Consider the following 82,859-nt stretch of genomic DNA (forward strand, 5'->3'; position numbering starts at 1 on the left):
CGTGGGGGGTGGTCGGACGTAAAACGACTGAACTCGCGCGAAGCGCGGTGAACGAGAGTCCGACCACCCCCCACCGGAACCCCCGGCACCCGCCCAAGCCCACCGGGCGGCAAGCACCGCGCAGCGGAAAGCCGCCCACCGGGCAGCACCCACGCCCCCCGCGAGAGCAACCTACGCGTCGAGGCCGATCGCGAACGCCGCCTCCAGGTCGTGCTGCGAGTACGTGCGGAACGCGACGTGCGTGTCCGTCGCCTCGACACCCGGGATCTTGCTGATGCGGCCCGGGATGACGTCCGCCAGGTCGTCGTGCTTGGCCACCCGCACCATGGCGATCAGGTCGTACGTGCCGGTGACGGAGAAGACCTCGCTGACGTTCTCCAGCGCGGCGATCGACTCGGCGATCTCGGGGATGCGGTCCACGCTGGTCTTGATGAGCACGATCGCGGTGATCACGGCTGTCCTTCTCCCTCGGGGCCCGCTGTCTGGGCCTTCACTCTAGCCCTCCACCCGTACCGGACCCACGCGTAGAGGAACCCCAGGCCGAAGCCCACCAGGTGCGCCAGGTACGCGACCCCGGGCCCGGCGCCCGCGCCGCGGGCCGCCAGCCACTGGAGGACGCACCAGAAGACCAGCACGATCCAGGCGGGGAAGCGCAGGGGCAGGAAGAAGAGGAAGGGGAAGAGGCTGGTGACGCGGGCCTTCGGGAAGAGGAACAGGAAGGCGCCGAGGACTCCGGAGATGGCGCCCGAGCCGCCGACGAGGGTCTGCGCGGAGTGCGCGTGGGCCACGGCGTAGCCGACGAGCGCGAGGTAGCCGCAGCCCACGTAGAAGAGGGCGAACTCCAGGTGCCCGAGCCGTTCCTCGGCCATGGCGCCGAAGACGTAGAGGAACAGCATGTTGCCGAGGAGGTGCAGCCAGCTTCCGTGGACGAAGAGGGCCGTCAGCGGGGACGGCAGCGCGCCGGGGGTGCCGGTCAGCAGTTCGGCGGGGATCACCCCCCAGCGCCGGAAGTACGCGCTCTGCGCCGCGAGGAGCGCGTCACCGGTGCCGTACTCGTGGTTCAGGCCGGACACCGGACTGATCAGGAAGACCAGACAGCACGCCGCCATGACGCCGTACGTCACCACCGGACCCCGCTCGATCATGCACAGATCATGACGTAAAGGGAGGGAGCGGGACAGGGTGCCTCGCCGGGCCACAGGGGTACCCGTGAGGCCGTAGGGTTACGGGCAGTACATCCGCAGTTCGATGGCGCACCGCGGGCTCGCACCCGGCACGACCGGTACGAAAGAGGACGGCAACCCATGACGACGGTTCCCCTGCCGACCGCGACGACCCGCTGGCGGTGCGCGCTCTGCGGCAATCTGACGCGCTTCGACGTGACCAGGTCTTCCAAGGTCGTCGAGTACGTCCATCTGGACCTCGCCGGTGAGCCGAAGGTCGAGGAGCGCGAGGTGGTCAGTGAGACCATCGAGTCGGTCCGCTGCCGCTGGTGCAGCGCGGTGGACCAGATCGAGCTGGTGGACAGGCCGGACGCCGCCTCCTGACGGGAGGCCCGGCGGGGGCGAGGACGACGGGTAGTGGGGTGAGAACGTGGAGCAGCCCGCAAGCGGTGCTGAACCGGCCGGCGCGGCCGGAGACGCCGCCGAGGCGCTCGACCGCCCGCTGCCCGAGGGGGTGCGGCGCCGGGTCGTCGCACTGGTGTCGGACGCCTTCGGCGGTCTGACCGTCGCGGAACTGCCCGCCCAGTTGCGGCAGTACGCCCGTTTCACCCCGTCCCGCCGGGTCAAGTTCGCGGGCAACGCCATGGCTGCCGCCCTGGAGGGCGACCCGGTCTTCCGGCAGCGGATCGGCGAGCGGTTCAAGGAGGCGCAGCCGGAGCTGGCCGGTGCGGTCGAGGGCGGCTCGCCGCCGGCGGCCGCCGACCCCGTCGACGTCGCCGCGGCCGCCTACGTGCTGCGCCCCGCCGGCTGGGCGAAGCTCGTCGCCGCGGCCGGCGAGGAGGCCCAGCGGGCGGACGCCGAGCGCGCCGACGAGGAGGGGCGCCGGGAGCTGGAGCGGCTGCGTGCGGAGCTCGCCGAGGCGCGGGCGCAGACGCGTACGGAGACGGAGCGGCTGCGCGCCGAGCTGGACGCGGCCCGCAAGGAAGCCGAATCGCTTCACCGCAAGCTCCGCAGCGCGCAGAGCGACGTCAAGCGCGGCGAGGCCGCCCTGCGCCGTACGCAGGCGGACATCGACGCGATCCGGGCCGAGGCGGCGGCGCAGGTCTCCGCCGCCGAGAGCGAGACGCGGCGCCTCAAGGCGCGGCTCGGTGAGACGGAGGCCGCCCTGGAAGCCAGCCGCCGGGCCGCCCGGGAGGGGCGCTCGGTGGAGGACATGCGGGTGCGGCTGCTGCTGGACACCGTCCTGGAGTCGGCGCAGGGCCTGCGCCGCGAGCTGGCGCTGCCGCCGGTCTCGGTCCACCCGGCGGACACCGTCGACGCGGTCGAGCCGGGCCGGATGTCGCCCAAGGACATCGCGGCGCGCGCCCTGTCGGAGACCGACCCGGCGCTGCTCGACCAGTTGCTGGCGCTGCCGCAGGCGCACATGGTCGTGGACGGCTACAACGTCACCAAGACCGGCTATCCGACGATGCCGCTGGAGAAGCAGCGGCTGCGGCTGCTCGGCGGCCTGTCGGCGCTGGCCGCCCGCACGGGCGCGGAGGTCACCTGTGTCTTCGACGGCGCCGAACTCGCCGCGCCGGTGCTGCTCGCGCCGCCGCGCGGGGTGCGGGTGCTGTTCTCCAAGCCGGGCGTGACGGCGGACGAACTGATCCGTCAGCTGGTGCGCGCGGAGCCGCCGGGCCGGCCCGTGGTCGTGGTCTCCACGGACCGCGAGGTGGCCGACGGCGTGGCCAAGTCGGGTGCGCGGCCGGTCTCCTCCGCGCTGCTGTTGAAGCGCCTTTCGCGGCTCTCGTGAATTCCCGGGCCTCTTGCCCGAATTCGACCCGTTCTGAGAAATCAGTTGCGCGAACGTACCGTCAAGTGCTCATGACGCAGCGTGGAATGTGTGTAAAGAATGGGGCCCCTGAGCGAGATTTTTCGCATGAGGATTTGAACTGATCACAGCATGGTCACTAGGGTCTGCTCGAACCTTCGCGCAGTTGATCGCCCACCCGGGGTGACAGCGAAGGAACCGCCTCTCCCGCGCAGTCCCCGAAGGGCCGAGGCGGCTCTCGAAGGAGAAGGAGCTCGCCTCCGTGGCGTCCCACCGTCGTCCCAAGCAGCCGAGCCGTGCCCGCGTGACCGTGCTCACCGCGACCGCCGCCGCTGCCGTCGCCCTGTCCTCCCAGGCCGCTCAGGCAGACCCCAAGCCGAGCAAGAGCGAGGTCAAGGCCAAGGTCGACAAGCTCCACCACGAGGCCGAGGAGGCCACGGAGCAGTACAACCTCGCCGAAGAGCAGCGCGAGAAGCTCCAGAAGGAGATCAGCGCCCTCCAGGACAAGGTGGCGCGCGGCCAGGAAGAGCTCAACACGCTGCGCGACAGCATCGGTTCGGTGGCCAGCGCCCAGTACCGCGCCGGCGGCATGGACCCCTCCCTCCAGCTCTTCCTCTCCTCCAACCCGGACGACTACCTCGACAAGGCCTCCGCCGTCGACCAGTTGAGCGCCAAGCAGGCCGAGGTCCTGGAGACCATCCAGGCCAAGCAGCGCACCCTCGCCCAGGAGCGCGCCGAGGCGACCGCGAAGCTCGCCGACCTCGAGGACGTCCGCAAGACGCTCGGCGAGAAGAAGAAGGCCTTCCAGGGCAAGCTCGCCGAGGCCCAGAAGCTCCTCAACACGCTCACCGCCGCCGAGCGCGCCAAGATGCAGGAGGAGGAGCAGCGCGCCAGCCGCGCCGCGAGCGACCGCGTGGAGCTCGGCAACGAGGTCCCCGCCTCGGCGCGCGGCGCCGCCGCCCTCGCGGCCGCCGACACCCAGGTGGGCAAGCCGTACATCTCCGGCGCCGAGGGCCCCAACGCCTACGACTGCTCCGGCCTGACCCAGTGGGCCTACCGCCAGGCCGGCGTCAGCCTCACCCGCACCACCTACACCCAGCAGAACGACGGTGTGAAGATCGGCCGCAGCCAGCTCAAGCCCGGCGACCTGGTCTTCTTCAACGGCCTTTCGCACGTCGGCCTGTACGCGGGCAACAACACCGTCCTGCACGCCCCGAAGCCCGGGACGGTCGTCCGGTACGAGTCGATGGACTGGCTGGGCACGTTCCAGTTCGGCGTCCGCATCTGACGTACCGGGCCCCTCGGGACGCGCCCGTACACTCCCCTGATCAGGGGAATCACGATCCCTTCAGTTGACGCTCCGCCCCGCCGGTGACCTTGCGGTCTACCGGCGGGGCGCCGCTGTTCGAGCCCTCCGGGGCCTCCCGTGGCCTTTGGCCTGTGCGTAGCCGTCCGGCTACTGTCTGGCGCGCAACGCACACAGCTGAAGGGAGCGCGGTTCGTGGCGTCCCATCGCCGGTCCTCGCCGTCGGGTCTCACGGGTTTCACGGGTCTCACCCAGGCCACCCGGAACGCGACGGTCACGGTCCTCTCCGCCGCGGCGGCCACCGCGGCGGCCGCCCTCGGCGCGGCCCCCGCGGGCGCGGCCCCCGGTGAGCCGGCCGACACCACGGAGGCCACCCGGGCCAGGGTCGACCGGCTCTTCGAGGAGGCCGAGAAGGCCACCGAGGGGTTCAACCAGGCCGACGAACGCGCCGACGCCCTGCGCGAGCAGGTCTCCCGCACCCAGGACGCCGTCGCCCGCGGCCAGGAGCGCATCAACCACATGCGCGGCGCGCTCGGCACGGTCGCCGGCGCCCAGTACCGCTCCGGCGGCATGGACCCGGCGCTCGCGCTGCTGCTCTCCGACGACCCCGACACCTACCTCGACAAGGCCGCCACCCTCGACCGGATCAGCGAGCGGCAGGCCCACGCCCTCACCGAACTGCGGCGCGCCCAGCGCCTGCTGGGCCAGCAGCGCGCGGAGGCCACCCGCCAGCTGGCCGAGCTGGAGCGCAGCCGGGCCGCCGTCGCCCGCCACAAGCGGCTCGTCGAGCGCAAGCTGGCCGAGGCGCGGACGCTGCTCAACTCCCTGACCGCCGAGGAGCGCGACAGCCTCGACCGGGCCTCGCGCTCCGGGCGCGACGGCCTGCCCCCGCTCGAAGGCGCCGAAGGCGTCGAGGGCCCCGCGGGCGAGGCCGCGTCCGAGCGGGCGGCCGCCGCGGTCCGGGCGGCCCGCTCCGCCCTCGGGCGCCCCTACATCTGGGGCGCCAACGGGCCGTACGGCTTCGACTGCTCGGGCCTCACGCAGTGGGCGTACGCACAGGCGGGCGTCAGCCTGCCGCGCACCTCGCAGGCCCAGCGCAACGCGGGACGCCACGTGCCGCTCTCCGAGGCGCGCCCCGGCGATCTGGTGACGTACCGCTCCGACGCCAGCCACATCGGGATGTACATGGGCAACGGCCAGGTCGTCCACGCCCCCTACCCGGGCGCGCCGGTGCGCTACGACCCGGTGGGCATGATGCCCATCTCGGCGGTCACGCGCGTCTGACCGTACGATCGCCGGGTGGTGGTGCGGAGGCGGGCGGTGGTGGCGGCGTTCGGCCCCCTGCTGTTCTCCGGCATCTCCTCCGGCTGTACGGCCCCAAAGACGACGGCGGGCGCCGAGGAGCTCCGGGCGGCGGTGGACCGGTGGGCGGCGGCCGTCCGCTCCGGTGACCTCGCCGGCGTGGAGCTGGCCTCCTGGTCGTACCGGATCACGCGGGCGCGGCAGGACGGCGACGGGCGGGCCACCGTCCGCGCCGAGCTCGGCTACCGCATCGCCGGGTACGACAGTGGCCCCGTCACCACCGAGCGCACCCTGCGGCTCGCGCGGCGGGACGGCCGCTGGCAGGTGACGTCCGACCGGCCCGCGCAGGGCGCCGCCCAGCAGCTGTGGGACCAGGGCGCTCTCCAGGTCGTACGCGGGCGTCGCAGCCTGGTCCTCGGCTCCGGGCAGGACCCGGAGCGGCTGCGGGCCGTCGCGGCCACGGCGGACCGGGCGGTTCCGGCGGTGTCGGCCGCCTGGGCCGGTCCCTGGCCCGGGCGCGTGGTGGTGCTCGTTCCCGGCTCGCTGGAGGGCATGGGCGCGCTGCTCGGGGCGCCGGCCGACCGGCACCGGGGCATCGCCGCGGTGACGACCGGCCGGGCCGGGGGAGGGCCGGACGCCCCGGCGGACCGGGTGGTCGTCAACCCCGAGGCGTACACCGAACTCAGCGGAGTCGGCCAGGACATGGTGCTCACCCACGAGACGGCCCACGTGGCCACCCGCACCCGCACCTCGGCGGCGACCCCGATGTGGCTCTCCGAGGGCTTCGCCGACTGGGCGGCCTACCGGGGCACGGCCCACCCGGCCGGCCAGGCGGCGCCCGCGCTGCGGGACGCGGTGCGCGCGGGCCGTACCCCCGCGGGACTGCCGTCCGACGGGGACTTCGCCTTCACCGGCGACGCGGAAGCCCTGGCTCGCGCGTACGAGGGCGGCTGGCTGGCCTGCGCGCTGATCGCCGACCGGTGGGGCGAGCCGGAGCTGCGGGCCTTCTACCGCGCGGTGGGCGCGCACCGGCGCCGCGAGGCCCGGGAGCAGGCCGTGGCGCAGGCGCTGCGCGAGGTGCTGGGCACGACCCCGGAGGAGTTCACCGCCCGGTGGCGCGGCTACGTGCGGGAGCGGCTGGGCTGAGGACCTCGCCGCCCCGCCCCGCGCCGTCAGTCCAGCGTCTGGACGAGCTCCTGGCGGGTCGGCGTCAGGACGACACGGGCGCGGGCGCCGTTGACGAGCGGCATATACGGCGGGACGTGGCCGCACTCGACGCCGGCGATGATCGGCACGCCGAGCGGGCCGAGCGCGTCCAGCACGGCCTCGTGTTGGGTGAGCGAGTCGCGGTCGGGCGCCGAGGTCCGGCCGACCAGGACGGCGTTCGCGGCGTCGAAGAAGCCGGCCAGGCGCATGCCGTGGAGGTTGCGGCAGATCTCGAGCGCGTCGTCGTCGCCCACCGCCTCCACGTAGACGAGCAGCCCCTCGGGCGCGTGGGCGCGGGCGAACGCCGTGACGTCGCCGTACGGCGTGCCCGCCACGTTGCTCACCGTCTCGATGCACCCGCCGATCAGGCGCCCCTCGACTTCCAGGTCGCCGTCGCCGTCGCCGTCGCTGTCCAGGCGGGTCCAGGTACCGGTGGCGTTCAGGGTGTACTCGCGCACGTCCGGGAAGGCGCTGTAGTCGTCCCAGCCGCCGGTGCGGTGGCGGCCGGGCGGGGTCTGGGCGAACCGGCTCCCCTCGGGCAGGGCGGCGATGTCCAGCCAGGAGAGCAGCCCCTCGGGCACCCGGTAGGGGGTGTCCATCAGGTTGTTGCCGTGCAGGGTCGCGATCCCGGTCAGGAGAGTCAGCGGCGTGAGGATCGTCGACATGTCCGAGTAGCCGACCAGCCAGGTCGGTTCGGCCTCGCGCAGCCGGTCGAAGTCGAGCAGCGGCAGCAGGTCGATCGCGGTCTCGCCGCCCCACGGCGGCACGACGGCCCTGATGGCCGGGTCCGTCAGCATCGCCATCAGCTCCGCCGCGCGCTCCGCCGCCGGGGCGCTGACGTGCCCCGAGCCGTCCATGCAGTCGCCGACGACCACCTCGTACCCCCGCGCCTCCACCGTCGCGACGGCCACCTCCAGGCGCTTGCGGAGCGCCTCGGGGACGCCGCTGGAGGGGGAGGTGACGCCCACGCGGTCACCGGGGCGCAGGGGCCGTGGGTAGCGGATCGGCGTGGTGGGCGTACCGGAAGGGGCGTCGGAGGGGCTGGGGGAAGGGCTGTGGGACGGGCTGTGGGAGGGGGCCATGATCGGATTCTGGCAGAGGGCCTCAGGAGGTGAGTACCCGGTTTCGGTCGGCGTCCCGGTCGTCCGCGGGCGCGGTGCCGTCCTGCGGCGGGACCGCCGCGGCCCGCTCGCGCAGCCGCGGCTCCGTGACCGTCTGCGTCCACAGCACCCGGCACGCCGTCAGGGTCGCCGCCACCAGGAGCCCATTGCGTACCAGCAGGAGCAGCAGCCCCAGCGGGTCGCTGTCCGACACGTGCGAGAACCAGATCGGGAACTCCAGCAGCGTCACCCCGGTCGCCACCAGCACCAGCCGGGCCGCCGTGCGCATCCGGCTCGTCGGGAAGACCAGGCAGACCGACGCCAGGCCGACCAGCCACAGCATGTACTGGGGGCTGATCACCCGGCTCGTGGTGGTGAACAGCAGCACCGCCACGAACGCCGCGTCGCACAGCGTCGTCTTCCCGAACGCGCCCGTACGCCACACGCGCACCCGCCACACCAGCAGCCAGCCGAAGGCCGCGACCGTCAGCGCCAGCGCGGCCGTGGACACCACCGGCACGTACGGCCCGAGGAACTCCACCGAGCCGTAGTTCAGCGTCGCCCGCCCCTCCCAGCCGAAGTGCCGCGCCACGTGGAACACCAGCGCCCCCAGCGACTCCACCTCGGTGCCCCGGTCCCGCTGGAACGTCAGGAACGCCAGCGCCCCCGGCATCGCCGCTGTACAGAGCAGCAGCACCCCGGCCGCCGTCGCCACCGCGGCGGTCCACGAACGCAGGGTGACGCGCCCGCGCCGCGTGCCCGCGAGCAGCAGCACCGGCCAGACCTTCAGCATCGCGCCGAAACCGGCCAGCGCCCCCATGATCCTCGGGTGCCGGACACCCGCGAGCAGCGCGGCGACGGCGACGGCGGTCACCATCAGGTCATAGCGCGCGTACGCCGTCGGCCCCAGCAGCGGGACGCCAGCGACCCACACCCAGGCGCCCGACAGGCACTTGCCCGGGCGCCGGCCCGCGTACAGCAGCAGGCCGAAGACGGCCGCGTCGCAGGCGAAGGCGAGGACGAAGAAGGCGGAGGCGTAGTCCAGGAAGGGCAGCAGGCCGGGGGAGAGGACCGCGAGGGCGGCGGCCGGCGGGTACTGCCAGGTCACGTCGTCCATCGGGTACGTGCCGGCCCGCAGCACGTCGTACCAGCCCCGGTAGATCTGCGAGATGTCCGTGGTGATGTCGGGGCCCGGGAGGGTCATCACCTTGAAGACGAGGAGGAGCAGGAGGGTCCTGGTCAGCAGCCATATGGGGATGGGGCCCTTCATGCCTACCTCTACGTCTACGTCGTCGTCTGGTGGGGGGTGGAGACCGCGCGTGGGCAGTGGAGCGGGGCCGTTCGGTACTGTCGGCCTTGATGCAAACGATGCACAAGACCTTGATCGTAACCAACGACTTTCCGCCCAGACCCGGTGGGATTCAGGCGTTCTTGCACAACATGGCGCTCAGGCTCGATCCCGAGCGTCTTGTTGTGTACGCCTCCACCTGGAAGCGGGGGCGTGAGGGCGCCGAGGCGACCGCTCTGTTCGACGCGGAACAGCCCTTCCAGGTTGTCCGCGATCGTACGACGATGCTGCTGCCCACCCCCCGGGTCACCGCCCGGGCGGTCGCGCTCCTGCGGGAGCACGGCTGCGAGTCGGTGTGGTTCGGGGCGGCGGCGCCGCTCGGCCTCATGGCGCCCGCGCTGCGCCGGGCCGGCGCGAAGCGGATCGTCGCCACGACCCACGGCCACGAGGCGGGCTGGGCCCAGCTGCCGGGCTCCCGCCAGCTGCTGCGGCGCATCGGCGAGGGCACGGACACGCTCACGTACCTCGGCGAGTACACGCGCTCGCGCATCGCCGCCGCGCTGACGCCCGAGGCCGCCGCGCGGATGGCGCAGCTGCCGCCGGGCGTCGACGAGAAGACCTTCCACCCCGGCTCGGGCGGCGACGCCGTGCGCGAGCGCCTCGGGCTCGCCGAGCGGCCGGTCGTCGTCTGCGTCTCGCGCCTCGTCCCGCGCAAGGGCCAGGACACCCTGATCAGGGCCATGCCCGCGATCCTGGCCCGCGTGCCCGACGCGGTCCTGCTGATCGTGGGCGGCGGCCCGTACGAGAAGGACCTGCGCCGCCTCGCCGCGGAGACCGGCGTGGCCGGATCCGTACGCTTCACCGGAGCGGTGCCGTGGGAGGAGCTCCCCGCGCACTACGGCGCCGGCGACGTCTTCGCCATGCCGTGCCGTACGCGGCGGGGCGGCCTCGACGTGGAGGGCCTCGGCATCGTCTACCTGGAGGCCTCCGCCACCGGCCTCCCGGTCGTCGCCGGCGACTCCGGGGGCGCGCCGGACGCCGTCCTCGACGGCGAGACGGGCTGGGTCGTCCGCGGCACTTCCCCGGCGGAGTGCGCCGACCGCATCGTCACGCTCCTGCAGGACCCGGACCTCCGCCGCCGCATGGGTGAACGGGGCCGCGCCTGGGTCGAGGAGAAGTGGCGCTGGGACTTGCTGGCGGAGCGGCTGCAGCGACTGCTGTGAGGCGGTTGCCTGCGGTGCGGGGGCTTGCGGTGCGGCGGCTTGCGGTTCCGTGCCGTGCGGGCGCCCGCGTGGGCGGGGGCTGCGGAGGCTGGCGGCGCCGGCGTGTTCGCGCTTCCGCGTGGGCGGCTGCCGCCGGTGGGGTGCGGGGCGGGACCCCTCCGGGCTCGACTCCTCGCGGCTGGCGGCCTTGGCCTGTACGGACGCGGAACGGTCTCGGCGCCGCCAACCGCTGCGGGGACGACCCTGCACGGCCCCACCCCGGGCCGTCGCCCGCCTGCGGGCCGTAGCCCTGCCGGTTGTAGGCCCGTGCCCGAAGGGCTACGGGGGAGGGTGGGCGCAGCCCCGGTTTTGGGAAGTGGGGGTCCCCCCACGCCCGCAGGGCGAGGGGGAGGGGTGGAGGAGACAACACCGCCCAGCGCAGGCGAGCGGGTCCGGGGCGAGCCCCGACGTCGGGCCCCGCGCCCGGGAGGGCAGGCCGGCGCGAGCCGGAGCGCGCAGCCCGAGGCGTAACCCAGGCGAGGCCACGCCTTAGGCGTGGTAGATCGCTTCGATCTCGTCCGCGAAGTCCTTCGCCACCACGTTCCGCTTCAGCTTCAGCGACGGCGTGATGTGCCCCGCCTCCTCCGTGAACTGCGACGCGAGGATCCGGAACTTCCGCACCGACTCCGCCTTGGAGACCGCCGCGTTCCCGTCGTCCACGGCCCGCTGGACCTCCGCCAGCAGCTCCGCGTCCTCCCGCAGGGACGCCGCCGTCGAGCCCGCCGGCTTGCCGTGCTCCGCAGCCCAGCGGCCCAGGAACTCCTCGTCCAGCGTGATCAGCGCGCCGACGAAGGGCCGGCCGTCGCCGACGACCATGCACTCGGCGACCAGGGCGTGCCCCCGGATGCGGTCCTCGATCACCGCCGGGGCGACGTTCTTGCCGCCCGCGGTGACGAGGATCTCCTTCTTCCGGCCCGTGATGGCGAGGTACCCGTCCTCGTCCAGCGTGCCGATGTCGCCCGTGTGGAACCAGCCGTCGGCCAGCGCCTCGGCGGTCGCGGCCTCGTTGTTCCAGTAGCCCGAGAAGACGTGCTCGCCGTGCAGCAGCACCTCGCCGTCGTCGGCGATCCGTACGACCGAGCCGGGCAGCGGCTGGCCGACCGTGCCGATCTTCGGCCGGTCCCACGGGTTGAACGCCGTCGCCGCGCACGACTCCGTCAGGCCGTACCCCTCCAGCACGGTGAAGCCGATGCCCCGGAAGAAGTGCCCGAGCCGCTCGCCCAGCGGCGCGCCGCCCGAGATGGCGAACTCGCCGCGCCCGCCCAGCACCGCGCGCAGCTTGCTGTAGACGAGCTTGTCGAAGACGAAGTGCTTCAGCCGCAGTCCGAACGACGCGCCCTGCGGGGAGTCGACGGCGCGGCTGTACGCGATCGCCGTCTGCGCCGCCTTGTCGAAGATCTTGCCCTTGCCGTCCGCCTGCGCCTTGGCGCGCGCCGAGTTGTAGACCTTCTCGAAGACGCGCGGGACGCCGAGGATCAGGGTCGGGCGGAAGGAGGCGAGTTCGTCGGTGAGGTTCTTGATGTCCGGGACGCAGCCGAGGCGGATGGGCGCGAGGACGGAGGCGACCTCGACCAGCCGGCCGAAGACGTGCGCGGCGGGCAGGAAGAGCAGCACGGAGCACTCGCCCGTACGGAAGAGCGGCTTGAGGCGCTCGACGACGTTGCCGCACTCGGCGAAGAAGTTGCGGTGGGTCAGCACACAGCCCTTGGGACGGCCGGTGGTGCCCGAGGTGTAGACGATGGTGGCGATGTCGTCGGCCTTGGCGCTGGCGCTGCGCTCGTCGACCGTCTCCTCGGAGACGTCCGCGCCGGCCGCGACCAGCTCGTCGATCCCGCCCTTGTCGATCTGCCAGACGTGCCGCAGCTCCGGCAGCCGGTCGCGTACGGACGCGACGGCGGCGGCGTGCGCGTCGCTCTCGACCATCACCGCGACCGCGCCCGAGTCGCCCAGGATCCACTGCACCTGCTCCGGCGAACTGGTCTCGTACACCGGCACGGTCACCGCGCCCGCGCTCCAGATCGCGAAGTCCATCTGCACCCACTCGTAGCGGGTGCGGGAGATGAGGCCCACCCGGTCGCCGGGGCGCACGCCCTGCGCGATCAGGCCCTTGGCGGCGGCCCGCACCTCGGCGAGGAACTGGGTGGCGGTGACGTCCGTCCAGGCACCGGCCACCTTGCGGCCCATGACAGCCACGTCCGGGTGCTGCGCGGCATTGCGGCGGATGAGATCCGTCAGATTGCCGTCCGTGGGGACCTCGTACAGGGCCGGAAGGCTGAACTCGCGCAAGACTGCTGCTCCTCATCGGGCGCCGGCGCCACGGCTCTGTGTGATGCACCGGCTGCGGTCCATGATCGGGCAGGTGCTCGGTGGGGGTGAGCACGACTGGACTGCCCGGACGTTACCGACCAGTACTAGGTTCCCGATAGGGGCCCCGGCCGAATGTTCGCTGCGTCACACGTGTTCACGGGTGCTTCGCGCACAGTAGTCCACTGTCGTGAAGACTCGGAAGTAACCGCAGGTCCGAGCACTTAGGGTGGGGGGTTATGCGAGGCACGAGGGTCAACGTGATCAGTGACGTCCACGGGAACGCCGAGGACCTGGCCAAGGCAGGGGACGGCGCGGACGCCCTCATCTGCCTCGGCGACCTCGTCCTCTTCCTCGACTACCACGACCACTCGCGCGGCATCTTCCCCGACCTCTTCGGCGTCGAGAACGCCGACCGCCTCGTCGAACTGCGCACCGCCCGCCGCTTCGACGAGGCCCGCGAGCTGGGCCGCCGGCTCTGGGCCGAGCTGGACGTGGACCGCGAGAGCGCCATCGAGGCGGCCGTGCGCACGCAGTACGCCGAGCTCTTCGCCGCCTTCCCGACACCGACGTACGCGACGTACGGGAACGTCGACATGCCCGGTCTCTGGCACGAGTACGCCCGCCCCGGCACCACCGTCCTGGACGGGCAGCGTGTCGAGATCGGCGGCCGCGTCTTCGGTTTCGTCGGCGGCGGGCTGCGCACCCCGATGCGCACGCCGTACGAGATCTCCGACGAGGAGTACGCGGCGAAGGTCGAGGCGCTCGGCGAGGTGGACGTGCTGTGCTCGCACATTCCGCCGGAGCTGCCGGAGCTCACCTACGACACGGTCGCCCGCCGCTTCGAGCGCGGCAGCCGTGCGCTGCTCGCCGCGATCCGGCGGACGAGGCCGCGGTATGCGCTGTTCGGGCACGTCCACCAGCCGCTGGTTCGGCGGATGCGGGTGGGGGCGACGGAGTGCGTGAACGTCGGCCATTTCGCGTCGACCGGGACGCCGTGGGCCCTGGAATGGTGAGCCGCGGCCACGCGATAACCTTCCCACCTCAGACTCACCCAAGGAGCCACAGCGATGGCGGAACACACCAGCTCGAGCATTGAGATCGAGGCGGCGCCGGCCGACGTCATGGGCGTGATCGCCGACTTCGCGCGCTACCCCGAGTGGACGGGCGAGGTGAAGGAGGCCGAGGTCCTCTCGACGGACGCCGCCGGCCGCGCCGAGAAGGTCCGGCTGCTGCTGGACGCGGGCGCGATCAGGGACGAGCACACCCTGGCGTACACCTGGACCGGCGACGACGAGGTCAGCTGGACGCTGGTCAAGTCCCAGATGCTCCGCGCGCTGGACGGCACGTACCACCTGGCCCCGCTCGCGGGCGGCACCCGCACCAAGGTGACGTACCGGCTGACGGTCGACGTCAAGATCCCGATGCTCGGCATGATCAAGCGCAAGGCCGAGAAGGTCATCATCGACCGGGCCCTGGACGGCCTGAAGAAGCGCGTCGAGGCGACCGCGTCCTAAGGCGCCCCCCCCCGGGCGCCCCCCGGGCTCACGACGCCCGGCACGCACCGCACATTCATGGCCCCCGGGCCCGGGCCTCGTCCCGGCCCCCGGGGGTCGCCCCGGTAGCGTGGGGCGCCATGCGCACCCTCCTCGTCACCGGCCCCGGCGGCGCCGGCCGCACCACCCTCGCCGCCGCGACCGCAATCGGCAGCGCCCGGCAGGGGCGGCGGGTCCTGCTCGTCACCGCCGACCGGGCGCCCGGCGAGTGGTTCCGGGACCGCTTCCCGGACGGTGACGGCCCCGTCGTCCGCCGCATCGACTCCGGCGCGCACTTCCGCGCCGAGCTCCTCGCCTTCCAGGAGCGCGCCGGCGCCGCGCTCGGTCTGCTGGGCGCGGCCCCCTTCGCGGAGGAGGAGCTCACCGAGCTGCCCGGCAGCGACCGGTTCGCGCTCCTGCGGGCGCTGCGGGACGCCGCCGCCGGGGACTGGGACCTCGTCGTCGTCGACATGCCGCCGCTGCCCGACGCCCTCGCCGTACTGGCCCTGCCCGCGCAGCTGCGCCGCTACCTGCGGCGGCTGCTGCCGCCCGAGCGGCAGGCCGCCCGCGCGCTGCGGCCGATGCTCGCGCAGCTCGCCGGCGTACCGATGCCCGCCGAGTGGCTGTACGAGACCGCGGGCCGCTGGGACGGCGAACTCGCCGCCGTCCAGGCGCTCGTCGAGGCCCCGACGACCTCGGTGCGGCTCGTGGCCGAGCCGGGACCGGCCGCCGCCGCCGCGCTGCGCACCGCCCGCGCGGGGCTCGCCCTGTACGGCCTCGCCGTCGACACGGCCGTCGCCAACCGGATCCTGCCGACCGCCTCCCCCGACCCGTGGCTCTCCGGCCTCGCCGCCCAGCAGCAGGACCACCTGAAGGCGCTGTACGAGGACCTCGGCGACGGCGTGCACGAGGTGCGGGAGGTGCCGCACCTGGGGCACGCGCCCCGCTCCGCCGACGACCTCGCGCCCCTTGACGTACCTCCCGGAAGCGCCCGGCCCGCGCCGGAGTGGGCCGTCGAGGACCGCCGCGACCCCGACGGCGTGCTGGTCTGGCGGATCCCGCTGCCCGGAGCCGGCAAGCCCGACCTCGGGCTCGTCCGCCGGGGTGACGAACTCGTGCTCACGGTCGGCCCGTTCCGCCGCATCGTGCCGCTGCCGTCCGCCCTGCGCCGCTGCACCGTCACGGGCGCGGGCCTCGCGGACGGCGTGCTGAGCGTGCGCTTCACACCCGACCCGGATTTGTGGCCCCGTACGCGGTAACGTCGAGGGTGACCCAGCCACACAGCCGCAGCAGCCGCAGGAGTACGCCATGAGCGATGCCACCCAGCATCCCGACGCCGACGCCTGGGCGAGGGCCTGCGCCGAGGACCTGGACGCCGAGCGGGCGCGCCGCCGCGGGCCGGCCGGACCGCCGCCCGGCACCGCCGCCGAGGAGCTGCGCAAGCTCGTCGACGCGGTCGCCGACAAGGTCGCCTCGCTGCGCACCCCGCTGCTCGGCGCGGGCGCGCAGAACGCCGTGCAGCAGCTCGTCAGCCAGGCCAAGTCGGCCGTGGAGCCGGTGATCGAGCGCAACCCCGAGGTCTTCGACCACCTCGCCGCCGCCGGCAGCGAACTGCTCGCCGCGTACCGCTCCGCCGTCGAGGGCCAGGAGCGCCGCTGGACCCAGGGCCGGCCGGCGGCCAAGAAGGCCGACCCCGGCGACCACCGCGACGACCGCGAAGGCCCGGACCCCAGCGAGCACATCGACCTGGACTGAGGGGCCGGGACCGAGAGCTCCGTGCCCGCCCTCGGGTACGGTTGGCCGTAGCGGGGCTCGACCGAAAACTGAGGGACACATGGGACTCACCATCGGCGTCGACATCGGCGGCACGAAGATCGCGGCCGGAGTGGTCGACGAAGAGGGCACGATCCTCGACATCCACAAGGTGCCCACCCCGCCGACCGCCGACGGCATCGTCGACGCGATCTGCGCCGCCGTCGCCGAAGCGGGCAAGGGCCATGAGATCGAGGCGGTCGGCATCGGTGCCGCCGGTTACGTCGACGACAAGCGCGCCACCGTCCTGTTCGCGCCGAACATCCACTGGCGGCACGAGCCGCTGAAGGACAAGGTCGAGCAGCGCACCGGCCTCCCGGTGGTCGTGGAGAACGACGCGAACGCCGCCGCGTGGGGCGAGTACCGCTTCGGCGCCGGCCAGGGCCACGACGACGTCATCTGCATCACCCTCGGCACGGGACTCGGCGGCGGCATCATCATCGGCAACAAGCTGCGCCGCGGCCGCTTCGGCGTGGCCGCCGAGTTCGGCCACATCCGGGTGGTGCCGGACGGCCTGCTGTGCGGCTGCGGCAGCCAGGGCTGCTGGGAGCAGTACGCCTCCGGGCGCGCCCTCGTGCGGTACGCCAAGCAGCGCGCCGCCGCCACCCCGGAGAACGCCACGATCCTGCTGGCGCTGGGCGACGGCACCCCCGAGGGCATCGAGGGCAAGCACATCAGCGACGCCGCCCGCCAGGGCTGCCCGGTCGCCGTCGACTCGTTCCGCGAGCTGGCCCGCTGGGCCGGGGCGGGCCTCGCCGACCTGGCGTCGCTGTTCGACCCGTCGGCCTTCATCGTCGGCGGCGGTGTCTCGGACGAGGGCGAGCTGGTCCTCGGCCCGATCCGCAAGTCCTTCCGCCGCTGGCTGGTGGGCGGCCGCTACCGCCCGCACGCCCAGGTGCTCGCGGCCCAGCTGGGCGGCAAGGCCGGGCTCGTCGGCGCGGCGGACCTGGCCCGCCAGGGCTGAACGTTCCGTCTCACGGTGCCCGCCGCGTCCTCACCCGGATGCGGCGGGCACCGTCATATCGTGCTGGTATGACGCTCGACGACCTGCCCAACTCCCGTACCGAGCCCGATGGTTCCGCCGTCATCCGGGTGCTGAGCTACAACGTCCGCTCGCTGCGCGACGACGAGGACGCGCTCGCGCGGGTGATCCGGGCGTGCCGGCCCGACGTCGTCTTCGTCCAGGAGGCGCCCCGCTTCTTCCGGTGGCGCAAGCACGCCGCACGGCTGGCCAAGAAGAGCGAGCTGGTCGTGCTGACGGGTGGCGCGAGCGCGGCCGGTCCGCTGCTGCTGTGCTCGCTGAGGGTGACGGTCGAGCGCACCGAGGACGTCCTGCTGCCGCTCACGCCCGGCCTGCACCGGCGGGGCCTCGCGACGGCGGTCGTACGCGTCGGGGGCGCCCGGCTCGGGCTGGTCGGCTGCCACCTGAGCCTGCGCTCCGACGAGCGGTACGCCCAGGCCGGGATGGCGCTGGACCGGCTGGCCGCCCTGGACGCGCCGCACGCGATCGTGGCGGGCGACGTCAACGACGAGCCGGACGGGAACGCGTTCCGGCGGCTCGCGGCCGAGCTCCAGGACTGCTGGGCGGTACGGCCCTGGGGCGGCGAGCTCACCTGGCCGCCCGGCGAGCCGCGCAAGCGGATCGACGCGGTCTTCGCCACGAAGGGCGTCGAGGTGCTCGGCTGCGGCGTCCCGCGGGGCCTGCCGGGCATCACGGACACGGACCTGCGCGCGGCCACGGACCACCTCCCGGTCCTGGCGGCGCTCAGGGTGCCCGGCGATACCGCCCGGACCGTTTAGGGGGTGTCTTCCGGATCAGGCCCTAGACCACGGCACCCCGGCCCGGGTCGTCGTCCTCCTCGTCGCCGTGGCGCATCCGGGCCACCAGCGTGAGGAAGCCGCCGACGAAGCCACCGACGCACAGCGTGGTGAGCCACCACGTCATGTCCCACTGCAGCAGCACCGCGACCAGCATCAGCACCGGGCCGCCGACCACGCCGAGCCACGCGAACTTCGCGGTCGTGTCCGCCTCCGGCAGCGGGGGCGGCTCCGGCGGCACGAAGTGGCCCTCGTCCGATGCGTCGAGGTCCTCGTCCTTGGCCTCGGGCAGCTCGTAGTCGCGCGGGCCGCCGCCTCCGACGCCGGGCGCGAAGACCACCGAGCTGCCCAGCGGCCGGTCGGCGGCCCCGCCCGCGTCGCGGGTCTCCCCGCCGCCGTCCTCGAGGTCCCCGTTGACGTCGCCCTCCGGCAGCGCCAGGTCCTCCACGGCCTTGAACGTGAACGGCTTCACGCCCGGCGGGTCCGCCGGCTCCTCGCCGTACCCCGCGACGATCGCCGCCCACGCCGCCTCTTCGTCGAACGGCTGCTCGTCCCGCTTGTCCGAGTCGTGCTGCTCAGCCACCGGTGGTGCTCCCCTTCTCGCCGACGCCCGGAGCGAGCCGGCCGATGAACGCGTAACTCTCCTCGAAGATCCGCTCCGCGTCGTGGTCCAACGTCGCCACGTGGTAGCTCTGTTCCAGCAGGATCTCCCGGACGTCCACCGAGGAGATCCGGCTCAGGATGCGGGCCGAGTCGGCCGGCGACACCACGTGGTCCTGCGGGCTGTGCAGCAGCAGCACCGGCTGCGTGACCTGCGGAAGCTCGCCGTCGACCATCCGGAAGAACCGCCGCACCGAGTGCGCGGCGTGCAGCGGCACCCGGTCGTACCCGGCCTCCGTCATGCCCTCCTTGGCTATGTCGTCCACGATGCCGGGCCGCGACGGGACGAGGTGGCGCACGACCGGCAGCGCGTGGGCGGCGAGCCCGTGGATCTTGTTCGCCGGGTTCACCAGCACGATGCCCCGCACGGCGTCGCCGTGCCGGGCGGCGAGCCGCAGGGTGAGCGCCCCGCCCATGGAGAGCCCGAAGACGAAGACCTGCTCGCACCGCGCCAGCAGCGCCCGCAGCTCGCGGTCCACCTCCGCGTACCAGTCCTGCCAGCCAGTCACCTGCATGTCCTGCCAGCGGGTGCCGTGCCCGGGCAGCAGCGGCAGCGACACCGTCAGGCCGCGTGCGGCCAGGTACTCGGCCCAGGGCCGCATGGACCGCGGCGAGCCGGTGAAACCGTGACAGAGCAGCACGCCGACCCGGCCGCCCTCGTGGCGGTACGGCTCGGCTCCGGGGACGACCGGCACGGGGGTCTCCTGTTCGGGAAAGGGTGATCGATGGGGCGGGGGTGGATCTCGGGAAGGAGGTGTACTTCACCGTACGCGACCGGACCGACACCGACCAGGGCCGTCGTCCCACCCATCAGCCCATCAGGAAGAGCCCAGGCGCCGCACGGGTTATGGTCTGTTCGACGGAACACAGGAGAGGCACTCGAAACTTGATCTACGGCGCAATGAAGTTCTCCATCGGAGGGACGCTGAAGCTCGCCTTCAGGCCCTGGGTGGAGGGCCTCGAGAACATTCCCGCCGAGGGGCCGGCGATCCTCGCGAGCAACCACCTCTCCTTCTCGGACTCCTTCTTCCTGCCCGCGGTCCTCGACCGCAAGGTGACCTTCATCGCCAAGGCCGAGTACTTCACCTCGCCCGGCGTGAAGGGCAAGCTGACGGCCGCGTTCTTCAAGGGCGTCGGCCAGCTGCCGGTGGACCGCTCGGGTGCCCGCGGCGCCGGCGAGGCGGCGATCAAGAGCGGTATCGAGGTCATCGAGCGCGGTGAGCTCTTCGGCATCTACCCCGAGGGCACCCGCTCGCCGGACGGCCGGCTCTACCGCGGCAAGCCCGGCGGCCTCGCACGCGTGGCGCTGGCCACCGGGGCGCCGGTCATCCCGGTCGCGATGATCGACACCGAGAAGATCCAGCCGCCCGGCAAGGTCGTCCCCAAGCTCATGCGCCCGGGCATCCGCATCGGCAAGCCGCTGGACTTCAGCCGCTACCACGGCATGGACGGCGACCGGTTCATCCTGCGCTCGGTCACCGACGAGGTGATGTACGAGATCATGAAGCTGTCCGGCCAGGAGTACGTCGACATCTACGCGACCGCCGCCAAGCGCCAGATCGCCGACGCCGAGAAGGCGGCCAAGGAAGCGGCCAAGGAGGCCGCGAAGGAAGCGGCGAAGGCCGCGTCGCGCGAGCAGTCCGGCGCCTGACGGCGCCGTACGGTCCGTACGTTCCGCTGTACATCCAGGGGTGGGGAAGTTGGCCAAGCGCGAGCGCGTCGTGCGCATGTCCGTGGAGCAGCCGCTGTGGCGTGCTCTGACCGCGTACCGCGTGCTCACCATGGTGTACGCGGTGCTGCTGTTCGTCTTCACCCGCGACAAGTTCGAGCGCCCCTGGGTGGCCATCGCGTTCCTCGCCGTGATGTCGGTGTGGACGCTGGCCACCCTCCCGAAGGTCGCCGGTGCCGCGGGCTGCACCAAGCGGTTCCTCATCGCCGACCTCACCCTCGCCCTCACCGGCATCCTGCTGACGCCGCTCGCCGACGTGCACGCCCAGACGTTCGACGGCTCGACGCTGCCGACCATCTGGACCGCCGGATCGGTCCTCGCGTACGCCATCAAGGGCGGCTGGCGCTGGGCCGCCCTCGCCTCGTCCCTGGTGGCCGTCGCCAACATCGTCGAACGCGGCCAGCCCAGCCGGGACACCCTCCACAACGTCCTGCTCGTGTGGGTGGCCTCCATCGCCATCGGTTACGTCGTGGAGGTGGCCCGCGCCTCCGAGCGCACCCTCGCGCGGGCCCTGGAGATCGAGGCCGCCACCCGCGAGCGCGAGCGGCTGGCCCGCGACATCCACGACTCCGTCCTCCAGGTGCTGGCCATGGTCCAGCGCCGGGGGACGGCGCTGGGCGGCGAGGCCGCCGAGCTCGGCCGGATGGCGGGGGAGCAGGAGGTGGCGCTGCGCACCCTGGTGGCGGGCGGCCTGACCCCGACCTCGCACGTCTCCGAGGACGAGTCCCAGGGCGCGGTGGTCCGCGTGGTGGAGGAGCCGGACGACGACGACACCGCCCCCGGCGCCCCCGTCGACCTGCGCAGCCTGCTGGCCCCGCACGCCGGATCGCGGGTCACCTTCTCGGAACCGGGCGCTCCGGTGCTGCTGCCGCCCGCCGCGGCGAAGGAGCTGGCGGCCGCTGTCGGTGCCGCCCTGGACAATGTCCGCAGACACGCCGGCGAGGGCGCCCAGGCGTGGATCCTCGTCGAGGACTGGCCCGACGAGGTGATCGTGACGGTACGGGACGACGGGCCGGGCATCCCGGAGGGGCGGCTCGCGCAGGCGGAGGGAGAGGGGCGCATGGGGGTGGCGCTCTCCATCCGCGGCAGGCTCCGCGACCTGGGCGGCACGGCCGAGCTGATCTCGGTCCCGGGCCAGGGCACAGAAGTCGAATTGAAGGTTCCACGGGGGAAGGCGACGAAATGACGCAGCAGCAGACGAAGGTGATGGTCGTCGACGACCATCCGATGTGGCGGGACGCGGTCGCCCGCGACCTGGCCGAGGCCGGGTTCGACGTGGTCGCCACCGCGGGCGACGGGGAGCAGGCGGTCCGCCGCGCCCAGGCGGTCTCCCCGGACGTCCTCGTCCTGGACCTGAACCTGCCCGCCAAGCCGGGGGTCCAGGTCTGCAAGGAGCTCGTCGCCGCCAACCCGGCGCTGCGCGTGCTGGTGCTGTCCGCGAGCGGCGAGCACGCCGACGTGCTGGAGGCGGTGAAGTCCGGCGCGACCGGCTACCTGCTGAAGTCGGCCAGCACCGAGGAGCTGATCGACGCCGTGCGCCGTACCGCCGTCGGGGACCCGGTCTTCACGCCGGGCCTGGCCGGGCTCGTCCTCGGGGAGTACCGGCGGCTGGCCTCCGATCCCGCCCCCGCCACCGGGCGGGACGAGCCGAAGGCGCCGCAGCTCACCGAGCGCGAGACCGAGGTGCTGCGGCTGGTCGCCAAGGGCCTGAGCTACAAGCAGATCGCCGAGCGCCTGGTCATCTCCCACCGCACCGTCCAGAACCACGTTCAGAACACGCTCGGCAAGCTCCAGCTGCACAACCGCGTCGAGCTCGTGCGGTACGCGATAGAGCGCGGCCTGGACGACGCGTAAGCCCGCGCGGGGCGCGCGTAACTTCCCTACGCCCGCCCGGAATTCACCTTTCGTACCGTCCCGGAGTGAGCTGGGTCACCCTTACCGTGACCGTGCAGCCCTCGGTGACGACGAAGGGAAACGGTCCATGCGGGTGGGAGTACTGACCGGCGGCGGAGACTGCCCCGGCCTGAACGCGGTCATCCGCGGCATCGTCCGCAAGGGTGTCCAGGAGTACGGCTACGAGTTCACCGGCTTCCGGGACGGCTGGCGAGGCCCCCTGGAGGGCGACACCGTACGCCTCGACATCCCCGCCGTGCGCGGCATCCTGCCGCGCGGCGGCACCATCCTCGGCTCCTCGCGCACCAACCCCCTCACGGCGGCGGACGGCGTCCGCCGCATCAAGCAGAACCTCGCCAAGCAGGAGGTGGACGCGCTCATCGCGATCGGCGGCGAGGACACCCTCGGTGTCGCCGCCCGCATCGGCGACGAGCACGGCGTCCCCTGCGTCGGCGTGCCCAAGACCATCGACAACGACCTGTCCGCCACCGACTACACCTTCGGCTTCGACACCGCCGTCGGGATCGCCACCGAGGCCATCGACCGCCTCCACACCACCGCCGAGTCCCACATGCGGGTCCTCGTCGTCGAGGTGATGGGCCGTCACGCCGGCTGGATCGCCCTCCACTCCGGCCTCGCCGGCGGCGCCAACGTCATCCTCATCCCCGAGCAGCGCTTCGACGTCGACCAGGTCTGCGCCTGGGTGACCTCGCGCTTCCGGGCCTCGTACGCGCCGATCGTCGTCGTCGCCGAGGGAGCCATGCCCAAGGACGGCGACATGGTCCTGAAGGACGGGACGCTCGACTCCTTCGGTCACGTCCGGCTCTCCGGGGTCGGCGAGTGGCTGGCCAAGGAGATCGAGAAGCGCACCGGCAAGGAGGCCAGGACCACCGTCCCCGGCCATGTCCAGCGCGGCGGCACGCCGAGCGCCTTCGACCGCTGGCTGGCCACCCGCTTCGGCCTCCATGCCATCGACGCCGTACGCGACGGTGACTTCGGCACCATGGTCGCCCTGCGGGGGACGGACATCGTCCGCGTCCCGATCCGCGAGGCGACGGCCCGCCTGAAGACGGTCGACCCGAAGCTGTACGAGGAGGCCGGGGTCTTCTTCGGCTGACAGGGCCGCGCCGGCCGGCTCCGGCCGGCTCCGGCCGACCGGCGCGGGCCCGGGGGCGGTCGTATATTCGCGCTATCCGGGCGAAGGGAGACAGACCGTGGAAGTCCTGGCCTTCGGCGTGCAAACGGACGAGAAGCCGCTGATGGAGGCGGCCTTCGCGGGCCACCACGACCTCCGCTGCCTGGACGTCTTCCTCACCGGGGACACCGCCCCCCTCGCCGCCGGGTACGAAGCCGTCTCCACCAGCGTCAACGCCGACCTCGACGCCCGCGTGCTGCACGCCCTCGCGGCCGGCGGCACGCGGATGATCGCCCAGCGCTCCACCGGCTTCAACAACATCGACCTGACCGCCGCCCAGCAGCTGGGCCTCACCGTCGCCCGCGTCTCCTCCTACTCGCCGTACTCCGTGGCGGAATTCGCCTGGGCCCTCGCGACGGCGGTCAACCGCCGCCTCGTCCGCGCCGCCATCCGCACCCGCGACTTCGACTTCCGCCTCGACGGACTGCTCGGCCACGACCTGCACGGCCGCACGGCCGGCGTCCTCGGCACCGGCAGGATCGGCGAGGCGTTCACCCGGATCGCCCACGGCTTCGGCATGGAGCTCCTCGGCTGGGACATGGCCCCAACCCCGCCTGCGTCGCGCTCGGCATGCGGTACGTCGAGAAGGACGAGCTCTTCGCCGCCGCCGACGTCCTCACCCTGCACGTGCCGCTGGTGCCGGAGACCCGCCACCTGGTCGACGCCGCCGCGCTCAAGGCCATGAAGGACGACGCCATCCTGGTGAACTCCAGCCGCGGCGGCCTGATCGACACGGACGCCCTCGTCACCGAGCTGCGCGCCGGCCGCTTCACCGGCGTCGGCCTCGACGTCTACGAGGCGGAGGCCGGGCTCTTCTACCTGGACAAGTCCCTGGAGCCCGTCACCGACGACACCCTCGCCCGGCTGATGACCTTCCCGAACGTCGTGGTCACCTCCCACCAGGCGTACTACACCGTCGAGGCGGTGACCGAGATCATCGCGACGACGGTGCGGAACATCACCGACTACGAAGCCGGCCGCCGCAGCGAGAACGTCCTGGTCCCGCCGCCCGGCGACCTCACCGCGGGCTGACCTCCAGCTCCCGCAGCAACTCCCGTACGACCGCCGCGCCGCGCAGCGTCAGCACCGACTCCGGGTGGAACTGCACGCCCGCGAAGCCCGACCCGCGCAGCGCGTGCACCTCGCCCGTCGCCGCCTCGCGGCTGATCTCCACTCCGTGCGCCGCGAGCTCGGCGGCGGCCCCGTCGTCGCAGCGGGCCGTGAAGCTGTTGTAGAAGCCCACCGTCTCCGGCGTGCCGAACAGGTCGATCCGCACCTGGGCCCCCTGGAACGGCACCTCCTTGCGCACGATCGGCAGCCCCAGCTCGGCCGCGATCAGCTCGTGCCCGAGGCACACCCCGAGCAGGCCGTGCGGGTGGCCGCCCGCCCGGCGTACGAGCTCGGCGGCGAGCGCCCGCAGCGAGCGCATCTTCGGGTCGGCGAGGTCGCCCGGGTCGCCGGGCCCGGGCCCCAGCACCACCGGACCCTCGTGCGCGAGCACCGCCTCCCGCAGCCCCGGCTCGTCGTAGCGGCGGACCGTCACCTCCAGGCCCGCGGCGCGCAGCACGTGCGCGAGCATCGCCGTGAAGGTGTCCTCCGCGTCCACCACCAGGGCGTGTCCGGCGGCCGGGGCGGCGTCCCGGTCCTGCATCTTGAGCCAGAACGGCGCCAGGTCGGCGCGGCGCGCGTCCAGCGCCGCCCGCACCCGCGGGTCCTCCGCCAGCCGCGCCGGCCGTGCGGACTCCTCGCGCGGCCGCCCCGGACGCACCCCCAGCGCCGTCAGCACACCCGCCGCCTTGGCATGCGTCTCGGCGACCTCGCTCTCCGGGACCGAGTGCCGCACCAGCGTGGCGCCGACCGGGACGCGCAGCTCGCCGTCGGCCGCGATGTCGGCTGTACGGATGAGGATCGGCGAGTCCAGCGTCTGCGCCCCGCTCGCGTCCGTCCCGAGCAGCGCCAGGGCGCCCGCGTAGTAGCCCCGCCCGCCGGTCTCATGGCGCTCGATGACCCGGCAGGCGTTCTGTACCGGCGACCCGGTGACCGTGGCCGCGAACATCGTCTCGCGCAGCACCTCCCGCACGTCCAGCGAGGAGCGGCCGCGCAGCTCGTACTCGGTGTGCGCCAGGTGGGCCATCTCCTTCAGCCGCGGCCCGACCACCACACCGCCCATGTCGCCGACGGTGCACATCATCTTCAGTTCCTCGTCCACGACCATGGAGAGCTCGTCGGTCTCCTTGCGGTCGGCGAGGAAGGCGAGCAGGTCCTCGGCCGTCGGCCCGCCCGCCGGATAGCGGTACGTGCCGCTGATCGGGTTCATCACCACCGTCCCCGCCCGTCTCCCCCCACCACCCTCGAACGAGAGCGCTTCGCGCTCGCCCCTCCCACCCGACATGCGGACGTGTACCTCCGGGCTCGCGCCCACCAGGGTGCGCTCACCGGTGTGTACCACGAAGGTCCAGTACGCGCCCCGCTCACCGGCGAGCAGCCGCCGGAACAGCGCCAGCGCGTCCCGCCGCCCGAACCCGGGGATCGCGCCCCGGTACGTACGCCGGATGACGAAGTTCGCGCCCTCCCCCCGCCCGATCTCGTCCTCGATGACCCGCCGCACGGTCCCGGCGTACTCCTCGTCCGAGACGTCGAAGGCCCCGCCCTCCACCACCACGTCGTGCGCGGGCAGCCGCTCCAGCACCTCCGCGAGCGGCAGCTCGTACGCCTCGTCGGCGACGAGCACCGACAGCGGCGTCCCGTCGTCGCGTACGTCGAAGCCGCGCTCCCGCAGCTGCCGGAACGGCACCAGGGCGAGCGTGGGCCGCGCCCCGACGGGGAGGTCGGCGAGGCGTTCCGCCTCGTGGACCGTGCCGATCAGCACCTCGACGGTGTCATGGTCACGTCCGGGTGTTCGGCGGCGGAGCAGGGCGAAGGGCGGGCAGGTGTCGTCGAGGAGTCGACCGAGGTCCATGGTGTGTGCGTTCCTTCCGGGAGGAGGGGAGGAACGGCCCGTGAAACGGAAGAAGGCCGCCCCTCGGGCGGCCTTCGCGGTGTCGGTGCGTACGCGAGTCAGTGGGCCGCCGGATGAGCGGTCCACCACCAGTTCTGCGTCGTCTGGGTCTGCTGCGCGTACATGCGGCGCACACTACCCCAAGATTCCTTGTCTCATCAGGTGGGCTCACAGATGGACGTATCGGAAGAACCCGTAAGGTTGGTCAGGTGACCGTGAACGCTAAGACCACCGCTACCGGTGGCAACACCTGGCGAGACCTGCCCGCGGCGCAGCAGCCCGAGTACCCGGATGCCGAGGCTCTGCGCGATGTGATCGCGGACCTCGAGTCGTATCCGCCGCTCGTCTTCGCAGGCGAGTGCGACCAGCTGCGCGCCCGGATGGGAGCCGTCGCCAGGGGCGAGGCGTTCCTGCTCCAGGGCGGCGACTGCGCCGAGGCCTTCGACGCCGTGTCCGCCGACCACATCCGTAACAAGCTCAAGACGCTGCTCCAGATGGGCGCCGTCCTCACCTACGCCGCCTCCGTACCCGTCGTGAAGGTGGGACGGATCGCCGGCCAGTACTCCAAGCCGCGCTCCAAGCCGACCGAGACCCGCGACGGCGTGACCCTGCCGACCTACCGCGGCGACTCCGTCAACGGCTTCGAGTTCACCGAGGCGGCCCGGATCCCGGACCCGCAGCGGCTCAAGCGCATGTACCAGGCGTCCGCCTCGACGCTGAACCTGGTGCGCGCCTTCACCACCGGCGGTTACGCCGACCTGCGCCAGGTGCACGCCTGGAACCAGGACTTCGTGAAGTCGTCGCCGTCCGGCCAGCGCTACGAGCAGCTGGCGCGGGAGATCGACAACGCGCTGAACTTCATGAAGGCCTGCGGCACCGACCCGGCCGAGTTCCGCACGGTCGAGTTCTACGCCTCCCACGAGGCGCTGCTGCTGGACTACGAGTCGGCGCTGACCCGCGTCGACTCGCGGACCGGGCACCTGTACGACACCTCGGGCCACATGGTCTGGATCGGTGAGCGCACCCGCCAGCTGGACGGCGCGCACATCGAGTTCGCGTCGCGGATCCGCAACCCCATCGGGATCAAGCTGGGCCCGACGACGACGGTCGACGAGGCGCTGACGTACATCGACCGCCTCGACCCGGACCGCGAGCCGGGCCGGCTGACCTTCATCGTCCGCATGGGCGCCGACAAGGTCCGCGACAAGCTACCCGAGCTGGTCGAGAAGGTCACGGCGTCCGGTGCCACGGTGGCCTGGGTGACCGACCCGATGCACGGCAACACCTTCGAGGCGGCCTCCGGCCACAAGACGCGCCGCTTCGACGACGTGCTCGACGAGGTCAAGGGCTTCTTCGAGGTCCACAAGGAGCTCGGTACGCACCCGGGCGGCATCCACGTGGAGCTGACCGGTGACGACGTCACCGAGTGCGTGGGCGGCGGCGACGAGATCTTCGTCGACGACCTGCACCAGCGCTACGAGACCGCCTGCGACCCCCGGCTCAACCGCAGCCAGTCGCTGGACCTGGCCTTCCTGGTGGCGGAGATGTACCGCGACCAGTGACCTTGGCTGGCTGTGATCTTGGCTGGAAAAAGCCTTGACGTGCCGATGGGGCGCGGATCCATGTGATCCGCGCCCCATCGGCGTTTTCGTCGGCTTCCCCGCTGTTGCGCTCCGGGGGTGCGGGGTAAGGTTAGGTTAGCCTCACCGAGGAATCGGGAAGGGCTTCCAGAACCATTGGCCGTCCGACCCGTTTCCGGATCCGCAGGGAGGTGACCGCGTGTACGTCTGCTCGTGCTTCGGTGTCACGGAGAAGCAGGTCAAGGAACACGCGGAGGCCGGCGCCTGCACGCCCCGCCAGATAGCGTCCGCCTGCAAGGCCGGCACCGACTGCGGGTCCTGCGTACGCCGCATCCAGGCCATCCTCGGCCGCGGAAACTGCCCGCGGCGCGATCTGGTGGACCAGGGCAGGCCCGCCCTCACCGCCGACGTCCCGGAGACCGCCGAACCGCTGGCCGAAGCCGCGTAAGGGCCGGGTGGGCTAGCTGTCCGGCTGCTCGATCAGCTGGGCGATGTAGAGCGCCTCGCCGAGCTTGTCGATCAGGTCCAGCTGCGTGTCGAGGTAGTCGATGTGGTGCTCCTCGTCCGCGAGGATCGACTCGAAGATGTTCGCCGACGTGATGTCGCCCTTGGCGCGCATCACCTCGATGCCGCGCTTGAGCCGGTCGATCGCCTCGACCTCGACCTGCCGGTCCGCCTGGAACATCTCGGTGACCGTCTGGCCCACCCGGACGTGGAACAGCCGCTGGTAGTTCGGTAGGCCGTCCAGGAAGAGGATGCGGTCGGTCAGCACCTCGGCGTGCTTCATCTCGTCGAACGACTCCGCACGCGTGTACTTCGCGAGCTTCGTCCACCCCATGTTCTCCTGCATCTTCGCGTGCAGGAAGTACTGGTTGATCGCCGTCAGCTCGGCGGTGAGCTGCTCGTTGAGGAATTCGATGACCTCCGGGTCGCCCTGCATCGCAGAGGCTCCTTCCGCGCGTGTGAACGATGGCACATGCCGATGCCGCGCATCCTCGCACCGCCGAGGGAGGTCGTCCAGTAAGTACAGGCTTAGTGGGACTTGCCCGAATGCGGCCTGTACCGTCCCGTCCCTGGTCATGACCACCCCTCCCGGTCTGTCACCATTGAGGCATGGGTCACCCAGGGAGCGAGGAAAACCGGGCGTCAGGGGAGTCCGAGCTTCCGCCGGGCCAGCGGCTGCAGCGCGGTTGGCCGGTGACCCACTACGGCCCCGTCCCCAAGTTCAAGCCGGACCGCTGGGAGTTCCAGGTCTTCGGCGCCACGGCGGACGGCGAGAAGCACAGTTGGACCCACGAGCAGTTCTCGGCCCTGCCGTTCGCCACGGTCGTGGCCGACCTGCACTGCGTGACGAAATTCAGCATGGTGGGGGCCGAATGGGGTGGCGTCCCCGCCCGTACGATCCTGGAGCTGGCGCCGCCGGCCGCCGGTGTCAGCCATGTGATGGTGTGGGCGGAGTACGGCTTCAGCGCCAACATGCGGCTCTCGGACTTCGCGTCGGACCGCTCGATTTTCGCCACCCACAAGGACGGTGAGCTCCTCACCGCCGAGCACGGCTTCCCGCTGCGGCTGATCGTGCCGCACCTGTACGCCTGGAAGGGGCCCAAGTGGGTCCGGGGCGTCGAGTACATGACCGCCGATCGCCGCGGCTTCTGGGAGGAGCGCGGCTATCACAACATCGGCGACCCGTGGCGGGAGCAGCGGTACTCGTACCAGGAGGGGCCGGGGGACGGCCCGGAGCTGTAGTACCCCTCCCGGGTAACCGGTCGCGTCGTCAGTGGTGGTACTGGTGCACCACCGCGTGGCCCTTGCCGCGGCCGATCATCCACTTGTTGACGGGTGTGGTGATGACGAAGGCGGCGAAGAGGGCGAAGGCGAGGACCCCCCAGAAGAACGCGTCCGTCAGGTGGGCGTCCATGGCGCCGGGCCAGAGGGCGAGCACGCCGTTGTCGATGATCTCCATGACGGCGATGGACAGCGTGTCGGCGGCGAGGGCGACCCGGAAGGCGGTCTTGAAGTCGACGCCTGCCTTGAGGATGCCGCGCAGCGTGAGCGCGTAGCCGAAGGTGAAGGCGAGGACGATCGCCAGGGCCATGGTGGGGAGGTTGCCCCAGCCGAGGGCGGTGCCGATGACCATGCCCAGGACTTCGCCGATGGCGCAGCCGGTGAGGCAGTGGAGGGTGGCCTGGGCGGCCATGGACCAGCTGACCTTGCCCGCGCCCGTGTGGTGCTGGTGGTGCTGATGATGTTGGTGATGCTCGTGGTGCTGGTGCTGCTCGTGGTCGTGCTGGTCCTGCGGTGCGTGGTGCTGGTGCGCCTGCTCGCTGTGCTCCGCGTGGCTGTCGTGCCGCATGAGATTCCCCCAACGCCTGGTAGCGGTTCCTGCCGACAGCAAGAACCGTATACCCCCTAGGGGTATTCCCTCAAGGGGTCACCGTCACCGGAGTTTCTTCAGCCGCTCCACATCCGCCGCGTGGCCTTCCTTCCCGCCGGGCGTCTCGATGATCAGCGGCACGCCCTCCGTCGCCGGGTGGCGCATCAGCTCCCGGAACGGCTCCTCGCCGATGTGGCCGGCGCCGATGTTCGCGTGACGGTCCTTGTGGGCGCCCACCACGTCCTTGGAGTCATTGGCGTGGATCAGCTTCAGCCGGCCCTCCCCGACCGTCTCCACCAGCAGGTCCAGCGTCTGCCGCATGCCGTGCTCCCCGGTGAGGTCGTGCCCGGCCGCGAAGATGTGGCAGGTGTCGAGGCAGATGCCCAGCTTGGGGTGGGCGTCGAGCGCCTCGAAGTACGGGCCGAAGTCCCAGGTCCGGGAGCAGAGCGAGGCGCCTTGCCCGGCCGTCGACTCCAGCAGCAGGAACGGGTCGTCGTCGTGCGTCAGCTCGTCGAGCAGCGGCAGCATGTGGGTGCGCACCTGCGCGAGGGCCTCCTCGCGGGGGCGGCCCCCGGTCGCCGAACCGGTGTGCACCACCACGCCCAGCGCGCCGATCTCCCGGGCGCGCCGCAGCGAGTGGCGCAGCGACGCCACCGAGAACTCGACGGTCGCCTCGGTGTGGGAACCGAAGTTGATCAGATACGGGGCGTGGACGTACGCCGGTATCCCCTCGGCCGCGCACTCGGCGCGGAACAGCTCGTCCTGCACCGGGTTCCCGGCGGGGGTCGCCCAGCCGCGGGGGTTGGCGACGAAGACCTGGACGGTTTCGGCGCCGAGCTCGCGTGCGTACGACAGGCCGGTCTTGGCAAGGCCGCCGGCCACGGGGACATGGCCGCCGACGGGGTTGCGCATGGGTGCTCAGATTCCCTTGGTCTTGATGGTGATGGTGCTGCCCTCGGGGGCCTTCTCGCCGCCGGCTACGGACTGCTCGCTCACGGTGTCGCTCAGGAAGGGGAAGGCCTTCTCGACCTTCACCTGGAAGCCCGCGGCCTCCAGTTCGCGCCGCGCGTCGTCGACGCCGTCGCCCGTGACGTCGGGCACGGCGACCATGCGGGGGCCCTTGGAGACGGTGAGCGTGACCGTGTCGCCCTTGGCGGCCTGGCGGCCGTCGGCCGGGGACTGGCTGGCGACCGCGCCCGCGTTCTGGGCCGAGTGCACCCGCTCGGGGGCGACCTTCACGGTGAACCCGGCCTCCTCCAGCGTACGGGTGGCGTCCTTGACCGGGTCGCCGGTGACGTCCGGGACGTCGACCGGGGCGCCCCGGCTGACCACGAGGGCGACGGCGGAGTCGGGGTTGCGCTCGGTGCCGGGCTTCGGGTCGGTGCCGATCACCGCGCCCTGCTCGACCTCCTCGCTGAAGGCCTTGGTGACCACGCCCGGCGCGAGACCGGCCTTGGTCAGCTCGCGCTTCGCCTCGGCGAGCGGCTTGCCCTTGAGGTCGGGGACCTTCACGATCTCGGGACCGCGCGAGATCGTGAGCGTCACGGAGCCGTTGTCCCGGATCCGCTCGCCGGGGGCGGGATCGCTGGCCATGACCGTGCCCCGCTCGTAGGCGCTGCTGTAGGCCCGCTTGACCCCCTTGACGTCGAGGCCGACGTCCGTGAGCCGCTTCTCCGCCTCGGCCTGGGTCTGGCCGAGGAGCGTCGGGACGCGGGTGAACTGCCCCGAGTTGATGTACCAGACGCCCGCGCCGACCCCCAGCACGAGCAGGACGGCCACCAGTGCGGCGATCATGCCGCGCCGGGGGTCGCGCACCGTCGCCGGCCGGTCGGGCGCCGGGGCCGGAGGCTGCAGGGCCGGCGGCACCTCCAGGCGGCTGGTGTGGCGGACCGGCTCCTGCGGCTCGGGCAGCGGGCGCGCGATCACGCTGGTCACGTCCTCCGGACCGCCGGCCCCGTCCGCCGCGGGCACCTCCGCCGGCGGCTGTGCCCGTACCGACGGCGGGTCCAGGTCCAGCTGCTCGTCGCCGAGCGCAGCCCGCGCCTCGCGGGCGTGCGCGAGCAGCGCCACGGCGTCGTACGGGCGGACCTCGGGGTTGCGGGCCGTGGCCAGCGCCACCAGCTCGTCCAGCTCGACCGCGAGCCCGGGTACGGCGGCGGACGGGGCCGGAACGTCCGCGTTCAGGTGCTGGTAGAGGACCTGGGCGGGCGTGTCGCCGGAGTGCGGCTTGGCGCCGGTCAGCATCTCGTACAGGACCACACCGCACGCGTACACATCGGTGCGCGTGTCGGCGGCGCCGTCCTCGATCTGCTCCGGCGCCAGGTAGGACACGGTGCCGAGTACGGAACCGGTGGTGTTCGTGGCGGCGCCGACGGCCCGGACGAGCCCGAAGTCGGCGACCTTGACCCGGCCGTCGTCCCCGATCAGCACGTTCTCCGGCTTCATGTCCCGGTGGACGAAGCCCGCCCGGTGCGCGGCCCCCAGCGCCGCGAGCACCGGCTCCAGGATGTCGAGCGCGGCCCGCGGGCGCAGGGCGCCGCGCTCGCGCAGCACGTCCCGGAGGGTGCAGCCCGCGACGTACTCCATGGCGAGGTACACGTACGCCCCGTCGGCGCCCTGGTCGAAGACCCCGACCACGTTCGGGTGCGAGAGCCGCGCCACGGACTTGGCCTCGCGGATGAACCGCTCGACGAAGGTCGCGTCCGTGGCGAGGGCCGGGTGCATCACCTTGAGCGCGAGCACCCGGTCGAGCCGGGTGTCCACCGCCCGGTACACCGTGGCCATGCCCCCGACGGCGATGCGCGCCTCGACTCGGTAGCGGCCGTCGAGCAGCTGGCCCACGAGCGGGTCGTGCAGGGTCGTATCCACCCGCCCGAGTCTACGAGCCCGCACCGACACCCCTGCCGCCCCGTACGAGCCCCTGCCGTGACTGCAGCCGAGCTGTGACACCGACGACACCTCCGGCGCCCCTGGAGGGGCGCCGTCGGGACGCCGTCAGAACGCCGGCCGCTCCGGATCCAGGACCGCGCGCCCCTCCACCGGGGACGACGCCTCCGCGAAGTGCCGGCGCGGGATCCGCCCGGCGCGGTACGCGAGGCGGCCCGCCTCGACCGCATGGCGCATCGCCTCGGCCATCAGCACCGGCTCCTGCGCCCGCGTCACCGCCGAGGCCAGCATCACCGCCGCGCACCCCAGCTCCATGGCGAGCGCCGCGTCCGACGCCGTACCGGCGCCCGCGTCCAGGATCACCGGCACGCGCGCGTGCTCCACGATCAGCTGGAAGTTGTGCGGGTTGCGGATGCCGAGCCCCGAGCCGATCGGCGAACCCAGCGGCATGATCGCCGCGCAGCCGACGTCCTCCAGCTTGCGCGCGAGCACCGGGTCGTCGTTGGTGTACGGCAGGACCGTGAAGCCGTCGTCGACCAGGGTCTCGGCGGCGTCGAGCAGCTCGATCGGGTCGGGCAGCAGCGTCCGCTCGTCGGCCACCACCTCCAGCTTGATCCAGTCCGTGCCGAGCGCCTCCCGCGCGAGCCGGGCCGTCAGGACCGCCTCGCCCGCGGTGAAACAGCCCGCGGTGTTCGGCAGGACGCGGATGCCCAGCTTGTCGAGGACCGACAGGACCGAGCCCCGGACGGTCGGGTCCAGGCGGCGCATCGCCACGGTCGTCAGCTCGGTGCCGCTGGCGACGAGGGCGCGTTCCAGTACGTCGAGGCTGGGCGCCCCGCCCGTACCCATGATCAGCCGGGAGTCGAAGGAGGTCCCGGCGATGGTGAGACGGTCGTCTGCCATGGTTCAGCCCCCCTGGACCGCGGTGAGGACCTCGACGCGGTCGCCGTCGCCGAGCAGCGTCCCGGCCCACTGGCTGCGCGGGACGACGGTCTCGTTGACGGCGGCGGCGACACCGGACGGCGCGGTGGTGAGGGTGGCGACCAGGGCGTCGAGCGTGGTCGGGGCGGCGAGCTCGCGGGCCTCGCCGTTCACGGAGACGTTCATGACACTCCAACCGGAGAGACGGAAGAGGGGGCGGAAAGAGCGGGGGTGGTTGCGGAGAATCGGGCCGGGGCGAACGGACGCGCCTGCTCCGGCAGCTCCCCGCTCGCCAGCACCTCGGCCATCACGTCCCCCGTGACGGGCGTCAGCAGCACCCCGTTGCGGTAGTGCCCGGTCGCCAGGTGCAGCCCCGGCAGCGCGCTCGGGCCCAGCAGCGGCGCGTTGTCGGGCGACCCCGGGCGCAGCCCCGCGCGGGTTTCGGTCAGCGGCAGCTCGGTGATGCCCGGCACCAGCTCGTGCGCGTCGCGCAGCAGTTCGTAGACCCCGCCCGCCGTGACCGTGGTGTCCCAGCCGAGCTCCTCGCTCGTGGCGCCGACGACCAGCTCGCCGTTCTCGCGCGGCACCAGGTACACATGGCTGCCGCGCACCACCGCCCGCACCGTCCGGGAGAGGAACGGCGCGTACGCGCGCGGCACCGTCAGCCGCAGCACCTGCCCCTTGACGGGCCGTACCGGCGGCAGGACGTCGTCCGGTACGCCGCCGAGCCGGCCGCTGAGACTGCCCGCGGCCAGCACCACCTGATCGGCGGCCAGCTCCGTGCCGTCCTTCAGGGCCGCCCCGGCCGCCCGGCCCCGGACCACCAGCAGCCGCTCCGCCCAGGCGCGGTGGAACACCACCCCGGCCCGCTCGCACGCGGCCACCAGGGCCGCCGCGAGCCGCCGCGGATCGACCTGGTGGTCGCCGTCCACCCGCAGCCCGCCGCGCACACCGGGCGCCAGCATGGGCTCCAGGCGGCGGCACTCACGGCCGTTCAGCCACTCGGACTGAAGGCCGCACCGGCTCTGCAGCGCGTGCAGCTCGCGCAGGTGCGCGCGGTCGTCGGCGTCCAGCGCGACGGCCAGCGTGCCGCACGCGCGGTAGCCGACGTCGAGGCCGCCCGCCGCCTCCCGGAGCTCGGTGACGAAGTCCGGGTAGCGGCGCGCCGACGCGAGGTTGAGGCCGAGGAGCGTCTCCTCGCCGTAGTGGAGCTCGGTGACCGCGGCGAGCATGCCCGCCGCGACCTGGGCGGCCCCGCCGCCCGGCTCCGGGTCGACGACGGCCGTGCGCAGCCCCCGCTGCGCCGCCCGCCAGGCCGTGACCAGGCCGATGATCCCGCCCCCGATGACGAGGACATCCGAGCCTGTACGTGTCGATTCCGTACGTGTCGATCCACGTGGATGCATGGGCGTCCAGCCCCTCCCTTCGCCGGCATGACCCGGATCAGGTTCGTACGGTCGGAGGCCGTCCAGCCTCCCTCTCAGCCCGGTGCGTCCGGGCTCCCGCGAGTGCTCTGCGGTGGCCAGCCTAACCCGACCCCCCAACGGCCAGTAAGGGTGTCTTCACTCTGGCCCGACGACCCGTCACCTACGTAAGGTGATCGCGTGAGCGAGCGGATGCATACAGAGCGGCTGGCGGCCGAGCGGCGCGTCGTCATCGTCGGGGCGGGGATAGCGGGTGTGCAGACCGCCGTGGCCCTGCGCGAACAGGGCTTCGCGGGGCAGGTGCTGCTGATCGGCGCCGAGCCGCACCAGCCGTACGACCGGCCGCCGCTCTCCAAGGCGGTGCTGCTCGGCACGGCGGAGGGCTCGGCCTTCGAGGTCGACTTCGAGGCCCTCTCCATCGACCTGCGCCTCGGCCTGGCCGTGACCGGCGTACGCCCCCTCGCCCACGAGATCGACACGGAGGAGGGACCCCTTCCGTACGACGTGCTGGTCATCGCGACCGGCGCCGTGCCGCTGTCGCTGCCCGGCTCCGAGGGCGTCCCCGGCGTCCACCTGCTGCGCACCCTCGACGACGCCGAGCGGCTGCGCCCGGTCCTCGCCGAGCAGCACGACATCGTGGTCGTCGGCGCCGGCTGGATCGGCGCCGAGTTCACCACGGCCGCCCGCGGGGCGGGCTGCGCCGTGACGGTCGTCGAGGCCGCCGAGCGGCCGCTGGCGGGCGCCCTGCCGGCCGAGGTCGCCGCTCCGATGGCCGACTGGTACGAGGAGGGCGGCGCGAAACTCCTGACCAACGCGCGCGTGGGTCACGTCGAACCGGGCGAGGTGGCCCTGGAGGACGGCCGGCTCCTGCCCGCCGGGGCGGTGGTCGTCGGCATCGGCGCCCGGCCCGCCACCGACTGGCTGGCCGGTTCCGGCATCGACCTCGCCAAGGACGGCGCCGTCCTCGCGGACGACCACCTGCGCACGTCCGTACCCGATGTGTACGCCGTCGGCGACTGCGCCTCCTTCCCCTCCGCCCGCTACGGCGAGCGGCTGCTGGTCCACCACTGGGACAACGCCCTCCAGGGGCCGCGCACGGTCGCGGCCGGCATCGTGGGCGAGGCGCCGCACCCGTACGACCCGGTGCCGTACTTCTGGTCCGAGCAGTTCGGCCGCTTCGTGCAGTACGCGGGCCATCACGGCGCCGCCGACGCGATGGTGTGGCGCGGCGACCCGGCCGGTGCCGCCTGGTCCGTCGCGTGGCTGCGGGAGAACGTCCTGGTCGCCCTGCTGGCGGTCGGCCGCCCCCGGGACCTGGCGCAGGGCCGCAAGCTGATCGAGGCGGGCACACCCCTCGACGCGGAGCGCGTCGCGGACCCGTCGGTCCCCCTGAAGGCCGCGGCCGCGGCCTAGGGGGTGGGTCCGACGCGCCCTTGGCCCAGCCCGGGTACCGCCTGTCAGTCCGGGATGGCACGCTTGTCCCGTGACCGAGATTGACGCAAAAATCGATGCTCTCGTCCCCGCCTGGCTCCACCTGCCCGACATCGCGGAAATGCTGGGTGTCGAGGTGACGCGCGTGCGGCAGCTGGTCAAGGAGGGCCAGCTGATCGCCGTGCGCCGTGGTGAGAACCGGACGCTGCAGGTCCCTGCCGTCTTCATCAAGGACGGCAAGGTCCTCAAGGGCCTCTCCGGGACCCTGACGCTGCTGCGGGACGACGGCTTCACCGACGAAGAGATGCTGGAGTGGCTCTTCACCCCCGACCCGTCCCTGCCGGGCACCCCCGCGCAGGCGCTCAGCGAGAATCGCGGCACGGAGGTGAAGCGCCGCGCCCAGGCGCTCGCCGTCTGACGTACTGACACCCGAACACCGACACCAGGCGGTGTACGGGCCGGCCGGCACGCTCGCGCGCCCGCGCCGGTCCGTGCACCGCCGCACCAACGGGGGGAACCTCTCATGGCCACCGCACGCGCGCTCCTGTCCGACGCCCGGCTCTACCTGTGCACGGACGCCCGCAAGCGGCAGGGGGACCTCCCCGAGTTCCTCGACGCCGTGCTCGCCTCCGGCGTGGACATCGTCCAGCTGCGCGACAAGGGCATGGAGGCCGGCGAGGAGCTGGAGCACCTGGAGGTGTTCGCGGACGCCTGCCGCCGCCACGGCAAGCTGCTCGCGGTGAACGACCGGGCCGATGTGGCGCACGCCATCGGCTCCGACGTGCTGCACCTGGGCCAGGGCGACCTGCCGGTCCCGGCCGCGCGCGCGATCCTCGGCGACCAGGTGCTGGTGGGCCGCTCCACGCACGGCGAGTCGGAAGTCGACGCGGCGGTCGCCGAGCCCGGCGTCGACTACTTCTGCACCGGCCCCTGCTGGCCCACGCCCACCAAGCCCGGCCGGTACGCGCCGGGGCTGGACCTCGTCCGGTACGCCGCGTCGCTGGAGCAGCGGCGGCCCTGGTTCGCGATCGGCGGCATCGACGCGGACAACCTGGACCAGGTCCTGGACGCCGGCGCCCGCAGGATCGTCGTCGTACGGGCGATCACCGAGGCCGACGACCCGGCGGCCGCGGCGGCGGCCCTGGCCAAGCGGGTGCGCGAGCTCACTGTCTGAGACGGCCGTCTCAGATGGCTGTCGGGAGGGCGGGCTGAGCGGCCCCTGAGGGCGATATGAGCCCCGTTTTGTCCGATGGGTGGACAACAATCCGGCAAATCGGACGAATTCCCCTGCTCTGGTTGGGTGACGGACCCACCGTCGTTAACCTGCCCGTATGGCCCTTGGCACACCCTCCACCAGGACAGATCGCGCCCGCACCGTGCGCGATCTGCTCGCGACCGGCAAGACGACGTACTCCTTCGAGTTCTGGGCGCCCAAGACCGAGAAGGGCGAGCGGAACCTCTGGAACGCGCTGCGCCGGGTCGAGGCGGTGGCGCCGAGCTTCGTCTCCGTGACCTACGGAGCCGGTGGCTCCACTCGTGCCGGGACCGTCAAGGCCACCGAGCAGATCGCCGCCGACACCACCCTCACGCCCGTCGCGCACCTCACCGCGGTCAACCACACCATCGCCGAGCTGCGCAACATGATCGGCCAGTACGCCGACGCCGACATCCGCAACATCCTCGCCGTCCGGGGCGACCCGCCCGGCGACCCGATGGCCGAGTGGGTCCCGCACCCGCAGGGCGTGATGTACGCCGCCGACCTCGTCCGGCTGATCAAGGAGTCCGGCGACTTCTGCGTGGGCGTCGCCGCCTTCCCGGAGATGCACCCCCGCTCCGCCGACTGGGACACGGACATCCGCCACTTCGTGGACAAGTGCCGGGCCGGTGCGGACTACGCCATCACCCAGATGTTCTTCGACCCGGAGGACTACCTGCGGCTCCGCGACCGGGTCGCGGCGAAGGGCTGCGAGACGCCGATCATCCCGGAGATCATGCCGGTGACGAACGTCAAGCAGATCGAGCGATTCGCCCGGCTGAGCAATGCGCACTTCCCGCCCGCCCTGAAAGAGCGCATCCTCGCCGTCAAGGACGATCCGGCCGCTGTACGCTCCATTGGCATCGAGTTCGCAACGGAGTTCGGCGCTCGTCTGCTGTCCGAGGGCGTACCCGGGCTGCACTTCATCACGCTGAACAACTCCACCGCGACGCTCGAGATCTACGAAAATCTCGGACTGCACACGCAGTCCTGACCGGCCGTACCCGCCACGTCCCGGGGCGGCGGCCGTACGAGAGGGGCGGGCATGGGCTGGACGGTCCTCTACATCGCGTTCGGAATCGTCGCGCTGTGGCTGCTCGGTGAAGTGCTCCTGCAGTACAAGGCCCGGCTGCGGTGGCGCCTGCTCGCCTTCGCCGGCTTCCTGGGCGTGGTGCTGGGGGTGCTGCTGCCCTCCGTCGCGGTGATCATCGTGGGCGCGCTCGCGTTCGCCGTCGGCCAGACGTACGTCACGCTCTCCTTCCGGCGCGGCTTCTCCACCGGCTGGGCGCTCGGCGGCCGCCCCGGCGCGAGCCGCCGTCGCCGCGGCGGGGGGAGCGCCGCCGGGCCCACGCTGGAGGTCACGGACGTGGCGTACGACACGCCCGAGTCGGCGCCCGAGGCCGGGCCCGCCGAGACCACGGCCGTCTACGAGCCGCAGCCGCTCCCGGACGAGACCGGGCAGTACGGCGTCTACACGGGCCCCACCGGCTACGGCACCGACCAGGCCGGCGACCCGGGCGGTGCCGCCGACGGGACCCCCGCGTACGACACCGGCTTCGGGAGCCCCGCCCCGGCCGGCTACGACCAGCAGGACGCGTACACGTACACCGCCTCGTACGACTACGGCACCGGCCAGCAGCAGTACGCCACCTACTCCGACCCGTACATCGGCCCCAGCGCCGCCGGGCCGGTGCCCGGCGCCCAGCCGTACGGCGCGTACGACGGCTACGGCGGCCAGCAGCCCTACGCCGACCCCTACGCCGGGCAGTACGGCGGCGACACGCCCCCCGGCGGTGTGTGGGTGCCGCAGCAGCGCGACGCGGAGGGGCAGTACCCCCCGCCGCCGCCCGGGCAGCCGTCCCCGTACGGCTACGACCCGAACGACCCGCAGTACCGCTACTGAGGCAGCGGGGTACGGCCCCGGGGCGCCGCCACCCGCGCCCCCGCTACCGGGAGCCGCGGAAGGCGGCGCCCTCCACGATCAGCCCCGCCACCAGGGCGCCGGACATCCCGGCGTGCGCCAGCCCGCCGCCCGGGTGCGCCCAGCCCCCGGCGAAGTGGAGCCCCGGCAGCGGTGCCGTGTTCGCCGCCGGAAGCAGCCGGCCGCCCGCGCCCGCCAGCGCCGGGCCCGGCACCCGGTACGTGCCCGTCTCCCGGAAGGTGTCCGCCGGGGTGCGCACCTCACGCCACAGCAGCCGCTCCCGCAGCCCGGGTACGGCGGCCTCCGCGGCCTGGAGCATCCGGTCGGCGAAGGCGCTCACCGCCGTGTCCGCCCCGCCTTCGCCCCACAGGTTCTCCGAGGCCCAGGCGCCGCCCGCGGCGACGGTCGCGGTGACCGTGATCGCCTCATGGCCCTCGTCCGGACGCAGCCGCGCGTCGTCGGGCCGCAGCACCGTCACCGTCGGCCGGTCGCAGAGCCGGCCGTGCGCGAGGCCGTCCAGCTCGTCCACGCGGTCGGTGGAGTGCACCACCGTCCGGTGCACCGCGTCGGCGGGCCGCGCGCCGCGCAGGGCGAGGCACAGGGTCACCCGTCCGGTGCGCATCGCCTCCTGGTGACGCGGCCACTCGTCCTGGCTCTCCCACTCCAGCACCTGGTCCCGGTAGAGCGCGGGCACGGGCGCGGCCGCCACCACCTGGTCCGCGTCCACCCGGGTCCCGTCGGCCAGTTCCAGGCCCGCGGCACGGCCGCCCTCCGCCACCACCCCCGTGACCTCGGCGCCGAAGACGAAGTCGACCCTGCGGGCCCGGCAGCGCTCGTACACGGCGTCGGCCAGCGCCCGGATGCCGCCCGTCACGTACCAGCTGCCGAAGGTCTGCTCCATGTACGGCAGGACGGCGGCGGAGGCGGGCGCGGTGGCCGGATCGAAGCCGTACGCGAGGGCGTAGCTCTCCAGCAGCGCCGTCAGCCGGGGGTCGCGCAGCTCCCGGCCGCCCACCTCGGCGAGCGTCGTCGCCGCCCGGCGCAGCAGCCCGGTCTTCAGCGCCGGGTACGGGTCGCGGCGGAACGGCGACACGTCGGCCGGCAGCGGCTCCTCCAGCAGCGGGCGCCGCGAGCGGTCCCAGGCGTCCCGCGCACGCGTGAGGAAGTCGCCCCACCGCTCGCCCGCCCCCGCGCCGAGCGCCGTGTCCAGCGCCGAGACGACACCCGCGCGCGACGCGTTCGGCAGGGAGACCGCCGTGCCGTCGGCGAAGACGTGCCGGACGGCCGGGTCCACCTGGGTCATCTCGACGCACCGCTCCAGCGGTTCCTTGCCCGTCTTGACGAACAGGTCCCGGTAGACCGCGGGCAGGTGCAGCAGGCCGGGGCCGGTGTCGAAGGCGAAGCCGTCGCGCTCGAACCGGCCCACCGCGCCGCCGTACGTCGCCGTCCGCTCGTACACCGTCACCCGGTGGCCCGCGACGGCCAGCCGGGCCGCCGCCGCCATGGCGCCCATCCCGGCGCCGATCACCGCAATCCGTGCCATGTCAGGGACCATATCCGGCCCCACTGACAGCGCCGCGTCTGGGCATGAACGCGGAGGTCTGAGTACCCGTACCTAGGCGGCGAGATGAGTAGGGACGCGGATGGGGCCCTACCCGCCGGGACGGAAGAGTGGAGACCACGGAAGGGGCGCGGGTCCCGCACCGCCGACACGGGGCGGCGGAACGGCACCCGCGCACCTGCCGGAACGGGGAACCGGGGGAACGCACGGGGGATACGGGGGGACGGGGGAAGAACGGGGGACACGGGGGAAGAACGGGGGACACGGGGGAAACGCCGGTTCGGACGGGCTCGGGGGGATCGAGCCCATCCGGACCGGCTTCCGCGTCACCTGCTCCTGCTATCGGCCTGCTATCCGCGTCCGCTCACACGCCCGTGCAGCAGCCGGGACAGCGCCGCGTGGACGTCGTCGATGGAGCGCTCGCTCTGGAACGCCCGCCAGTCCAGCGCCGCCACCAGCACCATCCCGACCAGCGCCGCCGCCGTCAGCGAGACGTCGATCTCCTCGCTCAGCTCACCGGCCGCCACGGCCTCCCGCAGGACCCCCTCGACGACGGCCACCGCCTCCTGGCGTACCACCAGGAGGGTGGACTGCCAGGCCCGGTTGGTGCGCCACAGTTCGGCCACGTACAGCTGGGTGAAGGACGGGTAACGGTCGATGAAGACCAGACCCGCGCGGATCATCGCGTCCAGCGCCTCGACCCGCGTCCCGCCACGCGCCGCCGTCTCGTCGGCGGCGGACCGCAGCGAGGCCGTGAGCAGGCCGACGCCATGCCGCAGCAGCTCCTCGAAGAGCTCCGTCTTGCTCTTGAAGTTGTAGTAGACGGTGCCCTTGGCCACCCCGGCCCGTTCCGCGATCTCGTCCACCGTCGTCGCCGAGAAGCCCTGCTCGGCGATGAGGGTCACGGCGGCCTCGTACAACTTGGTACGGGTGGCCTGCCGTCTGCTGCTCTGGGCGTCCATGGCGTCGATTCTCACAGGACCGGTCACAGTGTCAGCTCCGGGTGAAGCCGGTCCAGGCTCCACACCTGCTTGCGACGGGCGGAGACGGCCGTCAGCGCCAGCGCGCCCAGGGTGAAGGCCGCCAGGACCGCGCAGGCCTGCCAGACCGGGCCCAGACCGCCGCCCGTGATGAGGCGGCGCAGCGCCTCGACGACGTAGCTCATCGGCAGGAAGGGGTGGATCGCGTTGAAGAAGCCCGGGCTGGTCTGTACGGGGTACGTGCCCCCCGCGGAGGTCAGCTGGAGCATCAGCAGCGCCAGCACCAGGATCCGGCCGGCCGCGCCGAAGCGGGCGTTCAGCCACTGGATGATCGCCGCGAAGCAGCAGGTGACCAGGGCCAGGAAGGCCACCGTCAGCGCGGCGTTGGCCATCTTCAGACCCAGGCCCCAGTGCAGGACGGACATCAGGGCGGCCACCTGGAGGAGGCCGATGGTGGCGACCGGGAGCCAGCCGGCCAGCGCGATCCGCCAGGCGGAGGCACCGGCGGCGAGGGCGCGCCGGTTGAGCGGCTGGATCAGCATGTACGCCACCATGGCGCCCACCCAGAGGGAGAGCGGGATGAAGTACGGGGCGAAGCCGGTGCCGTAGTTGTCCGCCTTGTGCAGCGACTGGGCGGCGAGCTTGACCGGGTCGGCCATCACCTCGGTGCGGCGGTCCCGGGCCTCCTTGTCGTAGTCCGGGATCTTCTCGACGCCGTCGTTGAGGCCGGCGGCGAGCTCGGTGGAGCCGTCGGCGAGCTTGAACAGACCGCCGCTGAGCTCCCCGGCGCCCTTCTTGAGCTTGCCGACGCCCGTGTCGAGATCGGTGGAGCCCGTCTTGGCGCTCGTCACGCCGGAGTGCACCTTGTCGGCGCCCTCGGCGACCGCGTGGGCGCCCTTGTTGAGCTCGTTGATCTTCTTGACGGCGTCCGCGAGGTCGCTGTCCAGGTTCGGCGCCCGCTTGGCGAGGGCGTCGGCCCTCTTCTGGAGGTCGGCCAGCTGCGCGTCCAGCTTCTTCAGGTCGCCGTTGCCGTCCTTCGACAGCTCGTGGAGGTCGTCGGCGATCTTCGCCACGTCGGCGGCCGAGACCTTGGCGCGCGCCATGGCCGGGCACAGCTGCGGGTCGGGCAGCGGCGCGTCCTCGCAGCGCTCCTTGTGGATGGCCGCCAGCTCGTCGGCCGCCTTGTGGGCGCCCTCGCGCGCGGTGGGGCCGGTCTTCACGATGAGGTCGAGGTTGTGGCGCATGGCCTGTGACAGGTCCGAGACCAGCCGGGCCGAGTCGCCGATCTTCTTGCCGTTGTCCTTCAGGTACGGGCGGACGTCGGCGGCCACGCCGTTGACCTTGTCGGCCAGCTGCTGGGTGCCCTGCGCCACCTCCCGGGCGCCGTTCTCCACCCGGCCCGCGCCCTTGTCGAGCTCCTTCAGGCCGCCGGCCAGCTTGCCGCTGCCCTCCTTGGCGTCCGTCAGGCCCTTGGACAGGTCCTCGGAGCCCTTCTTGGCCTTGCCGACGCCTTCCTTCACCTGGTCGGCGCCCTCGGCGGCCTTCTCGGTCGCGTCGTGGATGTCCGAGAAGGAGATGAAGATCTTGTCCAGGAAGGAGCGGGACGACTTCGTCGAGGCGGCGGTGCGCACCTCGGAGAACACCGTCCGGGAGATCTGCCCGACGATGTAGTTGTTGGCGTCGTTCGTACGCACCCGGAGGGCGCCCGTCTCCGGCGAGTCGCCGGAGCTGGAGGCGATCCGCTCGCTGAAGTCGTGCGGCATGGTCAGCGACAGGTAGTACGTGCCGTCCTCCACGCCCTCCCGGGCCTCGGCGTCGCTCACCTCGTGCCAGTCGAAGACCTTGCTGTCGCGCAGGTTCTCGGTGATCTCGTCGCCGGCGTTGAGCTTCTTGCCGTCGGCGGTGGCGCCCTTGTCCTCGTTGACGAGCGCCACGGGGATCTTGTCGAGCCTGCCGTACGGGTCCCAGAAGGACCACAGGTACAGCGCGCCGTACAGGAGCGGCAGCAGCAGGATCGCGACGAGTGCGGCGCGCGGCAGCTTGCCCCTGCCGAACCGCTTCAGCTCAAGCGCGGCCAGTTTCGGCGAGCGCATCGGCCGCCCCCTCCTCGGACTCGGTGGTGCGGATCGTGATCGTGTTCCCGGGGGCCTCACTGCACACGGCGAGCACGGTGGTGCCGCCGGCGGCTATGGACCGCAGCATCGACCAGGCCTGGACGCGGTCGGCGTCGGAGAGCTTGAGGTCGGCGTCGTCGACGGCCAGCAGGCGCGGTTCGCCGATGAGGGCGAGGGCGACGGACAGGCGCAGGGCCTCCAGCCGCTCCAGATCGCGGACGGAGGTGCGCTCGCCCTTGGGCAGCGTGGCCGTGTCCAGCCCGGCGGCCTGGAGCGCCGCTTCGATGCGGGCGCGGGAGGCGGCGGCGCGCTCGGCCCGCGGGCGCAGCAGGGTGCGCAGCAGGGCCCGCGGCGAGGCGTCGAAGTGGCGCTGGAGCAGCGCGCGCTCGCGCAGGTGCTCGGCGACGGTGAACGCCGGGTCGAGGTCGCTGACCCCGGGCACGTGCCCCAGCGCGCTGATGCGGCGCACGGCGGCCATCTTGCGGGGCAGCGGCAGGCCGCCGACCTCGGCGTGGCCCTCGGTGGGGCGCATGCGGCCCGTGAGGGCCAGCAGCAGGCAGGTGCGACCGGAGCCGGACGGCCCCTCGATGGTGACGAGCGCCCCGGGTTCCGCCTTCACGGACACCCCCCGGAAGACCCACCCCCGTGGCCCCTTCATCCCCAGGCCCTCGACGAGGAGGACCGCGCCGCGCGCGGCCTCGGCCTTTTCGGCCGTTGCGGGCGCCGGGGTCGTAGGGGCCGCCTGGGCCGCCGGGGTGCTTTCGGCGGGCTCCTCGGCCTCGGCCGCCCGAGCGCTCTCCGTGGCCTCGGCGGCCTCGGTGCCTTCGGCGGCCTCGGTGGCTTCGGCAGTGTCGGCGGCCTCCGCGGCCTTTTCCACGGTGTCCCGGTCGTCGTCGTGGTCGTCGTCGCTGTCCACGCGGCCTCCCCCAGAGATTTTGAACTGACCAGTCAGTGCAAAAACTACTGCGAACGTGCGCGCGAGGCAAAATCCCAGGTCAGCGCCGATTGTCAGTGGTGGACTGCACGATGGACACATACGGCCACAGCGCCGTCACACGACGACAGGAGGTTCGTCATGCCCGGCAGCTCGAACGCGGCAGCGCGCGACGTCCACCCCGTGCCGCGGCGCTCCTCCGCACCGCCCGCCGCACTCGACCTGCTCGCCAAGGCCCGCGCCGGACTCGACGAGGCGGGCTCCCTCGACAGCCCCAACGAGCGGTACGCCACGGCCCACCTCGCCGCCCTGCGCACCGCCGCCGCGGTCCTCGCCGCGCGTGGGCGCCCCGAATCCACCCCGCGCAAGCGGCAGCAGATCCGCAGCGCCTGGGACGTGCTGCCCGAGATCGCCCCCGAGCTGGACGAGTGGAGCGCCCTGTTCGCCGCCGGAGCGGCCCGCAGGGCGCGCGCCGAAGCGGGGATACCGGGCGCGGCCGGCGCCCGGGACGCCGACGACCTGATCCGCGACGTCGCCGTGTTCATACGCCTGGTGGAGCGGCTGCTCGCGCTCCAGCCCGCCCTGCCGCGTCCGCGAGCGGGAAGGCCGGGGGAGGAGGACGCCCAGGGTTGACCGAAGATCGCACGTAAGGCCATAGGGTGGGATGCGTTCGCAACCCTCCCGAGGAGTCAACTGCCGTGTCGGACCCGCAGCGCCCCCGCGCCTCCCTTCGTACCGCCGTGGTGTGGGACGTTCTCGAGGACGCCCTCGACCGCAGGGTCAAGGCGGCCGGGAAAGACAGCCTGGACGTCCTCGACACCGGTGGCGGCAGCGGCAACTTCGCCGTGCCCGTGGCCCGCCTCGGCCACCGCGTCACCGTCGTCGACCCCAGCCCCAACGCCCTGTTCGCCCTGGAGCGCCGCGCCGCCGAGGCGGGGGTCGCCGACCGGGTCAACGGTGTCCAGGGCGACATCCACGGCCTGTTCGACGTCGTCGAGCGCGGCGGCTACGACGCGGTGCTGTGCCACGGCGTCCTGGAGTACGTCGACGATCCGGCGGAGGGCGTGCGCCACGCGGTCGAGGCCCTGCGCCCGGGCGGTGCACTGAGCCTGCTCGCCGCCGGCCTGGGCGGCGCCGTCCTGGCCCGCGCGCTCGCCGGCCACTTCACCGAGGCCCGCCACGCGCTGACCGACCCGGCCGGCCGCTGGGGCGAGGGCGACCCGGTGCCCCGCCGCTTCACCGTCGACCAGCTCACCGAGGCCGTCGCGGCCGCCGGTGTGGAGGTCGGCGCGGTCCACGGCGTGCGTGTCTTCGCCGATCTGGTCCCCGGCGTGCTCGTGGACACCGAGCCCGGCGCCCTGGAGGCGCTGCTCCGGCTGGAAGCCGCCGCCGCCGAACTGCCCGCCTTCCAGTCGGTCGCCACCCAGCTGCACGTCCTGGGTGAAAAGCGCGGCTGACGCGGGCAGCGGGCTGATCAGCGGAGCAGCGGCGGACGGAGTACGTCACAGGCCCCCCGATCGCCGCCGGATCCCCGTATGATCGAGGGACACCATCCGGCATGACGGTTCGGAGGACGGGGAATCAACGCCTCACCAGCCGAACCGGCATGGCGGCCCGATCGGTGATTTGGCATTGAGGGCGGGTTTCACGGGGGCGATTCCCTGCCTATCCTGAAAGGGCCGCATACCGGTCGCCCCCCGCGACCGACGACGAGGAGGACTCCGTGCCGCTCTCGGAGCACGAGCAGCGAATGCTCGAGCAGATGGAGCGAGCGCTGTACGCCGAAGATCCCAAGTTCGCGACAGCGCTCGAGGGAAGCGGGCTGCGTACGTACACCCGGCGACGGGTCTACCAGGCGGTCGCCGGCTTCCTGGTGGGTATCGCGCTCCTCATGGCCGGAATGGTCGCCCAGCAAATCTGGATCAGCGTGGTGGGTTTTCTCGTCATGCTCGGCTGTGCGGTCCTGGCGGTCACCGGCTGGCGCAAGGCGCCCAAGCCCGGCGAGCAGCAGCAGTCACCAGGAGGCGCGGCCCCGGGCCGGCAGCCCCGGCAGCGCCGCTCGATGATGGACCGGATCGAAGAGCGGTGGCAGCGCCGCCGCGACGAGCAGGGCCACTGAGCGCGCCGCAGACATCACTCGTCCGACTCCACGCGCTTCTTCCACGCTTCCACGGGTGAGGGGTGACCGCTTCCCAGCGGTCACCCCTCACCCGTATCCGTATCCGTATCCGTGCCGTCTCTGCCCCGGCTCAGCCGCGCTGCCGGGACGGCCGGCGCAGCAGGGCCGACCACCGGTCGGCCACCCGGCGGCGGCTCGCCGCCCACCGGTCCATGACCGTCGCCCAGCGCTCCGAGACCGCCCACAGCACCCGGACGGCTGAGCGCGGCACCAGCGTCGCGCGCAGGCGGGCCGCCGGGCCGAGCGCGGCCCGCAGCCCGGTCCGTACCCGGGCGGCGTCCTCGGCGAGCCCGCTCGCCGGGCGCGGCCACGGTGCGTAGAGCACCTGCTCCACCGCGCTCGCCATCCGGTGCACCGCCTCGGCCGGTCCGCCCTCCAGCCCGCCCAGGCGCACGATGCGCTCGGCCGTGCTGCGGGGCGTGCGCGACTCGTCCGGGACGATGCCGTGGTCCCAGGCCGTGTCGACGACCTCCCGCCAGGCCGCCAGCGTCCGGGCCCCCGCGTCCTCGGCGGTACGGCCGCCGCGTCCGCCCGACGACAGCCGGCGCGCCCGGACCCGTGTCCGCCACAGCATCGGCAGCAGCGGTATCAGCGCGACCGCCGCCACACCGAGCGCGGCCAGCAGCACCGTCCCGACCGGCGTACCCGGATCGGCGGGCGGCAGTTCGCCCGGCGCCGCGGCCTCGCCGCACTCGTCCAGACGCCGCATCTGGGGCGTGCAGCTCGGGTCCGAGGAGGGCGTCGGCGACGGCGCGGCGGAGGCGCTCGCCTCGGGCCGCACCGGGGTGGGCGTCGCACCCGATGGCGCCTGCGGCCGGGTGTACTCGGGCGCCGTGCCCCGCGTCGGCGTCGGCTCGAACCGGAGCCAGCCCACCCCGTCGAAGTACAGCTCCGGCCAGGCGTGCGCGTCGCGTATGCCGACGGACATGACACCGCCGCCCTGCTGCGTCCCCGGCGTGAAGCCGACCGCCACCCGCGCCGGTATCCCCAGCGTCCGGGCCATCGCCGCCATCGAGAAGGAGAAGTGGACGCAGAAGCCCTCCTTGTCCCTCAGGAACCGGGAGACCGCGGCGACGCCCGTGCCCGAATCCACCTCGGTGTCGTAGGTGAACCCGCCTTCCACGGCGAACCAGTCCTGCAGCTTCACGGCCCGCTCGTAGTCGCTGCCCGCGCCCATGGTCACCTCCCGCGCGGTCGTCCGCACGTCCTCGGGCAGGGACTCCGGCACGCTCGTGTACTCGCGCACCACCGACTCCGGCGGCGCCGGCGCGTTCGCCAGCCGGCTCGGCGTCGGTTTCAGGACCAGGCTCGTCACGGAGTACTGCGTGCCCCGGGTGGTCTGCCCGTCGTCCCCGACGAGCATCCGCCCCTCCGGCTCGTACCTCCAGCGGCCCTCGATGTCGACGGCCGTCGCCGGGTAGGGCAACGGCAGCCACTTCTGCTCGTAGGAGTCGGCGGCCGTGAAGTTGGTGGTCACCGACGACGTCTCGACGTCATAGCCGAGCCCCTGCGGCCGGGGCAGCTGCTCCGGTACGTCCCCGACCCTGCGCTCCGACGACTTCCAGGAGGTGCCGTCGAACCGGTCGAGCGTCACCATCCGCAGGTACATGTCCGAGGAGTCCGGGGCGTTGGTGCGGTAGCGCAGCACCTCCCGGTCCTCCGGCTGGTTCAGGTCGTTCTGCAGCGACACCAGCGGGTTGACCGCGGAGATCGTGCCCCCGCCGCCCCCGCTCCCGCCGGTGCCCGCCTCGGCCAGCAGCCCGCCGCTGAGCGAGGGCAGCGCGGCCGGCACCACCAGTGCGATACCGAGGGCCACCACGCCGATCCGCCGCCCCGTACGCACCGGAGCGGTACCGCCGCCCGACGCCGGGAACCCGGTCCCGGCGCGCCCCGCCGGCTTCGCCGGCGCGCCGCCGAAGACCCGGCCCCACTGGGAGATCCGGTCCCGGCCCTCCGCCAGCAGGAGCAGCAGATAGCCGGAGGCGGCCAGCAGGAACCACGGCCAGGTGGAACCGCCGTCGGACAGGCCGGCGGCCACCGAGTACAGCGCGAGCAGCGGCAGCCCCGCGGGAGCGGCGCTGCGGAACGTCACCGCCAGCGCGTCCACCGCCAGCCCGATCAGCAGCACCCCGCCGATCAGCATCAGCCGGATGCCGTCGGTCGCGGGCGCGGGCGTCGCGTACTGCCCGACGTCCTCGGCGCCGGCCTGCAGCAGCGCGGCGAGCCGCTGGACCGCCTCCGGCCCCGGCAGCACACCGGCCACCGCCTGCTCGCGGGCGAAGACCACCGTCAGCGTCATCAGGGCCAGCACGGCCTGGGCCACCAGGGCCAGCGCCCTGGCCGGCGTGAACCGCCGCACCAGCGCGCCCGCCCCGCTCAGGACCGCCAGCAGCAGCGCCGCCTGCACGAACCAGCCGACCTGGAGCACCAGCGGCAGCAGCGCACCCGACGCCATCAGCGTGGCGGCGTACGCGCACAGCGCCAGCCTCGCGCGACCGCTCATGACCAACCCCCTGAAGACCCTGTCGAGCCGCCGCCCGGCGCGCCCGACTCCATCCGCGAGTGCCCGGCGAGCCGCCACAGGCCGGCCAGTGACGCACCCGGCGCCACGGCCAGCGCGGTCCACCCCGCCTCGGTCAGGCGGCGGACGCTGTCCTCGGCGGTCCCCGGCACCTCACCGCCGGACAGCCAGGCGCCGCTGTCGAGGACGAAGGCGACCGCCGCGCCGCTGCGCTGCCGCATCCGGGCGGCCACCGCCGCCTGCTCCTCGTCGAGGTCGCCGACGAAGGCGACCAGCAGCCCCTCGCTCCCGAGGCGCAGCACGTCGTACGCGCGCGACAGGCCAAGGCCGTCGGAGTGGTCCACGACCGCGAGCGTGTCCATCAGCAGCCCGGCGGCGTCCGCCGAGTCCTGCGTGGCACCGACGAAGCCGTCCGAGCCCGCACCGGGCAGCGGGCTCCCGGTGTCCGTCAGCAACCGCACCTCGAAGCCCCGCTCCAGCATGTGCACCAGCACGGAGGCCGCGCCCGTGACCGCCCACTCGAAGGCCGAGTCCGGCCCGCCGCCCTGGTACGCCACCGCGCGGGTGTCCAGCAGCACCGTGCACCTGGCCCGGTGCGGCTGCTCCTCGCGCCGCACCATCAGCTCGCCGTAGCGGGCGGTGGAGCGCCAGTGCACCCGCCGCAGGTCGTCGCCGTAGCGGTACTCGCGCGGGATGACGTCGTCGTCGCCGGCGACCGCCAGCGCGCGCTGCCGCCCGTCGCCGTACCCCGGCGCGTCGCCCGCCAGCCGCACCGGCGGCAGCGGTTCCGTGCGCGGTACGACCGTGAGTGTGTCGTAGGCGCTGAACGAACGGGTCAGCTCGCACATGCCGAACGGGTCGTTCAGCCGCAGCTGCAACGGCCCCAGCGGATAGCGGCCGCGCAGGTCGGAGCGGACCCGGTACGACACCTCGCGGCGCCCGCCCGCCTCGACCCGGTCCAGCACGAACCGGGGCCGCGGCCCCAGCACGTACGGCACGTGGTCCTGGAGCATCAGCAGCCCGGTGGGCAGCCGCGAGACGTTGTCCATGCGCAGGTGCACCCGCGCCTCCGCCCCGGCGGGAACCCGCTGCGGGCTCAGCCGCCGTCCGGCCACCACCCGGTAGCGGGTGCGGTAGAGCACGACCACGCACACCAGCGGCAGCACGGCGAGCAGCAGCCCGACCCGCAGCAGGTCGCCCTGGCCCAGCACGTAGGCGCAGATCACCGCCGCGACACCGGCCGCGAGGAACGACCGGCCGCGCGTGGTCAGCCCGCCGAGGGCGGCCCGTGCCCCGCCGCCTCTGCTCTCCCCGCCCCTGCCGTCGCCGCCCGTGCCCGCGCCGTCGGCGGCGGGCCCGGAGGCCGCCATCAAAGCCGCCGTACGCCGGGCTGCTGCCGGCCGTAGAGCGGAGCCGGACCGGCACCCGGCATCGGAGCCGGGGCGGCCGGCTGCTGGGCGGCCGTCGGCACCGGGATGCGCTGGAGTATCTCCAGCACCACCTGCTCGGAGGTGCGCCGGTTCAGCTGCGCCTGCGCGGTCGGCAGCAGCCGGTGCGCCAGGACCGCGACGGCCAGCGCCTGGACGTCGTCCGGCAGGGCGTAGTCCCGGCCCTGGAGCGCGGCCGAGGCCTTGGCGGCGCGCAGCAGGTGCAGCGTGGCGCGCGGCGAGGCGCCGAGCCGGAGCTCCGGGTGGCTGCGGGTCGCGGAGACCAGGTCCACGGCGTACCGCCGGACGGCCTCGGCGACATGGACCGACCGGACCGCGTCGACGAGCTTCACGATGTCGTGCGCGTGCGCCACCGGCTGGAGGTCGTCGAGCGGCGACACGGAGCCGTGGACGTCGAGCATCGCCAGCTCGGCCTCGGGGCTCGGGTAGCCCATCGAGACGCGTGCCATGAAGCGGTCGCGCTGGGCCTCGGGCAGCGGATAGGTGCCCTCCATCTCCACCGGGTTCTGGGTGGCCACCACCATGAAGGGGCTGGGCAGTTCGTAGGTCTGCCCGTCGATGGTGACCTGGCGCTCCTCCATCGACTCCAGCAGCGCGGACTGGGTCTTCGGCGAGGCGCGGTTGATCTCGTCGCCGATCACGATCTGCGCGAAGATCGCTCCCGGCTTGAACTCGAAGTCGCGGCGCTGCTGGTCGTATATCGAGACACCGGTGATGTCCGAGGGCAGCAGGTCGGGCGTGAACTGGATACGCCGGACCGAACAGTCGATGGACCGCGCCAGCGCCTTGGCCAGCATGGTCTTGCCGACGCCGGGCACGTCCTCGATGAGGAGGTGTCCCTCGGCGAGCAGCACGGTCAGCGAAAGCCGTACGACCTCAGGCTTGCCCTCGATCACAGCCTCGACCGACCTGCGGACACGCTCCGCTGTGGCGGTCAGATCTGTGAGGCTCGCTCGATCGTCATAACGATCGTCATAGGTCGTCACCCGGCCCTCCTCGGCCCGTTCCATGGGCCGTGCGCGGCTGACGGCCCGGCCCACCCTTGAAACACGGACACCGTCTCCGAACCATTCAGCGAAGGTGTCACCCCCGCATTGTTGTTGGCGTTGCCCGTGGCTGTCACTCGGCCACCGTCGGCCTGTGGATAACCAGGGTCGATATGTCGGAGGTTGCGGTGCTTTCGGGTAGTGCCGGGCCGCGAAAATTCGCAGAAATTCGCGGAGCTGCCCGAAGGCGCGCGGAACTGCCCGAAGCCGCCCGAAAGGCGCCCGGAGACGCGCGGTGGGCCCGGTCAGGAAGCGGCGTCGGCGGTGACGGCGGCGGCGTCGATCTCGCGCAGCAGACCCGTGTGCACGTCGAACACGAAGCCGCGCACGTCGTCGGTGTGAAGCAGGAACGGCGACGTGCGCACCCGCTGCATCGACTGCCGCACGTCCTGGTCGACGTCGCGGAACGACTCGACGGCCCACGTCGGCCGCTGCCCGACCTCGGTCTCCAGCTCCTGCCGGAACTCCTCGGTCAGGATCTCCAGGCCGCAGCCCGTGTGGTGCACCAGCATCACGCTGCGGGTGCCGAGCGCGCGCTGGCTGATGGTGAGCGAGCGGATCACGTCGTCGGTGACCACGCCGCCCGCGTTGCGGATGGTGTGGCAGTCGCCCAGCTCCAGGCCGAGCGCGGCGTGCAGGTCGAGGCGGGCGTCCATGCAGGCGACCACGGCGACCTGGAGCACGGGCCGCGCGTCCATCCCGGGGTCCTCGAAGCCGGCGGCGTAGCGCTCGTTCGCCTCGACGAGACGGTCGGTGACCGTGCCGGCGGTGCGTACATCGCGGGTCGAGGAATGCGCAGAAGTCGACATGTCACCGACGTTAACCGTCACAGCGGACGGGCACCGGTGGTGAGAGGGGACAAAGAGCGTCAACGTATCTTGGTGTGAGCTACCCCACAGGGGTGAGGGGATTGACCCCGTACGGGTGAGCCGCCCGGGAATGGCCCCCTTGCGCGGACGGGCCGTGCGACGCGCTGCCCGGTTGATTGACCGGGCGGGGGAGTGGACTAAAGTGACGCGAAGTTCACGGAGACATTGAGCGAATCCCAGAGAATTCCGCAGTTTCTCCCCCGCGTGTGCGGCGGTACGTACGGCTCGGCCTCCTCCCGCTCACCGGGTCGGCCGACGCCCGACCCGGCGCCGGCCCGGCAGCGCGTACGGCCGCGCCGGATCTGAGAGGGCGCATGAGCGAGCGCAGCGAGAGCCGACACGTCCCGGTGATGCTCCGGCGGTGCCTGGACATGCTGGCCCCCGCCCTGGGGAAGCCGGGCGCCGTGGTCGTCGACTGCACCCTCGGCCTCGGCGGCCACAGCGAGGCGCTGCTGACCCGCTTCCCCGAGGCGCGGCTGATCGCCCTGGACCGGGACACCGAGGCGCTGCGGCTCTCCGGCGAGCGGCTCGCAAAGTTCGGCGACCGCGCCACCCTCGTACACGCCGTCTACGACGAGCTGCCCGAGGTCCTCGAACGCCTCTCGGTCCCGCGCGTCCAGGGCGTCCTGTTCGACCTCGGCGTCTCCTCCATGCAGCTCGACGAGGCGGACCGCGGCTTCGCGTACGCCCAGGACGCCCCGCTCGACATGCGCATGGACCAGACGACCGGCATCAGCGCCGCCGAGGTCCTCAACACCTACCCGCCCGGCGAACTGGTCCGCATCCTGCGCCAGTACGGCGAGGAGAAGCAGGCCAAGCGGATCGTGGCGGCGATCGTACGGGAGCGGGAGAAGGAACCGTTCACCCACAGCGCCCGGCTGGTGGAGCTGATCCGCAACGCCCTGCCGCAGGCCGCCAAGCGCACCGGCGGCAACCCCGCCAAGCGCACCTTCCAGGCCCTGCGCATCGAGGTCAACGGCGAACTGTCGGTCCTGGAACGGGCCATCCCCGCCGCCGTGAAGGCCCTCGCGGTCGGCGGCCGGATCGCCGTCCTGTCGTACCACTCGCTGGAGGACCGGCTGGTCAAGCAGGTCTTCGCGGCGGGCGCCGCCACCACCGCACCGCCCGGCCTGCCCGTCGTACCCGAGCAGTACCAGCCGCGCCTGAAGCTGCTGACCCGCGGCGCGGAGCTGCCCACCGAGGAGGAGGTCGCCGAGAACCGCCGCGCAGCCCCCGCCCGGTTCAGGGCGGCGGAACGGATCAGGGAGGACGTCTTGTGAGCGACGCATGCGAGGCCGCCGGGCCGCGGACGACGACGAAAGCCGCACCTCTGTGCCGAGCAGGCGGAGAAGCGAGGGAGAGGAACACGTGACCAAGGCGGGACCTCTGAAGGGGCGGGCCGCGCGGCTCGCGCGGCTCATGCCGTCCGGGCCCAGTACCGCCGCCCGTACCCCCTTCGTCCTGCTGGTCGTGCTGCTCCTCGGCGGCGGGCTGATCACCCTGCTGCTGCTCAACTCCTCCCTCAACGAGGGCTCCTTCAAGCTCAGCGAACTCAAGAAGAGGACCACCGAACTCACCGACGAGGAACAGGAACTCCAGCGGGACGTGGACGACCGTTCCGCCCCCGACGCCCTGGAGCGGCGGGCCCGCGAGCTCGGCATGGTGCCCGGCGGCAGCCCCGTCTTCCTCGACCCCGACGGCACCGTCCGCGGCGTACCCAGCCCGGCCGGAGCCCCGCCCGCGCAGCCGCCCGCGTACCCGAACACCCCCGGCAGGTGACGAGTGCCCCCGACGCAGCCCCCGCCCCCGCGCCGGCGTGTGCCGGCCCCCGCGCGCCCCGCCCAGGGCCGCCCGCGCCCGTCGAGGGGGCCCGCCCGGCCGCAGTCCCGGCCCCAGCCGCGTACGGTCCGGCTCGCCAGCCCCCGGCCCCGGCTGCGGCTGGTCAGCCTCGGCCTGACGCTGGTGATGCTGACGTTCGTCGTACGGCTCCTCCAGGTCCAGGCCGTCGACGCCGACGCGTACGCCGCCAAGGCGGGGAAGAACCGCTACCTCAGCCACAAGCTCACCGCCGAGCGCGGTGAGATCACCGACCGCGCCGGCATCGCGCTGGCCGCCAGCGTCGACGCGTACGACATCACCGCCGACCCCAAGATGTTCACGCCCGAGGAGAGCAAGGCCCCCGACGCGCCCGAGCAGGCCGCCGCCCTCCTCGCGCCCATCCTCGGCAAGGACCCCGCCGAGCTGGTCAAGAAGCTCAAGGCGCCCAAGTCCCGCTACGCGCTGCTGGCCCGCCGCCAGACGCCGCAGGTGTGGAAGCAGATCAAGGACCTGAAGAACGTCTTCGCCGAGAAGGCCCGCGCCGAGAAGGCCAAGGGCGGCCCCGGCGTCAGCGTCCTCGCGGGCGTCTTCAACGAACCCAGCAGCACACGCGTGTACCCCAACGGCAGCCTCGCCGCCGGGATACTGGGCTACGTCAGGTCCGACGGCCGCGGCGGCGGAGGACTGGAGTCCATGCTCGAGAAGGAGCTGGCCGGCAAGGACGGCGAGATCACCTACGCCCAGTCCGGCGGCCGCCGGGTGCCCACCGCCGGCGCACGCGAGACCCCGGCCGTCCCCGGCTCCGACATCGAGCTGACCATCGACCGGGACATCCAGTGGGCCGCCCAGCAGGCCATCACCCAGCAGGTCGAGGCCTCCCGCGCGGACCGCGGCTACGTCATCGTGCAGGACGTCCGCACCGGCGAGGTCCTGGCCATGGCCAACGCCCCCGGCTTCGACCCCAACGACCTCTCCCAGGCCGACTCCGCCGCCATGGGCAACGCGGCCCTGCAGGACGCGTACGAGCCCGGCTCCACCAGCAAGGTCATGTCGATGGCCGCCGTCCTGGAGGAGGGCGCGGCGACGCCCTCGACCCATGTCGTCGTGCCCAACCGGCTGCACCGCGGCGACCGGCTCTTCAAGGACGACATCGACCACCCCACCTGGTACCTGACGCTCAACGGCGTCCTCGCCAAGTCCAGCAACATCGGCACCATCCTGGCCACCGGCCAGCTCGGCGACACCCAGGCCGAGGCCAACCGCGTCCTCCACTCGTACCTGCGCAAGTTCGGCATCGGCCGCCCCACCGGCCTCGGCTACCCCGGCGAGACGTCCGGCATCCTCGCCAAGCCGGAGGACTGGTCGACCTCGCAGCAGTACACGATCCCCTTCGGGCAGGGCCTGTCGGTCAACGCCATGCAGGCGGCGTCCGTCTACTCGACCATCGCCAACGGGGGCGTACGCGTGGCACCGACCCTGGTGCGCGGCACGAAGGGCCCCGACGGCCGGTTCACCCCGGCGCCCGCCCCCGAGGAGACCCGGGTCGTCAGCGAGAAGACCGCCAGGACGCTGGCCGCGATGCTGGAGTCGGTCGTCGGCGACGAGGAGGGCACCGGCACCAAGGCCGCGATCCCCGGCTACCGCGTCGCCGGGAAGACCGGCACCGCCAACCGCGTCGACCCCCAACTCGGCCGGTACAAGGGCTACACCGCCTCCTTCGCCGGCTTCGCGCCCGCCGACAAACCACGTGTCACGGTCTACTGCGCCATCCAGAACCCCACCAGGGGCAGCTACTTCGGCGGCCAGATCTGCGGCCCCATCTACAAGAAGGTCATGGAATTCGCCCTCAAGACCCTGCAAGTCCCCCCGACCGGCGAAGCGCCACCCCGGCTGCCGGTCACCTTCAAACCCGGCGAGTGAGCCGACGGGAGCACCCAGTGACATCCATCACCCCCGATCCCGGGAACCGTTTCGGCAGCCCCGGCGCCGCGGCGGCCTCTTTTGGCCCGATCACGGGTACGCCCGGTACGCTCACCGCCGTGCCACACGCTGATCAGTCCCGAACCGCCCAGAAGGACGCCCCCGCGAAACACCCGGGAGCGCCCCGTCCGGCCCAGGTCCGCCCCACACCCCTGGGCGAGCTCGCCGCCCGGCTGGACACCGAGGTGACCGGCGGCGGCCAGGTCACCGGGATCACCCACGACTCGCGGGCCGTACGCCCCGGGGACGTGTACGCCGCGCTGCCGGGCTCGCGCCTCCACGGCGCCGACTTCGCCGGTCAGGCCGCCGACCTCGGCGCCGTCGCGATCCTCACCGACCCGTCGGGTGCCGACCGCGCCGCCGCGACCGGCCTGCCGGTCCTGGTCACCGAGGACCCGCGCGGCCGCATGGGCGAGCTCGCCGCCGAGATCTACGGGCGGCCGGGCGAGGACCTGCTCCAGATCGGCATCACCGGCACCTCCGGCAAGACCACCACCGCCTACCTCGTCGAAGGCGGCCTCAAGGCGGCCGGGCACCGCACCGGACTCATCGGCACCGTCGAGATGCGCATCGGCGACGAGCGCCTCAAGTCCGAACGCACCACCCCCGAGGCCACCGACCTCCAGGCCCTGTTCGCGGTGATGCGCGAACGCGGCACCCAGTCGGTCGCCATGGAGGTCTCCAGCCACGCCCTCGTGCTCGGCCGGGTCGACGGCTGCGTCTTCGACGTCGCGGTCTTCAACAACCTCAGCCCGGAGCACATGGAGTTCCACTCCGACATGGAGGACTACTTCCAGGCCAAGGCGCAGCTCTTCACGCCGCGCCGCAGCCGCCTCGGAGTGGTCAACCTCGACGACGAGTACGGCAGGAGGCTCACCAAGGAGGCCTCCGTCCCCGTCGTCACCTTCTCCGCCGAGGGCCACCCCGACGCCGACTGGCGCGCCGAGGCCGTCGAAATCGGCCCCATGGGCAGCACGTTCACCATCCTCGGCCCGAACGGCGAGCGCGTGGCCGCCAAGGCCCCGCTGCCCGGCACGTTCAACGTCGCCAACACCCTGGCCGCCGTCGCCGCCCTCGCCGCCGCCGGGATCGACCCGCAGACCGCCGCCGACGGCATCGCCGCCGTCCCCGGCGTCCCCGGACGCCTGGAGCGCGTCGACGCGGGCCAGCCGTACCTCGCGGTCGTCGACTACGCCCACAAGACGGACGCCGTCGAATCGGTCCTGCGCGCCCTGCGCAAGGTCACCGAGGGCAGGCTGCACGTCGTCCTCGGCTGCGGCGGCGACCGGGACACCACCAAACGCGGCCCGATGGGAGCCGCCGCGGCGCGCCTCGCCGACACCGCCGTACTGACCTCCGACAACCCCCGCTCCGAGGACCCGCTCGCGATCCTCGCCGCGATGCTCGCCGGCGCCGCCGAGGTGCCGGTCCACGAGCGCGGCGAGGTCGTGGTGTTCGAGGACCGGGCGGCCGCGATCGCCGCCGCCGTGGCGCGCGCGAAGCCCGGCGACACCGTGCTGGTCGCGGGCAAGGGCCACGAGCAGGGCCAGGACGTCGCAGGGGTGGTACGCCCCTTCGACGACCGCCAGGTCCTGCGCGAAGCAATCCATAACAGTCAGGGATGAAGTAGTGATCGCCCTCTCCCTCGCCGAGATCGCCGAAATCGTCGGCGGGCAGACGCACGACATACCGGATCCGGCCATTCAGGTCACCGGCCCCGTCGTCCGCGACTCCCGCGAGATCGAACCCGGCAGCCTCTTCGTCGCCTTCGTCGGCGAACGTGTCGACGGCCACGACTACGCGCCCCAGGCCCTTGAGGCCGGAGCGGTGGCCGTGCTGGCGACCCGTCCGGTCGGGGTGCCGGCCATCGTCGTGGACGACGTCCAGACGGCCCTCGGCGCGCTCGCCCGCGCGGTCGTGCGGCGCCTGGGCACCCCGGTCGTCGCGCTGACCGGCTCGGCCGGCAAGACCAGCACCAAGGACCTCATCGCCCAGGTCCTCCAGCGCAAGGGGCCCACCGTCTGGACGCCGGGCTCCCTCAACAACGAGATCGGCCTGCCGCTCACCGCGCTGCGTGCCACCCGGGACACCGAGCACCTCGTCCTGGAGATGGGAGCGCGCGGAATCGGCCACATCCGGTATCTGACCGAGCTGACCCCGCCGACCATAGGGCTCGTGCTGAACGTGGGCTCCGCCCACATCGGCGAGTTCGGCGGCCGCGAGCAGATCGCGCAGGCCAAGGGCGAGCTCGTGGAGGCCCTGCCCCCGGCCGACGAGGGCGGCGTCGCCGTCCTGAACGCCGACGACCCGCTCGTACGGGCCATGGAAAGCCGCACCCGCGCGCGCGTGACGCTCTTCGGCGAGGCCGAGAACGCCCACGTACGTGCCGAGAATGTCCGGCTCATGGAGAACGGACAGCCCTCTTTCAAGCTTCACACACCCACCGGGTGCAGTGACGTGACCTTGCGCCTGTACGGTGAGCACCACGTGTCGAACGCGCTCGCCGCGGCCGCCGTCGCCCATGAGCTGGGCATGTCCGTCGACGAGATCGCCACCGCGCTCTCCGAGGCGGGCTCCCTCTCCCGCTGGCGCATGGAGGTCACCGAGCGTCCGGACGGTGTGACGATCGTCAACGACGCCTACAACGCGAACCCCGAGTCCATGCGAGCCGCCCTGCGCGCGCTCGCGGCCATGGGCAAGGCCGCAGAGGCCAAGGGGGGCCGTACGTGGGCGGTGCTCGGCCAGATGGCCGAGCTCGGCGACGAGTCGCTCGCCGAGCACGACGCGGTCGGACGGCTCGCCGTCCGGCTCAATGTCGGCAAGCTCGTCGCGGTCGGGGGCAGGGAAGCGTCCTGGCTGCAACTGGGCGCATATAACGAGGGTTCGTGGGGTGAGGAGTCGGTGCACGTGTCCGACGCGCAGGCGGCGATCGACCTGTTGCGCAGTGAGCTGCGCCCGGGTGACGTCGTGCTGGTGAAGGCTTCCAGGTCGGTCGGGCTCGAGCGGGTCGCCCTGGCACTGCTCGAGAACGCTGCCGAGGGCGAGGTCGCCGGCCGATGAGGCAGATCCTCTTCGCGGGAGCCATCGGGCTCTTCCTGACCCTGATCGGTACGCCGCTGCTGATCAAGCTCCTGGCCCGCAAGGGATACGGGCAGTTCATCCGGGACGACGGCCCGCGCACGCACGGCAGCAAGAAGGGCACGCCCACCATGGGCGGCATCTCCTTCATCCTGGCCACGCTCATCGCGTACGCCCTCGCCAAGGTCATCACCGGCGAGGACCCGACGTACTCGGGCCTCCTGGTGCTGTTCCTGATGGCCGGTATGGGTCTGGTCGGCTTCCTCGACGACTACATCAAGATCGTCAAGCAGCGTTCGCTCGGCCTGCGGGCCAAGGCGAAGATGGCCGGCCAGCTGATCGTCGGCATCGCCTTCGCGATCCTGGCCCTGCAGTTCGCGGACGCCCGCGGCCAGACCCCGGCCTCCACCAGGCTGTCCTTCATCACCGACTTCGGCTGGTCCATCGGCCCGGTGCTGTTCGTGGTGTGGGCGCTCTTCATGATCCTGGCCATGTCGAACGGCGTGAACCTGACCGACGGTCTGGACGGCCTCGCCACCGGCGCCTCGGTGATGGTCTTCGGCGCGTACACCTTCATCGGGCTCTGGCAGTTCCAGGAGTCCTGCGCCAACGCCATGACCCTGACGAACCCGAACGCCTGCTTCGAGGTGCGCGACCCGCTCGACCTCGCCGTCGTCGCCTCCGCCCTCATGGGCGCCTGCTTCGGCTTCCTGTGGTGGAACACCTCGCCCGCGAAGATCTTCATGGGTGACACCGGCTCCCTCGCCCTCGGCGGCGCGCTGGCGGGCCTCGCCATCTGCTCCCGCACGGAGCTGCTGCTGGCCCTCCTGGGCGGCCTCTTCGTTCTCATCACGATGTCCGTGGTCATCCAGGTCGGCTCCTTCAAGATGACCGGGAAGCGCGTCTTCCGGATGGCCCCCCTCCAGCACCACTTCGAACTCAAGGGGTGGTCCGAGGTCCTGGTCGTGGTCCGGTTCTGGATCATCCAGGGCATGTGCGTCATCGTGGGTCTGGGGCTCTTCTACGCGGGATGGGCAGCCGACAAGTGAGTACCACCTGGCAGGGCAAGAACGTCACCGTCGCCGGCATGGGCGTGAGCGGCATCCCCGCCGCCCGCGTCCTGCACGGCCTCGGGGCACGCGTCACGGTCGTCAACGACGGCGACGACGAGCGCTCCCGTACGCAGGCGGCCGAGCTGGAGGCGGAGGGCATCACCGTCCGCCTCGGCGACGGGGCGACCCTGCCGGAGGGCACCGAACTCATCGTCACCACGCCCGGCTGGGCGCCCGGCAAGCCGCTGTTCGCCGCGGCCGCCGAGGCCGGCGTCCCGGTCTGGGGCGACGTCGAGCTGGCCTGGCGCCTGCGCGGCCCGGACGCCGCGCCCTGGCTCGCGGTGACCGGCACCAACGGCAAGACCACGACCGTGCGGATGCTCGCCTCCATCCTGGAGGCGGCCGGCCTGCGGACGGCGGCCGTCGGCAACATCGGCGTCTCGCTCCTCGACGCCGTCCTCGGCGAGGAGCGGTACGACGTCCTCGCCGTCGAGCTGTCCAGCTACCAGCTCCACTGGGCGCCCTCGCTGCGCGCCCACTCCGCCGCGGTGCTCAACCTGGCGCCGGACCACCTCGACTGGCACGGCTCCATGGAGGCGTACGCCGCCGACAAGGGCCGCGTCTACGAGGGCAACCAGGTCGCCTGCGTCTACAACGTCCAGGACCCCGTCACCGAGCACCTGGTCCGCGAGGCGGACGTCGAGGAGGGCTGCCGCGCGATCGGCTTCACCCTCGGCACGCCCGGTCCCTCCCAGCTCGGCGTCGTCGACGACCTCCTGGTGGACCGCGCCTTCGTCGAGAACCGGCAGAAGCAGGCCCAGGAGCTCGCCGAGATCTCCGACGTCAACCCGCCGGCCCCGCACAACATCGCGAACGCCCTCGCCGCCGCCGCCCTCGCCCGCGCCTTCGGCGTCGAGCCGAAGGCCGTACGCGACGGGCTGCGCGCCTTCCGCCCCGACCCGCACCGCATCGAGCTGGTCGAGGAGGTCGAGGGCGTGGCGTACGTCGACGACTCCAAGGCCACCAACACGCATGCCGCCGAGGCGTCGCTCGCCGCGTACGAGCCCATCGTCTGGATCGCCGGCGGCCTCGCCAAGGGCGCCACCTTCGACGAGCTGGTCGAGAAGTCGGCGAAGCGGCTGCGGGGCGTGGTGCTCATCGGCGCCGACCGCGCGCTGATCCGCGAAGCCCTGGCGCGACACGCCCCCGAGGTACCGGTCGTCGACCTCGACCGGACCGACACTGGGGCGATGTCCGCGGCGGTGGAGGAAGCGGCCCGGCTCGCCGAGCCCGGGGATACGGTTCTGCTGGCCCCGGCCTGCGCCTCCATGGACATGTTCGTCAACTACAACAAGCGGGGCGAGGCGTTCGCGGACGCGGTCCGGGCCCTCGCCGCCGGGCGCGCCTGACCATCGACCAGGTCCCGCGCCGCCGGGCACGACCGGAGCGACTGGAGGGGACGGCGACCATGCGGGCCCAGCACACCCCCGCGTACGCACCGCACGCGATGCCGCGCCGCGCGGGGCGCGCGGGACTCCCGGGACTCGCCCTGCGCGCCCGGACCGCGGGACTGCGCCGGCCCCCCAGCGTCCGCAGAGGGGGCCGGCTCCGCCGCGTCCCCGCACCCCGCCCGCCGCGCGGCAGCGGGGTGCGGGCGCTCTACGAGCGGGCACGGCGGGCCTGGGACCGGCCTCTGACCGCGTACTACGTGATCCTCGGGGCCAGCCTCCTGATCACCGTCCTCGGGCTCGTGATGGTCTACTCCGCGTCGCAGATCAAGGCGCTGGAGCTGTCGCTGTCCGACACGTACTTCTTCCGCAAGCAGTTCCTGGCGGCGGCCATCGGCACCGGGCTGCTGCTGTTCGCCTCCCGCGTGCCCGCCAACCTGCACCGGGCGCTGGCCTACCCGCTGCTCGTCGGCACCGTCTTCCTGATGGTGCTCGTCCAGATCCCCGGCATAGGGCACGCGGTCAACGGCAACCAGAACTGGATCTACCTGGGCGGACCCTTCCAGCTGCAGCCCAGTGAGTTCGGCAAGCTGGCGCTGATCCTGTGGGGCGCGGACCTGCTCGCCCGCAAGCAGGACAGGCGGCTGCTGACCCAGTGGAAGCACATGCTGGTGCCGCTCGTCCCGGTCGCCTTCCTGCTGCTCGGCCTGATCATGCTCGGCGGGGACATGGGCACCGCGATCATCCTCACCGCGATCCTCTTCGGCCTGCTGTGGCTGGCCGGCGCCCCCACCCGGATGTTCGTCGGCGTGCTGACGGTCGCCGCCGCGATCGGCGTGATGCTCATCAGGACCAGCAGCAACCGCATGGCCCGCCTCGCCTGCATCGGCGCCACCGACCCCGGCCCCGGGGACACGTGCTGGCAGGCCGTGCACGGCATCTATGCTCTGGCGTCGGGCGGATGGTTCGGTTCCGGCCTCGGTGCCAGTGTGGAAAAATGGGGTCAACTCCCCGAACCGCACACCGACTTCATCTTCGCCATCACCGGGGAGGAACTGGGGCTGGCGGGGACGCTGTCGGTGCTCGCCCTGTTCGCGGCTCTAGGCTATGCGGGTATCCGCGTGGCCGGACGCACGGAGGACCCCTTCGTGAGGTATGCCGCGGGAGGCGTGACCACCTGGATCACGGCCCAGGCCGTGGTCAACATCGGTGCGGTGCTCGGCCTGCTGCCGATCGCCGGTGTCCCCCTCCCGCTGTTCTCCTACGGGGGCTCCGCCCTGCTGCCGACCATGTTCGCCGTCGGTCTGCTGATCGCCTTCGCGCGTCAGGAGCCCGCGGCGAAAGCGGCCCTGGCCATGCGCCAGCCGGTGTGGGGCAAAGGGGCCGGGGTGAGTTGGAAGTCGATGCGACGGCGCGTCAAGAAGCGTCCGTCCGGAGAGCGGTGAATTTCGGTGCATGTCGTACTCGCCGGTGGGGGGACCGCCGGCCACATCGAGCCCGCGCTCGCCCTCGCGGACGCCCTGCGCAGGCAGGACCCGACCGTGGGGATCACGGCCCTGGGAACGGAGCGGGGCCTGGAGACCCGGCTCGTCCCGGAGCGGGGCTACGAGCTGGCGCTCATCCCCGCCGTACCGCTGCCGCGCAAGCCCACGCCGGAGCTGATCACCGTGCCCGGGCGGCTGCGCGGCACGATCAAGGCCGCCGAGCAGATCCTGGAGCGGACCAAGGCCGACTGCGTCGTCGGCTTCGGCGGCTACGTGGCCCTGCCCGGCTACCTCGCGGCCAAGCGGCTCGGCGTCCCGATCGTCGTCCACGAGGCCAACGCGCGGCCCGGCCTCGCCAACAAGATCGGCTCGCGGTACGCGGCCGGGGTCGGCGTCGCCACCCCCGACAGCAAGCTGCGCAACGCCCGCTACATCGGCATCCCGCTGCGGCACACCATCGCCACGCTGGACCGCGCCCGGGTCCGCCCGGAGGCGCGCGCCGCCTTCGGCCTGGACCCGAACCTGCCGACGCTGCTGGTCTCCGGCGGCTCGCAGGGCGCCCGCCGCCTCAACGAGGTCGTCCAGCAGGTCGCCCCGGTGCTCCAGCGCTCCGGCATCCAGATCCTGCACGCGGTCGGCCCGAAGAACGAACTGCCGCACGTCGACAACATGCCCGGGATGCCGCCGTACGTCCCGGTACCGTACGTGGACCGCATGGACCTCGCGTACGCCGCGGCCGACATGATGCTGTGCCGCGCGGGTGCGATGACGGTCGCCGAGCTGTCGGCCGTCGGGCTCCCGGCCGCGTACGTACCGCTGCCGATCGGCAACGGCGAGCAGCGGCTCAACGCCCAGCCGGTGGTCAAGGCGGGCGGCGGCCTGCTGGTCGACGACGCCGAGCTGACGCCCGCGTGGGTCCAGGACAACGTCCTGCCGGTGCTCTCCGACCCGCACCGGCTGTACGAGATGTCCCGCGCCGCCGGCGAGTTCGGCCGCCGGGACGCCGACCAGCTGCTGGTCGGCATGGTCTACGAGGCGATCGCCGCACACCGGAAGGCGTAGCGGCGCGCGGAAGGCAGGGAGCATGGCCGGACCGACGACCACCGCCCAGCGCGGAGCCCGGGGGCCCCGGGGCACCTCGTCGGCCCGGCCCCCTCGCCCGGGGCCCGGGAGCGGCCGTACGCGGCTGCCCTCGCCCCGCACCCTGCTGGTGATCATCACCGCCCTCGCGCTCGTCGCGGGCGGCGTATGGGTGCTCTACGGCTCCAAATGGCTGCGCGTCCGGGAGGTCACGGTCTCGGGTACGCGCGTGCTGACGCCGGACCAGGTCCGCGCGGCCGCGGCCGTACCGCTCGGGTCCGCCCTCGCCTCGGTCGACGGGGAGGCGATCGAGGGGCGGCTGGCCGGCAAGCTGCCCAGGATCCGCTCGGTGGACGTCGTCCGTTCGTGGCCGGACGAGATCGTGCTGGAGGTGGCCGAACGCGAACCGGTGCTCCTGCTGGAGTCGGGCGCGAAGTTCGTCGAGGTGGACGCCGAGGGCGTCCGCTACGCCACGGTCGACCGCGCCCCGAAGGGCGTGCCCCTGCTCCGGATGACGGTGGATCAGTCGCCGAGCCTGCGCCGCTTCGGGGTCGAACGGCTCATCCGGGAGGCGGTCGGCGTGGCAGGGGCCCTTCCGGAGCGGGTCGCCCGGGAGGTCCGGATCGTCGGCGTCCGCTCGTACGACTCCCTCACCCTGGAGCTGACGGGGGGCCGGACGGTGGTGTGGGGGAGCGGCGAGGAGGGCGAGGCGAAAGCCCGTGCGCTGCTCGCACTGATGAAGGCGGCGCCCAAAGCGGGGCACTTCGACGTGAGTGCCCCGACAGCCCCTGCGGCAGCGCGGAGTTGACGCACATATGCGCTGGCCAGCACCCTGGTTGGTCAGCGCTATGGGTGATCACATAGGGTGAAAAGAAAAACGGGAGGTTCGGCGTGTTCGTTGAACGTGCGCCACTTGTCGACTTAGTGTCCTGTCCGGAAGAGTCCAGCGAACAGAGACACTGGTAACCCTAAACTTCAACGTTAGGGTTTGGGTCGGCGTTTCGGACCGTCCCATCGGCATCCGTCGCCGCGTCGCGAGACCACCGCGAAGTGGCGACACGTAACTCGAGGCGAGAGGCCTTCGACGTGGCAGCACCGCAGAACTACCTCGCAGTCATCAAGGTCATCGGTGTCGGCGGCGGTGGTGTCAATGCCATCAACCGAATGATCGAGGTCGGTCTCAAAGGCGTCGAGTTCATCGCCATCAACACGGACGCGCAAGCACTGTTGATGAGCGACGCCGACGTCAAGCTCGACGTCGGCCGCGAACTCACCCGCGGCCTCGGGGCCGGAGCCAACCCTGACGTCGGCCGCAAGGCGGCAGAGGACCACCGTGAGGAGATCGAGGAGGTCCTCAAGGGGGCCGACATGGTCTTCGTCACCGCCGGCGAAGGCGGCGGCACCGGCACCGGCGGCGCACCCGTCGTCGCCAACATCGCGCGCTCGCTCGGCGCCCTGACGATCGGTGTGGTCACCCGGCCGTTCACCTTCGAGGGCCGGCGCCGCGCCAACCAGGCGGAGGACGGCATCGCCGCGCTCCGCGAAGAGGTCGACACCCTCATCGTCATCCCGAACGACCGGCTGCTGTCCATCTCGGACCGCCAGGTCAGCGTGCTGGACGCGTTCAAGTCCGCCGACCAGGTGCTGCTCTCCGGTGTCCAGGGCATCACCGACCTCATCACCACCCCGGGCCTCATCAACCTCGACTTCGCCGACGTCAAGTCGGTCATGTCCGAGGCCGGTTCGGCGCTCATGGGCATCGGCTCGGCGCGCGGCGACGACCGCGCGGTGGCCGCCGCCGAGATGGCGATCTCCTCGCCGCTGCTGGAGGCGTCCATCGACGGCGCCCGCGGCGTGCTCCTCTCCATCTCCGGCGGCTCCGACCTCGGCCTCTTCGAGATCAACGAAGCCGCCCAGCTGGTCAGCGAGGCCGCCCACCCCGAGGCCAACATCATCTTCGGCGCCGTCATCGACGACGCCCTGGGTGACGAGGTGCGCGTCACCGTCATCGCCGCCGGCTTCGACGGGGGCCAGCCCCCGGCGCGGCGCGACAACATCCTCGGCGCCTCGTCCACCGCCAAGCGCGAGGAGCCGGCACCGGCGCCGCGCGCCACCGAGTCCGCCCGGTCCATCGGCGGGCTCGGCAGCGTACCGATGCGCGAGGAGCCGCCGGCCCCGCCGGTGGACCCGGCGCCGGTCGCGAACGAGCCGTCGCTGTCGCCGAGCGGCCCGACGGCCGTGCCGCCGGCGCGCCCGTACCCGGACACCTCGGCCGAAGAGCTGGACGTCCCGGACTTCCTGAAGTGACCCGGTGACGTGATAGGACAGCACGACATCGTGAACGGCGCGCACTTCGCCTTCACCGACAGGTGGGGCGGGGTGAGCGCCGTTCCGTACGAGGAGCTCAACCTCGGTGGCGCGGTGGGCGACGACCCCGAGGCCGTACGGGCCAACCGGCGGCTCGCCGCCGGGGCGCTCGGGCTCGACCCGGAGCGCGTCGTCTGGATGAACCAGGTGCACGGCCGGGACATCGCCGTGGTCGAGGGGCCGTGGAGCGGCGGGGACGTCCCGGCGGTCGACGGCGTGGTCACCGCGCGGCGCGGGCTCGCACTCGCCGTGCTCACCGCGGACTGCACCCCCGTCCTGCTCGCCGATCCGGTCGCGGGCGTGGTGGGCGCGGCCCACGCCGGGCGGCCCGGGCTGGTCGCGGGGGTCGTGCCGGCCGCCGTGGAGGCCATGACCGCGCTCGGCGCCGAGCCGTCCCGTATCACCGCGCGCACCGGTCCGGCCGTCTGCGGGCGGTGCTACGAGGTCCCGGCGGACATGCGGAACGAGGTCGCAGCCGTCGTGCCGGAGGCGCACTCCGAGACGAGTTGGGGCACGCCGGCCGTCGACGTGAGCGCCGGGGTGCACGCGCAGCTCGACGCGCTGGGGGTGCGCGACCGGCGCGCATCGGACGTCTGCACCCTCGAATCGCGCGACCACTACTCGTACCGCCGCGACCGCACCACCGGGCGGCTCGCCGGATATGTCTGGCTGGACTGATACCTGATGACGGACTTGACGGACCGAAAGACCCAGCTCGCCGAGAACCTGGCACGGGTGGAGGAACGTATCTCCGCCGCCTGCGCGGCCGCCGGCCGGAAGCGGGAGGACGTGACCCTCATCGTGGTCACCAAGACCTACCCGGCGAGCGACGTGCGGCTGCTGCACGAGCTCGGCGTACGGCACGTCGCGGAGAACCGCGACCAGGACGCCGCGCCCAAGGCCGCCGCCTGCGCCGATCTCGATCTGACCTGGCACTTCGTCGGTCAGCTCCAGACCAACAAAGTCCGTTCCGTGGCGAGTTATGCCCATGTGGTGCAGTCCGTGGACCGGTTGAAGCTCGTCGGCGCACTCGCGGGTGCGGCGGAGCGCGCCGGGCGCGAACTGGGGTGCCTCGTGCAGGTCGCGCTCGACGCCGAGGCGGGCGAGCGGGGTGACCGGGGCGGCGTGGCGCCGGACGGCATCGAGGAGTTGGCGGACGCGGTGGCGGCCGCGCCGGGGCTGCGGCTCGACGGGCTCATGACGGTGGCGCCGCTGGCCGGCCCGTACGCCGGGCGCGAACGCGCCGCGTTCGATCGGCTGATGGAATTCTCATCCCGCCTGCGCACCGCCCATCCGACTGCGAACATGGTGTCAGCAGGGATGAGTGCGGACCTCGAACACGCCGTGGCGGCCGGAGCGACACATGTGCGCATCGGGACTGCGGTACTCGGAGACCGACCCCGGCTCGGGTAACGTCGCGAAGAAGTCGGACCACAGCAGAAAATATGGTCATTTCCGCCGAACAGCGGACAGGCCCAGTGGATCGCGGGCACGAGCTGACGTTGCCGATCCACCACAGAGCGGAGGACTCAGAGCATGGCCGGCGCGATGCGCAAGATGGCGGTCTACCTCGGCCTCGTGGAGGACGATGGGTACGACGGCCGGGGTTTCGACCCCGATGACGACTTCGAACCCGAGCTGGAGCCGGAGCCCGAGCGGGACCGGCGGCGCCACTCGCAGCCCCCGCTCCAGGTGGAGCGGGAAGAACCGGTACGCGTCGTTCCGCAAGCACCCGTGCAGAGGGAACCGGTTCCGCTTCCGGCAGAAAGCGGACGACCCGCCCGAATCGCCCCCGTGGCATCCATCACACCTGAACGTCCGAGCCTGGAGAAGAACGCACCGGTGATCATGCCCAAGGTCGTGTCCGAGCGGGAGCCGTACCGCATCACCACGCTGCACCCGCGGACCTACAACGAGGCCCGTACCATCGGGGAACACTTCCGCGAGGGCACGCCTGTGATCATGAACCTCACCGAGATGGATGACACGGATGCGAAGCGACTTGTCGACTTTGCCGCCGGTCTCGTCTTCGGCCTGCATGGCAGCATTGAGCGAGTGACGCAGAAGGTGTTCCTGTTGTCGCCTGCTAACGTCGATGTCACGGCGGAGGACAAGGCCCGCATCGCAGAGGGCGGATTCTTCAACCAGAGCTGAGAGCACGACACCGGGAACGGCCGGCCGGAAGGGTCGGTGGACATGGCCAGGGGAGAGGGAAGCGCGGGATGAGCGTCGCACTGCAGGTGATCTACATCGCTCTGATGTGCTTCCTTGTCCTGCTGTTCTTCCGACTGGTCATGTCGTACGTCTTCCAGTTCGCCCGTTCATGGCAACCCGGCAAGGCGATGGTGGTCGTTCTGGAGGCCACCTACACTGTCACCGATCCACCACTGAAGCTTCTGCAGCGGTTCATCCCACCGCTGCGTCTCGGGGGCGTGGCACTCGACCTGTCCTTCTTCGTTCTGATGATCATCGTCTACATCCTGCTCAACATCGTGGGTAACTTCGCGATGAGGGTCTGAGGGTGTAGAGCGATAACGGTCCTGCCGACTGCCGACGACTACGTAGAGGTGAAGAAGAGATGCCGCTGACCCCCGAGGACGTGCGGAACAAGCAGTTCACGACCGTCCGCCTCCGAGAAGGCTATGACGAGGACGAGGTCGATGCCTTCCTCGATGAGGTCGAAGCCGAGCTGACCCGCCTGCTCCGCGAGAACGAGGACCTGCGCGCCAAGCTGGCCGCCGCCACGCGCGCGGCCGCGCAGAACCAGCAGCAGCAGGGCATGCGCAAGCCTCCGGAGCAGCAGGACCAGCGGCCCGTGGGTCCCGGGGCCCCCGTGCCCGCCGGGATATCGGGTCCGCCGGTCCAGCAGCAGCCCCCGCAGATGGGTCCGCCCCAGCTGCCCGGTGGTGCTCCTCAGCTGCCGGCCGGTCCCAGCCACGGTGGCCCGCAGGGTGGCGGCCACGGCGGTCCGATGGGCCCCGGCCCGATGCAGGGCGGCCCCATGGGCGGTCCGATGGGCGGCACCATGGGTGGCCCCATGGGCGGCCACGGCCCGCAGATGCCGCAGCCGGGCCAGGGCCCGGGCGGGGACAGCGCGGCCCGCGTGCTCTCCCTCGCCCAGCAGACCGCCGACCAGGCGATCGCGGAGGCCCGCTCCGAGGCCAACAAGATCGTCGGCGAGGCGCGCTCGCGCGCCGAGGGCCTGGAGCGCGACGCCCGCGCCAAGGCCGACGCCCTGGAGCGGGACGCGCAGGAGAAGCACCGCGTCGCGATGGGCTCGCTGGAGTCGGCCCGCGCCACGCTGGAGCGCAAGGTCGAGGACCTGCGCGGCTTCGAGCGCGAGTACCGCACGCGCCTGAAGTCGTACCTGGAGAGCCAGCTGCGCCAGCTGGAGACCCAGGCCGACGACTCGCTGGCCCCGCCGCGTACGCCGTCCGCCGCGCCGTCGCTGCCGCCGTCCCCGTCGATGGCGTCCGCGGGTGCGAGCGCCCCGTCGTACGGTGGCAACCAGACGATGGGCGGCAACCCCGGCATGGGTGGTGGCCCGTCGTACGGCGGCCAGCAGCAGATGTCGCCGGCGATGACCCAGCCGATGGCACCGGTGCGGCCGCAGGCGCCCCAGCCGATGCAGCAGGCGCCGTCGCCGATGCGTGGCTTCCTCATCGACGAGGACGACAACTGACGGGCGCGGTCGCGCGCTGAGCGCGTAGCCGTCGGCCGGCAGGCTGTAGGGCCGGGGCCCAGGACACATGTCCTGGGCCCCGGCCCTTTTGTCGTGCCGTACGGCCATGCGCGTGCCGTACGGGCATACGGAAGGGGCCCGGCCACGTGGTGTGGCCGGGCCCCTCTCGTCTGCCTGCGGGTTACGCCTTGCGGAGGCGGAACGTCAGGGACAGGGACTCGTCCGTGAACGGGGCGCCGAAGGTGTCGTCGGCCTCCCCGGCGGCGTAGTCCGTGCACAGGACCTCGTCCGCGATCAGGGCCGCGTGGTCCGTGAGCGCCTCGGTGACCTCCGCGTCCGTGGACCGCCAGCGCAGGGTGATCCGGTCCGCGACGTCCAGGCCGCTGTTCTTGCGGGCCTCCTGGATCAGGCGGATCGCGTCACGGGCCAGGCCCGCGCGCCGCAGCTCCGGCGTGATCTCCAGGTCCAGGGCGACCGTCGCGCCCGCGTCGGAGGCGACGGACCAGCCCTCGCGCGGGGTCTCCGTGATGATCACCTCGTCGGGGGTGAGGGTGATCGTCTCGCCGTTGACCTCCAGGGCCGCCTCGCCGCCGCGCAGGGCCAGGGAGAGCGCCGCCGCGTCCGCCGCCGCGATGGCCTTGGCCACGTCCTGGACGCCCTTGCCGAAGCGCTTGCCCAGGGCGCGGAAGTTCGCCTTGGCGGTCGTGTCGACGAGCGAGCCGCCGACCTCGGAGAGGGAGGCGAGGGAGGAGACGTTCAGCTCCTCGGTGATCTGCGCGTGGAGCTCCGGGGAGAGGGCCTCGAAGCCCGCCGCCGCCACCAGCGCCCGGGAGAGCGGCTGGCGGGTCTTCACGCCCGACTCCGCGCGGGTGGCGCGGCCCAGCTCCACCAGGCGGCGCACCAGCGCCATCTGGGACGAGAGGGCAGAGTCGATGGCGGACAGGTCCGGCTCCGGCCAGGTGGCCAGGTGGACCGACTCCGGCGCGTCCGGCGTCACCGGCACCACCAGGTCCTGCCAGACCCGCTCGGTGATGAACGGGGTCAGCGGGGCCATCAGGCGCGTGACGGTCTCCACGACGTCGTGGAGGGTCCGCAGCGCCGCCTTGTCGCCCTGCCAGAAGCGGCGGCGCGAGCGGCGCACGTACCAGTTCGACAGGTCGTCGACGAAGGAGGACAGCAGCTTGCCGGCCCGCTGCGTGTCGTACGCCTCCAGGGCCTGCGTGACCTGGTCGACGAGCGCGTGCAGCTCGGACAGCAGCCAGCGGTCCAGCAGCGGCCGGTCCGCCGGGGCCGGGTCGGCGGCCGACGGCGCCCAGCCGGTCGTTCGCGCGTACAGCGCCTGGAAGGCCACCGTGTTCCAGTAGGTCAGCAGCGTCTTGCGGACGACTTCCTGGATCGTGCCGTGGCCCACGCGCCGCGCGGCCCACGGGGAACCGCCGGCCGCCATGAACCAGCGCACCGCGTCGGCGCCGTGCTGGTCCATGAGCGGGATCGGCTGGAGGATGTTGCCCAGGTGCTTGGACATCTTCCGGCCGTCCTCGGCGAGGATGTGGCCGAGGCAGACGACGTTCTCGTACGACGACTTGTCGAAGACCAGCGTGCCGACCGCCATCAGCGTGTAGAACCAGCCGCGGGTCTGGTCGATGGCCTCCGAGATGAACTGCGCCGGATAGCGCTTCTCGAAGAGGTCCTTGTTCTTGTACGGGTAGCCGTACTGCGCGAACGGCATCGAGCCCGAGTCGTACCAGGCGTCGATGACCTCGGGGACGCGGGTCGCGGTCTCCCGGCAGGTCGGGCAGGGGAAGGTGACGTCGTCGATGTACGGCCGGTGCGGGTCCAGGGAGGACTGGTCCGTGCCCGTCAGCTCGGTCAGCTCGGCGAGGGAGCCGACACACGTGAGGTGGTTCTCCTCGCAGCGCCAGATGGGCAGCGGGGTGCCCCAGTAGCGGTTGCGGGACAGGGCCCAGTCGATGTTGTTGTTCAGCCAGTCGCCGAAGCGGCCGTGCTTGACGGAGTCCGGGAACCAGTTGGTGTTCTCGTTCTCCTCCAGGAGCCGGTCCTTGACGGCGGTCGTACGGATGTACCAGGACGGCTGCGCGTAGTAGAGCAGCGCCGTGTGGCAGCGCCAGCAGTGCGGGTAGCTGTGCTCGTATGCGATGTGCTTGAAGAGCAGGCCGCGGGCCTGGAGGTCGGCCGTCAGGGCCTCGTCGGCCTTCTTGAAGAACTGGCCGCCGACGAGGTCGAGCTCCTCCTCGAAGGTGCCGTCGGGGCGGACCGGGTTCACCACGGGCAGGCCGTACGCGCGGCAGACCTTCAGGTCGTCCTCACCGAAGGCGGGCGCTTGGTGGACCAGGCCCGTACCGTCCTCGGTGGTGACGTAGTCGGCGTTGACGACGAAGTGGGCCGCTTCCGGGAAGTCGACGAGGGTGAAGGGGCGCTCGTAGGTCCAGCGCTCCATCTCGGCGCCGGTGAAGGTCTGGCCGGTGGCCTCCCAGCCCTCCCCGAGGGCCTTGGTGAGGAGCGGCTCCGCGACGACCAGCTTCTCGTTGCCGTCGGTCGCCACGACGTAGCGCACCTCGGGGTGGGCGGCGACGGCGGTGTTGGACACCAGGGTCCACGGGGTCGTCGTCCAGACCAGGAGGGCCGCCTCGCCCGCGAGGGGGCCGGAGGTCAGCGGGAAGCGCACGAAGACGGACGGGTCGACGACCGTCTCGTACCCCTGCGCCAGCTCGTGGTCGGACAGGCCCGTGCCGCAGCGGGGGCACCAGGGGGCGACCCGGTGGTCCTGGACCAGCAGGCCCTTGTCGAAGATCTCCTTCAGGGACCACCAGACGGACTGGACGTACTCCGGGTCCATGGTGCGGTACGCGTCGTCCAGGTCGACCCAGTAGCCCATCCGGGTCGTCAGCTCGGCGAACGCGTCCGTGTGGCGGGTCACCGACTCGCGGCACTTGGCGTTGAACTCGGCGATGCCGTACGCCTCGATGTCCTTCTTGCCGGAGAAGCCGAGCTCCTTCTCGACGGCGAGCTCGACCGGCAGGCCGTGGCAGTCCCAGCCGGCCTTGCGGGCGACGTGGTAGCCGCGCATGGTGCGGAAGCGCGGGAAGACGTCCTTGAAGACGCGGGCCTCGATGTGGTGGGCGCCGGGCATGCCGTTGGCGGTGGGCGGGCCCTCGTAGAAGACCCACTCCGGGCGGCCCTCGGACTGCTCGAGGCTCTTGGCGAAGACCTTGTGCTCGCGCCAGAAATCGAGCACCGCGTGCTCGAGGGCGGGCAGGTCGACCTGGGCGGGTACCTGGCGGTACTGCGACATCGGATCCTCCGGCGGACTGTTGCTCGTTCCGTCGGAGGGACGAGAGCGCGTGCGTGCTCCCGCGGTACCACCCTCCTTGGCCCCGGGCGCCCGGCTGGGCGTCCTGAGCCCCCTCATTCGGGTCGCGATGCCGGGTCTACTGACCCACGGTCTCCCGAGGGCGTTCTTCCGGCGGCTCCGGGGTGATGCTTCACATCGGGCTCGCCCCCGGGCTCTCACCGTCCCCGGGTCGCTCATGGCTGCGTACGACGCTACTCGTCCCCATCCACGCCTTTCGCTCCGCCCAGTGTAAGGGCCCGCCGGGCGAGGGGCCGACCGGTTTTCGGCGGGGCCCGGACTGACCCGAATGCCACACCCTCGTGCCCGGGCCGGTGGCGCCGGTCGGTGGCCTGATTACGCCGCGGCGAGCTGGGCACAACGGATGCAGGTTGTCTTGCCGCGGGCATGGGGCGATCGGAACCGGCGGCGTGCCCCGTTGCCGCGGGGCTGGAGTCGATTTATCGTCCCAGCACGATTCGCGAGCAAGATCACAATATGTGAAGGGGCCGCGAGATGGTGGCGAAGAAGACCGCCGCGAAGAAGACGGCCGCCAAGAAGACGACCGCGAGGACGCCGGCGCGTGCCGGGGGCACGGCCCCGGGCGCCGAGCGCAAGCCCGGCAGGCTCGGGAGCGCGGCGAAGGAGGCCCCGGGCCCGGCCGCGGAGCCGCCGTCGGCGAAGCCCGCGAAGTCCGCGAAGAAGGCGCCCGCCGGGAAGGTCACCCAGGGCGACGCGCTGGAGGCCGGCGCGGACAAGCCCGTGAAGAAGTCGGCGGCGAAGAAGCCGGCCGCCAAGCAGGCACCTGCCAAGCAGGCACCTGCCAAGCAGGCACCTGCCAAGCAGGCACCTGCCAAGCAGGCACCTGCCAAGGAGGCGGCGCCGAAGAAGGCCGTCGCCAAGAAGACGCCTGTCCGGAAGATCACCCACGGCGACGCGCTGGCGGAGGCGGTCGGGGAGAAGAAGCCCGCCAAGAAGGCGGTGGCGAAGAAGTCGGCCGCCAAGGACCCGGCTGCGGAGGAAGTACCTGCCAAGAAGGCGGCCACCAGGAAGGCGCCTGCCAAGAAGACCGCCGCCCACGAGCCGGCCGCCGGGGAGGCGCACACCAAGAAGGCGCCTGCCAAGAAGGCACCTGGCAAGAAGGCAGCCGTCCAGGAGCCGGGCCCTGAGGACGCGCCTGTCGAGAAGGCGGCCACCAAGAAGACCGCCACCAAGAAGACCGCCGCCAAGAAGGCCGCCGTCCGCAAGACGGCCACCAAGAAGGCGCCCGCCACCGAAGCCGCCGCCAAGGCCGCTGCCCTGGAGGCGCCGGGTGGCGGGGCAGAGGCGGCGCCGGCGGGTAGGAGTGGCGCTGAGAGCGAGGCGCCGGCCGGGACGGCGGGCGGGAAGAAGCGGGCGGCCAAGGCGGCCGCCGGTAAGGCCGCAGCCGCGGCCGAGGGGGCGGCGCAGGCCGCGGAGAAGACGGGAGCCAGGACGGTGGCAGCGAAGAAGATCGCGGACGTGACCACGGCGAAGACCGCGAAGCCGGTGCCGCCGGCCCGGGGTGTCGCCGAGGCGGCGCCCGAGGAGTTGGCCGTACGGCCCGGTGAGGAGCCCTGGAGCCCCGAGGAGGTCGCGGAGGCGCGGGCCGGGCTGGAGGGCGAGGTCGTGCGCCTCCAGGCCGAGATCGCGGCCTCCGAGGAGGCCCTGTCCGGGCTGATGCGGGACTCCGGGGACGGTGCCGGCCACGACGAGGCCGACACCGGCACCAAGAACATCACGCGCGAGCACGAGATGGCCCTCGCCGCGAACGCGCGCGCCACCCTGGAGCAGACCGAGCACGCGCTGCAGCGGCTCGACGCGGGGACGTACGGTCTGTGCGAGGTGTGCGGCAAGCCGATCGGCAAGGCGCGCATGCAGGCGTTCCCGCGGGCCACCCTGTGCGTGGAGGACAAGCAGAAGCAGGAACGGCGAGGCTGAAGCCGTAGGTGTGTGCCGTACCCTCGTGGTCAGTCAGGCACCTAGGTTGAGGGACTCACGTGGCAGAGGCGGAGCGCATCATCGGTACGCCGGATGTGGACGACGAGGCTGCGGCGCCCGCCGAGCAGCCCAAGGGCAGGCGCAGGATCGTCGCGCTGTTCGCCGTGGCCCTGGTGGCCTACCTGCTGGACCTCGGCACGAAGATGCTCGTGGTGGCCAAGCTGGAGCACCACGAGCCGATCGAGGTGATCGGCGAGCTGCTGACGTTCCGGGCGGTACGGAACCCGGGCGCGGCGTTCGGGATGGGTGAGGCCTTCACCGTGATCTTCACGGTCATCGCGGCGACGGTGATCGTGGTGATCATCCGCCTGGCGCGCAAGCTGTACAGCCTGCCGTGGGCCCTCGCGCTCGGCCTGCTGCTCGGCGGCGCGCTGGGCAACCTCACCGACCGGATCTTCCGCTCGCCGGGTGTGTTCCGGGGCGCGGTGGTGGACTTCATCGCCCCCGCGCACTTCGCCGTCTTCAACCTCGCCGACACGGCGATCGTGTGCGGAGGGTTCCTGATCGTCATCCTGTCGTTCCGGGGCCTGGACCCCGACGGGACCGTCCACAAGGACTGACAAGGCATACTCGACGGGTGAGCACGATTCCCGAGATCCGTACGCTGCCCGTTCCCGATGGCCTCGAGGGCGAGCGCGTCGACGCCGCCATCGCCCGAATGTTCGGGTTTTCCCGCACGAAGGCGGCCGAGCTGGCCGCCTCCGGGAAGGTGCTCGTCGACGGCGCCGTCGTCGGCAAGTCCGAGCGGGTGAGCGGCGGCGCGTGGCTGGAGGTCGAGATGCCGGCCGCCCCCGCGCCCGTACAGATCGTCGCGGAGCCCGTCGAGGGCATGGAGATCGTCCACGACGACGACGACATCGTCGTCATCGTGAAGCCGGTCGGCGTGGCCGCGCACCCGAGCCCCGGCTGGACCGGCACCACCGTGATCGGTGGCCTCGCGGCGGCCGGGTACCGCATCTCGACGTCCGGCGCGGCGGAGCGGCAGGGCATCGTGCACCGCCTCGACGTCGGCACGTCCGGGCTCATGGTCGTGGCCAAGTCGGAGCGGGCGTACACCCTCCTCAAGGCGCAGTTCCGGGAGCGCACGGTCGACAAGCGCTACCACGCGCTCGTCCAGGGCCACCCGGACCCGCTGAGCGGCACGATCGACGCGCCCATCGGGCGCCACCCGAACCACGACTACAAGTGGGCCGTCACCGCCGAGGGCAAGCCCTCCGTGACGCACTACGACCTGATCGAGGCGTACCGCGCGGCGTCCCTCCTGGACATCAAGCTGGAGACGGGCCGCACCCACCAGATCCGCGTCCACATGTCGGCCCACCGCCACCCCTGCGTCGGCGACCTGACGTACGGCGCCGACCCGACGATCGCCAAGCGCCTCAAGCTGACCCGGCAGTGGCTGCACGCCGTCCGGCTCGGCTTCGAGCACCCGGCGGACGGCCGCTGGGTCGAGTTCGAGAGCACCTACCCGGCGGACCTCCAGCACGCCCTCGACACGATCGCCGCGGAGAGTGCGTGAGCCCCTTCCTGGTGAGGGAGGCCGTGACCGACGAGGACCGTGCGGCGGGCTTCGCCGTGCGCCGTGAGGTGTTCGTCGTCGAGCAGGGCGTCCCCGAGTGGATCGAGTACGACGCGTACGACGCGACCGCGGTGCACGTACTGGCCGTCCGCCGCGCCGACGGGACCGCCCTGGGGACCGGCCGGCTGCTGTACGGGCCGGACGCGGCCGCCAAGACGGGCGGCGCCGAGGGCGTCGGCTCGCTGGGCCGGCTGGCGGTGGCGAAGACGGCGCGCGGCCTCGGCGTGGGGGTGGCGCTGGTGCGCGCCATCGAGGACGCCGCCCGCGCGCGGGGCCTGACCGCCGTGGACCTGCACGCCCAGACGCAGGCGCTCGCCTTCTACGAGCGGCTCGGGTACGCGGCGTACGGCGCCGAGTTCCATGACGCGGGCATACCGCACCTGGCGATGCGTCGGACGCTCTGAGCCGACCGCGCTCGTGGCAGGCTGGCAGGGTTGATGATCGTCTGATCGGCCCCACCGGGTGGAGGGCGCACCGTGGACCAGCTGGCTCTGCTGCTCGTGCTGCTGCTCGGGGCGGTGGTGACCGTCCCTCTGGGGGAGCGGCTGCGGCTGCCCGCGCCGGTGCTGATGACGCTTGCGGGGATGGTCCTCGCCCTCCTCCCCTTCGTACCGAACGTCGACATCCCACCCGACTACATCCTCCCCCTCGTGCTGCCGCCCCTGCTGTACGCGGCCGTCCAGCGCACCTCCTGGAGCCAGTTCGCCGCCAACAAGCGGCCCATCTTCCTGCTCGCCGTGGCGCTGGTCTTCGTTACCACGGCGGCCGTCGCCGCCGTCGCCAGCGCCGTCGTACCGGGGCTGCCGCTCGCCGCGGCCGTGGTGCTCGGGGCGCTCGTGGCGCCCCCGGACCCGGTGGCCGCGACCGCCGTCGCGGGCTCCCTGGGCCTGCCGCGCCGGCTGGTGTCGATCCTGGAGGGCGAGGGGCTGTTCAACGACGTCACCGCGATCGTGCTGTACCACGTGGCGATCGGGGCAGCGGTCGGCGGCACGTTCTCCTGGCCGCGCGCCGCCGGGCAGCTGGTGCTCTCCGCGGTGGTCGCCGTCGCCGTCGGGCTCGCGTTGGGCTGGCTGTCGAACCGGCTGATGGGCATGCTCGGCGAGCCGACCCTGCAGACCGGTCTCACGCTGCTGGTGCCGTTCGTGAGTTACGTCCTCGCCGAGGAACTGCTCGGCTCCGGCGTCCTCGCCGTCCTGGTCACCGCCCTCTACCTGGCCGAGAACGCCGTGGACGCGGACGACGTGATGGGCCGCCTGGCCGGGCGGACCTTCTGGGAGATCGTCGACGTCCTCGTCACGGGCATCGCCTTCGGACTGATCGGGCTGGAGCTGCACAACGTCTTCGGTACGGCCGAGGACCGGCTGGGCGAGATGCTCGGCTGGGGCGGCGCGATCGCCGCCTGCGTCGTCGGCGTACGGCTGCTGTGGCTGCTGCCCGCCACATGGCTGGCCAAGCGGCTGCACACGGGCGGGGACTACGACGAGGAGATCCCCATGACGTGGCGGGAGACCGTCGTCATGTGGTGGTCCGGCATGCGGGGCGTGGCGTCCGTCGCCCTGGCGCTCGCCGTCCCGTTGCGCGACGACTCGGGGGCGGCCTTCGCATGGCGCGACGAGATCATCTTCATCGCCTTCTGTGTGATCATCGCCACCCTCGTCTTCCAGGGGCTCACCCTGCCGTGGCTGGTCAGGAAGCTCGGTGTGCGGGCCGACACGGACGCCGAGCGGGCGCTGGAGCGCGAGCTGGCCGTCCGGGCCGCCAAGGCCGCGAAGCGGCGCCTGAAGGAGATCCAGGAGGTCGAGGAGCTTCCGGAGGAGCTCCAGGAGCGGTTGCAGCGGATGGCGTTCGAGGTGGGCGCGCGGATCAGTCCGGACCTGGTGGACGAGGAGCGCCGGTCGACGGCGGCGCGGCGGGCCGAGCGGTTCCGTCGGATGCAGCGCATCCAGCACGAGATGCTGTCGGCCGCCCGTCACGAGGTGCTGGCGGCGCGCAGCGAGCCGGGGGCGGACCCGGAGGTCGTGGACCGGGTGCTGCGGCACCTGGACGTCCACAGCCTGCGCTGAGCCGCCCGGCCGGCCCCTCGGGGCCGGTGCTCGGGTCCGGTGCCCGGGTCCGGAGGGGGGTCAGCCCCGGCCGGTGCGCGGCTCGGGCGGCTGCGGCTCCGGCTGCCGCTGCTGTCGGGGCTTCTGCTTCCGAGGCGGCCGCTTCTCCTCGTTCCGTACGACGTACGCGTCCACGTTGTTGCTGAGCACCTCGGCGGCCCGCGGCGGCTTGTCGTCCCGCCACTGGCCGTCGGGGGAGGGCGCGGGCGCGGCGGTCGCGGTGGTGACGCGCGGCAGCGCGTACGGGTGCTCCTTGACCAGCCAGGCGATCATCTGCTCCCGTACGGCACAGCGCACCGTCCAGACGTCGTCCGCGTCCTTCGCCGTGACGACCGCGCGCACTTGGATCGTGGTGGGCGTGGTGTCCGTCACGGCCAGCGACCAGTCGCGGCCGTCCCAGGCGGGGCTGTCGCGCAGGATGGCCTTGAGCTTGTCGCGCATCAGCACGACGGGCGCCGCGTGGTCGAGCTGGAAGAAGACCGTGCCCGTCATCTGGGCGCCGCCGCGCGACCAGTTCTCGAAGGGCTTGCTCGTGAAGTACGAGACGGGCATCGTGATCCGGCGCTCGTCCCAGGTCCGTACGGCCAGGAACGTCAGCGTGACCTCCTCCACCACGCCCCACTCGCCGTCCACCACCACCGTGTCGCCTATCCGCACCATGTCGCCGAAGGCGATCTGGAACCCGGCGAAGAGGTTGCCGAGGGTGGACTGGGCGGCGACACCGGCGACGATGCCGATGATGCCGGCGGAGGCCAGCATCGACGTACCGATGGTCCGGAAGTCGGGGAAGGTCAGCAGCATCGCCGCGACCGCCACCACCCCGACCACCGCCGTGACGATCCGCATGATGAGCGTCACCTGGGTACGGACCCGGCGGACCCGGGCGGTGTCGCGCGTGGACGAGGCGTAACGGGCGTAACTCGACTCCACTATGGCGGCGGCGATCCGCACCACCAGCCAGGCTCCCGCGCCGATCAGCACGAGCGAGAGCACCTGGCCCATGACCTCCTGGTGGCGGACGACGACCTGCCACTTGGTCTGCCGGTACGTGCCGCGCAGGAGCGCGGTCAGCAGGACGACCTGGACGGGTATCCGGCAGCGGCGCAGCAGGTCCCACAGCGGGGTCTCGGGGTGCTTGGCGTCGATGCGGCGCAGCAGCAGGTCGACGAGCCAGCCGACGACCAGCGTGAGCACCACCGAGCCACCGACGACGGTCAACGGGCGCAGCGCGTTCTCCATGGATCCGGGACTCCGACCCTTTCCGGTGCTTGCTGGCAGGATGGCCGGATGGACATCATGCTCTTCCACTCGGCCTACGGTCCGCGCCCGGCCGTGCACGCCGCAGCCGACCGGCTGCGTGCCGCCGGGCACCACGTGCACGTGCCCGACCTCTACGAGGGCCAAACCGCCGGCACGGTCGAGGAAGGCATGGCGATCAAGGACCGGATCGGCCAGGAGACGCTGCTCAAGCGCGCGATCCTGGCCGCGGCGGCCTACTCGGAGCGGGGTCTGGTGTACGCCGGGTTCTCGATGGGCGCGTCGATCGCCCAGACCCTGGCGCTCGGTGACGAGAAGGCGCGCGGGCTGCTGCTGTTCCACGGCACGTCCGACCTCGCGGAGGTCGCGTCCGTGGACGAGCTGCCGGTCCAGCTGCACGTCGCCGACCCCGATCCCTTCGAGCCGGACGACTGGCTGAACGCCTGGTACCTGCGGATGCGGCGGGCCGGGGCGGATGTGGAGGTCTACCGCTACCCGGGGGCCGGTCACCTGTACATGGACCCGGACCTGCCGGACTACGACGAGGACGCCGCCGAGCGGACCTGGCAGATCGCTCTGGGCTTCCTGGAGAGCCTGTAGGGGCTTCACGCGCGTGGGGGGGGGGGGGGGGGGGGGGGGGGGGGGGGACCCCCCCCCCCCCCCCCCCGGACGGAACCGAACCAAAAATGAAAAAGCCAACACAACAAAACGACCGCAATTAGCGTTCTCCTTTGGG

75 protein-coding genes, 1 pseudogene and 1 riboswitch are annotated in these 82,859 nt (G+C 72.5%); of the genes and pseudogenes, 50 read left to right on the forward strand and 26 right to left on the reverse strand.

Annotated features, from left to right (window positions below):
* Nucleotides 1-171: 171 nt before the first annotated feature.
* On the reverse strand, nucleotides 172-453 hold the full coding sequence (locus ACZ42X_RS21630; protein ID WP_267241175.1) for an Lrp/AsnC family transcriptional regulator: 282 nt from the start codon (nucleotides 451-453) through the stop codon (nucleotides 172-174).
* Complete coding sequence (locus tag ACZ42X_RS21635; RefSeq protein ID WP_361414450.1) at nucleotides 450-1,145, reverse strand: rhomboid family intramembrane serine protease; 696 nt, start codon at nucleotides 1,143-1,145, stop codon at nucleotides 450-452. Before ACZ42X_RS21635 ends, ACZ42X_RS21630 begins: the two co-directional genes overlap by 4 nt.
* 159 nt (nucleotides 1,146-1,304) lie before the next feature.
* Here ACZ42X_RS21635 and ACZ42X_RS21640 point away from each other — a divergent pair, with 159 nt between their 5' ends.
* From ACZ42X_RS21640 to ACZ42X_RS21660, 5 genes are all read left to right on the forward strand, one after another.
* Complete coding sequence (locus tag ACZ42X_RS21640; RefSeq protein ID WP_468292462.1) at nucleotides 1,305-1,547, forward strand: hypothetical protein; 243 nt, start codon at nucleotides 1,305-1,307, stop codon at nucleotides 1,545-1,547.
* A 46-nt stretch (nucleotides 1,548-1,593) separates the two neighbouring features.
* Nucleotides 1,594-2,958 (forward strand): NYN domain-containing protein, encoded by a 1,365-nt coding sequence (locus ACZ42X_RS21645; RefSeq protein ID WP_468292465.1) that lies wholly within the window; start codon nucleotides 1,594-1,596, stop codon nucleotides 2,956-2,958.
* Between the two features lie 280 nt (nucleotides 2,959-3,238).
* Nucleotides 3,239-4,264, forward strand: coding sequence for a C40 family peptidase (locus ACZ42X_RS21650; RefSeq protein WP_361414456.1), 1,026 nt, complete (start codon nucleotides 3,239-3,241; stop codon nucleotides 4,262-4,264).
* Between the two features lie 213 nt (nucleotides 4,265-4,477).
* Nucleotides 4,478-5,566 (forward strand): C40 family peptidase, encoded by a 1,089-nt coding sequence (locus ACZ42X_RS21655; RefSeq protein WP_468292469.1) that lies wholly within the window; start codon nucleotides 4,478-4,480, stop codon nucleotides 5,564-5,566.
* 21 nt (nucleotides 5,567-5,587) lie between these two features.
* Nucleotides 5,588-6,730: a hypothetical protein gene (locus tag ACZ42X_RS21660; RefSeq protein ID WP_468293375.1), complete on the forward strand. Its 1,143-nt coding sequence runs from the start codon at nucleotides 5,588-5,590 to the stop codon at nucleotides 6,728-6,730.
* 26 nt (nucleotides 6,731-6,756) lie between these two features.
* Here ACZ42X_RS21660 and ACZ42X_RS21665 read toward each other — a convergent pair whose 3' ends face one another.
* Nucleotides 6,757-7,872, reverse strand: a complete 1,116-nt coding sequence (locus ACZ42X_RS21665; protein WP_468292472.1) for a S66 family peptidase — start codon at nucleotides 7,870-7,872, stop codon at nucleotides 6,757-6,759.
* 22 nt (nucleotides 7,873-7,894) lie between these two features.
* Complete coding sequence (locus ACZ42X_RS21670; RefSeq protein WP_468292475.1) at nucleotides 7,895-9,160, reverse strand: glycosyltransferase 87 family protein; 1,266 nt, start codon at nucleotides 9,158-9,160, stop codon at nucleotides 7,895-7,897.
* Between the two features lie 98 nt (nucleotides 9,161-9,258).
* Here ACZ42X_RS21670 and ACZ42X_RS21675 point away from each other — a divergent pair, with 98 nt between their 5' ends.
* Nucleotides 9,259-10,401, forward strand: coding sequence for a glycosyltransferase family 4 protein (locus ACZ42X_RS21675; RefSeq protein ID WP_468292478.1), 1,143 nt, complete (start codon nucleotides 9,259-9,261; stop codon nucleotides 10,399-10,401).
* 528 nt (nucleotides 10,402-10,929) lie between these two features.
* Here the strand turns inward: ACZ42X_RS21675 and ACZ42X_RS21680 are convergent.
* A complete protein-coding gene (locus tag ACZ42X_RS21680; protein ID WP_468292480.1) occupies nucleotides 10,930-12,726 on the reverse strand; it encodes an AMP-dependent synthetase/ligase in 1,797 nt (598 codons plus the stop codon).
* 257 nt (nucleotides 12,727-12,983) lie between these two features.
* On the opposite strand from ACZ42X_RS21680, the gene ACZ42X_RS21685 reads away from it, so the two are divergent.
* The 6 genes from ACZ42X_RS21685 to ACZ42X_RS21710 all read left to right on the forward strand — a co-directional run bounded on the left by ACZ42X_RS21685 (nucleotide 12,984) and on the right by ACZ42X_RS21710 (nucleotide 17,891).
* Nucleotides 12,984-13,760, forward strand: coding sequence for a metallophosphoesterase family protein (locus tag ACZ42X_RS21685; protein ID WP_468292482.1), 777 nt, complete (start codon nucleotides 12,984-12,986; stop codon nucleotides 13,758-13,760).
* A 54-nt stretch (nucleotides 13,761-13,814) separates the two neighbouring features.
* Nucleotides 13,815-14,261 (forward strand): SRPBCC family protein, encoded by a 447-nt coding sequence (locus ACZ42X_RS21690; protein ID WP_468292485.1) that lies wholly within the window; start codon nucleotides 13,815-13,817, stop codon nucleotides 14,259-14,261.
* Between the two features lie 119 nt (nucleotides 14,262-14,380).
* Nucleotides 14,381-15,538 carry an ArsA family ATPase gene (locus tag ACZ42X_RS21695; protein WP_468292487.1) on the forward strand — a complete coding sequence of 386 codons (1,158 nt, stop codon included), beginning with the start codon at nucleotides 14,381-14,383 and terminating at the stop codon, nucleotides 15,536-15,538.
* 49 nt (nucleotides 15,539-15,587) lie between these two features.
* Nucleotides 15,588-16,034, forward strand: a complete 447-nt coding sequence (locus ACZ42X_RS21700; RefSeq protein ID WP_468292490.1) for a DUF5304 domain-containing protein — start codon at nucleotides 15,588-15,590, stop codon at nucleotides 16,032-16,034.
* Nucleotides 16,035-16,113: 79 nt separating this feature from the next.
* The gene (locus tag ACZ42X_RS21705; protein WP_361414476.1) at nucleotides 16,114-17,055 is read left to right on the forward strand and encodes an ROK family glucokinase; all 942 of its coding nucleotides are present in this window, start codon (nucleotides 16,114-16,116) and stop codon (nucleotides 17,053-17,055) included.
* A gap of 68 nt (nucleotides 17,056-17,123) precedes the next feature.
* Nucleotides 17,124-17,891: an endonuclease/exonuclease/phosphatase family protein gene (locus ACZ42X_RS21710; protein ID WP_468292494.1), complete on the forward strand. Its 768-nt coding sequence runs from the start codon at nucleotides 17,124-17,126 to the stop codon at nucleotides 17,889-17,891.
* A 22-nt stretch (nucleotides 17,892-17,913) separates the two neighbouring features.
* Here the strand turns inward: ACZ42X_RS21710 and ACZ42X_RS21715 are convergent, their stop codons facing one another.
* Nucleotides 17,914-18,492: a hypothetical protein gene (locus tag ACZ42X_RS21715; RefSeq protein ID WP_468292497.1), complete on the reverse strand. Its 579-nt coding sequence runs from the start codon at nucleotides 18,490-18,492 to the stop codon at nucleotides 17,914-17,916.
* Nucleotides 18,485-19,264 (reverse strand): alpha/beta hydrolase, encoded by a 780-nt coding sequence (locus ACZ42X_RS21720; RefSeq protein WP_468292500.1) that lies wholly within the window; start codon nucleotides 19,262-19,264, stop codon nucleotides 18,485-18,487. The genes ACZ42X_RS21715 and ACZ42X_RS21720 overlap by 8 nt, the downstream gene beginning before the upstream one ends.
* Before the next feature lie 206 nt (nucleotides 19,265-19,470).
* Between ACZ42X_RS21720 and ACZ42X_RS21725 the strand changes: the two genes are divergently transcribed.
* From ACZ42X_RS21725 to ACZ42X_RS21745, 5 genes and pseudogenes are all read left to right on the forward strand, one after another.
* Complete coding sequence (locus ACZ42X_RS21725; RefSeq protein ID WP_468293378.1) at nucleotides 19,471-20,220, forward strand: lysophospholipid acyltransferase family protein; 750 nt, start codon at nucleotides 19,471-19,473, stop codon at nucleotides 20,218-20,220.
* A gap of 49 nt (nucleotides 20,221-20,269) precedes the next feature.
* Nucleotides 20,270-21,484 (forward strand): MacS family sensor histidine kinase, encoded by a 1,215-nt coding sequence (macS, locus tag ACZ42X_RS21730; RefSeq protein WP_468292503.1) that lies wholly within the window; start codon nucleotides 20,270-20,272, stop codon nucleotides 21,482-21,484.
* Entirely contained in the window at nucleotides 21,481-22,152 is a 672-nt protein-coding gene (locus tag ACZ42X_RS21735; protein ID WP_361414486.1) for a response regulator transcription factor, read from the forward strand. The genes macS and ACZ42X_RS21735 overlap by 4 nt, the downstream gene beginning before the upstream one ends.
* A gap of 127 nt (nucleotides 22,153-22,279) precedes the next feature.
* Nucleotides 22,280-23,308 (forward strand): 6-phosphofructokinase, encoded by a 1,029-nt coding sequence (locus ACZ42X_RS21740; RefSeq protein ID WP_468292507.1) that lies wholly within the window; start codon nucleotides 22,280-22,282, stop codon nucleotides 23,306-23,308.
* Between the two features lie 97 nt (nucleotides 23,309-23,405).
* Nucleotides 23,406-24,418 (forward strand): annotated as a pseudogene (locus ACZ42X_RS21745) (2-hydroxyacid dehydrogenase).
* Here ACZ42X_RS21745 and ACZ42X_RS21750 read toward each other — a convergent pair.
* Together ACZ42X_RS21750 and ACZ42X_RS21755 are read right to left on the reverse strand one after the other, a co-directional pair.
* Entirely contained in the window at nucleotides 24,405-26,345 is a 1,941-nt protein-coding gene (locus ACZ42X_RS21750; RefSeq protein WP_468292510.1) for an anthranilate synthase family protein, read from the reverse strand. The pseudogene ACZ42X_RS21745 and the gene ACZ42X_RS21750 sit on opposite strands and share 14 nt — an antisense overlap.
* A gap of 98 nt (nucleotides 26,346-26,443) precedes the next feature.
* Entirely contained in the window at nucleotides 26,444-26,509 is a 66-nt protein-coding gene (locus ACZ42X_RS21755; protein WP_468293381.1) for a trp operon leader peptide, read from the reverse strand.
* A gap of 90 nt (nucleotides 26,510-26,599) precedes the next feature.
* Between ACZ42X_RS21755 and ACZ42X_RS21760 the strand changes: the two genes are divergently transcribed.
* On the forward strand, nucleotides 26,600-27,946 hold the full coding sequence (locus ACZ42X_RS21760; protein WP_468293384.1) for a class II 3-deoxy-7-phosphoheptulonate synthase: 1,347 nt from the start codon (nucleotides 26,600-26,602) through the stop codon (nucleotides 27,944-27,946).
* A 217-nt stretch (nucleotides 27,947-28,163) separates the two neighbouring features.
* The gene (locus ACZ42X_RS21765; protein WP_468292513.1) at nucleotides 28,164-28,412 is read left to right on the forward strand and encodes a (2Fe-2S)-binding protein; all 249 of its coding nucleotides are present in this window, start codon (nucleotides 28,164-28,166) and stop codon (nucleotides 28,410-28,412) included.
* A gap of 12 nt (nucleotides 28,413-28,424) precedes the next feature.
* Here ACZ42X_RS21765 and bfr read toward each other — a convergent pair whose 3' ends face one another.
* The gene (gene bfr / locus ACZ42X_RS21770; protein ID WP_468292516.1) at nucleotides 28,425-28,904 is read right to left on the reverse strand and encodes a bacterioferritin; all 480 of its coding nucleotides are present in this window, start codon (nucleotides 28,902-28,904) and stop codon (nucleotides 28,425-28,427) included.
* 173 nt (nucleotides 28,905-29,077) lie between these two features.
* Between bfr and ACZ42X_RS21775 the strand changes: the two genes are divergently transcribed.
* On the forward strand, nucleotides 29,078-29,710 hold the full coding sequence (locus tag ACZ42X_RS21775) for a sulfite oxidase-like oxidoreductase (protein ID WP_468292519.1): 633 nt from the start codon (nucleotides 29,078-29,080) through the stop codon (nucleotides 29,708-29,710).
* Between the two features lie 28 nt (nucleotides 29,711-29,738).
* Here ACZ42X_RS21775 and ACZ42X_RS21780 read toward each other — a convergent pair whose 3' ends face one another.
* The 6 genes from ACZ42X_RS21780 to thiO form a co-directional block, all read right to left on the reverse strand.
* On the reverse strand, nucleotides 29,739-30,317 hold the full coding sequence (locus ACZ42X_RS21780) for a DUF4396 domain-containing protein (protein ID WP_468292522.1): 579 nt from the start codon (nucleotides 30,315-30,317) through the stop codon (nucleotides 29,739-29,741).
* A gap of 84 nt (nucleotides 30,318-30,401) precedes the next feature.
* Nucleotides 30,402-31,250 (reverse strand): deoxyribonuclease IV, encoded by an 849-nt coding sequence (locus ACZ42X_RS21785; protein WP_361414502.1) that lies wholly within the window; start codon nucleotides 31,248-31,250, stop codon nucleotides 30,402-30,404.
* Between the two features lie 6 nt (nucleotides 31,251-31,256).
* Complete coding sequence (gene pknB, locus ACZ42X_RS21790; protein WP_468292525.1) at nucleotides 31,257-33,206, reverse strand: Stk1 family PASTA domain-containing Ser/Thr kinase; 1,950 nt, start codon at nucleotides 33,204-33,206, stop codon at nucleotides 31,257-31,259.
* Nucleotides 33,207-33,332: 126 nt separating this feature from the next.
* Entirely contained in the window at nucleotides 33,333-34,127 is a 795-nt protein-coding gene (locus tag ACZ42X_RS21795; RefSeq protein WP_468292528.1) for a thiazole synthase, read from the reverse strand.
* Between the two features lie 3 nt (nucleotides 34,128-34,130).
* Nucleotides 34,131-34,331, reverse strand: coding sequence for a sulfur carrier protein ThiS (thiS, locus tag ACZ42X_RS21800; RefSeq protein WP_355366970.1), 201 nt, complete (start codon nucleotides 34,329-34,331; stop codon nucleotides 34,131-34,133).
* Nucleotides 34,328-35,551 carry a glycine oxidase ThiO gene (thiO, locus tag ACZ42X_RS21805; RefSeq protein WP_468292532.1) on the reverse strand — a complete coding sequence of 408 codons (1,224 nt, stop codon included), beginning with the start codon at nucleotides 35,549-35,551 and terminating at the stop codon, nucleotides 34,328-34,330. The genes thiS and thiO overlap by 4 nt, the downstream gene beginning before the upstream one ends.
* A riboswitch (TPP riboswitch) is annotated at nucleotides 35,549-35,661 on the reverse strand. (Overlaps the previous gene by 3 nt.)
* Nucleotides 35,662-35,761: 100 nt before the next feature.
* Between thiO and ACZ42X_RS21810 the strand changes: the two genes are divergently transcribed.
* From ACZ42X_RS21810 to ACZ42X_RS21830, 5 genes are all read left to right on the forward strand, one after another.
* Nucleotides 35,762-36,982 (forward strand): NAD(P)/FAD-dependent oxidoreductase, encoded by a 1,221-nt coding sequence (locus ACZ42X_RS21810; protein ID WP_468292535.1) that lies wholly within the window; start codon nucleotides 35,762-35,764, stop codon nucleotides 36,980-36,982.
* A gap of 70 nt (nucleotides 36,983-37,052) precedes the next feature.
* Nucleotides 37,053-37,418, forward strand: coding sequence for an Rv2175c family DNA-binding protein (locus tag ACZ42X_RS21815; protein WP_361414510.1), 366 nt, complete (start codon nucleotides 37,053-37,055; stop codon nucleotides 37,416-37,418).
* A gap of 105 nt (nucleotides 37,419-37,523) precedes the next feature.
* Nucleotides 37,524-38,174, forward strand: a complete 651-nt coding sequence (gene thiE / locus ACZ42X_RS21820; protein WP_468292539.1) for a thiamine phosphate synthase — start codon at nucleotides 37,524-37,526, stop codon at nucleotides 38,172-38,174.
* A 157-nt stretch (nucleotides 38,175-38,331) separates the two neighbouring features.
* A complete protein-coding gene (gene metF, locus ACZ42X_RS21825; RefSeq protein ID WP_468292542.1) occupies nucleotides 38,332-39,249 on the forward strand; it encodes a methylenetetrahydrofolate reductase [NAD(P)H] in 918 nt (305 codons plus the stop codon).
* 51 nt (nucleotides 39,250-39,300) lie between these two features.
* Nucleotides 39,301-40,158, forward strand: coding sequence for a hypothetical protein (locus ACZ42X_RS21830; RefSeq protein WP_468292544.1), 858 nt, complete (start codon nucleotides 39,301-39,303; stop codon nucleotides 40,156-40,158).
* A gap of 43 nt (nucleotides 40,159-40,201) precedes the next feature.
* Here the strand turns inward: ACZ42X_RS21830 and ACZ42X_RS21835 are convergent, their stop codons facing one another.
* From ACZ42X_RS21835 to ACZ42X_RS21850, 4 genes are all read right to left on the reverse strand, one after another.
* Nucleotides 40,202-41,719, reverse strand: coding sequence for a phytoene desaturase family protein (locus ACZ42X_RS21835; protein ID WP_468292547.1), 1,518 nt, complete (start codon nucleotides 41,717-41,719; stop codon nucleotides 40,202-40,204).
* A 368-nt stretch (nucleotides 41,720-42,087) separates the two neighbouring features.
* Nucleotides 42,088-42,699, reverse strand: a complete 612-nt coding sequence (locus tag ACZ42X_RS21840) for a TetR/AcrR family transcriptional regulator (protein WP_468292550.1) — start codon at nucleotides 42,697-42,699, stop codon at nucleotides 42,088-42,090.
* Nucleotides 42,700-42,722: 23 nt separating this feature from the next.
* The gene (locus tag ACZ42X_RS21845; protein WP_468292552.1) at nucleotides 42,723-44,810 is read right to left on the reverse strand and encodes a YhgE/Pip family protein; all 2,088 of its coding nucleotides are present in this window, start codon (nucleotides 44,808-44,810) and stop codon (nucleotides 42,723-42,725) included.
* The gene (locus tag ACZ42X_RS21850) at nucleotides 44,782-45,489 is read right to left on the reverse strand and encodes an ATP-binding cassette domain-containing protein (RefSeq protein ID WP_468293387.1); all 708 of its coding nucleotides are present in this window, start codon (nucleotides 45,487-45,489) and stop codon (nucleotides 44,782-44,784) included. The genes ACZ42X_RS21845 and ACZ42X_RS21850 overlap by 29 nt, the downstream gene beginning before the upstream one ends.
* 417 nt (nucleotides 45,490-45,906) lie before the next feature.
* Here ACZ42X_RS21850 and ACZ42X_RS21855 point away from each other — a divergent pair, with 417 nt between their 5' ends.
* The 3 genes from ACZ42X_RS21855 (at nucleotide 45,907) to ACZ42X_RS21865 (ending at nucleotide 47,884) form a co-directional block, all read left to right on the forward strand.
* On the forward strand, nucleotides 45,907-46,398 hold the full coding sequence (locus ACZ42X_RS21855) for an SAV_6107 family HEPN domain-containing protein (protein WP_468292555.1): 492 nt from the start codon (nucleotides 45,907-45,909) through the stop codon (nucleotides 46,396-46,398).
* A gap of 65 nt (nucleotides 46,399-46,463) precedes the next feature.
* Nucleotides 46,464-47,222, forward strand: a complete 759-nt coding sequence (locus ACZ42X_RS21860; RefSeq protein WP_468292558.1) for a methyltransferase — start codon at nucleotides 46,464-46,466, stop codon at nucleotides 47,220-47,222.
* Between the two features lie 266 nt (nucleotides 47,223-47,488).
* Entirely contained in the window at nucleotides 47,489-47,884 is a 396-nt protein-coding gene (locus ACZ42X_RS21865; protein ID WP_361414528.1) for a DUF3040 domain-containing protein, read from the forward strand.
* 130 nt (nucleotides 47,885-48,014) lie between these two features.
* Here the strand turns inward: ACZ42X_RS21865 and ACZ42X_RS21870 are convergent, their stop codons facing one another.
* The 4 genes from ACZ42X_RS21870 to ACZ42X_RS21885 form a co-directional block, all read right to left on the reverse strand.
* Entirely contained in the window at nucleotides 48,015-50,447 is a 2,433-nt protein-coding gene (locus ACZ42X_RS21870) for a transglutaminase TgpA family protein (RefSeq protein WP_468292562.1), read from the reverse strand.
* Nucleotides 50,444-51,835 carry a DUF58 domain-containing protein gene (locus tag ACZ42X_RS21875; RefSeq protein WP_468292565.1) on the reverse strand — a complete coding sequence of 464 codons (1,392 nt, stop codon included), beginning with the start codon at nucleotides 51,833-51,835 and terminating at the stop codon, nucleotides 50,444-50,446. Before ACZ42X_RS21875 ends, ACZ42X_RS21870 begins: the two co-directional genes overlap by 4 nt.
* Nucleotides 51,835-52,923, reverse strand: coding sequence for an AAA family ATPase (locus ACZ42X_RS21880; RefSeq protein WP_468292567.1), 1,089 nt, complete (start codon nucleotides 52,921-52,923; stop codon nucleotides 51,835-51,837). The genes ACZ42X_RS21875 and ACZ42X_RS21880 overlap by 1 nt, the downstream gene beginning before the upstream one ends.
* A gap of 281 nt (nucleotides 52,924-53,204) precedes the next feature.
* On the reverse strand, nucleotides 53,205-53,768 hold the full coding sequence (locus ACZ42X_RS21885; protein WP_468292570.1) for a beta-class carbonic anhydrase: 564 nt from the start codon (nucleotides 53,766-53,768) through the stop codon (nucleotides 53,205-53,207).
* Nucleotides 53,769-54,142: 374 nt separating this feature from the next.
* On the opposite strand from ACZ42X_RS21885, the gene rsmH reads away from it, so the two are divergent.
* The 16 genes from rsmH to ACZ42X_RS21965 all read left to right on the forward strand — a co-directional run bounded on the left by rsmH (nucleotide 54,143) and on the right by ACZ42X_RS21965 (nucleotide 71,817).
* Nucleotides 54,143-55,108, forward strand: coding sequence for a 16S rRNA (cytosine(1402)-N(4))-methyltransferase RsmH (rsmH, locus tag ACZ42X_RS21890; protein WP_361414538.1), 966 nt, complete (start codon nucleotides 54,143-54,145; stop codon nucleotides 55,106-55,108).
* 88 nt (nucleotides 55,109-55,196) lie between these two features.
* On the forward strand, nucleotides 55,197-55,607 hold the full coding sequence (gene ftsL, locus ACZ42X_RS21895) for a cell division protein FtsL (RefSeq protein WP_468292574.1): 411 nt from the start codon (nucleotides 55,197-55,199) through the stop codon (nucleotides 55,605-55,607).
* Nucleotides 55,608-55,610: 3 nt separating this feature from the next.
* Nucleotides 55,611-57,566, forward strand: a complete 1,956-nt coding sequence (locus tag ACZ42X_RS21900; protein ID WP_468292577.1) for a peptidoglycan D,D-transpeptidase FtsI family protein — start codon at nucleotides 55,611-55,613, stop codon at nucleotides 57,564-57,566.
* 17 nt (nucleotides 57,567-57,583) lie between these two features.
* Entirely contained in the window at nucleotides 57,584-59,251 is a 1,668-nt protein-coding gene (locus ACZ42X_RS21905) for a UDP-N-acetylmuramoyl-L-alanyl-D-glutamate--2,6-diaminopimelate ligase (protein WP_468292579.1), read from the forward strand.
* 4 nt (nucleotides 59,252-59,255) lie between these two features.
* Nucleotides 59,256-60,686, forward strand: a complete 1,431-nt coding sequence (locus ACZ42X_RS21910; protein ID WP_468292582.1) for a UDP-N-acetylmuramoyl-tripeptide--D-alanyl-D-alanine ligase — start codon at nucleotides 59,256-59,258, stop codon at nucleotides 60,684-60,686.
* Entirely contained in the window at nucleotides 60,683-61,753 is a 1,071-nt protein-coding gene (mraY, locus tag ACZ42X_RS21915) for a phospho-N-acetylmuramoyl-pentapeptide-transferase (RefSeq protein ID WP_468292585.1), read from the forward strand. Before ACZ42X_RS21910 ends, mraY begins: the two co-directional genes overlap by 4 nt.
* Nucleotides 61,735-63,165: a UDP-N-acetylmuramoyl-L-alanine--D-glutamate ligase gene (gene murD / locus ACZ42X_RS21920; protein WP_468292588.1), complete on the forward strand. Its 1,431-nt coding sequence runs from the start codon at nucleotides 61,735-61,737 to the stop codon at nucleotides 63,163-63,165. Before mraY ends, murD begins: the two co-directional genes overlap by 19 nt.
* Before the next feature lie 98 nt (nucleotides 63,166-63,263).
* The gene (gene ftsW / locus ACZ42X_RS21925; RefSeq protein ID WP_468293390.1) at nucleotides 63,264-64,649 is read left to right on the forward strand and encodes a putative lipid II flippase FtsW; all 1,386 of its coding nucleotides are present in this window, start codon (nucleotides 63,264-63,266) and stop codon (nucleotides 64,647-64,649) included.
* A 6-nt stretch (nucleotides 64,650-64,655) separates the two neighbouring features.
* The gene (gene murG / locus ACZ42X_RS21930; RefSeq protein WP_361414550.1) at nucleotides 64,656-65,750 is read left to right on the forward strand and encodes an undecaprenyldiphospho-muramoylpentapeptide beta-N-acetylglucosaminyltransferase; all 1,095 of its coding nucleotides are present in this window, start codon (nucleotides 64,656-64,658) and stop codon (nucleotides 65,748-65,750) included.
* Nucleotides 65,751-65,772: 22 nt separating this feature from the next.
* Nucleotides 65,773-66,576: a cell division protein FtsQ/DivIB gene (locus ACZ42X_RS21935; protein WP_468292592.1), complete on the forward strand. Its 804-nt coding sequence runs from the start codon at nucleotides 65,773-65,775 to the stop codon at nucleotides 66,574-66,576.
* A 278-nt stretch (nucleotides 66,577-66,854) separates the two neighbouring features.
* A complete protein-coding gene (ftsZ, locus tag ACZ42X_RS21940) occupies nucleotides 66,855-68,075 on the forward strand; it encodes a cell division protein FtsZ (RefSeq protein ID WP_468292595.1) in 1,221 nt (406 codons plus the stop codon).
* Nucleotides 68,076-68,084: 9 nt separating this feature from the next.
* Nucleotides 68,085-68,813, forward strand: coding sequence for a peptidoglycan editing factor PgeF (gene pgeF, locus ACZ42X_RS21945; protein ID WP_468292597.1), 729 nt, complete (start codon nucleotides 68,085-68,087; stop codon nucleotides 68,811-68,813).
* A 15-nt stretch (nucleotides 68,814-68,828) separates the two neighbouring features.
* Nucleotides 68,829-69,548: a YggS family pyridoxal phosphate-dependent enzyme gene (locus tag ACZ42X_RS21950; RefSeq protein ID WP_468293393.1), complete on the forward strand. Its 720-nt coding sequence runs from the start codon at nucleotides 68,829-68,831 to the stop codon at nucleotides 69,546-69,548.
* Between the two features lie 123 nt (nucleotides 69,549-69,671).
* A complete protein-coding gene (locus tag ACZ42X_RS21955; RefSeq protein WP_355358453.1) occupies nucleotides 69,672-70,289 on the forward strand; it encodes a cell division protein SepF in 618 nt (205 codons plus the stop codon).
* 68 nt (nucleotides 70,290-70,357) lie between these two features.
* Nucleotides 70,358-70,654 (forward strand): YggT family protein, encoded by a 297-nt coding sequence (locus ACZ42X_RS21960; protein ID WP_468292601.1) that lies wholly within the window; start codon nucleotides 70,358-70,360, stop codon nucleotides 70,652-70,654.
* A 59-nt stretch (nucleotides 70,655-70,713) separates the two neighbouring features.
* Nucleotides 70,714-71,817, forward strand: coding sequence for a DivIVA domain-containing protein (locus ACZ42X_RS21965; RefSeq protein WP_468292604.1), 1,104 nt, complete (start codon nucleotides 70,714-70,716; stop codon nucleotides 71,815-71,817).
* A 181-nt stretch (nucleotides 71,818-71,998) separates the two neighbouring features.
* On the opposite strand, the gene ileS is transcribed toward ACZ42X_RS21965, so the two are convergent.
* Nucleotides 71,999-75,130, reverse strand: a complete 3,132-nt coding sequence (gene ileS / locus ACZ42X_RS21970) for an isoleucine--tRNA ligase (protein WP_468292607.1) — start codon at nucleotides 75,128-75,130, stop codon at nucleotides 71,999-72,001.
* A gap of 552 nt (nucleotides 75,131-75,682) precedes the next feature.
* On the opposite strand from ileS, the gene ACZ42X_RS21975 reads away from it, so the two are divergent.
* The 5 genes from ACZ42X_RS21975 (at nucleotide 75,683) to ACZ42X_RS21995 (ending at nucleotide 80,827) form a co-directional block, all read left to right on the forward strand.
* Nucleotides 75,683-77,125 (forward strand): TraR/DksA family transcriptional regulator, encoded by a 1,443-nt coding sequence (locus tag ACZ42X_RS21975; protein WP_468292610.1) that lies wholly within the window; start codon nucleotides 75,683-75,685, stop codon nucleotides 77,123-77,125.
* 59 nt (nucleotides 77,126-77,184) lie between these two features.
* Nucleotides 77,185-77,745 (forward strand): signal peptidase II, encoded by a 561-nt coding sequence (gene lspA, locus ACZ42X_RS21980; RefSeq protein WP_468292613.1) that lies wholly within the window; start codon nucleotides 77,185-77,187, stop codon nucleotides 77,743-77,745.
* 17 nt (nucleotides 77,746-77,762) lie between these two features.
* Nucleotides 77,763-78,704 carry an RluA family pseudouridine synthase gene (locus ACZ42X_RS21985; RefSeq protein ID WP_468292616.1) on the forward strand — a complete coding sequence of 314 codons (942 nt, stop codon included), beginning with the start codon at nucleotides 77,763-77,765 and terminating at the stop codon, nucleotides 78,702-78,704.
* On the forward strand, nucleotides 78,701-79,168 hold the full coding sequence (locus ACZ42X_RS21990; protein ID WP_468292619.1) for a GNAT family N-acetyltransferase: 468 nt from the start codon (nucleotides 78,701-78,703) through the stop codon (nucleotides 79,166-79,168). Before ACZ42X_RS21985 ends, ACZ42X_RS21990 begins: the two co-directional genes overlap by 4 nt.
* A gap of 72 nt (nucleotides 79,169-79,240) precedes the next feature.
* A complete protein-coding gene (locus ACZ42X_RS21995; protein ID WP_468292622.1) occupies nucleotides 79,241-80,827 on the forward strand; it encodes a Na+/H+ antiporter in 1,587 nt (528 codons plus the stop codon).
* Nucleotides 80,828-80,887: 60 nt separating this feature from the next.
* Here the strand turns inward: ACZ42X_RS21995 and ACZ42X_RS22000 are convergent, their stop codons facing one another.
* Complete coding sequence (locus ACZ42X_RS22000) at nucleotides 80,888-82,105, reverse strand: mechanosensitive ion channel family protein (protein WP_468292625.1); 1,218 nt, start codon at nucleotides 82,103-82,105, stop codon at nucleotides 80,888-80,890.
* A 48-nt stretch (nucleotides 82,106-82,153) separates the two neighbouring features.
* Between ACZ42X_RS22000 and ACZ42X_RS22005 the strand changes: the two genes are divergently transcribed.
* Complete coding sequence (locus tag ACZ42X_RS22005; protein ID WP_468292628.1) at nucleotides 82,154-82,723, forward strand: dienelactone hydrolase family protein; 570 nt, start codon at nucleotides 82,154-82,156, stop codon at nucleotides 82,721-82,723.
* The last annotated feature ends 136 nt before the right edge of the window (nucleotides 82,724-82,859 follow it).

Source organism: Streptomyces sp. NPDC030862, assembly GCF_055571835.1.

Excerpts from the sequence above, each read along its gene's own strand:
- ACZ42X_RS21635 (WP_361414450.1), bottom strand. The coding sequence starts at position 1,145 with ATGATCGAGCGGGGTCCGGTGGTGACGTACGGCGTCATGGCGGCGTGC.
- ACZ42X_RS21640 (WP_468292462.1), top strand. The coding sequence starts at position 1,305 with ATGACGACGGTTCCCCTGCCGACCGCGACGACCCGCTGGCGGTGCGCG.
- ACZ42X_RS21665 (WP_468292472.1), bottom strand. The coding sequence starts at position 7,872 with ATGGCCCCCTCCCACAGCCCGTCCCACAGCCCTTCCCCCAGCCCCTCC.
- ACZ42X_RS21670 (WP_468292475.1), bottom strand. The coding sequence starts at position 9,160 with ATGAAGGGCCCCATCCCCATATGGCTGCTGACCAGGACCCTCCTGCTC.
- ACZ42X_RS21675 (WP_468292478.1), top strand. The coding sequence starts at position 9,259 with ATGCACAAGACCTTGATCGTAACCAACGACTTTCCGCCCAGACCCGGT.
- ACZ42X_RS21685 (WP_468292482.1), top strand. The coding sequence starts at position 12,984 with ATGCGAGGCACGAGGGTCAACGTGATCAGTGACGTCCACGGGAACGCC.
- ACZ42X_RS21690 (WP_468292485.1), top strand. The coding sequence starts at position 13,815 with ATGGCGGAACACACCAGCTCGAGCATTGAGATCGAGGCGGCGCCGGCC.
- ACZ42X_RS21695 (WP_468292487.1), top strand. The coding sequence starts at position 14,381 with ATGCGCACCCTCCTCGTCACCGGCCCCGGCGGCGCCGGCCGCACCACC.
- ACZ42X_RS21700 (WP_468292490.1), top strand. The coding sequence starts at position 15,588 with ATGAGCGATGCCACCCAGCATCCCGACGCCGACGCCTGGGCGAGGGCC.
- ACZ42X_RS21705 (WP_361414476.1), top strand. The coding sequence starts at position 16,114 with ATGGGACTCACCATCGGCGTCGACATCGGCGGCACGAAGATCGCGGCC.
- ACZ42X_RS21710 (WP_468292494.1), top strand. The coding sequence starts at position 17,124 with ATGACGCTCGACGACCTGCCCAACTCCCGTACCGAGCCCGATGGTTCC.
- ACZ42X_RS21725 (WP_468293378.1), top strand. The coding sequence starts at position 19,471 with ATGAAGTTCTCCATCGGAGGGACGCTGAAGCTCGCCTTCAGGCCCTGG.
- ACZ42X_RS21735 (WP_361414486.1), top strand. The coding sequence starts at position 21,481 with ATGACGCAGCAGCAGACGAAGGTGATGGTCGTCGACGACCATCCGATG.
- ACZ42X_RS21740 (WP_468292507.1), top strand. The coding sequence starts at position 22,280 with ATGCGGGTGGGAGTACTGACCGGCGGCGGAGACTGCCCCGGCCTGAAC.
- ACZ42X_RS21750 (WP_468292510.1), bottom strand. The coding sequence starts at position 26,345 with ATGGACCTCGGTCGACTCCTCGACGACACCTGCCCGCCCTTCGCCCTG.
- bfr (WP_468292516.1), bottom strand. The coding sequence starts at position 28,904 with ATGCAGGGCGACCCGGAGGTCATCGAATTCCTCAACGAGCAGCTCACC.
- ACZ42X_RS21775 (WP_468292519.1), top strand. The coding sequence starts at position 29,078 with ATGGGTCACCCAGGGAGCGAGGAAAACCGGGCGTCAGGGGAGTCCGAG.
- ACZ42X_RS21780 (WP_468292522.1), bottom strand. The coding sequence starts at position 30,317 with ATGCGGCACGACAGCCACGCGGAGCACAGCGAGCAGGCGCACCAGCAC.
- ACZ42X_RS21785 (WP_361414502.1), bottom strand. The coding sequence starts at position 31,250 with ATGCGCAACCCCGTCGGCGGCCATGTCCCCGTGGCCGGCGGCCTTGCC.
- ACZ42X_RS21795 (WP_468292528.1), bottom strand. The coding sequence starts at position 34,127 with ATGGCAGACGACCGTCTCACCATCGCCGGGACCTCCTTCGACTCCCGG.
- thiS (WP_355366970.1), bottom strand. The coding sequence starts at position 34,331 with ATGAACGTCTCCGTGAACGGCGAGGCCCGCGAGCTCGCCGCCCCGACC.
- thiO (WP_468292532.1), bottom strand. The coding sequence starts at position 35,551 with ATGCATCCACGTGGATCGACACGTACGGAATCGACACGTACAGGCTCG.
- ACZ42X_RS21810 (WP_468292535.1), top strand. The coding sequence starts at position 35,762 with ATGCATACAGAGCGGCTGGCGGCCGAGCGGCGCGTCGTCATCGTCGGG.
- thiE (WP_468292539.1), top strand. The coding sequence starts at position 37,524 with ATGGCCACCGCACGCGCGCTCCTGTCCGACGCCCGGCTCTACCTGTGC.
- metF (WP_468292542.1), top strand. The coding sequence starts at position 38,332 with ATGGCCCTTGGCACACCCTCCACCAGGACAGATCGCGCCCGCACCGTG.
- ACZ42X_RS21830 (WP_468292544.1), top strand. The coding sequence starts at position 39,301 with ATGGGCTGGACGGTCCTCTACATCGCGTTCGGAATCGTCGCGCTGTGG.
- ACZ42X_RS21835 (WP_468292547.1), bottom strand. The coding sequence starts at position 41,719 with ATGGCACGGATTGCGGTGATCGGCGCCGGGATGGGCGCCATGGCGGCG.
- ACZ42X_RS21840 (WP_468292550.1), bottom strand. The coding sequence starts at position 42,699 with ATGGACGCCCAGAGCAGCAGACGGCAGGCCACCCGTACCAAGTTGTAC.
- ACZ42X_RS21845 (WP_468292552.1), bottom strand. The coding sequence starts at position 44,810 with ATGCGCTCGCCGAAACTGGCCGCGCTTGAGCTGAAGCGGTTCGGCAGG.
- ACZ42X_RS21850 (WP_468293387.1), bottom strand. The coding sequence starts at position 45,489 with ATGAAGGGGCCACGGGGGTGGGTCTTCCGGGGGGTGTCCGTGAAGGCG.
- ACZ42X_RS21855 (WP_468292555.1), top strand. The coding sequence starts at position 45,907 with ATGCCCGGCAGCTCGAACGCGGCAGCGCGCGACGTCCACCCCGTGCCG.
- ACZ42X_RS21870 (WP_468292562.1), bottom strand. The coding sequence starts at position 50,447 with ATGAGCGGTCGCGCGAGGCTGGCGCTGTGCGCGTACGCCGCCACGCTG.
- ACZ42X_RS21875 (WP_468292565.1), bottom strand. The coding sequence starts at position 51,835 with ATGGCGGCCTCCGGGCCCGCCGCCGACGGCGCGGGCACGGGCGGCGAC.
- ACZ42X_RS21880 (WP_468292567.1), bottom strand. The coding sequence starts at position 52,923 with ATGGAACGGGCCGAGGAGGGCCGGGTGACGACCTATGACGATCGTTAT.
- ACZ42X_RS21885 (WP_468292570.1), bottom strand. The coding sequence starts at position 53,768 with ATGTCGACTTCTGCGCATTCCTCGACCCGCGATGTACGCACCGCCGGC.
- rsmH (WP_361414538.1), top strand. The coding sequence starts at position 54,143 with ATGAGCGAGCGCAGCGAGAGCCGACACGTCCCGGTGATGCTCCGGCGG.
- mraY (WP_468292585.1), top strand. The coding sequence starts at position 60,683 with ATGAGGCAGATCCTCTTCGCGGGAGCCATCGGGCTCTTCCTGACCCTG.
- murD (WP_468292588.1), top strand. The coding sequence starts at position 61,735 with ATGGGCAGCCGACAAGTGAGTACCACCTGGCAGGGCAAGAACGTCACC.
- ftsW (WP_468293390.1), top strand. The coding sequence starts at position 63,264 with ATGCCGCGCCGCGCGGGGCGCGCGGGACTCCCGGGACTCGCCCTGCGC.
- ACZ42X_RS21935 (WP_468292592.1), top strand. The coding sequence starts at position 65,773 with ATGGCCGGACCGACGACCACCGCCCAGCGCGGAGCCCGGGGGCCCCGG.
- ACZ42X_RS21955 (WP_355358453.1), top strand. The coding sequence starts at position 69,672 with ATGGCCGGCGCGATGCGCAAGATGGCGGTCTACCTCGGCCTCGTGGAG.
- ACZ42X_RS21960 (WP_468292601.1), top strand. The coding sequence starts at position 70,358 with ATGAGCGTCGCACTGCAGGTGATCTACATCGCTCTGATGTGCTTCCTT.
- ACZ42X_RS21965 (WP_468292604.1), top strand. The coding sequence starts at position 70,714 with ATGCCGCTGACCCCCGAGGACGTGCGGAACAAGCAGTTCACGACCGTC.
- ileS (WP_468292607.1), bottom strand. The coding sequence starts at position 75,130 with ATGTCGCAGTACCGCCAGGTACCCGCCCAGGTCGACCTGCCCGCCCTC.
- ACZ42X_RS21975 (WP_468292610.1), top strand. The coding sequence starts at position 75,683 with ATGGTGGCGAAGAAGACCGCCGCGAAGAAGACGGCCGCCAAGAAGACG.
- ACZ42X_RS22000 (WP_468292625.1), bottom strand. The coding sequence starts at position 82,105 with ATGGAGAACGCGCTGCGCCCGTTGACCGTCGTCGGTGGCTCGGTGGTG.
- ACZ42X_RS22005 (WP_468292628.1), top strand. The coding sequence starts at position 82,154 with ATGGACATCATGCTCTTCCACTCGGCCTACGGTCCGCGCCCGGCCGTG.